The sequence below is a fragment of the Paenibacillus sp. V4I7 genome, assembly GCF_030817275.1.
Classification (GTDB): Bacteria; Bacillota; Bacilli; order Paenibacillales; family NBRC-103111; genus Paenibacillus_E.
On record NZ_JAUSZD010000001.1, the window covers coordinates 173015 to 261360 of the forward strand.

At 41.2% G+C, this 88346-nt stretch carries 89 protein-coding genes and 1 pseudogene; 9 read left to right on the top strand and 81 right to left on the bottom strand.

Features of this window, described 5'->3' with window-relative positions; genetic code table 11:
* Positions 1-45: 45 nt before the first annotated feature.
* The 20 genes and pseudogenes from QFZ80_RS00825 to QFZ80_RS00915 all read right to left on the bottom strand — a co-directional run bounded on the left by QFZ80_RS00825 (position 46) and on the right by QFZ80_RS00915 (position 23167).
* On the bottom strand, positions 46-1482 hold the full coding sequence (locus tag QFZ80_RS00825; protein ID WP_307544870.1) for a phosphoadenosine phosphosulfate reductase domain-containing protein: 1437 nt from the start codon (positions 1480-1482) through the stop codon (positions 46-48).
* Between the two features lie 14 nt (positions 1483-1496).
* Positions 1497-1778, bottom strand: a pseudogene (locus QFZ80_RS38775) (hypothetical protein); the annotation flags it as partial.
* Between the two features lie 27 nt (positions 1779-1805).
* On the bottom strand, positions 1806-3137 hold the full coding sequence (locus tag QFZ80_RS00830; protein WP_307544868.1) for a hypothetical protein: 1332 nt from the start codon (positions 3135-3137) through the stop codon (positions 1806-1808).
* Between the two features lie 218 nt (positions 3138-3355).
* Entirely contained in the window at positions 3356-4513 is a 1158-nt protein-coding gene (locus QFZ80_RS00835; protein ID WP_307544866.1) for a hypothetical protein, read from the bottom strand.
* A gap of 87 nt (positions 4514-4600) precedes the next feature.
* On the bottom strand, positions 4601-5116 hold the full coding sequence (locus QFZ80_RS00840) for a hypothetical protein (RefSeq protein WP_307544864.1): 516 nt from the start codon (positions 5114-5116) through the stop codon (positions 4601-4603).
* 65 nt (positions 5117-5181) lie between these two features.
* Positions 5182-6009, bottom strand: coding sequence for a hypothetical protein (locus tag QFZ80_RS00845; RefSeq protein WP_307544862.1), 828 nt, complete (start codon positions 6007-6009; stop codon positions 5182-5184).
* Positions 6006-6938: a hypothetical protein gene (locus QFZ80_RS00850; RefSeq protein WP_307544859.1), complete on the bottom strand. Its 933-nt coding sequence runs from the start codon at positions 6936-6938 to the stop codon at positions 6006-6008. The genes QFZ80_RS00845 and QFZ80_RS00850 overlap by 4 nt, the downstream gene beginning before the upstream one ends.
* A gap of 88 nt (positions 6939-7026) precedes the next feature.
* The gene (locus QFZ80_RS00855; RefSeq protein WP_307544857.1) at positions 7027-7734 is read right to left on the bottom strand and encodes a single-stranded DNA-binding protein; all 708 of its coding nucleotides are present in this window, start codon (positions 7732-7734) and stop codon (positions 7027-7029) included.
* Positions 7735-7791: 57 nt separating this feature from the next.
* A complete protein-coding gene (locus QFZ80_RS00860) occupies positions 7792-8460 on the bottom strand; it encodes a Sak single strand annealing protein (protein ID WP_307544855.1) in 669 nt (222 codons plus the stop codon).
* Positions 8461-8789: 329 nt separating this feature from the next.
* A complete protein-coding gene (locus QFZ80_RS00865) occupies positions 8790-9620 on the bottom strand; it encodes a hypothetical protein (protein WP_307544853.1) in 831 nt (276 codons plus the stop codon).
* Between the two features lie 375 nt (positions 9621-9995).
* On the bottom strand, positions 9996-10505 hold the full coding sequence (locus QFZ80_RS00870; protein WP_307544851.1) for a hypothetical protein: 510 nt from the start codon (positions 10503-10505) through the stop codon (positions 9996-9998).
* Positions 10506-10576: 71 nt separating this feature from the next.
* Positions 10577-10792: a hypothetical protein gene (locus QFZ80_RS00875; RefSeq protein ID WP_307544849.1), complete on the bottom strand. Its 216-nt coding sequence runs from the start codon at positions 10790-10792 to the stop codon at positions 10577-10579.
* 36 nt (positions 10793-10828) lie between these two features.
* On the bottom strand, positions 10829-11242 hold the full coding sequence (locus tag QFZ80_RS00880; protein WP_307544847.1) for a PadR family transcriptional regulator: 414 nt from the start codon (positions 11240-11242) through the stop codon (positions 10829-10831).
* Positions 11229-12746, bottom strand: a complete 1518-nt coding sequence (locus tag QFZ80_RS00885) for an AAA family ATPase (protein WP_373459986.1) — start codon at positions 12744-12746, stop codon at positions 11229-11231. The genes QFZ80_RS00880 and QFZ80_RS00885 overlap by 14 nt, the downstream gene beginning before the upstream one ends.
* A gap of 17 nt (positions 12747-12763) precedes the next feature.
* Positions 12764-13270, bottom strand: coding sequence for a hypothetical protein (locus QFZ80_RS00890; protein WP_307544845.1), 507 nt, complete (start codon positions 13268-13270; stop codon positions 12764-12766).
* A 12-nt stretch (positions 13271-13282) separates the two neighbouring features.
* Positions 13283-13495 (bottom strand): hypothetical protein, encoded by a 213-nt coding sequence (locus tag QFZ80_RS00895; protein ID WP_307544842.1) that lies wholly within the window; start codon positions 13493-13495, stop codon positions 13283-13285.
* 12 nt (positions 13496-13507) lie between these two features.
* Positions 13508-14068 (bottom strand): hypothetical protein, encoded by a 561-nt coding sequence (locus QFZ80_RS00900; protein ID WP_307544840.1) that lies wholly within the window; start codon positions 14066-14068, stop codon positions 13508-13510.
* Between the two features lie 1010 nt (positions 14069-15078).
* The gene (locus tag QFZ80_RS00905) at positions 15079-18291 is read right to left on the bottom strand and encodes a hypothetical protein (protein ID WP_307544838.1); all 3213 of its coding nucleotides are present in this window, start codon (positions 18289-18291) and stop codon (positions 15079-15081) included.
* 35 nt (positions 18292-18326) lie between these two features.
* Entirely contained in the window at positions 18327-20465 is a 2139-nt protein-coding gene (locus QFZ80_RS00910) for an NADPH-dependent FMN reductase family protein (RefSeq protein WP_307544836.1), read from the bottom strand.
* Entirely contained in the window at positions 20462-23167 is a 2706-nt protein-coding gene (locus QFZ80_RS00915) for a DUF6603 domain-containing protein (protein WP_307544834.1), read from the bottom strand. Before QFZ80_RS00915 ends, QFZ80_RS00910 begins: the two co-directional genes overlap by 4 nt.
* A gap of 1851 nt (positions 23168-25018) precedes the next feature.
* Here QFZ80_RS00915 and QFZ80_RS00920 point away from each other — a divergent pair.
* On the top strand, positions 25019-25468 hold the full coding sequence (locus QFZ80_RS00920) for an RDD family protein (RefSeq protein ID WP_307544833.1): 450 nt from the start codon (positions 25019-25021) through the stop codon (positions 25466-25468).
* Between the two features lie 70 nt (positions 25469-25538).
* On the opposite strand, the gene QFZ80_RS00925 is transcribed toward QFZ80_RS00920, so the two are convergent.
* A complete protein-coding gene (locus QFZ80_RS00925; RefSeq protein WP_307544831.1) occupies positions 25539-25688 on the bottom strand; it encodes a hypothetical protein in 150 nt (49 codons plus the stop codon).
* Between the two features lie 104 nt (positions 25689-25792).
* Here QFZ80_RS00925 and QFZ80_RS00930 point away from each other — a divergent pair, with 104 nt between their 5' ends.
* Entirely contained in the window at positions 25793-26671 is an 879-nt protein-coding gene (locus QFZ80_RS00930; RefSeq protein ID WP_307544829.1) for a stalk domain-containing protein, read from the top strand.
* Between the two features lie 393 nt (positions 26672-27064).
* Positions 27065-28639, top strand: coding sequence for a hypothetical protein (locus tag QFZ80_RS00935; RefSeq protein WP_307544827.1), 1575 nt, complete (start codon positions 27065-27067; stop codon positions 28637-28639).
* 259 nt (positions 28640-28898) lie between these two features.
* Here the strand turns inward: QFZ80_RS00935 and QFZ80_RS00940 are convergent, their stop codons facing one another.
* The 20 genes from QFZ80_RS00940 to QFZ80_RS01035 all read right to left on the bottom strand — a co-directional run bounded on the left by QFZ80_RS00940 (position 28899) and on the right by QFZ80_RS01035 (position 44364).
* Positions 28899-29258, bottom strand: a complete 360-nt coding sequence (locus QFZ80_RS00940; RefSeq protein WP_307544915.1) for a helix-turn-helix domain-containing protein — start codon at positions 29256-29258, stop codon at positions 28899-28901.
* A 628-nt stretch (positions 29259-29886) separates the two neighbouring features.
* Positions 29887-30042: a hypothetical protein gene (locus QFZ80_RS00945; RefSeq protein WP_307544825.1), complete on the bottom strand. Its 156-nt coding sequence runs from the start codon at positions 30040-30042 to the stop codon at positions 29887-29889.
* Between the two features lie 221 nt (positions 30043-30263).
* The gene (locus QFZ80_RS00950; protein ID WP_307544823.1) at positions 30264-30728 is read right to left on the bottom strand and encodes a YiaA/YiaB family inner membrane protein; all 465 of its coding nucleotides are present in this window, start codon (positions 30726-30728) and stop codon (positions 30264-30266) included.
* 365 nt (positions 30729-31093) lie between these two features.
* On the bottom strand, positions 31094-31309 hold the full coding sequence (locus tag QFZ80_RS00955; RefSeq protein WP_307544821.1) for a hypothetical protein: 216 nt from the start codon (positions 31307-31309) through the stop codon (positions 31094-31096).
* A gap of 143 nt (positions 31310-31452) precedes the next feature.
* Positions 31453-32274, bottom strand: a complete 822-nt coding sequence (locus QFZ80_RS00960) for a stalk domain-containing protein (protein WP_307544819.1) — start codon at positions 32272-32274, stop codon at positions 31453-31455.
* Between the two features lie 21 nt (positions 32275-32295).
* A complete protein-coding gene (locus tag QFZ80_RS00965) occupies positions 32296-33174 on the bottom strand; it encodes a hypothetical protein (RefSeq protein WP_307544817.1) in 879 nt (292 codons plus the stop codon).
* A gap of 27 nt (positions 33175-33201) precedes the next feature.
* Entirely contained in the window at positions 33202-33747 is a 546-nt protein-coding gene (locus QFZ80_RS00970; protein ID WP_307544815.1) for a DUF5381 family protein, read from the bottom strand.
* Entirely contained in the window at positions 33744-34289 is a 546-nt protein-coding gene (locus QFZ80_RS00975; protein WP_307544813.1) for a hypothetical protein, read from the bottom strand. The genes QFZ80_RS00970 and QFZ80_RS00975 overlap by 4 nt, the downstream gene beginning before the upstream one ends.
* A gap of 21 nt (positions 34290-34310) precedes the next feature.
* Positions 34311-34589, bottom strand: a complete 279-nt coding sequence (locus QFZ80_RS00980) for a hypothetical protein (RefSeq protein ID WP_307544811.1) — start codon at positions 34587-34589, stop codon at positions 34311-34313.
* A 210-nt stretch (positions 34590-34799) separates the two neighbouring features.
* Positions 34800-35756, bottom strand: a complete 957-nt coding sequence (locus QFZ80_RS00985) for a hypothetical protein (protein WP_307544809.1) — start codon at positions 35754-35756, stop codon at positions 34800-34802.
* Between the two features lie 34 nt (positions 35757-35790).
* Positions 35791-36918 carry a hypothetical protein gene (locus tag QFZ80_RS00990; RefSeq protein WP_307544807.1) on the bottom strand — a complete coding sequence of 376 codons (1128 nt, stop codon included), beginning with the start codon at positions 36916-36918 and terminating at the stop codon, positions 35791-35793.
* A gap of 279 nt (positions 36919-37197) precedes the next feature.
* Complete coding sequence (locus tag QFZ80_RS00995) at positions 37198-37656, bottom strand: hypothetical protein (protein WP_307544805.1); 459 nt, start codon at positions 37654-37656, stop codon at positions 37198-37200.
* Between the two features lie 420 nt (positions 37657-38076).
* On the bottom strand, positions 38077-38379 hold the full coding sequence (locus QFZ80_RS01000) for a helix-turn-helix domain-containing protein (RefSeq protein ID WP_307544803.1): 303 nt from the start codon (positions 38377-38379) through the stop codon (positions 38077-38079).
* Positions 38380-38764: 385 nt separating this feature from the next.
* The gene (locus tag QFZ80_RS01005) at positions 38765-39427 is read right to left on the bottom strand and encodes a TetR/AcrR family transcriptional regulator (protein ID WP_307544801.1); all 663 of its coding nucleotides are present in this window, start codon (positions 39425-39427) and stop codon (positions 38765-38767) included.
* A gap of 216 nt (positions 39428-39643) precedes the next feature.
* Entirely contained in the window at positions 39644-40444 is an 801-nt protein-coding gene (locus tag QFZ80_RS01010; protein WP_307544799.1) for an SDR family NAD(P)-dependent oxidoreductase, read from the bottom strand.
* A gap of 61 nt (positions 40445-40505) precedes the next feature.
* The gene (locus QFZ80_RS01015) at positions 40506-41906 is read right to left on the bottom strand and encodes an MFS transporter (RefSeq protein ID WP_307544797.1); all 1401 of its coding nucleotides are present in this window, start codon (positions 41904-41906) and stop codon (positions 40506-40508) included.
* A 635-nt stretch (positions 41907-42541) separates the two neighbouring features.
* Positions 42542-43054 carry a hypothetical protein gene (locus QFZ80_RS01020; RefSeq protein ID WP_307544795.1) on the bottom strand — a complete coding sequence of 171 codons (513 nt, stop codon included), beginning with the start codon at positions 43052-43054 and terminating at the stop codon, positions 42542-42544.
* 36 nt (positions 43055-43090) lie between these two features.
* Positions 43091-43396 carry a hypothetical protein gene (locus QFZ80_RS01025; RefSeq protein ID WP_307544792.1) on the bottom strand — a complete coding sequence of 102 codons (306 nt, stop codon included), beginning with the start codon at positions 43394-43396 and terminating at the stop codon, positions 43091-43093.
* Between the two features lie 33 nt (positions 43397-43429).
* Positions 43430-44008: a hypothetical protein gene (locus tag QFZ80_RS01030; protein WP_307544790.1), complete on the bottom strand. Its 579-nt coding sequence runs from the start codon at positions 44006-44008 to the stop codon at positions 43430-43432.
* A gap of 215 nt (positions 44009-44223) precedes the next feature.
* Entirely contained in the window at positions 44224-44364 is a 141-nt protein-coding gene (locus tag QFZ80_RS01035) for a hypothetical protein (protein ID WP_307544788.1), read from the bottom strand.
* Positions 44365-44494: 130 nt separating this feature from the next.
* Between QFZ80_RS01035 and QFZ80_RS01040 the strand changes: the two genes are divergently transcribed.
* On the top strand, positions 44495-45094 hold the full coding sequence (locus QFZ80_RS01040) for an AbrB/MazE/SpoVT family DNA-binding domain-containing protein (RefSeq protein ID WP_307544786.1): 600 nt from the start codon (positions 44495-44497) through the stop codon (positions 45092-45094).
* Positions 45095-45136: 42 nt separating this feature from the next.
* On the opposite strand, the gene QFZ80_RS01045 is transcribed toward QFZ80_RS01040, so the two are convergent.
* From QFZ80_RS01045 to QFZ80_RS01085, 9 genes are all read right to left on the bottom strand, one after another.
* Positions 45137-45343 (bottom strand): hypothetical protein, encoded by a 207-nt coding sequence (locus QFZ80_RS01045; protein WP_307544784.1) that lies wholly within the window; start codon positions 45341-45343, stop codon positions 45137-45139.
* Positions 45300-46439 (bottom strand): GAF domain-containing protein, encoded by a 1140-nt coding sequence (locus QFZ80_RS01050; protein ID WP_307544782.1) that lies wholly within the window; start codon positions 46437-46439, stop codon positions 45300-45302. Before QFZ80_RS01050 ends, QFZ80_RS01045 begins: the two co-directional genes overlap by 44 nt.
* 32 nt (positions 46440-46471) lie before the next feature.
* Complete coding sequence (locus QFZ80_RS01055; RefSeq protein WP_307544780.1) at positions 46472-47311, bottom strand: hypothetical protein; 840 nt, start codon at positions 47309-47311, stop codon at positions 46472-46474.
* Positions 47312-47725: 414 nt separating this feature from the next.
* On the bottom strand, positions 47726-48070 hold the full coding sequence (locus QFZ80_RS01060; protein ID WP_307544778.1) for a hypothetical protein: 345 nt from the start codon (positions 48068-48070) through the stop codon (positions 47726-47728).
* Positions 48067-49092 (bottom strand): ThiF family adenylyltransferase, encoded by a 1026-nt coding sequence (locus tag QFZ80_RS01065; protein WP_307544776.1) that lies wholly within the window; start codon positions 49090-49092, stop codon positions 48067-48069. Before QFZ80_RS01065 ends, QFZ80_RS01060 begins: the two co-directional genes overlap by 4 nt.
* 62 nt (positions 49093-49154) lie before the next feature.
* A complete protein-coding gene (locus QFZ80_RS01070; protein ID WP_307544774.1) occupies positions 49155-50492 on the bottom strand; it encodes a Mov34/MPN/PAD-1 family protein in 1338 nt (445 codons plus the stop codon).
* Between the two features lie 116 nt (positions 50493-50608).
* The gene (locus QFZ80_RS01075; protein ID WP_307544772.1) at positions 50609-51739 is read right to left on the bottom strand and encodes a hypothetical protein; all 1131 of its coding nucleotides are present in this window, start codon (positions 51737-51739) and stop codon (positions 50609-50611) included.
* A 31-nt stretch (positions 51740-51770) separates the two neighbouring features.
* Entirely contained in the window at positions 51771-52298 is a 528-nt protein-coding gene (locus QFZ80_RS01080; protein WP_307544770.1) for a hypothetical protein, read from the bottom strand.
* Positions 52298-52642: a hypothetical protein gene (locus QFZ80_RS01085; RefSeq protein WP_307544769.1), complete on the bottom strand. Its 345-nt coding sequence runs from the start codon at positions 52640-52642 to the stop codon at positions 52298-52300. Before QFZ80_RS01085 ends, QFZ80_RS01080 begins: the two co-directional genes overlap by 1 nt.
* 371 nt (positions 52643-53013) lie before the next feature.
* Between QFZ80_RS01085 and QFZ80_RS01090 the strand changes: the two genes are divergently transcribed.
* On the top strand, positions 53014-53277 hold the full coding sequence (locus QFZ80_RS01090) for a hypothetical protein (protein WP_307544767.1): 264 nt from the start codon (positions 53014-53016) through the stop codon (positions 53275-53277).
* Between the two features lie 737 nt (positions 53278-54014).
* Here QFZ80_RS01090 and QFZ80_RS01095 read toward each other — a convergent pair.
* The 21 genes from QFZ80_RS01095 to QFZ80_RS01195 form a co-directional block, all read right to left on the bottom strand.
* Positions 54015-54323 carry a hypothetical protein gene (locus tag QFZ80_RS01095; RefSeq protein ID WP_307544765.1) on the bottom strand — a complete coding sequence of 103 codons (309 nt, stop codon included), beginning with the start codon at positions 54321-54323 and terminating at the stop codon, positions 54015-54017.
* A 5-nt stretch (positions 54324-54328) separates the two neighbouring features.
* Entirely contained in the window at positions 54329-54550 is a 222-nt protein-coding gene (locus QFZ80_RS01100; protein WP_307544763.1) for a hypothetical protein, read from the bottom strand.
* A 187-nt stretch (positions 54551-54737) separates the two neighbouring features.
* Complete coding sequence (locus QFZ80_RS01105; RefSeq protein ID WP_307544761.1) at positions 54738-55001, bottom strand: hypothetical protein; 264 nt, start codon at positions 54999-55001, stop codon at positions 54738-54740.
* A gap of 576 nt (positions 55002-55577) precedes the next feature.
* Entirely contained in the window at positions 55578-56633 is a 1056-nt protein-coding gene (locus QFZ80_RS01110) for a toll/interleukin-1 receptor domain-containing protein (RefSeq protein ID WP_307544759.1), read from the bottom strand.
* Positions 56634-57127: 494 nt separating this feature from the next.
* The gene (locus QFZ80_RS01115; protein WP_307544757.1) at positions 57128-57964 is read right to left on the bottom strand and encodes a phosphoadenosine phosphosulfate reductase domain-containing protein; all 837 of its coding nucleotides are present in this window, start codon (positions 57962-57964) and stop codon (positions 57128-57130) included.
* Positions 57965-58039: 75 nt separating this feature from the next.
* Positions 58040-61315, bottom strand: coding sequence for a DEAD/DEAH box helicase (locus tag QFZ80_RS01120; protein WP_307544755.1), 3276 nt, complete (start codon positions 61313-61315; stop codon positions 58040-58042).
* Complete coding sequence (locus QFZ80_RS01125; RefSeq protein WP_307544753.1) at positions 61302-61448, bottom strand: hypothetical protein; 147 nt, start codon at positions 61446-61448, stop codon at positions 61302-61304. Before QFZ80_RS01125 ends, QFZ80_RS01120 begins: the two co-directional genes overlap by 14 nt.
* A gap of 104 nt (positions 61449-61552) precedes the next feature.
* Positions 61553-62593, bottom strand: a complete 1041-nt coding sequence (locus QFZ80_RS01130; protein ID WP_307544750.1) for a DUF6094 domain-containing protein — start codon at positions 62591-62593, stop codon at positions 61553-61555.
* Complete coding sequence (locus tag QFZ80_RS01135) at positions 62581-62814, bottom strand: hypothetical protein (protein WP_307544748.1); 234 nt, start codon at positions 62812-62814, stop codon at positions 62581-62583. Before QFZ80_RS01135 ends, QFZ80_RS01130 begins: the two co-directional genes overlap by 13 nt.
* 474 nt (positions 62815-63288) lie before the next feature.
* Complete coding sequence (locus QFZ80_RS01140) at positions 63289-63936, bottom strand: stalk domain-containing protein (RefSeq protein ID WP_307544746.1); 648 nt, start codon at positions 63934-63936, stop codon at positions 63289-63291.
* 573 nt (positions 63937-64509) lie between these two features.
* Positions 64510-65010: a DUF4367 domain-containing protein gene (locus QFZ80_RS01145; protein ID WP_307544744.1), complete on the bottom strand. Its 501-nt coding sequence runs from the start codon at positions 65008-65010 to the stop codon at positions 64510-64512.
* A gap of 201 nt (positions 65011-65211) precedes the next feature.
* Positions 65212-66663: an IS1182 family transposase gene (locus QFZ80_RS01150; protein WP_307544742.1), complete on the bottom strand. Its 1452-nt coding sequence runs from the start codon at positions 66661-66663 to the stop codon at positions 65212-65214.
* Positions 66664-66837: 174 nt separating this feature from the next.
* A complete protein-coding gene (locus tag QFZ80_RS01155; RefSeq protein WP_307544740.1) occupies positions 66838-67608 on the bottom strand; it encodes a hypothetical protein in 771 nt (256 codons plus the stop codon).
* A 393-nt stretch (positions 67609-68001) separates the two neighbouring features.
* Complete coding sequence (locus tag QFZ80_RS01160) at positions 68002-68637, bottom strand: stalk domain-containing protein (protein WP_307544738.1); 636 nt, start codon at positions 68635-68637, stop codon at positions 68002-68004.
* Positions 68638-69207: 570 nt separating this feature from the next.
* Positions 69208-70050, bottom strand: a complete 843-nt coding sequence (locus QFZ80_RS01165) for a tyrosine-type recombinase/integrase (RefSeq protein ID WP_307544735.1) — start codon at positions 70048-70050, stop codon at positions 69208-69210.
* 131 nt (positions 70051-70181) lie between these two features.
* On the bottom strand, positions 70182-70667 hold the full coding sequence (locus QFZ80_RS01170) for a hypothetical protein (protein ID WP_307544733.1): 486 nt from the start codon (positions 70665-70667) through the stop codon (positions 70182-70184).
* Positions 70668-70980: 313 nt separating this feature from the next.
* Positions 70981-71601, bottom strand: a complete 621-nt coding sequence (locus tag QFZ80_RS01175; RefSeq protein WP_307544731.1) for a stalk domain-containing protein — start codon at positions 71599-71601, stop codon at positions 70981-70983.
* Positions 71602-71803: 202 nt separating this feature from the next.
* Positions 71804-72568, bottom strand: a complete 765-nt coding sequence (locus tag QFZ80_RS01180; protein ID WP_307544729.1) for a hypothetical protein — start codon at positions 72566-72568, stop codon at positions 71804-71806.
* 382 nt (positions 72569-72950) lie between these two features.
* Entirely contained in the window at positions 72951-73586 is a 636-nt protein-coding gene (locus QFZ80_RS01185; protein WP_307556834.1) for a stalk domain-containing protein, read from the bottom strand.
* A 268-nt stretch (positions 73587-73854) separates the two neighbouring features.
* Positions 73855-74406: a hypothetical protein gene (locus QFZ80_RS01190; RefSeq protein WP_307544725.1), complete on the bottom strand. Its 552-nt coding sequence runs from the start codon at positions 74404-74406 to the stop codon at positions 73855-73857.
* A gap of 304 nt (positions 74407-74710) precedes the next feature.
* A complete protein-coding gene (locus QFZ80_RS01195) occupies positions 74711-75106 on the bottom strand; it encodes a hypothetical protein (RefSeq protein ID WP_307443021.1) in 396 nt (131 codons plus the stop codon).
* A 184-nt stretch (positions 75107-75290) separates the two neighbouring features.
* On the opposite strand from QFZ80_RS01195, the gene QFZ80_RS01200 reads away from it, so the two are divergent.
* Together QFZ80_RS01200 and QFZ80_RS01205 are read left to right on the top strand one after the other, a co-directional pair.
* Positions 75291-75683, top strand: a complete 393-nt coding sequence (locus QFZ80_RS01200) for a hypothetical protein (protein ID WP_307544723.1) — start codon at positions 75291-75293, stop codon at positions 75681-75683.
* Between the two features lie 210 nt (positions 75684-75893).
* On the top strand, positions 75894-76295 hold the full coding sequence (locus QFZ80_RS01205; RefSeq protein WP_307544722.1) for a hypothetical protein: 402 nt from the start codon (positions 75894-75896) through the stop codon (positions 76293-76295).
* 145 nt (positions 76296-76440) lie between these two features.
* Here the strand turns inward: QFZ80_RS01205 and QFZ80_RS01210 are convergent, their stop codons facing one another.
* From QFZ80_RS01210 to QFZ80_RS01255, 10 genes are all read right to left on the bottom strand, one after another.
* Positions 76441-76854, bottom strand: a complete 414-nt coding sequence (locus QFZ80_RS01210) for a DUF3888 domain-containing protein (RefSeq protein WP_307544720.1) — start codon at positions 76852-76854, stop codon at positions 76441-76443.
* A 131-nt stretch (positions 76855-76985) separates the two neighbouring features.
* Positions 76986-78356, bottom strand: a complete 1371-nt coding sequence (locus QFZ80_RS01215; protein WP_307544913.1) for a UDP-N-acetylmuramoyl-tripeptide--D-alanyl-D-alanine ligase — start codon at positions 78354-78356, stop codon at positions 76986-76988.
* Between the two features lie 222 nt (positions 78357-78578).
* Entirely contained in the window at positions 78579-79118 is a 540-nt protein-coding gene (locus tag QFZ80_RS01220; RefSeq protein WP_307544718.1) for a hypothetical protein, read from the bottom strand.
* Positions 79119-79294: 176 nt separating this feature from the next.
* Positions 79295-80233, bottom strand: coding sequence for a DUF3221 domain-containing protein (locus QFZ80_RS01225; protein WP_307544716.1), 939 nt, complete (start codon positions 80231-80233; stop codon positions 79295-79297).
* Between the two features lie 261 nt (positions 80234-80494).
* Positions 80495-82195 carry a DUF4179 domain-containing protein gene (locus tag QFZ80_RS01230; RefSeq protein WP_307544715.1) on the bottom strand — a complete coding sequence of 567 codons (1701 nt, stop codon included), beginning with the start codon at positions 82193-82195 and terminating at the stop codon, positions 80495-80497.
* On the bottom strand, positions 82173-82763 hold the full coding sequence (locus QFZ80_RS01235; RefSeq protein ID WP_307544713.1) for an RNA polymerase sigma factor: 591 nt from the start codon (positions 82761-82763) through the stop codon (positions 82173-82175). The genes QFZ80_RS01230 and QFZ80_RS01235 overlap by 23 nt, the downstream gene beginning before the upstream one ends.
* An 833-nt stretch (positions 82764-83596) precedes the next feature.
* Positions 83597-84670 (bottom strand): S-layer homology domain-containing protein, encoded by a 1074-nt coding sequence (locus QFZ80_RS01240; protein ID WP_307544711.1) that lies wholly within the window; start codon positions 84668-84670, stop codon positions 83597-83599.
* A 277-nt stretch (positions 84671-84947) separates the two neighbouring features.
* On the bottom strand, positions 84948-85367 hold the full coding sequence (locus QFZ80_RS01245) for a hypothetical protein (protein ID WP_307544709.1): 420 nt from the start codon (positions 85365-85367) through the stop codon (positions 84948-84950).
* A 173-nt stretch (positions 85368-85540) separates the two neighbouring features.
* Positions 85541-85978 carry an HIT family protein gene (locus QFZ80_RS01250; protein ID WP_307544707.1) on the bottom strand — a complete coding sequence of 146 codons (438 nt, stop codon included), beginning with the start codon at positions 85976-85978 and terminating at the stop codon, positions 85541-85543.
* Between the two features lie 303 nt (positions 85979-86281).
* On the bottom strand, positions 86282-86923 hold the full coding sequence (locus tag QFZ80_RS01255) for a hypothetical protein (RefSeq protein ID WP_307544705.1): 642 nt from the start codon (positions 86921-86923) through the stop codon (positions 86282-86284).
* 300 nt (positions 86924-87223) lie between these two features.
* On the opposite strand from QFZ80_RS01255, the gene QFZ80_RS01260 reads away from it, so the two are divergent.
* Together QFZ80_RS01260 and QFZ80_RS01265 are read left to right on the top strand one after the other, a co-directional pair.
* Positions 87224-87616, top strand: a complete 393-nt coding sequence (locus QFZ80_RS01260) for a hypothetical protein (RefSeq protein ID WP_307544703.1) — start codon at positions 87224-87226, stop codon at positions 87614-87616.
* A gap of 210 nt (positions 87617-87826) precedes the next feature.
* Positions 87827-88228, top strand: a complete 402-nt coding sequence (locus QFZ80_RS01265; protein WP_307544701.1) for a hypothetical protein — start codon at positions 87827-87829, stop codon at positions 88226-88228.
* The last annotated feature ends 118 nt before the right edge of the window (positions 88229-88346 follow it).

An 88346-nucleotide genomic window follows, 5' to 3' on the forward strand; every position in this document is an offset into this window, starting at 1 on the left:
ATTATTAATAAAAATCCGCCCGGTGTAGGGGTCGTCAATATGAAGTTAGATGTTGATACTACTTTTCAGTTGCAATTCTTTTACACGTTTCCTGTCAGCGCTGGGCACCCACACTTTATCCTGGAATAGGGTGTTGCAGCGTTCTTGGATGGCAGCAAGCTCGCTAGGCGTAACGTCATAGATTATCTCTGAGTAGTCGCCACGATACGTGCTGTCCTTATCGTTTAGGATTCCGTTTGGTTTGAGGGCAAATAAGTCATCTACTTGAATTGGGGTTGGTTTTAACTCCTCCCGCTTCAGGGAGAAACCTTCTTTCTCCCAGCATTCCAAGATAAAATCAATCTCGTCTTCATCGAGTAATTGGAATCCATCTTCTAAATATCCACTAACAAGCTCTGCATGAAGCAAACCTTGAAGCAACATCTTGCGCCCAACGATGGAAATTGGACCAGGCGTATAGCGCCAAATGCTATCCTCAGTTCCGGCATCTAGTTCCAGATACTCAATCTCCCCTTTTAGCTTTCCATGTACCCTTTTTCGGAGAGGGAGGCGAAATCTGGCATCGTTACGTAGGTCGTAAAGAGCGACTTTCCATTTGTAGAGTGGAAGAACTTTTGCATCACCTTGGTTATAGAGGTTTGCAAGCATGTTATCCTTCCTACCGATGTGGCAGCATGTGTAACATCCGAATCGACTGCCTCCACAACTGGAAGTCTGTTTACCTGTTGGTGCAGTAAGTTCACATTCACCACCATTACTAGCGTTGTAGAGCGCCAGTAATTCACTGGTCTCCGATCCCCATGCGAGCCTTCCACGATTGAGAAGATAATCCCAAACATCATCCGTCTCAAAATCTACGATAGGATGATATACGAGGATACGTGGATGATCGGAATGACGAGCAAACTTATCGTCAAGTGAATGCTTTGCGATGCTGGCCTTCCTTTTCGTGCTTTCAGAATTACGAACTCCTAAGAACATGATGGCATCGTAGTCATCAAGTACCATACGATCAGCCATGATACGATTCACAATTTTCGTCACAGGATCGAGCTTTGTCTTATCAGAACACCACCTGAACCGGCTACTTTCCGTTGGTGGTGGATTTCCAAAGCCAAGTACCTGAGATAAAAATCGTTTATCCATATCTGGCTCCGAGAGATGAACATATATGGGTAGATTCTGTTCACGGGCAGCCTGCTGAATCTTTCGTACGTAATTCCGTACGTGATTTTCAAATGCCGGTATTTCAACTCCTGTGACGCTGGTTACTACATGAAGCGGCTTTGTACGTGCTTCAGGAGGAATCTCCAGAATAGCACGCCAAAGTAGGTCCAACTGCATGGAGCTATCCTTACCATGCGACGTTGGGGCGATCCATACTCGGCTGTCCCTCATATACATGACTTTTAGTTCGTCAATGATAGACCGAGAATTTGCATTTACGTTCTGTTCTTCCTGAAGTTCAAAGATATTTATCATCGTTCCCGCTCCTCTCATATTGGAAAAAATAATTGGCCAGTTTCTTGGTCAATATAGTATTCCAATGGAGTGAATGGAGTGGGAGTTAATGCAGCAGCAGCCGGTTGTTCTGCCTTTTCTGGCATAACAGGCAAAACTTTATCGAAGTATAACTCGACTGCTCTCAGAAACCTATCGTCCTTCGGATAGACTGGTGATTCATAGTTGGCGTCCAAGAACGAAGATCGGATCCCTTTCACCTCAAACAGATAAAGCTCAAAGGAGCGGGCGAAGACTTCGGTCCGACGAAGATAATAATCTGAGTTGAACTTTGTCTTTCCTGTTCATCGGACAACAAATGGATCATCAAATGGTAAAGTTAGAATTGCGCGTCGTACGGATTGTTCGTACTTCTCGTACAAGTCCAAGAAAGAAAATTGATCACTTAGACGGTCGAATTTAGTACCAAATTGATAATCGATTTGATGCGCGCTTTCGTGCATGTAGCTTGATATTCCATCCAAGTCTACTAGAGTTGCCTTGAATCCTGGAAAGAACAAGCCCGAAGCCCGGTAGTTGCCTAGTTTGCGAATTCGGAAACTATGATCAGGAGCCAAAGGCAACTGAACAATGCTCGTCATACGCCTAAACTCCGTTTCAATTTCAGTGAATTTTTCCAAGTCAACGTCGGCATCCAGCTCCACCGTTCCATAATGAGTTAAAAACGCATTACTACTCATACGGCTTAGTGTTTTCTGTGGTATGTTCTTCTTGAGCTGCCAAACTCTCGCGTAGGTATCATTAGATTCTTCGCGATCATCAGCGTCATCTTGCAGGCTGCAGATCTCTTGTAGGAATGGATAGAGAGCTAACTCGTAAATCGATCTAAGGACATCAGGCTCAGTAAGCATCTTCTCCCATGCGCCTGTGACTTCACATAGCACATCCCATACGCCATTCGGGAAAATGTTGTATAGGTCTATGACTTTTTCTGCATTGGGGTCATGCACATCAGTGCAGAGATCCTGTACAAGCGTTATAAGCATCTCTGGTCCCACTAAATTAACAGATGATTGCGAACTTCGTTTCGCAACTGCAATCACCTTACGGGCAAGTTCTCTTCGGACATAGGCCAAATGAGCCTGTGCATAATTCAGTAGCGAATTCTTCAATAACACGTCTGCCAAGAATGAAGGGACATCGATAATCTTGTAATATTTACCGATTTTAGTAAACCCAAGACTTGAGCCGTGTTTTTTGTGTGAAATATCCGCACCGATCGCTCCGTATGCTTCATCATATCCAAGCAACCCATCTTTAACTACGACCTTGATACCATTGCTCTCAATGAATGAATCGGAGGCTTTTGAAAGATGTCTAACAATCGCCATAGGGCCGTAAGATTCAATTTTGCCCCTAATTGGCTGAAAACTGACTTGAATAGGACCATAAGATACCTTTGCAAACAATTCTTCCGTAATAGGAATCTTTTTCATCCTACGTCGAAGTGCCTGATCTGCTATCTTCTTTTGTTCCGCATAGGTATCTTCTCTAGAAATTCTGATTCGAAGATCACTAAAAATCTCGGAAATATTTCTTTGCTTCATACGTTCCTGGAGATATTCTTCCTTCGATTTTCTTACACTGTCAACGCGATTAAGCTCTGCAGTAACCATATACATCATCCTCCTAAGGTGTTGATTAATGTCCGAAAACGACAAAAAGACCCTAAAGGGAGCTTTACATGGGCATAGTTCGCCTATGTTCATATGCTCACCCTTAGGGTTGCTTAACTTGCGTAAGGTCGGACAAAAATTCTGCCTTTATTATATCACGCTGCCTAGAAAATAGGAAGGAATAAAAGAAGCCACCAAATTTGGATGGCTAATTCTTATTATGGTATTTCGTAAAAAAAAGCTTTTATTCTGTCATCTGCTCGTTTCAGGTAATCTACGAGTTCTGTCTCTTTGATTTGCTCTAGGTAGGAGCGGGCTTCCACTCCGACCAACGAAAGACTTATATAGATATGCTGCAACATTGCCGTATCATTTGGTTTTTCACGCCAAAACTTTTTCATTAATACAGCAAAGTCATCTTCATCCCTCTCACGTAAGTGGGAATAGAATCTCTGCAGATCGTCCATGTTATTGCAAATCTGAAAGATGTCATAAGACGACATATATGAGCGAATAACAAATCGGTCTGACCGGGAAGCCTCTACATCTATAAAGAAGCCTTTCCAAGGTTTACCCCAAAAAATTCCTGCTTTTGGAACAAATCCATTTGCCAGTAACGACAACTTCATAAAGCCACGGTTTCTGACTACCTCTGCTCTCTCTATGTAGGATTTCCCATTATCAGGCGCATTACTAAGCTCTAGAAGATCGTCGTATTCTGTTTCAGTTATCTGCAGGAGATATCGCTTATCAATCGTCCTTGCACTGAAACAAGGCTCATTATAGACTTCCATTGTCGTGTCTTCTTCACTGTGCTTATCTGGGTTGTGAAAGTAGATCCATAAGTACTCATCACTATTTGAATCAATATTTAAGTAATGACGAGATGTTCTGTACTCTTCCCAAATAGCGTAATTCTCTCCGACAGGATATACCCTAACGTAAGCATTATTAACCTTAATATTGATTCCCGAATATATCTCAACTTCACTTGAACGAAATGCATCAATCTCCTCATCATAATGATAAGTAGTGTGTTGAGAGTCTATAAAGGGATTCAACTGCTCAATAAGGGCTCTTGTGAATACAGGATACGTACTTCCATTTGAAAAGCAACTAAATTTAACATCACTTTTCGCATGCAGGCAAAAAGTTGCCTGACGGTAGAACAAATTCGGGTGTAATGGAAGCTGTTGCTGCTCCTCTGTTGACGGTTCTTCCTCTTCAACCTCGGGCTTGATGCTTACTCTTTGAATATCGCCTTGCGGGAAGGATAAATAGGCGTCCTGACGGGCCTCTTCATACCTGCCAACGAAAGTATATTCGGATTCAGTTTCATTCTTCAAATATACAATGATATTCCATGACTTGGACATATAGTGTTTCCTCCTGAGAATAGCCCCCAAAGGAGGGGGCTAATAAATTTTGCTCCCCTCCAATGGATGGAGGAATTACATTAAGTTTTAGACGAAAAGCTCAACGATCGAATAATCGGGATCTGGACTCTGACAATCTAAAGGCTGATGCAATATATTGTTAATGTAGTTTCGTGTATACTCCTCACCGCGTTTTCTTAATATTGCCTGAAAACTAATGCTATCGAAGACGACGTGATCTAAGATTGCAAGATATTCATTGCCGCCATCCACTTGTTGTATTAACGCAAGGTTTTCGAAAGTAAACGCATTTCCGACGCACCAATTCCCCTGACTAAACTTTTCAATGAGCTCATCTATGGATGAACATTCGTAAAAGCTACTGGAGCGGGTAAATGGCGGGTCATTAGCTACACGAATCCAGGGATTTTGCATGCCTTTTAGATACCAGATATCCTTCATTGCTTCTTTGCCGCACAACATGCAAAATGCAATGTCATGGACGAGATTCCGATATGATGGCTTGTTGGTGCTAATTTGATTCCCGCACGAACAGCATGAGCTTTTCTCAATACCTTCTCGCAAAAAAATGAGCTGCGACATAGTTATTTCTCCCTTCGCCAGTTGCCCAGGATATCTGTTATGACTGGGGCTGGACGCATAGTGTATTAGGCCATAGATTGATTTTGACTTAGAATGGATAATCTCTTTAGTCGCCGATTCAGGAAATCCTGATTCTGCTTCTCCTTCTCGATTTCCATAACAACATAGCGCTGCTGAACATCTACAATTTTGCGGAATTGATTCACTTCCGGTCGATGTAGATATCCTCGTGCACAGCATTCTTCAAGACTTCCCGAATCAACTCTCGCACATTGGATTAAAACAGCATCTCCAAACAGAGATAAAACAGCTTCCGGATCACAAGTAGCCTTTTTCTCCAAATATGAGAACGAACCGAAATCGTATTGTAATTTCCGCTCTTTTTGTAGATTGGGGCATTTGAGTGCTGCAGCACGAGCGTTCTGATAAAGGTTTTCAGCAACATGTAACCGACCTTTAGCAGCTCTCCAAGCATTAGCCTGATCTGAAAAACTGGCATCTCTGAGCCAAGATACTTCGCTTTCGACGAAAGATACATCAACGCGCGAAGCTTTCTTTGGGTGGAATTGCACGTATGGCTCTCCTGGCACTAGATATCGTTTGAGTGCCTTAATTTGAACCTCATCCAAATCTTTTATATCCACATCGGCGATGACTGGCAGTATGCCTAAGTCGAGTAAATGTTCATTTAAGCCTATGTGATTTGTCTGGTATACGTTGTACCTCATAATCTTTCCAACGACACCGGCATCTTTCCACTCCATACGCGAACTTCCGTCCGCCATTTGACTCTCCCTAAGAATTTCCTGAATACGATCGACACGCGCCTCTGCGATCTTGAGCTCCTGGTAGTTACCCTCTTCGATAAACCGCTTGATCCTCTCAATACTCATTGGTAAACACCTCCGAGTAAGGTTGAAATGCGTTCTCGTGATGGATCATCTAAGATAAGGCAACGCTGCGTGCCAAGATCGATTTGCTTATCAGATACCAAAGTTCCGTAGAAATTTGACCAGACTACTTCTCCATAAGGCTCAATTGCAGATGGAAGGTGAGGAGTATCTTCACTACGCCTTAATGTGTAGTAAGATAACTCGTCCAATCGTAGTGCAGCAGGCAGCACCCAATCATGTACGAGAACTTTCGCTTCGGAATAAACCTGAGGTTGTTTCAACCTACCGAATTCCAAACGCAGCCAATTCTCATTCCGATCGAAAAGGAATCTCCGGACACCATTGAGTTCAATAGCAATACCAGCCATAGATCTTAAGTGCAACAATGAAGGCTGATATACTAATCGAGCTATTAATAAATGGGTTGATGGTGTCATGTCATCGAATCCAAATAGGTCTGCTGTGCTTCGAGCCCCAATGCAATCAAATAGAAAGGGGAAATGCTCGAGAGTCGCCTTTTTAGCAACCACGCTGAGGTCTTCAGCAAGATGAGCAAGTTCTGTTTTCAATCGGAAATATCGGATAATAGATGATTCAAGAGGCTGGAATCGCTCACAGTCAATGTAGTACCTCCTACCAGATAGTAGATCTTCCCCGCCATCGAGAACGATAATGTCTTCAACAGAAGCGGGTCGGCCCTGATACTGCTCAGAAAAGGTATGACTGAACGAGTGATACAAACCATCAAGAAGCACTTCTGTTGTAGATGCTGTCTCCAATCCAAGAACAACCGTTGATCCTGTCCATGCCAGCTCATACAGCTGGTATAAGGATGATTCGGATAACTCGACGCGAAGAGAGACAAATGATCGTCCGCCGTACCGTTGAATAAATTCTGGTTTCATTAGGAAAAGGGATACTGTTTTCATATTATGGCGCCTGTCGGCTACCTCCTTTTGTCATATAAGAGCAAAAAAGAAAAGGGGCGGAGATACCGCACCCTTTTCGCTTACATGCTTATTGTTCCCAAGGCATGCTGCCATTGCCATTGGAATTACCTCTGCCTCCACCGCCGGCACCCGCGCCACTATAGCTGCGCGTACCGCCTTGGTTGCCATAATTGCCGGAATTATTGTTGCCGTAACGCGCGTTATTGTTACCACCGCTACTGCTTCCACCTCGATTTCCATTACCGTTACCGCCGGTTCCGCTACTTTGGCCACCACGATTACCGTAAGTTCGATTTCCGCTACCTTGTCCTTGAGTGGAACGGTTGCCTCCACCGTTACTGTAGTTGCCACGGTTGCTGCTGTTTCGTTGGCCGCTTCCATTACTATTACTTTGATTTCCACCTTGGTTGTAGTTGTTTCGGCTGCCTTGAGCGCTGCCGTTTGCTACACCCTCCGGAGGAGCATCTAGGTATTGAATGTTCTTTGCCACGATTTCAGTTACCCAGCGACGATTTCCTTGATCATCGTTGTATGTGCGAACCTGTATACGTCCGTCAACAAAAATTCTCCTACCTTTGCGCAGATACGTGTCTGCAGAAACAGCAAGGTCATTTTTACAAACGATTGGGATGAAATCAGCCGTATTCCCATCATTGAGATCCACGGTGCGATCAACTGCGAGAATGAAATTCGCAACTTTGAAATCACCCATATCCTTGAAATCCGGATTATCGACTAGGTTTCCTACAAGCTCTACAGCATTACGTTTAAACATATAAATTACCTCTTCCTTATCCTGCCTCCCTTAAAGGTGAGGCCTTACGGATCATAATTACGATGCCTTGCGGATGTTCGTGGCTACAAATTTCCCAGCTCTCTCCTCGTAAAAAACTTCACAAGGGTCACCCTGGTTCAGCCCGATCTCATCCATAAGCTCCATCAGTTCGCCCACAACGGCCACTTCGATGATCTCCTCACCAATCTGGATATCCATAAGGTAATAAGCACCTTTGGAACCCTGTTCAGCACGTAGATCCTTAAATATTGGGATCGGAAATTCTTCCGGATCGCCTTTGGTCTCTCCATGATTACCGTCAGGAAACATCATGGGAGACTCTTCACCCGCGTACACATAAAGACCGAGACCATGAAGGGCTATCGCCTTCACTAAGCAGCGTTGAATCGAAGTGTTGATGTCCATCGCTGTTGGCTCAAAAAGTGTACCTCCGAATTCATCCATGACCGGTAACAAACTGGAACGCCTATCCCCTTTCACTGTGACGGCCATTTCAACGAAGTATCCGACCTCAGTTCTCAGGTATGGCAAAACGAAGTTACCGCGCTCATCTGGAAAACGGACGACCTCATAAGTGGAGTCTGGGTATTGTCGCCTAAGTTCTGAGTAGGCATGAACCCAAGGAACATAGTTCAATGAGTCATGCTTCTGCTCGATAAAGGCACCTACATCCACGGTTGAAAGATGCTTGAATACAGAATCCAAGTTACTTCCTCCTTTCTGCATATTGCAGTCAAATATATAGAAAAAGCCAAGAAAAAGCAGAGACACTTGGTCACTGAATTCCCTTGGCTTCACCTATCGAGAACGCAAAAAAGCCCTACGTTTTCCTCCTTTCCAAGACAAAGAAATGTCTTGACATAAGAGCAACCCGTAGGGCGCTAAGACTTGAACAAAAGGTGCTTAGATAATCATGTGTAAATGATAGCATATAAGATTGGGAAAGACAACCAATTATATGATTTGAAACACGATGTATTCTACATGAAACAACCTCTTAAATATTCCCATGATCGATGATTTAAGTATTATATTTACTTCTCTCTTGCCACTAACTTTCCAAATTCCCAGCGGTTCCACGATGGATCGATCCGTTCTGGCTTGATGCATTTGTCGATAAATTCGTTATCCAAAGTCAAATAGACGGAAGGATCATCTGCCTGCTTAATATAGCGTACTATCCATCTACGTGCATCCATAATACCTGTTTGGTCTTCAGACAAGCTCTCTTGCTGCTTACCGGGAAGTACTATATGAATCTGGTAGTTTTTTTCTATGTTAGCGTTCTTTGTGATGACAAAGTAAGGCTCATCATGTCTAGCCTTCCGCCCGCTTGTTCTATACTTTGGCATGCCGCTAGAGGGGCGCGGAGACTTAAGGTCCATAATGATCGCCGCAAATTGTTCGATCAAAAAAGCTAACGTTGAGTCTACCTCTGCCTCTTCCAAGAACCGAGCGATCTCCTTCCATGAGACCTCGATTTCTTGGCAACTTGTTGAAAGCTTTCGTCGATGAGCTGAAAATTGTGCCTCGTCAATTGTGCCGGTCACTTTGAATTCAAAGAGAATAGTTACGTTCTCCCCCACAACCCAAGCATCCGGAATAGAGTCGGAATTGTTCCTCAGCTCATTCTTTTTTCTGGGAAAAGGTGCTATCGCGAGCAGGTACTCAAAATCCCTCGGTGTAACCCCTGCACTCTCTGAGAAAAGGACGTATTGTGGCTCCCCAAAATTCAATTTATCAGCCTGCGGAAGAAACTTCTGAGAAAACTGTTTGAGCAATCGTGAATTGTCGAGTGAGAGTAAAGTCATCAGTATATTGCTGTAGTGATTCTCTTTCTGCTTATAGTGATTGAATATATTCATACGTCCCTCCTATAAGTTGTGTCTGAGACAGGTTAGAGCTGCCGTCTCCCATTTGAGACAGCAGCTTAGATTCTTTTCTCCCCACAAAACGTGTTTTTGCGTATCCTGGTTCAAAATATTCGTCGTAGACAACGCGCCGTTTTTGCTCACGCCTCTATAGGGACTTGAGACACATGCATGTATACCGCCACTTCTCACCTTTGCCAAGTATGCTTAATGGGGATCCTATTTTGAAGTCTGAGATATTTAAGCGAACAACTCACTAACGCGCAACCCGGCGTAGGATTCTCCACTATTCCTACTTGAAGTACTACGGCTGCGTGGATGCTAAGTTATTGGATCACCAGTACGTACTACTTCGTTTGTTCGCTGTATTTATTCCTTAAGCAAATGTGCTGGCGCGCATGAAGGTACGTGATAAGGTACAATTAATCGGGGAAATCTTTTCATTGCTTCCAAATCTTCCGATTCCATAGGCAAGTTGCATTTCTTACACAGAACCACTTCTGCTTTGCCACGGATCCCTTTTTTCTCGTAGATACCGAGGTCTTCCCAACCCATTTCGTAGGAATCAAACCCATTCCGGGCTGCCTCTGCAAAGGCCCGATCCACGGCATTGGCAGCACCGAGGTTATCAATAGCACAAAAACCGTACCCATCACGAAACGTATCCCCGAAATAGATACGAATGACGACTTTAGCAAAGGTATCAGTTACCTGGTACTCACGAATCTCTTTTTTATAATGTTCGCCGGCAATAGTATTGGCCCGATTTTCATACCACTCTACCGGGATGAATAGTTTATTGCTATTTTCACGTTGAGCCGCAGGCGGACGTTCAAACTTCGCCTTTAGCTTTGGCCACATATCCTGCCAGTTCCACATGTGGACGTCCTCCTTCTCCGTATCTTGGAGCGCTAACGCACCGATAAAATAGACGCGCACCTGCAGATACTCTAATCCATTTTCTTCGTTTGAACTCTACAATACTTGCAGTAAGCCTTTCTTCCGCCAACTCCCTTTGCATCAGTGTGGTATTCGGTCAACACTTTTAACTGACCGCAGCCAGCGGAATGCTTGGCGTCTACTAGCTTACCTTCTTTATCATTCAACTTGATTACTTTTACTCGGTGACGAACGTTTTCTTTTATTTTGATTCTTGCCGAATCCACTTCTTCCATCCCCTTGGGTGATTCTATTAACACTGTTTATTTAATAAAGTTAATTTTGCCGTATTTATCGATGTAGTTGTGTAATGATTTATAAAATGTAAGCGCCTCATTGACTTTATCAGGAACGCTTTGTAGTAACTTTTTAAAATATTCAGTACCGGTATCGGTTATCTTGCAATAATGGTTATGGCGCTTATCTTCGTTGTCCCAATAGCGTGTTATATATCCTTCTTGCTCCATAAAGTCTAATCGCTTTGACATATACGAAACGTTGACACCGACTCCTTGTAGTTTCTTAACCATCAACTCATCGAGCTCACGAACGTACCTGGGCTGTTGGGAAATTTCCGCGAGTACGAAAAAGTCAATGAACTCCTGAACTTTCAAAATACGACTGACTTTGTTCGTCTTATTTACAGATTCGAATGGTCGTTTTCTATGCAACACCATTTGTACACGTTCCTTTCTTGGATTCACTGATTGCATGTTGTAGGGCACTGCTAGTTAAGATTTCCTCCTGCAGAAGGATAGGCAATAACGATTCAACACAATTCCGTCTTTCGTCCAAACAGGAGCGGGTTTGCTCCATCAGATCATTAAGGATGTTTTGGCATTCCGTCATGGCAGCTTCATGAGTAAGCATCTCCATTTTGACAATTCCAAGACGAGTTAGTCCAGATCTAATCATGGTTTCTACAATCTGCAGAGCATGATCAAAGTCCTGACGTGAACCTGTGCTTCGTTCTCCATAGAATATTTCTTCCGCTGCAGCCCCGGCAAGAGATATCTTAATCTGTTCTTCCAAGTCTGACTTACTATATACGTTAGTATTTTCCTTCGGATTTTGGCGAACGTAACCCATGGTCATTCCTCGAGGGGAAAGAGAAACCTGATTAACGGATCCGGGACGAAAAGTCTCTGCAGCGATTGCGTGACCGAGTTCATGAATAGCAATGCGTCGACGTTCTTCTTCGTTGGTTCTCCGATCGCTCGTTTCCCCGAGCAAGACCTTATCGATGGCTTGGGTTAAGTGGCACTGCTCAATTAGTTCTTTCTGTTCACGGAAAGCATAGACCGCGGCTTCATTCATGAGACTCTCGAGTTGAGCGCCGGAAAAACCAAACGTTTGGTCCGCAATCAAATCAAGTATTACATCCACCGAGAGGGGTTTATTGAGCGCATGGATACCAAGAATTTGCAACCGACCTTGCTTATCGGGTAAATCAATTTGAATTTGCCGATCAAAACGTCCTGGTCGCAATAATGCATCATCAAGCATATCCTTTCGGTTCGTTGCGGCTATCATGAAAATGCGAGGAAGATCTTGGCTGAAGAGCCCATCCATCTCGGTTAGCAGCTGATTCAATGTCTGATCTGCTTCTTTTGCATGAGTTGTTGAATCACGTTTCCCGCCAAGAACATCGATTTCGTCGATAAAGATGATCGCGTTCTTTTTTTTCTGCTTAATAGTTAACTGACGGGCTTCTTTAAAAAGGCCCCGGACGCGGCGCGCGCCAACCCCAACATACATTTCAACAAAGTCACTTCCAGCTGCATATAAAAATACTGAATCAGTGTAATGCGCAGCTGCTTTTGCAAGAAGTGTTTTCCCTGTGCCAGGCGGACCGGCTAACAAAATCCCTTTTAACGGGCGAATGCCGTAACGACTCAGATCGTCCCCATGAACGAGAAAATCGAGAGCCTCCATCAGCTCCCGTTTTGCTATTTCTTGTCCGCCGATTTCATCAAATGATAATAGCTCAGGCATCTTGGCGACCCCTGCTGCGCCGATCATTCCGCGCCCATGGAATACATTATAAAGCACGGAGGCAATGAAGATAGATGTCAGTACCATTATCATGGCCAGCGGATCTACTTCGACCACAACGATAAGATATAGTAACAAAGAACCAAAGGCGCCGACCATAAGTTCTTTCCAATTTTTTTTGATCATCTGAGCACCCCAATGTATTACGGATTCCGAACAAACTGAATGAATTTCGCGTTGCTTGAGTTGGACAATGTAATATAAATAAATCTTTCGTCTACTTCGGTTCCAGTGTGAATACTCCCATCCTGATGGATGCTTTGTAGAAGTTTTGGGATATCCGAGTAATTATTGCTATCAATTGCCTGTGTAACCGGCAAACTTGCCGAAGTCCAGTATGCATTTAGTGCATCGTCGGGCTCGTTTGTTGGCAATACATAAAGTGTACGCCCACGGACGACCGAATTTAAATCCTTATTGATCTTTGCGTAGATATCCTTCATGCTTGCCGCTGGGCTGAACTTGGCTCGAATGACTATTGATTGATTTCCTACTTTGTAAGTATACGACTCAATGCCTGCCAGCTGGCTCAGGCTGCGTTCGATTGGCACTTCGTAGGTAAAGTGTTGATATGTTAGATGCGCAGCTCCTAAAAGGAGTGACGTGCAAGCAAAACTAATTATGGTTGGCCAAAAGCGAATCGAAATCATAAGCAGCTCCTTTTACCGTACGACTAGTTGCCAATTCTTCCGGAGGAAATAACCGCCATTGATCCAAACTGCATCAGCATCAAATTTTTCAATAAAGCCACCATATTCGATGAGTTCCCCATGTCTATGAATATCAGTCCATAAACGGAACCAGATTGCATTTTGAAAGTCAGCATCTGTTTGAAGTTGTTTGCCTTTTGCGTAAGCAGAGGGAAAATCAGGCATACGGATGTCCTCCTATTCGTAAGTACTCAAATCATATGGGACAAGGAGTGCTTCGTTTGATGTTTTAACCGCGTCTATGTACCAGGATTCTGAAAGGGATAATATCTTTGAGACGAGAAGCGACCAGAGTGCATGTTCTTCTGAGCTCAACTTGTCCCATGTGACGCAATCTGCAGGATCTTTCATTCGTTCATGAGATAAGATGTGATGAAACCATACAATCGGTTTTCCTTGCGACAATCGCACAGAAGTTCCAATTCGGTACTGGTGAGCCTGCTCTTCGCCAGGGAGATAGGACACAAGAGAAATATAGAGAAAGAACTCTGGCGACCCGCTTCGTACTTTGGAGAAGCGATCTTCATCCCAGAAAGATAATAGTACCCACTCCACTTCGGCATCATCACCAAGAGCTTCGGAGAGGTAGCGGTAGGTCTGCTCATCGGGAAGGACCATAGACACTGCTTCAGCTGCAGCACGAACGCCGAAGGCCTCCTTAACAATCGGGAATATTTCAGATGCTTTCCCTTCAAGGACCGAGCGGATAAATTGTATTAAGACTTCTTCGTTCATCAAGATAGGTCATCCTTCCTATTATTTTCAGGTAGCCATAATTGAGGTAGCCTAGGGTGTGGCACTGAGGTGTAAAAAGCAATGTCTGCCACACAACGCTAGAGATATTACGGCGACTGGAACAGCCCCCATTCATTTAACGACCAAATAATACCTACGGGAACCTTTGTTCCATTCTACTAAAAAGGAATCGCTTTGTCTATACTTGCATATGAGTGTCTTATTACAACGCCATGTGTAGCAAGGGTTTTCTTTGTGTCTTCTTCCCGCGTCCGTTCGCCTGCTCGGCCGTTCGGGTCTCTCCCCTGCTCATGCTTTTATTCAATCTCCTTTTTCCTCCCTACCTGCTTGATCCCGTCCCCTCTTTCCTCCCCATATCCTATTCCAGATAACCTACATTTAACTCCTCCCACGTTCTATTCACTTTTAATCGATGCTGCTTTGTTCTATCCTCCTTATTAGTGCATTTTTCATTTCCCTTGCTTTTTTCTTTTAAAACGATTTTCCGACTCGCGCCGCCGCCCTGCCGCCCTGCCTGACTTTCGTATCCAGATACGTGAGATATACCCGGTTAGGTCCATCGTATCTAGATGAGCGGAAAGAAAGGATATAAGGAGAAGTCGGAAGAGACAAAACATAAAAAACGGTATCAAGGGTGGCGGAATTATCGACGGAAGGAGTCTGGAAGCGGGTGGCAGGATAAGGGATGGTGTCGAAGGTAAGGACGTAGAAGCTAAGCGTAGCAAGGGGTTGTAATAAGACACTCATCTTTAATAATTTGACTTGATCAAAATCAACTATCCATAAACTAACTTGATAAATGTCGGACGACAAGAACCTTGTCCGATTGTGCGCAGATCCACCAGCTTAGTGGCTACCCAGAATGTATTCCATCCATGTCCCTAGTAATGAAATCATAAAATTGGATTTCATGCGTTTTTAAAAAAACGAACAGCAGAAAACAACCGCTAAGCTGCTTTTCTGCTGAATATGTTTCCTCATCCATCATATAGTTAGTTATTATCGTTGTCGTTGTGACTTACCTTTAACTGCAGCCAACCTTCACGTATACTCACAGGTTTATCTACCGGGAATTCTTTTGCATCAATTGGTTTAATTGGGAATGACCTCGTTTTCCAATCTCCAGTTGAAGTCACGAATCTTTCAACCCAATTCCACTCTCCAAGCGTATCATTGGGCTTTGGATAATAAATTTTTTCCAAGCGATCTTCCGTTATGATATTCGTTAGTATTGGCCCTCCTTGGAACAGTACTTCCAAATTTCCCTTGTTATCGTTTCGGAACTTGTCAGGCAGTTCTAGTCTTTTGACCGGAAGCAATCCTGAGTATATATGTGCTTTCGCACACGGGTCTAAAAGCATCGTGATGTATTTCTTTTGTTGATATAGTCCTATCCGAAGATAAGATTCCACATTGCTGTCCTGCGGATCAGGCTGCCCGATCACTTGAATATAAGGACTTGACTCGCGATCCGGTCCAGTATAGGCGTGTACTGCATAGAACTTGGAATAATCCTCCCCTTCGTAATAACCTAGCACCCCGTCTTCAGTCATTTCGGCATTTCCAATCCCCATAGGCAGCTCCAAACGATAATACGGATGACGATCCCTATCGGCGTTAAAGTCATTCTTGGGATCAATTACCGGCAGGTCAGGAGTGTCCAATTCCCAGAATACCTTCGATCGAACTAACGCTAAAGGTCTCCCTAAATAGACTGCAACCGTCTGGCTGAATGATCGGCCTTTTGGGTCGATCATCCACAAGGTCTCGTCAATTGTCTGCATAAAAGCAAGCAGAGCTGAGCCGCCCGCGGATGTAATACCGATCAGGTAGTCGCCTAATACCCGATAAGTATCTTTCAGATGATTGAGGTCTCTATAAAACACATCAGGGGCTAGTTCCCACCTAGCCGACATCTCTTGACCGCTCCCTGAAATTCTGATCTCGCCGAGAACTTTTCCCTCGGGAGAATATATCAGAAGTCCGCGATCCAAGTGATTTGGCAATATCCATCCGCACACCGGGTTTACTTGATCATCGATATGAACTTCCATCAAGTCATTCTGTGCCGATACCCAGTTGAAATTCATGCGCATCGCTTGAGCGAGTCTCGGCTTTAGTTCTACAACGCCAACTAGATCCGGCTCAGTCATTAACGACTCGGCTACTAAAGGTTCTTTTGCTGCTAAATTGACTGTTTCCACTTGTCCGAACCGGTCGATGATATCCAACTTCTCTATCTTTAAATGCCCTGCAATCACGGGTTGAAAGTCAGGTGCTTGACCAGAAAACGCGTAATCTGCCGGCTTCATTCTAATTGCTTCTTCGCCCAGAATTTCTTCCAGTCTTGCTGATAGTGGATGAGCCTTCAAATCTCTGAGTATGAACTGCTCAATTAACCCTTCCAATGGTTGTGACAGCACTTTCCATTTACTTAAACGATCTTCAAACGAGATGGCATGATTGGTCGATAGGGCCAAGTCTTTTTTGAACTGATTGATCCGATCCTTGAGGTAACCAACAGCCTGTGCACCTAGACATATTCTTCCCCGTATTTTCTGTGAATGGCCTGACATCGGTTTTGCTATGCATGTATAATCTTCCCCGTTGAATTTCCAATGACTGGCGTCGAACGGCATAGGAAACCACTTGATTTCCCACTCCAAAAAAATAGGCTCCCAAGGCTCACTCCATGGAACCGTCTCACCCATGTCGAGCAAATCTTGCACCGCTTCATATAAACCGTGAGGCAATCCCCTGTATTCTCTAGGAAACCGATTTTCCCTCCTGTATTGTGCGATTCTACATGGAGGCAGGGCGGCTTCTCGAGTAGGCAAGGTCTGCTTAATTCCGGTAATTAGGACAGCAGGATCTTGTGGCCGCCAAAACCGAGAAAGGTTGACGGGTATCAATTGTTTGTCCGGGTACTGGGAGTGAAATTGCTGATACATCCCCCAAACCGTTCTAGACTGTCCAGGATAGGTATCTAACTCCCCCCTTAACCGAGCTCCGTAAGAAAGCAATTCACCATCATGGCTTATATCTCCATCCCATTTCCACCAGACATCATACACTTCTTGCCTCATGTTCCTGACGTATCTTCCTTTTTGGTCCAGTTTCATTTTTGCTTTGTTCAATTCAGACACCGCGCGGTCAGCACTGTCGCGTGACGGGTCAGGCAAAACATTCATACCGTTTCCAGTACCATTTTCATTTTCTCTATAACTCCAACTCCAAATCCATCCACCCGGTATGCCTTCGAATCCGGTTTGATGAATATGATCATCCAAAGAGTCTGCTCCATCCGGATCTTCGAAAGAACGCAGTAGATTGTACATGTGGGATTCCAACAGATTTGAAGGTGCCAATATATCATCATCTTCAGTGAATGCTCCCAAAAGCTCATTCAAAGCATCAGCTGAAGTCAAACCAATCGAAACCAAATGCGGGATCTGCAGTGGATTCGAAGAGGATGTATTGTTCCTGTTCCAGGCAATTCCCTTCACTTGTCCGTAGACAAAGGTCTGATTCGTCAAAGGCGGATTGTCTCCCACCTCCCAGTCTAATTCACTTAATCTGTTTTTCAGTTCGTTTACTGTTCGGATTTCGTTCAATGGATCTTGATCCGAATTGGCATACCACCCTATAATTAAATAATTGATTTCTGCTTCGTTTATCCTGTCCAGCGGGTCCACCATAGAGAATACATCTTTACAGTTCGGTTGGAATATAGCAAAGGTGTGATCTCCCGGTCCCATTATAGTTAATTCATTAAGGTAGTTAACCCCCCAGCGGCCATCGCCCCATTCCGTAGAGGGGATAGTGAGTCCTATTCGCGCGTGTTCGGACCAAGGACTCCCTGCGTCTTCAAAACGATGAATTGCATTGCTCTCAACGATCCAATAACTGGTTCCAGGGTTGTCAGATCCAAGGATCTTCCGAACGACAAGCCAGCGGTTTGGTACGGTTCGAAATTCGTAATCTCCGTCTGATTCAACGCCAGTGCGAAATGCTTTGGGCAATGTCCAATGCAGGTACATCCCCAAATCGTTCGGACTTATTTCAGTTGTAATGAATGGATCTGGTTCTGGCGATAATTTCTCATAGTCCATTGTAAAACGTCTGAAGGTTTGCTGCTGTGCAGCTACATTTACCGGCAGTGCCTCTACTGCCATAGGTACAAGACAAATATTCTTAAGTGCCATTTGTACAACAAACTCCTTTTTTCATTCACTTTAATTCATTGCATTGTCAATTGAGCGTAGTCAGGTGCGTCAAGCAATTGTAATGCAAACGTGGAAGAACCCCACCATTCATTGGCTCGACCAATTTGGGAGTGTAGATGCCGCTGGAGTTGTTCTATGTTTAAAACCCCTAGTTCCTTATTCCGCCAATCCGAATCTGGGTCTAAATCTGAGTCCGTATCATGGAATATATAATTATCACCGAGTTCACAGCCAAGATTGGCGCTGAAGTTTTCAGTGCTTCTAAGATCGATGGAGAAAGACTTGTCTGGTAGGACGTCATATCCGAAACGCTGCTTCTCGTGGTGCTCTGCGATTGTAATGCTTGTTGGTTCTTCATCAAAAAGGTAAACGGCTATTTGGTCTTGAATCTCCACTTTTTTATGGTTCACCGCAGCTCCATTCACTACTCCTTGAATCCTTACACCCGGATAGTCGGACAGAAGCGATGAACGAATGATCAAGCCAATACGTCCGTCATCATGATCCTTGAGTAATCTGCGGATTCCGGCATTCATGGCTTGATCCCAATCCGAATGAACACCGATGCTAAGTGCTCCGTCTACCATACTTTCCATCCAGCTGCTGTCCAGCCTGAACAGTCGCATTTGCTCGGCAGCAAGCATTTGTATTTGGGGCACCAAGTATGGAAAGGATATTTGATTCATGTCTTGAAGTAAATCCAAAAATTGAACCACTTCAATTTCTTCTTGTGTTCCTATACTGGGAAGAAAATGTGATGCGAGACGAAATGGATCGCTTATCACTTCGCGAATCTGTCCGAATGGATCTTTCTTCTTCTGTTTTCTTACCTTACGCCATTTCCGATTATATTTTATCGGAAACTCCGTATTCTCCGACATCGCCTCATGTACACGATTAGCCCAAGGCGAACCAAGCGCTTGTTCCAGTTTCGTCCATATGTCATCAGGATTCGCTGCCAGCGAATACGAGGCCAGTTTCTCATTCATAAATCGAGCCGCGTATTGACGTCGAAGTATGCACAACTGTTCAGCGAACTTCCGGTTTGCAAGGGCAGCTGCCTTTCCGAATTGATATGCGACGGCCCAGGAGGCATCGAAAACACCGTATTTCTGATCGTACTGCAGTAGCTGGAATGCATTCCAAATGTTCGGGACGTTTCTTGGTTTCGCTTCGGCAACAGGCATCCCGGCTCCCCTGATCCATGCCATCGTTGATTCCCCGGAAATCGTATGGTATGACAAAGGAGAGAAACCGTCGGAAATGCGCTGCTCCACAACGGCCGGCGGGTTCGAAATTTCAGGGCTCTTGTGTCTTAGCCAGGGTCCGTTCGATCTCATATCTTGCCACAGGTTCTTGACGATGGCTCTGAAGCTTTTCTCACCTGATGGGGAGCATGTAAACGACCAATCATCGAGCACTATGAATCTAACTAATGGTTTATCCGGAAATGTCCCCTTTAGACGCTCCTCATGTCCTTCAAGTGAGACGAAATAGACGTGGAAACGTTGTTGAAGTCCATCCTTTACCTTCGGAATACGATTGCTCAGAATAATGGAAGCGCTTTGTTCCGGGTACGGTACGGATGCTCTAACATTAGCGAGCCAAGCCGCTTCGTTTTCCTTTAATAATACTTTACGTAGAATATCCGTCGGAATATCGATGGATCGGCATTTGGATAAATTCCCTCTCGTAGCTTCAGGAGGAATATTACAAGGAACCTCTACTGTCGTCGGATGCGCATGGAAGCAGTCTGCTACGGTCATGGTTACAGGTTTTCCGTTACCGACCCACTCATCCTCCCTCAATAGAAGCAACGCCATCCAAGGAAGCTCAGCATCTCCCTCGATCCAGCGTGACCACGGCAATGATTGATTTGTTAAGATGAGATGAGGAATGGTGTCCTCGAATTGACCTTCCTGAAGCGGATGTTGAGCGCCTAAGTGTTTCGGGTCAAGGACGAATCGAGGTGCATCGACAGTAAATTTTTGTACAGCCTCCATTATTTTGGGTTCCTCGTGTCCATCCTCCATGCGTCCATCCCACATTACTTCTTGATTCACGTGAATGGTATAATCTCCGCCTTTTAACGATGGAGACATGCTGTCGTGAATCGAAACGGTGCTTGCATCGATTGCATGTTTACGTTTCATATGGTCCCTCCACCGATCGGAACCGCTTCCCATATGAGCGGCGGTTCAATATACAACCAGTCTGCATTCTGGCTTAGTTGAAACATCGAATCGTTGTCCCCGCTGTATAATCCTGCTTCCGTCAAATAACGGATGAGATTGTCTCGCTCTCGCAAGACACCAGCCTCATTAATTGTATTCATAATAATATTACGGGCATTTGGACTAGTTTGAGAATTACCTTGTATTTTGGAGCCTTCGGTTGGGGGGACATCCATTAACTCAACTCTCTCGCGCTTGTACTTGGAGTCGAACTCAATATCTCCACGATAAGTTGACGTTGGTTTCACCGGTGAGGCGTCAATACCCACGCACTCCGGAATCGTCTCTTCATGCGGGGCGCTGGGTCTGAACAAGGTAGGCTCTATCCACCACATTGCTTTTGGAATTCCTTTACGCACGAGCTCTGCATCAAGTTTGACCGCCCCCATCTCATTGTGCCTCAATGACAATGAAAGAGCAGCATAAGTAATTTTTTCACCCAATAGACGGATACTTAATCCGCGATACTCGCTTTCATCTTCATCAAGCAACACGTTCCATTCCTCTTGGTTACCGTTTAGGTCAAGTACTTTGCAATACTTAAATGGAAATTCCGACTCAATAGCAAAGGAAAACTGATCGGCACCAATTTTCCATGTATCAGGATCATCGATAGATGTCGTTGGCATTTTGCCAATGAGTCCGCTGGACGCATGTATTCGTAAAGGGTGATCAGGATCCGGCAGCATCTTCATAAATTCAGTTTCGCTTTTCTCATCCAGAAGCTGATGCTGCTGCTTCTTTCGTTCCCCAAAAGATATGGGTATTGTGCAAGCGAAGCAATCCAGCAGCACTTTTCCTCCTGTAGGAGGACCCCATAGTTCAAATGTAGTGCCAAATTCGATTTTGAGAAAACGCTCGAACCATTTTAAGACACCTTTGACTTTGGTTTTTACTTGACCGCGGACGGTAACTCCTACAGCGGCATCTACATAGAAAGGCTTCCATTCCAGCAGAAAATCCGCATAAGCTATAAATCCGAGATAAACGTTGTTCTTGTCGTATGCCAGCTCGAAACTGCCCCCGCCCATCGTGCATGCTGGAGTAATCGCAAAATACGAGCTGCCTTTCAACACGAACCCGCCTATATCCCAGTTCAGAGACAACCGATCCAATCGTGGATAATGGCTGGGAACTTGGAACTTCGGATGATATCCTCCGAGTGAAATGGCAAAATCGCCATTGAAGTTTTCCCCGTACCAGAACCAAGCGGCGAAATCGCCGCCAAGTTTGCAGTTCTTGCTGAACAGAAACGAATCTTCTGTCAGAGTTGAAGATATGCCCGCGAAACCCTGGGAGGGCTTCCATACCCCTTTCAATAGTGCTTCTACATGTACGAACTTGTTGTCATGCCCAGACTTTTTCGGCAAATCCAGCGTAGACTTTCCAAGGAGGATCAACTCTAATTCCTTGCTCATTTGGCCGATTAGAAGCATTTTGGATTCGATTAACTCAAATGTATTAAAATCTAAACCTACCGCGAGCCAGTTAGAACCGGTCTCCGCGACGATCCATTGCTTAAGCTTCGTTAAGACCCGATTCATTTGATCGTCGCGGTCCATGAGCGGTACAACATTTACTTCCTCTACTGTCGGTTCCTTGAATCTTCGATTGATCCCAAATCCTAAACTGATCCCTGTGACGTACATGTAAGGTGGGCCGCCGAGGTGTTGATCCAAACTTGCATATACGAATAATGAATCTTCACCATCTATTTGTTCATACTGCCCGATTGCATCAATGCTGCGCTTCAATGTTTCGATCGAAGCCGATCCCCCAAACTTGTTCTCTGACTCCATCAGGAGACCGCCGCTGATCTTCATCGGATCCAAGTCATAGGTTAAGTCCATTCCCTGCAGAAGGGTAGCAACATCTGGCCCGGATATAAACGGAACAGATGCATGTAAATCCAATAATTCCAATTCAACGCCAAACAACGATACAAGACCATCAATTCTAGTATCAAAGCGAAAATCCGTGCCGGACATTCCAATCCCAATTCTACGGATTGTAAGCGGCCCCAATGTTTGTTGGACCGGAAACCATATGTCCGTCCGGTAATGGATTTCTGTTTCATCTGGTGCTAAACCCGATTCGACTCGATTAGGATCATATAACAAGATATCCCATGGTTTCGTTTGTCCGAATAGCTCCGTTCTTCCGTATATCCGAAGTCCAGGCTGCAATACACGTGCCGGGAATATGTTCTCGCGAAGAAGGGTATTCCAACTGTCCACAGTTGATTTCAGAACGGTTGTCAAACCAAGATGAACATACGCCATCCCTTCCAAATGCACTCCTATGCTTTGCAATGCAGGGATGGATTTGCCGAACAGCTTCATTTGCGATAAATTCATACTTCTTCTAAAATTGACTGCAAAAGCAAAATGTTCTTCTTCTTGGTCCGGTTTGATCAATCCAAACCGCAGTTGCGGATAGTCCTGAAGATTGCCTGTTACGACATATGGAGGAGGGTTAGAGGGGTTGGGCATACTTACATCCCTTAATTCCAAGTCATACGGTTCTAGAATTGGGAAACCAACTGGGATTCGAATTCCTAATTCGCTAAGCAAGTCTTTTAGTTTGATATTTTGGACGAGTATCGGTATAAACGGTTCCATGTTTCACCTCGATTTTTAGTTCTGAATTTCGTTATATGTTCTTTCTAATTGTTTGAATATTTATTCCCAAATATTCACAAAAATGAAAGATTTAATTTAAAGGATGACCTAAATTGTCACAATGGATATTACGATGCAGGAAAAAGAAACCACCGTCATTTAACTGACGGCGGTGTTTCACTATTAAAGGTTACAAAATAGTGATTTATTGAAGCAAAAAATGCAATAACCTCCAATCATTTGTTTGGAGGTTATTGCCGAAAAGGTTACAAAATAATGATTATCTAGCTAAAAGATGTTGGGTTTTTATAGAGACAGTACTAATTTATCAAAACTCCTCAGGACAGGAAAATGTCGCGGAGCATTTGTTCCCATATTTACAAATGGTCAAAATTCTTGCTTAAACTTAACTAATGCCTAAAGTCTCAATATGCTACCACTGAAAATCCTTAAAAACTACATCTATTCTTCATCCTCAGAAGCATCGGTTTTACCGTCAAGGAATGCAGTGACGACTGTCCCAACAAATGCCGCCAAACACCAACTGTTTGAGAAGATGAGAAAACAATTACCCCAACTACAAGTAGAAGACGAAAAAGCTTCACTGAAAAGGCACCTCCACATCGGTCATGGAGGTAACATCCCAAATCGTTTGGAAAAGATACCCACTATGCATAATGCCTCGTTAGTTCAATCTCCGCTTCGTTTATTATTCGCCGGATTACCAGTTTGTTTTCCCCTCCCCCAACAATCGGGTCAAGTTCTTGTCGCTTCCCAACAAAGGGGTTAAGTTCTTTTCGTTCGAAAACGACAAGAACTTGTCCGAAAAAAAATAAAAACCCGCGATTTTCGCAGGTTTGAATCGGCTATGTTTTTGTCGCCCGACAATAAAAAAGCTATTCAAAACTACGAGATCTATTTCGAAAATTCGTTAATCTGTATTCATATTTTTAAATCATGGACATAAATGAATATCTACGGATATCCATTTATCTCCAATAAGATCAACGGAGAAAAGAGATTCTATTATCAGAGGTGAAGCTATGCGTAAACTGCAAATAATTGTTCTTAGTATGCTTCTGCTATTCCCGGTTCACCTTTATCTAACAGGTTCTCTTATGGCAGCGTGGAAGATTGTAGATGAAACGTCTTGGAAGATGGATGGAAATGCCGATTCGCCTTTAAAGAGCAAAATGCAAGATTGGCAAACGTGGTATCTTAAAAAACCATTCAGTGTTATGGGGAAGATAATATTTCCCCCCCTGCCCCGGATAGTTTGTTGCTTGATAATTGTCTACAGAAAATAAAGCCTTAGATACAAATTGCGATTTGCGGGCTTTCTTCCTTTCTGTAGCAATTAGTTTAGTGGTAGCTTAGAGGTTACGATACTGCTTGATGACGTTCCTTCAAATCTTACCGTTGTATTATCTGGTTAAGGAATAGCTGATATTTGCCTGCTTGAAGCTTTATTTTGGAACAGAAGTACGTAAGCAATGAATAGATTATGGTTATCCATATTTTAATGTCGAACACTGTCGAACACCAGATAAAGAAAATTTTAGAAATTGTCAGCAGGTAATAGCGTAAGTATTGCAGAAGAAAATGTTAATAAGACTTTGGACCTATGACTTTAAACATCAGCAAAGTGACATAGATCCAGAATAATAGCCATGCCGAGTCATTAGTTCCGATAAGCGAATCTGAAAGTAAAAACTTTTAATAATATGTGGATTTAATCGGCGGGTTGTGCTCAACAACCCACGTCTTAAGTTTACATAAAACTTAACAATTTTGGTTTGCAATAATGTTGGGAATTATCTAAGCTATCATAATAACTATAGGGGGTTTCATATGAATAACAACAAAGAAGTATATGCTGGATTTTGGTTGAGAACAGGTGCTTATGTAATAGACGCTGTTCTAGTATTTGTAGTAACAGTAATAATAGGTTTTGCAGCTAGTCTAATCGGCGCTTGGTCAGATTATGCTGCGTATATTCCAATAATTGTTAATCTAGTTATGCTAGTGGCTAGTATGGTGTACTTGATTGGAATGGAAACCAAGTATGGCGCTACTCTAGGTAAACTAGCTGTCGGGATACAAGTCGTTAAATTAGATGGCACTCCTGTACCAATGGGAAAAGTTGTAGGAAGATATTTCAGTAAAATAATCTCTTCCATACTTTGCATAGGATACATAATGGTAGCCTTCACTGAACGTAAACAAGGACTGCATGACATTATGTCTGGGTGCCTAGTGGTAAAGAAAAACATGAAGCATCAAATAGGTCTACCACAATAATCAGACGAGGGTTCGTCCCCTCTCTAAAGTCCCAGAATGATCTGGCACTTTATAGTTTGGACGAGTTCATTCAATCACGAGCAAGAAGCTCATTGAACGACACACTAATGCCATGCGTAACAATGCCAATCAATCCAGAAATTTTAACTGAGTGGGAGAGCTTAGAGAAAATTTGTTCCGTGCCGGATATTCTATCCGATCGCACAACGGTATTGTTCATTTTGGAATCACCACATAAACGCAATTATTTTTATACTGGTAGCTCTTGCGGCGGTTCATTGCCGTTTCGCAATGTATACATATCCATCAGGAGGTTATTACTTTATGAAAACGATTCAAATGAAAAAGTCTGTATTTGTTTCAACCATCGCAGCCGCAAGCTTGATTTTCGGCTCCGTAGGGGTATTTGCTTCAAGTGGTCTGGAAAAGATTCAAGCGTATTTAAACCACGATATTAAATTCACGGTTGACGGTAAGTCTTGGACGCCGAAAGACAGTGAAGGCAACCAATTGACTCCGATCATTTATGATGGTTCTTCTTATGTTCCTGCAAAAGCGGTGACTGAGAAACTCGGCGGTTCGGTTACTTGGGACGGCGACAGCCAAACCATTCGATTGACAACACCTAACGGCAAGTCCAACGAAGGCATACCTTACAAAGACGGTCAGGGTTCCGCGCCGGTACCTTCAAAACCTGCTCAAACGCCGCCACAAGCTCAAACTCCTGTAGAAGTCCCATCGGGCAATGGGGTAATGGTTCTTGGGGATAAAGATGCTACAACACAGAAAATGCAAGAGCAAGCGGTTGTTATCATTAAAATATTCGGTGAGGCTCTGGAAACAGGCAGCACAGCTAAATATGATGCCTATGTTGATGCATTCACGGCGGATAAGCGAGACCATTCCCCAATTTCTTTAGGGCGTCAGTATTACAAAGATGAGTTCAGCAATAAGGTAAAGGGTGCGATTGCGGCTAATGAAGCGGATCAAGTCGCTGCATATGCAAAGGCATTGAAGTCGGTAACTTCTGCCGACATTAAACTTGATCATGTGAGTACTAAAACAGAGTTCGGTCAATCATTCAAGTACAGCTTCCTTCCGAAAGGCTGGTCGGCTTTCAGTACTGTATATGTGGAGTTTGAGTTCTCTGCGGATCATTACGATAGTAACAACTTCCTTCTTGAGCAAGTTTATGTTAGCTAGGCAACCTCAACTTCATTTAAAAAGTTAACATATGAATTGGCTAGTCGTAAATCTGTATATCACGGATGTCGACTAGCCTTTTTCTTTCAGGGATGTTTGCTCAATAAAAGCAGCTATTACAACAAACAAACAACACGGGAGTACGTACAGGCAAAAAAAGAATGACACCCTTTTCCATTTAATGTGGAAAGAAAGTCACTCTTTTTGCCGTGGTGCCGAAAAATCGACTACCCTTAGCATCTCTGTTATGGTATTCGTAGTTCTATCGGAAGTGTTTATACAGCATTCTTTTAGCGTTTGCAAAGGTAATGACGCTTTAGGGCATCCCTGCTATAATTAAGGGAAATAATGGAAATGATAGCGGATATAACAGCCGTCCATTTGGGGGGAAGTATGGTATTAATACGCCAAACTGAAAGCAAAGCCGATTCGGGGAAGCAAGACGACGTCCGTCGGGGACGTCCGCCGTCTGTAAATGCGTTGCAATCCGCTCATCGTTCTATCGGAAACCGAATGGTACAAAGGATGATCCAGCAGCATCTCACGAATACGAGTCATGAAACGATCCAAAGACAGCTAAACGAAGATCAAATGGACGAATTGGAGTATACTGTAAATAATTATGCCATGGCTCTCGGGTGCTCTAAGAACATCGTTGATCGCACGCTCAGCATATTGCAGAAGCGGCATAACTCCGTTGCCGGAGCGATACAAGATATCGACAATGCTTTCAGCCAAGCGTTCTCCGAGATAAAGGGGGTATCTAAGGAGGAGGACAAAGACGAAGATATCGGTATGGATATAGAAGAGTCAAGCAATAAGCAGGCGACAGAAGTCGCGTTGCAGGCTCCGCATACGCAAACAAAAGTGAACACACCTTCCTTAGAATCCTCCAACCATGAGCAACAATTCCCGAGGCAAAATGACTCGTACCCGCAAAACACTTACCCAAGCACAGACGTTTCTCAACAACCGCATTCAGGCAACCCAAACAATGGAAATTACGGACAATCGCAATTCGGATTCGACCCATACGCTTCTCAACAACCGCAAACAGGTTACCCATACAGCGCATATTACGGGCAAACGCAATCTGGATACGACCCATTCGCTTCTCAACTGCAGCAAACAGGCTACCTATACAGCGGATATTACGGGCAAACGCAATCTGGATACGACTCTTATAATCAGCAACATTCTGGACACGGCTCCCACTACGTCCATGAGCAACCGGTCTACGGCATGTATCCGCAAAGTACATATCCGCAAAGCAATCCAACGAACGTCACGAATCAAACGGGTTACGCATTTCAACAGATCGAGCCAATCGTCAACAACCTTTTTCCCGATAGAGCAAGCAACATTATGGAATTGCTGCAATGGGCAAGCACTTCCCCCATGATCGCCGGTTTTAAAACCTGGTACTCAGACATGATTCAGCGCGCTAATGACGAAAGTATGGTAAAAGACATGCTTTACGAGTTGCTGGATGTCCAAAGGGAAATAAACACAAATCAAGAAATGGACCGTGTCTATCATTTGGACAACGACAAGCAATCATCCGGGAAAAGCTTCGACTATAAAGCGACCCGCGAAAAAAAATATCCCGGTCTAGTGATGTCTATGCAGGAAACCGTGGCCAAGCACGAAGTTACACATGTGGAGCAGCCTGTTCGCTCGTCGGAAGATTTGCACGCTGGCGTCAGGCACATTGCCGAGAAGGTGTTAAGAGAAGACAAAGATCAGCATAAAAACTATAAGATTGGCGGCACGATCGCCATGACAAAGGGAGTTGCCCCCAGAACCACGGTTGAAGACGTGCTAAAAGAGCTGCTGCAGTCGTTGAATAGCAATCCGAGGTCGATCGAGGCCAGAGTGATTAACTTGGATAGGATCGTTATAGTCGATCACAATTTCAAAGTGCTAGGGACGTTTACTAAAAATAAATCTAAATGGACGTTGGAATGATCTCTCTGTTGAATAAAAGGGTCAAGTCTTTGTCGCCCATCGATAGACAGGACAAGTTCTTCTCTTTCGTTCACGACTAGAACTTATCTACTATTCTACAGCAGATGCAGTTGTCTCGTCCCGTTAGTGAGGTCCGCTCTTTAACAGAAGCGGGCCTTACTTTAATAAGAAGTGACTTACTCCAAAAAAGAGACAGCGGCAGCCTCGGACGAGAAATAATGTCCTAGACTAACGCTGCGCTAATTGACCTCTATAAAAATCAAATTGTTTCACTTGCAGTTTTTAAAATCGTCTTCAATAATTTATTCAACTTTATAACCTGCTTATCATTTATCAAAACCTCTGCTACTGCCTTAGCTATCACTTCCCGATTTTCATCGATAAATTCAGAGATATGCTGTTCAATGACCATTCGCATCAAATCATCGTGACTATACTGGGGACCAACGATTAAATCCTCTTCCGGAACATTTAAAGCATTCGCAATTCTGGAGATTGTTGAATTACGTGGAAAAGTGACTAAATCACGTTCAAGTTTAGATAAGTAACTTTCACTAATTCCTGTCCTTTCTGACAAATCAACTAGCGTCATGTCCTGAGAAATTCTTATACTCTTAATAGCTTGTGTATTATACTTCCGTGATTGATTAAAATTCTTACACCGTTCCTTTAGATTTTCCGGCTTCTATCATCTCTGAAAATGAAAAAGACCATCTATCGGTGAATTAACACTGACAGATGGCCACTTGCGGAATATGAGATTAATTCAAAAAGAATTAACCACAATTGTGAATAAGAGCAAAGCTTCTTTGTGCATAAGTGTTAAAACTTCTTGTAAATAGGAGTAACAAGAGTTTCTTTGTACATAAGTGTTAAAAACCTTCTTTGTAAATAGGTGTAACAAGAGCTACTTTGGACATAATGTTAAAGATAATCTTTCCTTGCGCATAGGTAAAACATCATAACTTTCCGATGGACGATTCTTAAAAAGAAAAACATCCGTCGTCATAAATGCCAGCCCATAGGGAGGTAGACTTGCCACATAAAGTGGAAACGGTGTAACTAAATCACCAAGAAAAACTATCTTTATTCTACGTGCTTTCCACTCTTTTTACAAGGATAAAACCACAAAAAGTCCTTGACCCCCTCGTTTTTGGGATCAGGACTCATTTTATTTTTTGATTAGAATTTATGTTCCCCTTTATCTTAAAAAAAATAAGGGGATCTGTCAATAAGGAAGGTGAATTCTAGTTTTTGTCATCTGGATTATATTTTTTGTTTACTAGATTTTCTATCACGTTCTTGGCTGTTCCATCGCGCTCTATTGCTTTAATTACCTTTTGTTTCAAATTGATCGAAATGGTCATGAGTTTTTCATCTGGATCAATTGGTTTGCGACCCATACAAGCCTCCATCCGATCACCTTCCCATTTCCCCTTTTATCTTATCTCTGAAAATATTATATCCTACTATTGTTAAAAAAGTCAGTATCCACTAAGGATAAATATAAATAGCTGTTGACTGATAATATAGATGTTCAAAAACAAAGTGCTAAAATCCAGAAAAACCCGCCAATTATACAGGCGGGTTTAAAATAAAATTATTTAAAAGAAAGAATACATTATTAGCCGTTCAGATTTTGATTTTCCAAGATCTCTTTGTCCTCAACGTTATCGCGAACAACTTTTTGAACCCCGATAGAGCTGTAGGAGATCAAAAGCATAACGGCAATGTAGTATCCCTTTACATTTAATTCGAATGACGCGTTAAATAATCCAATGAAAAACATGACGAATCCGATTATTAACCCAACTATCGCCATTCCGGTGAAAGCGGGAGTGTTACGCATACGATGCTTAGGATTATCGATTTTTAAATCTTTGTCCTCAGCATTGTCCCTTATCACCTTTTGGGTGACAATGCTTGTGATGGTAATTAGGAACATGCATAACAAATAATAACCTTTGACGTTTAATTGCCACTCAGCATTGTAGATACCGAAGCAATATAAGAATAATCCAGCGGCAAGCGCGAAGTAAGAAGCGGCTGTGAAAGCTGGTGTGTTACGTCTTTGATACTTTGGGTACATTGGAGGTCATCCCCTTATAGTTGTATTAGTTTGGTAATTGGTTCTCTTTTACATATATTAACTTGCCGAGCAGCATGATAACAGGCCTATTTTCATGTAGTACCTATCTATGTAATCATTACATGGTAAATGTGCTGAATAATTCATAGGGTTAATTAAACCATTATCTATTATTGGTGATTTTGAAAAACTGCAAGTATATTAAAAAACTTAATAATAGTAGCAGCTGCAAATACAAAACTAAGTATCTTGCGTAATGTTCTTGAAATAACCTTCCAGGCAAGGAAACCCAGAGCTAGAACCACAATAATCACATATAGAATTGGCGATGATAGGAGATTTGAATCAAAAATATTTAACACATATTAGCGCCCCTTCCTTGAAATAAAAACATTCAGTCGACGTTCTTTATATCCTGTGATAATTCCTATGATGAGTGCGGCTAATATTGGGACAAAGAAAATCAATGCACCAATCCACATATCTACTACATCACCATTACGCTTACCTACAATGAAAAATATTGTTGAAGCTATTAACCATACGGCAAATGAAAAAGCCGCAACAACTGTTGAAAGCATGTTATTTCCTCCAATTTAAGCCGTCCAACGACTATCTTTAATTTTCTGTATATTTGAAATGATGACAAGAATAATGAACCTCGTAATAATTTCCTCTAATCATCTCATCAACCCCAAACTTGCATGTTAGATCGGATAATCATTTAGTTATTACCCATCATTGTAGCAAAACTGATATCGGTACAATGGAGTAAATTGTCATCACCTTTTATATAGGTGATACTGACCGATACAGGAGACTGCTTTGAATCCTGTCCAATTATGTATTGGAAGTTTAGTTGTTTCCCTTCCTTCTTAACCGAGCCTGCATCCAATGATGTACTGCCAGTGGATACAGCAGAATTTAGTGCACCCAGAAATTCATCAAGAGACTCCTTGGGCATAGACGAACGAAGAGAATCCGATAGTTTTAAGGATCTGCCGGCTGACTTACTTAGAGCAGTTGGCGCAAAACCCTGATCAATATATCGGGACATGGTATTCTTAATATCTTCTCCATTTCCGGTTTGAAGTGTTAACGAAAAGGAAATTAGCAATCTCTGTGCTGCAGCCTTGTAATCTGTTATCAACTGATCGGTATCATAATTTCCTGGGTAGACGCTTTTAATATCATCCGATGTAACGCTTCGGTCCTGATCTGGGTTTGGATCAATGTTTACTACTCGGTCATCTGAGGACTTTTTGGTTATGATAATGACCCTCTTGTTCTCTTCGTCCCATTGAACATCGGCCCCCAAAGCTTCAGCCAATGCCCTTGCTGATACATAGGAATGACCGCCATATACAATCGGGTACATGATACCATCCTCGCTGGATAGATCGATAGATTTTCCATCTACATATAACTGAAGGGCAGCATTTTGATAGGCTCCATCAATCTCTTTAAGTGTCGTGTCTGCATATGCACCAACACCTAAACCTAATAATAAAAAAGAAACTAGACCAATGCGTATTGGTAATTTCATAATGTTGTTATCCTCCATAGTTCATAGATTGCGTTTCTTCGTTCGTATCAACTCAAGATAATCTGATGACTTAATAACTATTTGTGCCTTATTTATGTCTTTGTAAGTATTCTTTCTCAGATCCCCAAACACAAGAAATTCTTTACCTATGAGGTCTTTCTTATCATATAGAAAATGCTTATAGTATTCCGCGAATATGACGATCGTGAAAGGCTTTTCTTCATCATCGATATCCATATCAATCATAGTTACCTTTTCTAACTTCGTAACCTCGCTAACTCGGCCATACACGAAATACTGCATACGTGGGAGCGTCATGTCTTGCCACAGTAAATCATAAGCCCGATCCGGACTCATCACCACATGAGACAGTGGTAGTTTTCTTCCACCACCCACATTAAAATAGATGGTAGCTAGCATGTCCGGTTCATACGACGTTAACAGCTTCACTATGCTTTTAAGTGACCCAATGGTTCCAGGTGCCTCCTTGTCATCTTTCACTTTAACCTTGTCTTCTTTTTCTTCTTTCTTTTCTTTACGATCGATTGGCTCTTTCGGAATGTAGTCCGGGTCAAGCCTTTTCAAATTTAAATTAATTATTTGTTTCGGAACCCCTTCTGATTCCAAAATCTGTTGCTGATAGAGTGCAGTCTTTTGGATCGCCCCAACTACGTCGAGTGGTTCATAAAACCCGCAGTTCTCCTTATGTTTACTATCAATATCCTTGCCTATAGTTTTGAAATATGCAGATCTCTTCGTTTCGGATGAAGAAGAAGCACCGACATATATGACAGGTGCCTTGCATTGAGGATCTATACAAAATAGCGTGAATCCATGCTTCTCATCCGAATATTCCGAAGCATGGATCACTTTTCCGTTTGGAAGTAGAGCTGTTAACACCGGGATTCCTCCTCTCAACTTAATAGCTCACATAGTTATATTATTTTCATCATTGCTAAGGCTTACTTTTGAGTACATGGCTTCCCATTTCATTCTGCACGCTGTATCAGCCTCAGGAATAATATAATGCTCAACCAAATACTTAATCGCCGTATCAGATAACAGGTTATAGTACCTTAAAAAGTACTCTTTATTGTCAATTGTACTAACAATCAAATCTTCAAAAATCATACCACTCAACTTTTTTGAATGCCATCCGAATTGTAGTTGTTTAATGTTCTTAATTGGAATGCTATGCTTACGGTTTTTTAAGTTGCCATCTTCAATCTCTAATAATACTCGTCCTTTTAATAGTACCGTTACAATCCTTAGTAGTACCGCACCAAAAAAAAGAGTTCCACATAAGCCAATAATGATACCAAAAAAACCTTTTATAATACTTACTGACGGTACAATACCTAATACAAATAGAGAAGAAAGAGTCATAAAACCCATTCCAATAACCATACATCCTGCACCATAATCTGTGTATACAACCTGAACCCCCTTTGGGGTAACCTTGATGTTATTCATTGTTCTATCCAATCTTTCGGTCTAGGAGCGGGAACCCAAGCATAGCCATTTTCCATGAGCATTCCATACTGACCGTACCCGTTCTCATCAACGATCCAAGCTATATTTTTTCGTTTTGAAGCGTCGCTGATATTAACTGGTTCAAATGGGGGAGCTACCGATTTTCGCACCAGTGGGTTCCAACCAAAATGACCGTCAACTTTTACTACGGATTTTTCGCTCTGATTCAACAGCCAAACTCCGAAGTGCTTATGTTCGCCACCAACATACCAAACAGCATCTTTCCGGGGTGGCGCTGCTGGAGGCAGGAAAGGATACCCCTCGTAAAGCGTCTCCCAGTAACCATCATTTAACCAAGCTTCCGAGCTCAATACATACTCGTGAAATGTATCAACTTCCGATCGATCATTGTTCTTGCTCCATGCCGGTTCCACAGACGGCACCGGAACAGATTGTTGTTGTATTCGTCTTTTTAAATAATCTACGACTTCGCCTACTTGTTGTTGCTCTCGTCTTCCTATAAAATCTACGACTTCGCCCATTCTATACACTCTCCCCTTCTATTATTTCTGCTCCATAAAATGCATCACGAAATAGGGTGCGATTGTGAAGACAACCGCCAAGAATCCCATACCAATTGACCAGAAATTAAATGTTTGCTTCATCTTCACGTTTTTTCTTACTTTAAAAATATGACTAATTCCCCAAAGCATTAGTGCTGCCATAACCGTGGCCAATACCCCCCACTTCTGGCCAACGGAGAGAGATAGCAAGACATAATGCTCAACAGTTTTATTTATTGCATCATCGCTAGTTGAAGCCAATAAAAAATGATTAAACATCAAAACTCACATCCTTATATCTGTCAATTTTCTACATTATATACATTAGCTATGTGTTTACCGTACACACGTACGACTATGAGATCACTATATATTTCCAAATGACACCTGTCAAGACTTCATACCTATAAAATGCCTGACTTTTGTCCTATTAAGCTTTTGATGATGCCTTCACAGCTGTCATTTGAAAAGAGGAGAGGCGAGTATCGCTCACCCTCCCATAGCTTCCTGGTAATCTTCGTAATGACGTGAAATATCATGCTGTCCCGGCCATAAACCTAAGACATAACGAGAATTGTTCTGGTATTGTACGAGCGCAGTAAATACCTCATTCGATTCGATTTTTGCGAGCGTAATATGATCGAACACGCCTCGATCACCGGTTTCAATATTTATGCAACTAGCGAGTCCATCGTCGTATCGTTCTGCAATCCGATAATGACCCCAATGCGTACCCTTTCGTTGGTCACTACCGCCATCTTCCAATTGTAAATCGAATTCCGCTTGCTCCAGCTTTTCTTCTGGTGTTTTCGCAGCTAATGGAAAACGAATGACGTTATCCGAATATTGCGGTACTGGCGGATTAGTAAAGATGCCAAGCTTCTTCAAAAATTCAGGGTCTGCTTCAGCTGCAAACTGCATTTCGGTAATCTTGGGAGGCGTGAAATAATGAGATCCTGTTCCTGTATTTTGCTCATCGATATCGAATTCCAATTGTTGCTGCTCAATACTATCGCTTTGCTTCTCTTGTTCTTCTGAGATTGCATCGAGATAGGCTTGCGAGTTCTGTTCGTAATCAACTTTCGCTTCATTATTTGCCACTTCATTGGAGTGTACGGTTACAATGATAGTTTCGGCTTGGGCTGTTATCGGTTCGTCAACCTCTACCTGACTAATGAATGATTCCGAAACATCAACCTTTTCAACTTCTTCAGTCGATATACGTAATTCAGGTTTAAGGGTTGTCGATATACGATAAGCCTGACTTTTATCCCTATACCAAGATAGACGCATTTCAAGATCGGCAATGGTAGATTCCATATCCGAGTGCCGTCCAGCCCCACGAAAATACAACCTAAAAAGTCCTGCGACAACAAGTGGAAGCGCGATGATCATAGCCACTCCACCTAATATTAAATAGGCAGCAGGTATTTCTATATGAAACATAGTCTTATCCCTCTTCTGCGCACTTGCGCCATATTTAATCAAATAGCTGACCTTGAAACTCTCCATAATAATTGGTTTCCAGCCCGACTACGAAATCTAGGCTTTCGTGGATTGCACGAGAGGAATCCCATCTTGGATCCTTCGAGATTTGTCCTTGATAGGTCATCATTTTACCAAATCTACGTGGTGCGACAATGGCAGACGTTAGGTCCACGCTATGCCAAGGAAACCTGAGCAAGTTTTGATCGCATACACCGAACCCGTGAAAGTTCACATCCGAATATCGTTCAAAAACTTCGCTTAGCAGCTCGTACCTTTTTTTCCACGAACTAATGGTTAAGATTCCGCCTATACCGACGCAAGGAGGATCGACCTTTGTAAGAATCTCGTCCAGAAAGGAGAACGGTGATGAGTCAATGTGCCAAATTGGCATCGGGCATACACCTTCATCACAAAGAAATTCAAAATGTGCTGCAGATAACGCATCATTTCCACGGACATCAAGATTAGACCATGTAAAGAATTCCTTGCGGTAAAGTCTTAAGAAGGCAGCATACTCCTCGATATTGATCGGGCATTCATGCAGCTCCCATGCCTTCACCTTGGCAAAGTTAAAACTGTTCATCAACTGAAAGCCCCCGCTGTCTATAAAGAGCTTTTCAATTCCGTTTTCCGCCTTATACCTTCGCCAATTATCTTTACCTTGTTTTCGAAGGTACAAATAATTGAACATAGCCCACCGCGCGCCTCGTGATGCAGCTATAGCGAGGTCCCTTGGATGTGATTCTGTTCCGGAGAGCCAAACGCGAATTCCTAAGATCGTCAGCCGGTGCAAGCCTGTCCTGGTTTCTGTGACCCGTGAAATATCTGAAAACATCTCGACAAGACAACCAAAAAGTGCGGAGCTCATTCTACAGAAACGTTCCACGTCTTTGATTACGCAAGTTCGCGTGTAGTAGACATACGCTGCAGCCTTCACCAATCGCTTCCGCGAAATTTGGTTAGGAGAACTTGCCCTCTTCGGATTCAGCCACAAGTTATCATCATGCTGCTGGATTACCTGACTCCGTGATCCTGTTACCGTTTGAATGTACTGTCGGCGTCGCGCCTTCTTCAAAAAACTGCGGACTCGCCTGCTTGCCTCCGTTTGATAGTCGATCAAGTTGAATCATCCCTCTCCTTTAAACATAAAGAGCCATGACGACAGATCGCCACGGCCCACGCACCCTTATACATTAAATTCTAAATCCTCATCTATCATGACTAACCTACTGCGACGATAATTTAGAAGTTCCACATCCTCGTCCTCCAATTCAATAAACAGAGACCGAAATAATTGTGTTACCTTTTTCAACATATACAACATCCTCCTTGCCCCCGCCTCCAATAGGTGGGGGTCATAAAATACTCCCACCTAGGAGTTAAAGCAAAGATTTGTCGATTAACCGATGATAAGCCCTGGCGTGAGAAGATCGCCAATCGTTTCCTCAATGGAGTGAAGTATGTTTCCGCTGTAGTTAAGCTTCTCCATTTTTACAATGACATTAAGGGAACGATTTTGCTGCTTCAATCCATCTGCATACCCAGATAAAAACTGACAAACACCTTCGGAATTTATAAAATGAAAGGTACTTTTTCCAACCGTGATCCTAATCTTACTTACGATCAGATTGACAGTCTTTATCTCGTCAGCGGTGAAAGCCTTGGGGATGATCTTATCTAGATTCCACCATCTACGCCATCCGCTAACTTCAACATGATATCCGCTAGGACAAGACATTGCTTTCTTGTCGATCTCTGCAGCCCACTTCATGGCTTCATCGAATGTAGCGTTCTCCAAGTCTATAGTGACAGGGTTTCCGCACTTCTCACATGTGGTCTCAATCAAACGTTCTGCCATCTGGCATTCCTCCTGGACATAAAAAATAGAGCCGATAAAATACCCGCTCCTTGTTCATACAATATGGACTTACGTTTACTGCAGCATATAGATAACTTACGTTTACCTACTTGTCCGCTGAGTACACATTGGATTCATTAGAATCTCCTCCTCACATATGTTTTCCAACGCAAAAAATGCCCAACTGCAGGAATCCTTAGAAACAAGCAGACTACACCTGTTCTCATAAATTCCGCCGCTAGGGCATTAGGCTTCACGTAAGGTAATACAAAATTCTAATATAACTATACCACAATACATCCGGAGATGGAATAAGAAGAGCCACATAGAATTTCACTTAATCAGCAAAGGAGAGGGGAATACCCCACTCCTTTGAACATTCTCATACATCGATTGTATGATTTAAACCAATCCTCACTTTTATTTTAGACCTGTTTTGCGCTTTTGATTGTAATGTTTTTGACAAAAACCTTTTGCGTACCCAAGGCCCCCACAAACAGTACATTCTAAGTTATACTTTTCTTTCTTTCTACCTCTTTTATTTGAAGCATTTCTCAAGCCTAATGCTAAATCATAGTCTTCTAGTTGATATAGTTCTTCCACCTTTAAATCGAAGAAATTTGCCATTCTGTATGCAATAGCCATAAAGGGAATAGCCTTGTTTTTGCGATAGTTAATTATTGCTTCTACAGTTATCTTGCAATAATCCGCTAAGTCCTGCATAACCCCTATAATTGATGCTTTACTTTCTTTATTACTCTTTCGTTTTTGAGATTCAGCTTTGATTAGTTCGTTAAGTCTATGACGAAATTGATAAATTACAATAAAGTATTGTCCTCTAACACCTTATCTTTAAAGGGATTTTCATCGATATGAATCATTCAAAATTACAATAAAGTTTGGTTCTTAATTGCATTTTCGTTTTGACCTTCATCTCGTTGTTTGTCCATTACATTAAAGTTTTGTTCCCAAGGTAGTTGACTATGCGTTAGCAGTACTATTCATAGGCACCTGCGGGGCTAGCTACATGAGAGAAAGCCGAGCACATGTCGGGTAATAACTCGGCATCTACTCAGCTTCGGTTCTCTATAGAGTCAAACATGAATTGTTACAATGTCCTATTAAACTTTTCAACAATGTGGTCTATGATAGGAATGATGTTGGAGTCATCGATGACCGACATCTTTTCAGGTTTGAATAATTGAAACTTTTTAAATTGATAATAGTCGTGTAAAACTTGCTGAATAGACATTTGATTATAAACCAAGTACTTAATATTAATAATCTCACGAAGCAACAAATCGTCTTGGAGGATAATGAATTTCTCATTAATTGGGTTGAAGATCCCTTTATCTTTTCCAAATTGATAGAAATTCTGAGCTTGCTGTTCGCGTTTATTTAAAGTGTTCTTTAACAAATCAAACAAATCGGGGAATGCGGATTGAAGGTCTTTTAGAAATACATCCGTTATTTTTCCCACAAGAGACACGGATTGTTCAAACATTTGCTGGAACCAAATGCCAAAAAATTTGTCATCGTTGTCTAACGCAGGGTCTTCAAGTTTATTTATATAATCAACAAATACGCGAACAACGCCTTTGATAACATCTTCCTTAGAAGAAAAATGTTTGTACATCGTAGCTCTGCTAATATCCATATGTTTTGCAATATCATCCATCCTTAAACTTTGAAAACCATCCTTCATGACAGATGAAATCAGCTTTTTAAGCAGCTTTACTTTCGTTTCGTCCAGCTGAATCCCGGTAGTCAATGATGTTCCTCCTTTCGAGCAAGCTATCCTTTTATTATACATGACATTACCAACTCTATAAACATTGAAAGCAAAAAAGATGTTTTTCACTGATTTTGTATATTGCCCGAGCTTGGGTTTGACTGTTTCCAGCAAATGGGGGTGTCCCATAAGTCCATTACAATGACTTTGGGACGCCCCCTTTTCATTTCAGATACAATATCAACCTTCGCTTTTTTAGAAAGCCCCCTTAATCAAACCTCCATCAACACGTATCGTGGCACCACTTATATATTGGGCATAATTACTGCATAAATAGACAACAGCAGCCGCAATCTCATCTGGATAGCCAAACCGTCCTTGGTCATTCGGTATTAAAGAATTCACTGCATTGGGTTGAATCTCTTCCCATGTTTCGCCCCAGCCCCTGGATGGACCAATGCTTTCGACTAATTCCTTAACCGCGTCTACCAGTATCGCTCCGGGTGAGACAACATTCGATGTGATACCAGTATTTTTAAGCTCACGAGCTAACGACACCGCAAGATTATGGCGCGCTGCGAGTGTTGCATTGTACTGCGGATGGGTGTTCATCGGTTGAAGCGCTAGACCTCCACCAATTGTAATAATTCGTCCCCAGTTCAGATCACGCATCTGAGGGACAAGCCTTTGAATCATACGAACTCCTGATACCACATTGACATTATAGGTTTCAGACCATTCATCTGCGGTTGCATCCGTCCAGGAAAGATGGCGATAGAAGCCGGCATTATTGACCAGTATGTGCACAGGGCCGTCGGCTAAAGCTGCTTTTGCTACTGCATCTGCACCGGCGTCTGTAGTGAGTTCGCCAAGTGCCGGTAATGCTGAACCTCCATCTGCGCGAATGGCTTCAACAACTGCATGGGTACGAGCTTCATCTCTTCCGTGTACAATGACACTTGCACCTTCTGCTGCCAGCATCTTCGCCATAGCCATACCCAACCCACTGCTGGAACCAGTAACTAATGCGCGTTTCCCTTTTAATTCTAATTGCATATATATCATTCTCCTCTAGATAATATTGTTGGTGTTTTTCTTGTTTAACACTAGTAATGATTTATGCCGGCATCTTGTGTAGCTCCGGGTTGCGACTTCGGAGAAGCAACAGGATAGTTACCGCTGCTAATGAAGCAACAAAGAGGAATGCTGATCCTGTAATCGTTGCTGAAATGGCGTTTGCGAACTCAATTTTTGAAGCATTGCCTGAAGAATTGTATGCTCCAAAGACTGTAGCCAAAATAGCTAACCCCACAGATCCACCGATTTGATGGGCTACATTAACAATTCCAGATGCTGCTCCAGCATCACCTGGTTCAACTTTAGACAGACCTAGTGTAGTAAATGGAATGAAAACAATTCCTGCTCCAATTCCTAATATAACCATTGGAATTAAGATACCTATATAAAAGTTTGTCTCGAGAGAGATTCTGCTTAACCAGCTCATACCTACGATAGCGACGAATATTCCTGAAATTAATAGTTTTGACGTACCAAATTTGGCTAACAATTTCGGCACGACATACATCATCGCAAACTGAACTGCTGTCATAGGAACGAATGCCAAGCCGGCTTGAAATGAATTAAACCCACACACAATCTGTAAAAACTGCGAAAGGAAATATATCATTGAAAACATGCCACCAACGAAAAGGAACCTCCCTAAATAGCCAGCGGTTCGTTCACGATTAATAAATAAACGTAACGGCGTGATTGGTTGTTTTGCACGTGACTCAATAAATACAAAACTTATCACTAAGACGATACCAATCATCAGGGAAATGATGGTCACTAGGTTTCCCCATCCCTTATCTGCTGCTTGAATGAACCCGTAAACCAATGCCGTCATCCCAACAACAGAAGTAAATGCACCAACGAAATCAAATCGACCTGATACCTTCTCTGTATGAGGTAAATATTTTGGCGCTAACAAGAGTAATATCATTCCAATCGGAACATTGATAAACATACCTACACGCCAAGAAATCAAATCCGTTAGAAGACCGCCAAGCACAAGTCCCACACTTCCCCCAATTCCAGAAATTGCGCTATATAGTGCGATGGCCTTTGCTCTTTCTTTTTGTTCAACAAAGATTACTGATAGTAATGCCAATGTAGATGGTGTTGCTAATGCTGCAGCTACTCCTTGAAGGGAACGAGAAATTAATAGGAATTCGGTGGAATTGGCTAGTCCAACAAGCAAAGACGCAACCGAAAACAACGCTATCCCAATCATAAAAACGTTCTTTCTGCCAAATATATCCCCTGCTCTTGCCCCCAAAAGTAACAGACCACCAAATGCCAAGATATAAGCATTTTGGACCCAAGTTAAAGTCGTAGTCGAAAGCTGTAAGGTGCGTCCGATTTCAGGTAAGGCTGTAATCATGATGGATGCATCCAAAACAATCATGAGCTGACATGCAATTATGGTTAACAATGCTACGCTTTTTGAGCTTTTCAAGAAACACACTCCTCTCACAATGAACTGAGAAATTTTTTTACTTTATTGGTCTGCTCTCTTTTATTTATTATTCGCTTCCTTCCTGAGCACAGCTTTATCATAACACCGTTTAAAAACTTTGTAAACAATTTATGTTCATTTTGTCTATAATGTTTACCTATCGTAGAATGTTCCTGCTGAACGGATCGCCAATGAGACGCGCGGACGGTCTGCGATACGTATGGATTATACCCGGCTGCATCGGGTCAGCTGGCTGATTGCTACCTATAGAGAGGATTTTTCCATGGAGTTGAGCGGGACCAAACTAGGGTATGTGCAAATGAAAAAGAGGGAATAACTGGGCTAAATGCTTCCGAAGGAGAATAGGAATGGAGTCTTCTGCAAAAATATCGGGAACTCAATTAAGTTTATTATTGTTTTCCTTTGTAGCTATCCCTCCTTTAAAAATGTCCCGATGGCAACAATCATCGGGACATTTTAGGGGCAATTAGCTCTTCAGTATGTTTGTCCGCTTCAGAACAACACTTTATTGTTTAGAACAATACTTTATTGTAATTTGTCAGAAATCCCTTGTACATCATATATAATTCTCCATTCAAATAAATTGATCATTCCTCTTATCAGTCATCTACTTCTCATATCATCAAGAGCAGTTGCCCCTCACAATGTGCATCGCGCTTCTGCTTCTTGCCCTCTGAAGAAGCCATAGCTAGTTGAAGTGGAAGTTGAGAAGAAGTCAAAGTATCCTTAGCTGGCCCTACATGATATCCATGCTTTACTGCAAGTTTCTCAAGTGTTGACAGCTCTCGTTGTCTCTTCTCTTCCTCTACTTCGAATCGAATGACTGGCAGCAACTCTCGCGCGATTGCCTTTAACGCATTGCCGATGTCAGTGTAGGAACCGACGCCCCACTCGTAATGATGTTGGAGGAGCTCCTCAAGCAGTTCGATCATTCCTTTACGTCCATCATAGTAATCTATGAAGCCATGGCGGTCGTAATGTGCTATGAAACCGCTACGCAGATACAAAAAATCATATAGCGCCTTATCAATCAACTGGGAATCACGTGCTTTGACGACTTTCATAAATTTCTTATAAATCCTTTGCTTTTGCTGCCCCGTTAAACGAAGTTCATCCTGGAATTCCATGGACGTTACCCTCCTTAAATAAATAAGGCGCCTAGATTAGGCACCTTTTATCTCCATATGATATTTCTTTTCCTTTACAGCATCATCATATCGCTCTACGACAATGACTTGATCATACCTCTGTTCGAACACACCTGGAACCTCGTACAATAAATAGAATCGACCGCTAACCTCTCCGCGATATGAAGCGGGGAAAGCATCATATTCTTCCATCAACAGTAGAGGAAGAATAGATATATCTTTTGAGTACCCTCGCGCATTTCTAGCCGATACGGCAGCCATGATATCATTCTCTACATGTACGATCCGTTCATTTATAGCTTCATACAGGCAAAATTTCATGTGCCTCTACCTCCTCTTTCATATGTAAACCTTTTATCCGAAACTACCTTCACATACGAGTTGGTCCTCAGGATCTTCAAGAATGCCGCAAGTAAGTACAAAGTCGACATCATTCCTTAGATCCTCTTCGGACCTCCCCGTTGAGTCGAGGATAGTTTTTACTGGATATTTCCCTACATAAAAAAAGGTCATCATACTAGCTGGGACGCCCATTCTGCGATACTTAACCAGTTTTCTAACGAGCAATCCGTACTCACTCATTGTCACAAGATTAATGTCCATGATGTCATCAATGAGTTCGTAAAGATCAGCCATCACTTTGTCAGCACCATTTTTTCCCGATCGTTCAAGTTGTCGGAGATCCAGCATCGAGTAGCCAGCCTCAAGTAATAGCCAAACAGCCTTTACTTCGTACTTGTTTTGAGGATTAGTAAGCATCCTACTTAGACTACCGCTTAATTGCATTAGTTCGGATGAATCCATACCCAGCAGTACTAATAGATGTCCAATTACCGAGAAGCGGGTTCGTTCTCCAGAAGACTCGATATATTCCGCATTCTCTGAAATCCCTCGTTCTTTCACAACATCAAGCAAATCTTGTAATTTTCTCATGTTCATCCCTCTTAGGGAATCCCTCCTTTGTTTTCATAGATGTGTTTACCTGCAAAAAAAAGAAAGCCCTATGCAGATGGACTTTGATAGCCATAAAAAAATAAGGCTAAACAAAATTCCGCCACATAGGGCTTTCGACTTGAGCAAGGTGTAACATATCTTTAGGGGAATTATATCATAAATATATTCCGTTTGGAAGATATTGTGTAGTCAGTTTACGTTAGTCGATCCATTTTTTCATTCAATTTCCGAAGCATTTCAGCTCTCTTCGTTTTCCGTTCCTTCATCAACTGCTCTATCGATCGCATTTCTACTTTTTGCGGTTTCCGTATAAATGAAAGAACATTTCCTTTCATCTCTACCCTCCTTCAAAGAATGATACTGTCATTATAAAAAATATGCTATTTCGTTTCTCCAAACTCACCTTGACATTTTCCTTACACTTCCTAACTGTGTGAAGTAAGGATATGTAAGGAGGTAATATTGATGTTTAAATCCACAATAACAAGTAAAGGTCAACTAACCGTTCCAAAAGAAATTCGTGAACTTCTCAACCTTAATACAGGAGATGGTGTTGTTTTTAAGGTTAATGATGCGAGAAATATAGTTGTTACGTTTGAAAAAGATGAAGAAGTTATAGAATGTCCTATTTGTAAAGGGTTTGACCCTTTCTATTTTAATGCAAACTATGGATCTTGCTTTTTATGTGATCAAACAAAGTATGTTAATGCAAAGATTTCAGCATGGCAACAAATAGGAATGATTAAATCAATAAAATATGGTGTATCAGTTTCTGTTATTCAACACGAGAAAGGTTCCAATGGAGAGTTTATTCAGAGTTTAATCCCTAAAGTTAAACTCTACAGCAAAAAATACTCTGAGGAATTACTTGATATTGCACACGACTATCTTCAAATGAAATATATAGTGGAGTACGCCCCTCGAAATCAATTTGAACCTGAAAAATTTATGAACCTAACTGAAATTATCTTGGATGAAATCCTTGCATTATTGAAAAGCGAAGCCGCAAAAGAAGAATCTAGAAGATGGTTTATCAATCTACTGGAAATTAGTCAGGCTGATTAAAAATAAAAGCCGTCGCATCACGACGGCTAAATACTTATCAATTTAGTTATGCAATAAGACGGCAGACTCCTTCTTGCTGTTCTTCATAACAGCTGAAGCTTGATCTGCAATAGAACTAACCATACGAAGACGATCATCTGTATCCATATTACGATTATTATTAATCTGTCTCAGCTGCATAGCTAGCGCCAACAGTTGATCCGCTTCAGAAAGAGACTTTTTGCGAAAGAAGCTCCAAAAGAATTGCATGCTCGTCACCACCTAACCGAACTTGATAAGATAGCTCAATTAATAGACTCAATTGAATGATATTTAGATATCGCTCAATGTTGTCAAAATCTGCTTCACTTACCTCATCCTTAGATTGAGAGGCTACTACTACGACACCAATCATTTCCCCATGGTGCATAATCGGGAGCCCTACAATACTATTATATCTTCTTTCGCCTTGCTTGACAATGATATGTGCTGCCTGTGAAGAAATGTCAGTATAGAGAATCCTTCGGTTCTCTTCCCACACTTGACCCACAAATCCTTCTCCCTTTGAAAACTTCAAACTTCCGTCAATAGAACTTCCACTTCTGCATTCCCCAACAAGTACCATGCTCTCTTCGGGGATATTCCTCAAAAAAATGTAAGCATGTTTGTTGTTTGTGCTGTCAATTGTAGTGCTACAGATTTCGGCACAAATTGAACTCAGAAATAAGTTTAGACGATACGGTTCCTTGTCTCTCAAAGTAAACGATTTTGCAGCCAAGTTGTAACATTTTCCTATTAAATGATCAAGGTTCATTACAAGTCTACGTTCACGCAATGTATCTTTCACTGTCACATTGAGTTCATCAAACACAATAGTATGAGCTGCGTTTAGTGCTTCCAACTCAGTTATTCTTTGTTGCAACTTCTTAATTTCTTCATCTTTCCCAACTTGCTTATACTGTTCTACCGCATATTCATGATGTAAGAGATTAGGAAACCAGGAATATAATTGCCCTCGCTCTTTATCCCGGCTACAAAGCCATAAGGCCCAACCACCGAGCACTCTGTACATTCCGATCCACGCGAAAACCAAAAACATTAAAACAATAAAAAGGGTCTTATTATTGAATGTCCCGTTTGAAACAAACAGGAAGGTACAAACGGTGTTAATTCCATTATAAATCAACACAATTATTTGGGGCACAGCTCCGTCTACCGCTGCGTCAATACCATACAGTGTTACACATGTAAGAACCAATGCCATAATTCCAGCGATTACCATCCTTCGTTTGTATCCCTTTTTAGGATTATACGACGGGTAGTATCCTTGTTCTGTCACTTGTTCCATATTTGGTTGAGTTTGCATCTTCTTTTTCTCCTTTGCTCAATAAGGATGATTCATTTTCGGTCTAGTGTGCAAACCTCTGGAGAATGCACCAGGAAACCATCTCCGATGTCCACCGGCTCTTTAGCCATCAAATAACCCCATGCCCGTAAGACCCAAAACCCCTTTCTTATCCGAAGCTTTGGGGGCTCTTCTAGGACTGTGTAGATTATGGCATTTTTCTGATTGGCTAATTGCAGGACATTATCCTCAAGTATCCAAACATAATTCTTCAACGATTCGATAACTGTACCCTCCGGAGGACATTCACTTTCCATGAGGTTCGCTGCCTGAACGAATCGTTCATACTTTTGTCGTTCTACTTCGCTATGGAGGTAAGGACCGACATACATAAAGCGCTCATTCGGACGTCGATAAAAGCGCGAGAAAACATCACCACACTCAAAGATAGTTTCCCATCCCTCATGTAATTCGGCATAGCTGTCAGCAATATCCTGCCGAAGGCGAAATCCTTCCCTGTACAATAGATCAATCGACATCTCATTCATAATCGATTCTTTGATGAACAAAAACTTTGCGGTTCCGTCATCCTCTACATTAAAGACTACATCAATCAGTCCATTAGTGAAGAGCTTTTTACTAACCGGTTCCTCTTCAAATCCGCTGATCCGTTGAAGTCGCTGGTCAAACTGAAAATCCAACCCTTGCAAACGTTCAACTGTAAATACCGATTTGAAAACACCATTTTGAATCTCCCTGCAAAGGGAAATCTCGGATTCAAGGGACCTATTTACAATGACTTCCGACATCAGTTGCCTTCTGCTCTCTTCTGTTTCCACAAGAATTCGCTTTTCCCGCTCCAGAGTCTCATCAATCATCATTTGTTCGTGCATATGCACAAACCTCCTTTAAACATCATAGTAAACGATTCAAATTCCACGAAAAAAAGCCCAGAGTGGAGAATCCTTTAAGCTGAGGACATACCTCTGCCTTGATAGATTCTGCCACTAGGGCTTCAGGCTTGCGTAAATGAAAAGAACGTTTCTGGTAATGATCATAGCATAGGATTGAAGATTTTGGGAATAAAAAAGGATGAGCAAACTAAAGACTGCAAATGTGTCAGTATAAATACCAATCCTCTTATTAATACAGTACTTACGTTCATACATTAAACAAACGCAGAACGATAGTTCAATTCACTAATACTTTTTTTACCAAGTCATAACGTTATTGTAAAAGAACATAAAAATGGATAGAGCCTCAGATGTAATCTGAAAACTCTATCCATTCTTAAAACGAATCCCTGCCTACTTTAAGCGTAAAAGCAATTGTTCATTATTTGATTCGGACATTCTTTGTTCAAGCGGCCGATAGAAAGGAACTTCATTCTTCATAAGCTGCCTCAGAATAAGACTGTACCTGTCGGAACGCTGTGGGTTGTTATAAGTCTTTAAAATACGAGCTAATTCTTCAATAAGTGTTTCCTCGTCTTCTAAAAGGATATCCTTGCGCTCAATAAATACGACACTACCATCTTGACGTTTAGCACGATAGGCAGAAGAGTGTAATGTCTTAGGCCGCGTAGTTACCGGGCATTTGACAACCTCAACTCGTTCCTCGCGAGATAACCAGCTTGCGTGAATGGAAGTCATTGGTCTTCCTCCTCGCACTCATCGTCCCAGTCATCAATATCTAGTTCATCTTCATCGAATTCCTCATCATCCAATTCGTGTTCATCAGGATCGGGATTAGAGCCATCATCCTGTTTTGCAGGTCGCTTTGCAACGCTTGGCCTATCAACAGTTTGTTTAAGGGACGCCATTTCTTTCAGCGTATCCTTAAACAGTTCCTGCTGGGCCATACTTACAAATTCTGGCCGTACCCCAGACATCCGAGAGTCGAAGATGGCTTGATGAACAAGGATCGCTTTCTCTGTGAGCAAGGTGTTTATGATATTGTTTGCGAGCTGTGCAGCCATTTTATTTGTTGCGCAGCGCTGTGGTGCTGATTGGATTACTTCACCGCATCCCGGAATCCGAGACTCGGTATCCGTTAAAATCTCCGGATATAGGCTACCAGCCGGCTCTAAAATTTTCCGTCCGTTATACTTTAGCCCAACCACAATTTGACCGCCGTTGCCAGTCTCAGGCTTAGCCTCATTCAACCGATTGAGTGTTACACCGTGAACTCCCGCATCGATATACAGCAGTGTGCGCGCTTCCTCGGATCGGAAATAGGCATCCATGATCTGCCTCGTCGCATGGTTGTCCACCATGCCAATAAGAACGGGAAGAAAAATGGTGCTGCTATCCTTTCCTGGATCTGCCAGCAGACTGCCTAGATCAGACACATCCGCAATATACTCGGTACGGCGGAACGTTTCAATTCCGTAAAAATCACCGTAACGCTCGGCAAGCGCTTGTACCTTAAATTGGTCGACCTCTTCCGGCTCAAAAATTTGATTACCCAAATTCTTCTTTTCAACCCGGTCTCCATCAACCAGCATAATATGTTCCAAGAAAAATGGTCGTTTATATCGATTATGCTGGAAAGCATTAAAATGTGTTCGAAGATCTTGGCAGAGCCCCCTGTAGAAATGGGAGCCGTTCGCCCCTAATCCGATAATTACAATCTGAAGATTAATGCGTTTATCAAATTGAATGATTCCTGGCATGGAATCTCCTCCTCTTCATATTAAAAAATAGAGGCCTCCGCTTTTGCGGGTGCCTCCTACTTTTATACATACTGATGTACGCGATCAACCCATTCAGGCGGGAACGTGCATGCCGAATAGGTAGATTCAACGTCAAAAACATCTGCTATGTTCACATATAGATGCTGCCCATTGAACCCTGCACGAAATCTGTGATCAATCGTCTGCTTATCTAAGTTCCCGAAGACACCGTAGACGCAAAGTGCTTTATCGTTACGGTCATCTACTGCGGAAAAAACAGCCGGCATCACATGATGCGAGTGCATGATCAGAACAATATCTCGCTCCGGATCATCAGGATAATCAGCTTCAACATTAACAACATTTGCCCATTGCTCGGGACAATGCAGCTCATAAGCTTCGGTCGTTCGGTTCCAGGCCACATAGACGAGTGCCTCACGTTTCTCTAGAACAAAGTGCTTGAAGAAATCAAGCGTCTGTTTCAGAAAAACTCCCGGGATCTTGTTCATTTTAAACGAAACCCCTTCAGTGACATTCTCCAGCGTTGGAACAACTTGTGCGGCTACCGTAACCTTAAGGTGCTTGTTCTCCCGAACTTCATAGAGACGGCCGTCTCTTCCCGCGACGTAATTGATAGGCTTTGATGGAGCCTTTTCAAACTCGCTAAGCTTCCAGTGAAATGCTTGATAAGCGGGAAAACTATTGCCCATTTTGCCAGCACTGATGGAAGGAGTCAGTCGCTTGTTTTCTTTATCGACGCGCCACGCAACGGCTTCTTCGTTAGCAAACTCGAAATAGTCAAGCGCTAGCGCAAGTCGTAGCATATCAACGGTTAGTTCGCCCTCTTGGACTTCCGGGATTTTCGTTTCTGTTGATGTCTGAGGTTGTGGTTTCTTTACAACAACTTCGTCATTATCCTCATCAACTTCCAGATCATCTTCTTCCTCGTCTTCCATTTCGGAATCTCTCGCCCCTTCGCCAGTGCCTTCCACATTACCGCCTGCAGCAATGGCTGCTTCAGCTTCCGCTTTGGCCTGACGAGCTTTATCGAGGTCTTCCTTTACTTCCTGAGGAACCATACCCCATAGAGCAGTCTTCACTTCTTCGATATCCTGATCATTCATTTCCACAAGGCGCCTACTAAGGTCGGAAACAGAGAATGAATGCATAGCGTAATGTACGGTCCAATCAAGCCCGACAAGCATTTTACGGATATCGGCTTGTGTTTCGTACCGCCTAATGGTCGGCTTCGGCTTTACCTTAGATTTAGCACCTTTGGTATCACTTTTAGCTGTTCCCTTATCATTCGTCTGCTGCTTCTTCTTAGAAGCATTCTTGCCCGTTTCTACAACTGGTGCTGCAGCCCCTGCGTCAATACCAAGCATCGTAAGTAAGTCCATGTTTAATCGCCCCGCAGCTCATTCGTCCGCGGAACTTCCTCCCTTGTACATAAGTTATTTCATCACAGCAAATGTGATGGACCTTTTATTCGAACGGGTCGTCACACCCGACGATATCATAGAATGTCTGCCAAAACCTTGTCGGTTTCAACGAGATGCTTATCGTCAAAGTCTTGGCCGGCTAATTCAGCCAGAAGCTCGCGATAGTTCTTTTCCCCTACATATAAGTCGAAGTTCCGTTCCCCTTGAAGGAAAATATACGGATACGACTCGATATTTCTGAATTCCTTAAGTGCCGGGAAGTAATTCCAGCAGCAAACCATATTTCCGCTAACATGAGAGAATGGATACCGATACAATTTGGATTTTTCTGTAACTACCTCATCTTTGACTGCCGCAACCTTTGCATTGATTCGCCGATCGCTTAATTCAAAGATGAAAATGAGTTTCGGATGCCCAACCTGCTCGATCATTTGCCCTCTCAAATTCACGTCCCAGCGTGCCCGCTCCACCTCTAAAGCAATAACCGTCCGTTTCTTCGACTGCTTAAAATACAAGCAATTTCGTGGAAGAATCGGGGTCGTTAGCTCCAAATCATCGAGATGCTCCTTAGCAAATTCGAGTACGACGTCTTTCTTGACTCTTTTTGCAAGGTGAGCCCACAGGTCGTTTATAGCGTCTTCTGACTCAAATTCCTTCACATGCCTCACAGTTGCATCCAAGATGGTTTTGATCGTTTCACGATCTGGTGTGTCGAAGACATGAGCCTTATCAAGCAGCAGCTCAAACATCCGCCGCAGATCATTTGGGTCTTCGATCTTAGATAGCTTTTCCGTCATTGCTTTCACGAGATTGTTATAGGCAGCGTTATCCACTTTTGGGATATTCGCATTCTCCAGCAATACTGCCAGAAGTTTACGCATGAGTTCATCATCCGATTTCCTATAACCGTCTGAGAGTTCTTCGATAATCGCATTTAGGATATCGTCGCGATCACCGCTCGCCCCAACTTCAGCCTCGTAGCGGAAAAGTTCACTAATAAACGCTTTAGGGTCGTCAAGAATGGCGGTATATAGCATCCACGTATCTGCGCTATGGATCATGTGCTTTTGTAGATCCACAGCATTCACCCTGACTTCCTGAACGACAACACCACCCATTATTCGCTCAACGATTGGCTTCTGGATACCTTCCTCATCGATGGTAATACGAGTTTGCATCAGTGTAGGCTTTACCAACGTTTCCATAGTTCATTCCTCCATTTCACATAGTGCGGTGCTAATTCCGCATAATCTTTTGACTCATACGCGCTTTACGAGCTGTGACACCGCGCCTAATCCTCCTTTTCGAAAGAGTTGGCGATTCTGTAACACGCTCGGTGAGGGCTTCTGCCGACATTGTGCTGTTCGCTATACTGACGATTAGCTCAGAAAGGCTAAGTAGCTCATCAAATATCTCAAACAATGGGACACTGCAATTAAAGAACTCAAGCGATATACCTTCCTCATGCACTTCGTAAGGCAGGCTCTCATTCTCATCTCCAAGCTCCCCAAGGCAGCCGTTCACACGATCGATGTTATCTTCGGAAAGCTCCACTTTGATAAAATAGCCTTCATTCTCTATTTCCTCAATGCGTTCCCAACCAAAGAGTGTCGTAAGCACTTGCTCCAGGATATTTTCGCCGATTTTCCAGTCTTCATAAATCGGCAACCCTTTTTCCATCATCATACGAACCGTGACTAACATATTGAGACCTTGCAAATATTCCGATTGGACATCTGTTGTAAGACCGAGAAAGTGGCTCATTAGAGCAACCTCCTTCTTCGATCAATTGGCAGAGCCCTAATCATATCGCTGATCCCCACGGTTCGATTGATTTCCATAATGGTTTGATGTGAATTCTCCTGGTCGAAGTCTTCGGAACCATAGTCGGCTGCTACATAATGGTAGAGCTCCTCGTACAAGTTCTTTAGTTTTTGTACATCCATTGACTTCAGAACATCGAGAACATCCTTCACAATTGCACCGGGTCGGTAAGCAATGGCATGAAGCAGTATCTGTTCCATTTCAAATCGCTTAACATACTCCGAATTTAAAGCATCGGATTTAATACCAGCCCAAAACATTTCGTTGATCACCATAGTACCCACATTCTTGCCTCCTTTGTTTTATATGAAAAAAAGCGCTGTACAAGCGAAATATATCGCTCGAACACCGCTTTCTTTGCAACAGAAAAACCCCATACTAACTGCTCTTTACACAAGAAAACAGAAATTTTCCTGTGATAGACAACAGCCAACATAGGGCTTGAGAACTTGCGTAAAGGCCACTTAAGGCAAAAAATTCATATTCATATTTTACCATCGTGTTTATACCCTGTCTATATCGTATTTACATATATTCCTTCCTCCATTTTCAAAGTGCATTTAATGATCTAATTATGTACATAATACATCCATAAATTGACCACGAATCGACCAATGTGTTATCATTAAAAGAAAAAACTGGAAGGGGCATACCTATGACTGACCACGATCAATCTGTTCCTGAAACAATCCCCCCAAAGCGTGCTACGATTAAAAATCAGGATACTTTACAAAAGATGGAATGGATGAAAGAAAAGCTTAACATTTCTACGGATACTGACTTGGTCTCCGTCTCTCTTTCTTTGCTCCATATGTGCATAGAGCTGCAGGAAAAAGGATATGAAATTGGCGGATACAAGGAAAAGGGGATCTTTGGAGAGCGGGAATATCGAATGATCTCTTTGAATTTGATTCGTTAGGTGAAATGAGAAAAACATCTGCTTTAAGAAATTAGACAATTGACCTACTAAAGGAGGTTATTGGACTGGAAGCTAATATGGTTGTTCAAAATCAAGACGGAAAATTCTACGTATATTTGGTCTATAAACTATTTGAAGATGTGAACACTCCTCTTCGCCATTTTATTGATTTGTTTGATACCGAGACTGAAGCGAAGGAATTCTCAAAAAAATTCGTTGTCCTATTGCAAGAGTCGGTTTAGTAAGAATATACCGTTACTGGACGAAGAGATGTTTAGTTCGTATTTAAGAAATGCAATTTAATGTCTTTAATCATAATAGTCCAAAGTGATTCAATGGATTTACATTATCCTTGAATAGGAGACACATTGACCATATTCGCATAAAAAAGCCGGCAATTAGAATTCTAATTGCCGGCTTTTTATTTGCTTTTGCTACTAATTGTTTATTGACCAAAAATAGTTTTGTAAAACGGTATCTCTACGTGATTAATGAATATAAAAATTGCAAATAAGATAATAGCTGAAAAACTGTAAGTCATCGGGATTTTCCTCTTTACCAAAAAATACACTGACAGTGCTAAAAGAATTCCCAATAATATATCAATCTTCATGTATTATACTCTCCTTTTTTGAAATCCCTTTGTTAGTAAGATCGTTCTTGACCTTATCCGTTTATTAATTGATCTTTTTGCCACAGCAAATGATATCCAATTAATTCTGGGAACTTCAATCATATTATTTACTTTGCTTGCCAAAATAAAATCCAAGGAACGTGCCAATAAGTGGACTGATAGCACCAAAGATTAACTTCAGAACCTCGATCGATTTATCGACATCTCCTTTGACAAGCAGTTGATATATAACGACCAAGAGGATAAAAGTGACCATAATACCAAAGAAACATAGCATCGTTTTTAGCAAAAACGAACGTTCCGTCTTTACTTCATCGATGACTATTTTTTCTTGGTCACCCACTTTCATTTTGCCCTTTTGGTCGGAGCTCAACTGTTCTACTTTGACTTCATCCCATTTGATTTCAGTCATAGAGCTCACCTCCTAATTAATAAAATGTTTCTAACCTCCCGTATCCAGAATCCGATTTTTCGGCGTGCCTGAATTTGGTATCCCTGCTCTTGCAATTGAAGGCTTACATTAAGCAGCGACAACGCATGAGAAATCGTTTCCTCGGGGTTCATATTTAATTTGCGACACAACTCTTGAACCTCGGCTGGCAAGCTGCCTTTGGGTTCCATAGCACTGGCTTTGATCATAGGTAGTTCCCTCCTACTAAATGTACATAGTTTGATGCATTGTCTGATTGCCATGTTCCCAGTAATTGACTAACCCGTTACCTGCAATGGCACCACCTCCTTTCAAATAAAAAGGTGTTACCCCGTTGTTGGAGGTAACACCTTCTTATTTCATAAATAGATACGTATCATTTGTACATAAGCGTCATTAGGGCAGAATGAATCCCGCATTAATGACTTTCTTCTTATTCCATTTCAGCACTTTTAGAACAGCTGCAGCGTAGTGCTCGTCATAGAAATAATCATGGTGCGCAGCTATGAAGTTCTTGTGCAGACTTGGAATAATCCTTTTACCCGTTGTTGCCTCCATGCGAAGAATCTTTGAATATAAGCAGTGAGCTTTATATAAAAGGGTTCCTTCCTGGATAATTGCAACTTTTTGGGGTTTCTTCGTCTTAAACATAAAAAACATACTCATTCCTCCTGACATATTTTAGAAATGCAAAAAACCGCCCATAGGATGGTCTCATTCTTCTAGAATAACAAATATCCAAAAATGGATAGACGTATTCTAGGAGCATAGATCCAACCCATAGGGCGGTAGACTTGAACAAGGTTAAAGATTGAAGATTACTTACATACTATCATATTAAAATATGGGATGTAAATAACTTCCACACTACCGTCCTTACATTTTTCATCCCTTACAAATGGTTATCGCCTATGTACATTGGTTCATGACATTTTTTACTGGTTCATGATTCTTTTTACTGGTTCACGACTCTTTTTACTGGTTACGACTCTTATAATTCTTCTCGTAAATTTGCCTGCATAGGGGGGAATCCGGGTGGAGTAATTACTGACTACAGATAGTAAGAATGTTGTGTCCTTTGAGTTTATTTAAATTATATATAATAATAAATTTAATTTTAGGGTGACAAATAAGTTTTGAAGTGCAAGAAACCAGCAAATCAAAGGTTTTGCAGGAAGCTCCTTAATCGCAGCCGAAGCTTCAAAAAAGCAAACACCCGCTATCGTAGATATGAAATCATCTCGTGGAGTGATCAATTCTTTGTTCAAGAACTCTTTCCCAGAAAGGTGAAAAAGCAAGTCCAAGTCGAACAGTGCCAAAATCTTTAAAAAAACGATCCTGAATAATATCTCCATATGTCCGTATTACATTATCCAATTTGGATAATGCTTGTTGAGCCTGATCCACTAGAGGGTGCTTAAAGTCTGGTTGCCACCCCTCATCAAATACGATTAGGCCTTCGTTCTCCAGAACATTAAGTTGATATCTGTCTTCGTCAGCACCTACAAATCCACCATAAGGCGATCCTTTGTAGTTATGATAAAGAACACTTGTTGCTAGACGGTTGAAGTTGGATAAGGTTTTCTTAGCGGTTTCTACAGCCTGCAAAAACGTATCCCATTCGCTCATTTGGGAATGATCCATCGCTTTCACTTGCTCGGCATCTTTCATACTACGGAGCTTCTCGTTTTCTGATTGTAGCGCCCTCACTTCGTCCTCGGTCATCTTAAATGCCTCGTTCAGCGCAGCATTTTGATCGCGTAACGTTTTCACTATGGCTGGCGTAATTGTCTCTCTCTTTTTCATTTCTTCTATAAACGGAGTGAGTGTTTCATTATAGAAATCCTGTGCTCTGCTTGTAAAACGAACCATTTGAGCAGCTGTTCCTATTTGTCTTTTGGTGAAGGCATCACCCAAGCGCTGAAGATCAGTTGTCGTAGTTAAGGTAAGAGCCTGCACCCAAGTACGGTATGGGGTTGCAGACAATGCATTATGATCTAATGGAGGAATAATAATTGGTACCAAAGCTTGCTGGTTTACCCACGCAGCACCTAACTCGCAGAGGCAAAATTGGCTTTCCAAATACCGTGGAGTAATTATCGGCAGAATCAAAGTTGCATCTATCATCCCTTTTCGGATTTCTTCGATCCAGTTACCTCCGAATGTAAGTTCTTCATCGGAAGTATAGAAGAAGTTATCCCTAGTTAGATTGAATTGGGTTTGAAGCATATCCATAAGTTTTGTTACCATTTTGTTATCGGCTGTAGCGTGGCTAATAAAAATCTTTGTCAAAATGTATCATCTCCATAGTAGAAAGTATAGCGGTCATGTACTTCAACTAATCTCAGCTGTACAAGTCCAGTAAAGGGATGTTCGCCCCATATCCTTCCATTTTAACACATGTGTGAATATAATAAATGATCAAACCTCTCTCTTATGAGTATGTGAAAGTAGTGACAGAGCAGCTTCAAAATCAGTGACAAATGAAGTTACAACCGGTGTCAAAATGAAATCCAAATCAGCTTAATTTCTGTAACTAAAAATGACACAAACCCGATTGTCTGTAATTTAGAATGACACTTTCCGTATTTTTTGTAATATGAAATGACATAAACTGTTGATGAAGTTATAAGGTTTCTCTTTGACGTAGCTATTTCCTGCTTCATTTCAAGCAACTTGAGGATTATTACTGCCATATTAAGCATCTGTGGGATAGTGATCGTGCGAGCTCCTGACAAACGAAAAAGGCAGAGAAGTGGGACTAACCCGCTGCTCTGCCCTATAATTTATCTTAACAATAATTGTTCAAACTCAGAATCTTCATGGATAAAATCACAAAGGGGTATTCGCTTCCCTTTTTGATACTTCATGGTGTGTCCGCCAAGTGATGCTTCTAAGGTTTTGAGCTTCTGCCAAGCGGCAGGATAAAGTTCAGCTACAGCTTTCATCTCGTCCGGTGAAGCAAAGATACACCACCGACAGCTTACCCTAGAAACATAATTATAAGCCATATGTTCCTTTACTCCAGCCTCTTTTAACAATGCCCTAACTTCAAATTTCTTAAGGTGCAAGATCGGGCGGAAATTGTACACATACCTACCCTTTGTTTCGGCAGTCGCGCTACTTATTGACCAGGAAGGGTACCCCGCGCGACGGGAGCTCTCTTCGTGCCTCTCACCCGTGACGCACAAGATGTTCCCGCTTCTGGTTCTAGCATATTTTAAGTACACATCCCTCTTGAGGTACGAAGTGCAAAATCTCGCTGAACTGTCCGGAAACATCCCACGATCCTCAATTCGCCTTAAGAACCCTTTTTCATCCCAAGCAGTTACTAACGGTAAATCGAAGTGTCGACTTAGGTAATCGAGATGTGATTCGGTGAACTCCGGCCAATCAAAAAATACTTCGTTCTCTGGAGGACCGTCGACCCTACTGTGGAAAAGTATTACCTTCTCCTTCGGGACATTGTAACCGTAAAGCATATAGAGCAGCGCTGCCGTTGAGTCGTTCCCACCACTGACATTACAATGAATTTCATCGAACGAATCCAATGGTGGTAATTCCTTTGGATAGGGAAGAAAACGATCAATCTTAACCGGTGCTTGCTGAAGTACGTTATTCATATTATAACACTCCTCTTTTAGAATAAATAGAAAAAGAGGCCGCACGTTTTGCAAGCCTCTTCTTTGTACATAGTGTTATCCAAACGAGAGCAGCAATTGATTTTCCATAATCTTCGCTGGCCGCTTGACTTTTTTCTTTCCAGAAGCAGTTGCGAGCTCCGCAAATGTAAGAAGCTGAATCGTTTCGATCTCCTGCTTCTGCTTTGACGTAGCCACTTCGGTAATGACTGTCTCTGCAGTTTTGGTCCCGAAAATATCGAAAAGATCCAGAACCTCCACATCGACATCCATAACCTCATCCTCGCTCTGATAAGCCGCAGCCGGAGTAAGGACTTGTTCCTCTTCCTGCTGCTGTGCATTCTCACGAGCCGCACGCCATACTTCCGGATCCATCCCGCAAAGACGTATGGTGTCATCCGCAAGTTCCTTCATACGCTGCTTCAGCACTTCTTTGAAGTTATCCTCGGCAATCATTTCGATGCCCTCGAGCTCCTTCGCCGCAAGTTTTTGCCAAGCCTGCGCCACATCCGCAGATGCGAAACAGGAAGCCAAATCCCTCGCTAGGGACGACTGCGTGTCTCGTGAATACTGAGCAAGCTCGCTCTTGTCGATTCTACCCTCAGTTTGAAGGGAATGTCCCCTTGCGTTCATAATTCGAATGAATTGTTGCATCGCTTGTGTACCCTGGTAGACCGGGTAGTATACTTTACAGAGCCTGTCTTGACCTACACGCCATGCTCGACGAGAACTCTGACGTACCGTCGGAACTTCATTAGAGAGTTGATAGAAAATGATCGTTGGCCAGAATAAGAGGTCCAATCCTACTTCCACTAGTTTCTGATTACATATAATTACAGGTATTCCATTTTCTTCATATTCAGCAATCCGTTCAGACCTTAACTCCGTATTCGGCTCATCAAGGATCTGACACCTTATCCCGTTTCGAGACAAAATATCCCGAAGTCTCTCATTCATTCCATATCGGCCGGTATACGAGTTATAGATCGTTACACGCCTATTTTCGGCGATTTCCTGCTTTACAGTTTCCACCAGCCAGCGTTCCTTCGCGTGAAGCTCGCTGCCATCACCAATCGGTTCCGCAAAAACAGTTTCATCTCCGATCGTTACCGACATACCAAGATCAGGCCGGTCCGCGTAGACGAGCGTCGCAGGATTAAACTTACTCCATACGCCGGCGCTACCACTTACAGATGATGCTCTAGCACATACCTCATATAGGTTATCATGGAAAGCTGAGTAACTGGTCCTATGCTCCGAATCCATATTGATGAAAATGGGTAATTCTTCCAATTTAACTAAAGGAAGGCCCATGTCAGGCAATTCTATGAAAGCGGCCTTATGAAGTAGGAATTGGGCAGTGAGCTGTGGCGCTATGCCGGGAGCTTCCTTTGTCGTGACAGACTTTTTCTTCCGTCTCGTAACGACACCCTCATCACCACCCTCATCGCGGATAATTTCCTCAATCTTCCCATACCGTTTAGCCCACTCAACATCACCGCTGTCGAAGTTAATGCCCGCATCCAGAAGTGACTTCGGATCGGTCCGCCAGAGAAGCTCCTTTATCGAAGTACTCTTACCGTTCGTAGGGGTCCCAGTCAACATTAGAGTCCTACGAGCCGACTTCACCATTTGAGCAAATGCATCTCCACGCCCTGAGTCACCAGCCTTGCACTGATGGGCTTCATCACAAATATACAGATCAAAGTACCGCTTTGTACGCTTTAGCACCTGGGAGATATTTACCCGTGGCTTGTTCTTCGTCTCTCCGCGTGACTTTAATGCAGGTCGGTAGAAGCAATTGCCGCACTCCCTATCAGGAAAGTTGTGCTGTCGCTCCTTCAATGCTGCCTTTCGCTGTTTTTCATCCATACCATCATCAGTACGGCACCCAACGAGGGAAACAACATTATCACATTTCGTTAGAAGTCCCGCTTTACGCACCCACTTGAGCGGGTATCTCTTCGGAATTCCATTTGGGAGCAGTTCGCGCTTCGTTTTGGCTTCTTGGATCGAATCCGGTGTCGGAGGTAATCCTTCCGCGAAAACGTCCCAAGTCGCCGGCACTTTGTCTCCTTTACTCTTTCCATCAGGAAATACCATGATCGGCTTGCCGCAATCACAGCAATGCCACGCATATACGGACTCACCGCCATGATCCTTCTCACCAAAGATTGGCTTCCATATGCCCCCGAAGTACGTCTCCGAGCCAAGCTTTGCTCGGTCAATCCCAACGAGTGTAAATTCTAAACCCGTCGGTTTGTACCCGCTCCGAACTTTCCTAAGCAGCTGCAGTGCTTCAATTCCACTCCGGATGATGTTTACTTTTGCTCCCGCAATGGTGCCTTCGATTTCTTTGGCTTTCCATTTGGGCAATGTAATTCCCGGTGCGGATAATAAAACTGGCATGCCTTGATGTTTGGCATTTCTCCTCCGCTTTCGAGAGTGCAAAATGTGTGAAACGGCACAGGCAATGATTGACTTACCGCTGCCCATGTCCCCTCCACAGAACACTCGTTCTCTATTCTCAAGCGTGTTAACGATTGCCTGTGCCATATGCGCTTGAACCGGAAATGGTATCCGCTTCAAGTCAGCAATGGACGGGTCAACCATATCATCAAAGGTATGCTGTGGCTGCTTTTCTTCGAGTTGCTTTGCTAACTGTGAAGCATTATTTCGAAGATACTCGGACATGCTCCATGAAGGATCGAATGTACCTTCTACGGAGCTTGTAGGTATCCGTAGCTTCCCAGCCTGGAGAGCATCGGAGATCGCGCTTAGAATGCCTTCCTCCGTTCCATAAAAGAAGGCAGCTTTCGCATTTTGCCACTCAGGGAGTTCAGGGTTTACTTCCACAGCTAATGATGTGAAGAAGTCATCCAAAATTCGGATGTATTCATGTCTCCACTCCTGCGGTAAACCAAATCGGGACATCGCATGCTCAACGATAGCTCCATGAAGATCGCCATCCGGAGCAAAGATGTAAGCCCGATTGTTCTTCTCCTCTTGGCTGTCCTGCTGAGTCTCTGCGATCTCAAAGAGTGAGTTATACACGACACCATGCGCTAACCTACCGTCGGTGCCGATTTCCTTCTCAACTCGTCGGTAGGTGTCCATAATGCTGCGTACATAAGAACGAGAGTTATAGGAGACTTCCCTACCTTCTAAGATGCTCGCTGATACCGCTTTGACTTCTTCCGGAACGCCTACATATGAAGCAAACAATAGTTCCCGGTTACGGCCCTTCCCATGATCCCATATTAAAATATGGGGAACCACACTAAACGATCGGTCTGCAGCTTGAACGCGCAGGACTTGTTCACTTCTTCTCATTTGATCGACCTCCGATGGCTAAAAACTCGATGCGCCCTTCGAACTCCCAACGAAGATACTTCCGAAGTTCATCCAAGTTCACTGTTTTTTCCATCTCAAGACCAATAATGCTCCACTTATACCTAATAGACATATATGTTCGCCCTGCAGGTATATCCTGCCTATCGGGCTCCCTCCCTTAACATAATAAAAAGCAGGCCGAAGCATACGCCCCAACCTGCTTACCTTGAAACTGCATTACTTCAAATCGATCACACCATCCGGGGTAAAAACCCGAATGATGCTCGCGAAATGATGAATTCTGCGAGTTCCTACATAGTTTCCATCATCATCGTGCATGGCTTCGTCATCCGTTCGCTTTTTGGTGACGCCAGCAATAATATGGTTTCCCATATTACCGCCTACGGCTCCAGATGCGATCGAAATGCCGAGGTGGCCAGGCTTCAAGGGAAGCATGGGCCGCTTCATAGTGGCCGCACTGCTTAGCTGCGCTAATCGACTTCGTATATCCCCCAAAACGGCAGAACTTTCGAAATCTTTTGCCATTTCCTCGGGATGAAGCGGGCCTGCACGAAACAGTGGCTCCCCGTCCGTATCACACGGAGGGATATCAAAAGGCTCCATATCCTCCAGGGTGGGCAACATATCCCGCTCCCCTTCGCCAATAGCGACAAGAGTTTTGTAAGCCTTCTTCTGATCCGCTGCAGGCGCTTTACCGAGCCTCCCTACGACGACTACTTGCTTAAAGACGTCATAGTTCGCATCTGTGAACCTGAAGACCTTCAGATCAAGGAAGCGGCCGCTCAAAACGCCAGCCGTATCCTTGACCACATATTGTGGAATGCAAAATAGCAGGATGCCTCCTTTTTGAAGGACACCTTGCTTCGAACCAGTGAGGGCACGAAGGAACGTCAGCTCTGTTCTTTCGGAAAAACCGTCTTGATACGGTGGGTTCAGCCATAATAAGCTAAACTTCGGTTCCGTCCGAACGAATTGATATCCTTCATGCAATACATGGTCAAGAACTTCTGCAGCCACCTCATAGCGACCATCTTCGATTTCGCTTCCATAGGAGCGGGTATTGACTGCACCCTTCTCATGGAATGCTTGAGTAAGCATCGAGAGGGCCTCCCCTTCGCCGCAACACGGATCATAAATATAGATTGGCTTCTCAGCTGCTGCAACTTCTGGAACATGCAGCGCTCTTAGAAGCAGTTCCATCTCTTCAGGCGGAGTGGCATAGTAACCTGCTTTGGATTCCGATGCTAATCTTGCCATTTGCGGATCACCATCTCATACGGAGCGGGTTTTAGTTGCTTTTGCTCCTGGAATCGTTTAGCACGTCCTGCCCTTGCCTTCTCGATGCGCCGATCTACAAAGTAAACGGTCATCATAAAGCTCACAATACATACAACAAGCACCAAAAATACGGTTAACCTACCTCCGGGAATTGTGTCGTACCAAGTTCCCACTTTTTCATTAAGTACATTCAAGTCCATATGGACCTCCTTCTTCCACGAGAAAACAAACGGGTGCCAATGGCACGATCGTTTATTGTCTCGTGCCACTGACATTTGTTCGCCCTAGTGGGAGGCGGATTGTATAAAAAAACGCCTGTAAGCAGTATTTCTGCTTAACAAGCGCTTCTTCCAAACATAAAATTTCGGCGTAAAAAAACAAAAAAAGCCAGTTACGCGCGCACCTCACCCAAGAAAAGGGATAATAGCATCCCATAGGGAGCTCGTGCTTGCGTAAACTGGCTTTGTGCCGAAATGTCTTGTTCCCATTATACGTTAAGGAGCTATTTATCGTCAACGTGTTTAACGACGATCAATTATACTGCATTAGCTCCACATTAAATACAATGATAAGAGACTATAAATGCAGCAAAGCAGAAACACCTTATATTTATCCATACCTTCTAACGGATTTCTACCTTTAGCCTATAAAGTGCAAATGGACAAACGGGGCATTTAATTTCCAGTTCCTTTAACTGATTTAAAAACCTCTATAATACGATTTTTATCAGGATGTTCGATAGGTGTTGGAAATACAAGCATGACGTTGCCATTTAATATTGCCGATTCATTCAACATTTCCTCTTCTACCTTCTCAATATCTTTAGAATCGTATAGATATAATTCTATTCCTATTCCATTAATATTTACCCCTACTCCGTCCACAGCTCCAATCAATTGATAAAATTGTTCCTCTTTCTCACCTACAGTAAACCCATCGTCACGGAATGCTTTTAATACAACATCAATTTTATTTATCTCATTTGTTTTGGTAGTAGTATTAACATTAGTTGGATTCTTTTTTTCGTTATCACCAACGATAACCATATTCCGATTTGAATCATACTCAATAGAAGTATTTAATGCATCAGATATTGCTCGGAGAGGAACATAGGTAGTACCATTATAAGTGATTGGCAATATCATATTTCCTTCCAAATCTTTTGGTGCCCATGCAGAACCTTTTACTTCAAACTTAATATCTCCGTTTAAATATGCCTTGATCTCTTGTAAATTACTCCCTGCAAAAACCCCTAACGAAGTAGATAACACGACAATAGTAGTTGTTACCAATGTTGATGAAATAATTTTTTTTTTATGCACCGGGAATTCCTCCAAAAATTAATTTTGTACTATTTCTGAATCATCTATTTATTGAGAAATATAGGATTGGATATTATCCTTTCTACCATAAAATACGAATAGCTTGTTCCAACTCAACAACCGAAGACTAGAAAAAAAGAAGAGGAAAGGGCTTTGACCCGTTGAGACATGGGAGCGACAACCACTAAGGGCTACGTGGAGAATACGTGCAGTATTTGGAACAATTTGGGTGAGGCTACTTCCACCTCTGTTCCCGCACGCCTTCTAACAGATTAGCCTAGCAATCCTTACTCTTTTCATTCGTCAACCTATTCTAAATGGGATGAAATCCTGCGAATTCACGAGCTTTCGTGAGAAAATTAAATCATATCGAGGGAGCTTAATGACCTGACCTGTCGTCTATGGTACGGTTCACCGTAGTGTATCTAAACACAAAGTATCATTTAACCACAAAATTTATGATTCCATATAAGACAAAACCACTCCTAACATTGGAGTGGTTTCTTTATAGAACTTCTCTTTTCGTTAGCGTAACAATTAACATTGACTCACATGGAAAAGTCAGTTGCAATCTCACTCCATTAATTTAGCTAATTTCATCATTTCATCTTTTGTTAAATTAAAGCTATCCATCGTGATATAAGTACCGTCTTGCACCCAAGATAAGTACCCACCATTCTCTCCTCTAGTTTTCCACCATGGACTAAATCGCCCCTCATGATTATTGACAAAAATCTTTTCTACAATGTAATCAGGACTCACTGATTCTTTCTCAAGAATGGTGTTTCTTGTTTCTTTAAACTGTTGGATACCTACCATATACTCATCATCTTGACTAAAATAATGTAGTCTGATATCGTTTATTGGTTTTGTGATATCCAACGGATAAGGAATTTTGACTTCTAGAGTCCACTTTGGTGGTAATTCATGTGGGACGAACATTTTAAAATTCGCCTTGTTCTTAATTTTGGTTAGTGTACGAAAATCTATCTTTGGATAATTTGATTTTGCAATCGCCGAAGGGATTGAAACTCCAAAGAAAAGAACTAAAATCAGTATAAGCTTTGTTTTCATTATATTCACCCATACTTAGTTTTCCTTTAACGCCAATTATTATGTAATCCTGCCCATTTTTTGAACAGGCTACCCAGTATGCAGAGGCCGCTGAAAAACATCTGTTTTTAATTTTGTGAAGAGGACCTAAATAGATAAAGGCGAATTTCCATTCAATATCTTAATGAGAATTCGCCTTTATTATGGTTTTCTTCATGCTTTTTACTTTAGTAGCGTCAATATTCTTTTGAGATTGACAGTGAATATAGCCATTGCTCCTTGTATGTGCATGCCAATGAGACCCGAGGAAGATGCCACATCATACCCGTGTCTGTGTTTTAGTTCACTATTTTTCACTTCAATTTTGTAGCGCTCTTTTGCTTTCTCTTTGAAATGTTCACCTTCCTGGAAGGCTAGCTGTTCGCTATGCTCCGCTGATTTGATGCTGATCGAATAGGCTTTTGTTTTCGCCCCTTCTTTATAACAACCTTCTTTTAAAGGGCATTTTTTACATTTTTCGATATCAAAGTAATAGGAGTCTCTTTGGTTTTCACCCATATTTTTTGTTCCCGTGCGCGCCCTGCGAATCGCCATATGTCCCGCTTTGCAAACGTACAGCCCTGCATCTTTATTAAACTCAAATTCATCTTCTTTTTTACGATTTCCTTGTGTAATTAAGGGATGTAATTTTGATACTAATTGCAATTCATTTTCATTGGCATATTGGATATTCTCTTTCTCAGAATAGGCAGTATCTCCAATGACCGTATCGATTTCCATGCCTGTTTTGCGACTTTTCTCGATCAAGGATTGTAATTGTTTCCCATCACTTTTCTCTCCTGTTGTAATGATGGCAGCTGTAATAATACGTTCTTCATTCATGGCAATATGTGTTTTATAGCCAAAGAAAGAGGAGTCTGCCGTCTTGTGACCCACACGTGCGTCAGGATCATTCGAGAGTTGAAGGTGCTCTATGTGATCTTCCACCATTTCTTTCAAGTAATTCAGCTTTTCTTTTACCTTTGGATATTCGCGGAGAGCTTCTTCTTTTTCAACGGAATCAATTACTTTTTGACAATAGTCCAGTTCATCTGCTAATTCGTTAGACGTTGTTTTTGGCGGGAACTTGTACTTCATGTTTTCATCGATCTGGTACACTGATTTCCGTAACAGTTTGGACTTCTCCTTCAATATCTCTATTGGTGATTGCTGATTGAATCGTGATTTCGTGTGAGTAGCATCCACAATTATTGAGCGGCTCTTAATGATTTCTTTTTCCAAAGCTATTGCCACTGTTTTTTGAATCAGCATGTCGAGAAGGTTCATATCTTTCAAGCGAAGTTTGCGAAACTTCGTAAGTGAACTGGGATCGATAACCCTGTCTTCTGGTGCCATATCTAAGAAATACTTGAGAGACATGTCATATTTCGAACGTTCCACGACATCTATATCTGATAAATCGAAGATTGATTTTAGTAGTAAATACTTGAACATTCGAATAGGTGGAACAGCATTTCGGCCATTGTCGAGGCAGTATTTATTCTGTAATTCTTCATGGACAAATGAAAAGTCTACGAGGTCATTAATTTGACGTAACATATTATCGTTAGGTACTACGATATCGTAAATGGCCATAAATGGACTAAGAATAAGGGATTGTTGGTTTGAAATCATCCGAGACACCACCTGAAATTAGTTAACTAAATTATACAGGAAAACAGGGTACCTTTCCTCAGAATTGTTATAAGGTACCCTATTTATATGATTTGAACTTTTTCAGTGGCCTCCAGTATGCAGGCAGCCTGTTTTATTTCTGTGCTATCGTTCTTCGTTAGTTGAACACGCTTTTCACTTTATGTTCTTAAATTTTTCTTCATTAGCTTTTTCAGTAAATTTTATCTGATCAAAAGCAATAGTTTGTACAGGCTTATCACCATCCGAAGAAACAATCTTCAGGATAATTCCAGCTTGGTTATCAAACCAAATAGTTAGCTTATTCCCTAGTTTCTCAATCCCCACTTTACGGTTTATAACTATAACTGTAGAATCACGATCAAGGAACTTTTCTTCAACCTTTAACGTGGATTGACCACTACTAATGGCATTGTGAATAAACATTTTTGGATACAATAATTCGTTTACACCACCGATAGGTAGAAGTACTCCAAGTCCATTAATATCTGCTGGGGTTAATTTACTTATTTCACCATCAGATCCTTTAATTTGAACATTTGTTCCGTCATTTATTGACTCTTCAAATCGATCCGGTGTTTTAGAATCTAATATGTGCTTCACGTAGAATCGGCTTGGTTGTTCGATAACAAGTTCAACTAGTTCCTTTTCTCCAGTAGACTCAAGTGTTTTTATAATCTTTCCTTCTAAAGCTGAGTATTTATGATTCACATCCAGGAGTTTATTGATAATTGCTGAGATATCACTAACTTGTTCTTTTGTTTCACCAATTTGACCCGAATTATTGGGTTCAGCAGAAGTCAATAAATTTGGATTTGACTCTTGTATTATAGGTCCGTCTTGTGTAGCCGTATCATTATTCTTTACATTGCAACCTACCACCAATAAAAAAATTATTATTGTGAGTAAAGACCACCTATGCTTCAATTGAACTTCCCTCCCCATATCAATATGTCTATATCTGATCTTCTCAACATCCTCACTTAGTAGAAGGCAAAAAGTAACCATCGGGAAAAAATGTTCTCTTCTTCAATGAGCATAAATCATCACCCCCTGCTTAAATAACAAATAATACCAATTGTTTAGACGATGCAAATACACTGATAGTTGCGTTAACCTCCCATACAGTTGAAAAAAGTGGTAGCTTAAACTCAAGTTTCCAACACGTTCTACTGCCTTTTAGTTCAAAGAAATCAAAAAGGAGCCGCTTCAATGCAGCTCAGAACTATAGTTTTCCTAGGGAGCTTAATAAACATAAGGGAAGTATCAAGTATAATAATCTCCTTCACAGATGGTCCCCGTTCATATGTTTACTGCTGATTATTCATACATGGCTTCAGATGTCGAACCATCTTGATTAAGAATGTACGAATAAGTTTTCCTATCTACATCAGTAACCGAACTAGTGTACCAGAATTGAATCTTTTCTAATTTGCCTTCGTTAGACCAATTAATCAATAATTGTCCCCGTATCTTTCCTTGTCCGAGACTTTCAAAATCAATATTACTTAAATCACCATATTGATAGTCTTGAGTTGCCATGTAATCATATCTCCATACTGCTTGCTGATTATCTTCATTTGGTCTTTCTACTACTGGCTCACCAATAAGTTCTTTAACATATCTTTGATCATTACCTACATTCAAACGAAAATGGATTAGCCATACCTTTTTTGCAAATTCGTCGATGTTTGTAGGTTCATTCATGATGGAAACAACCTTATCTTTATCTAGATACCTTATACCTACCCCAAGACTCTCAGCAACAAATCGAATAGGTACATAAGCATGACCATTATAATTTAATGTGGTGTATTCACTGTCTAATTGTTTAGTTTGACCGTTAAACTCGTATCTAACTGGAAATAAGTACGCTTGAATTGTGTCAGAGGCATACACGGCAGTTGTCGCTGTTAAACCAATTCCGCAAATTAGACCTAAAAAGAACTTTTTCAAATTCATCACTCCCGATATTAATTTCTAATGAATTAGACGAAGCGAACAAGTAAAAAGTTTCCATTTATATCTTTCTTACTCTCAAGCAATATCACTAAACTGCCCGTTACTTCAACAGACTACCAAGTAACCTGGCTGGCAGCCTGTTGTTATTGATCTAATAGTTTCCCATTAGAGCGTAAGAAAAAGGTAACCACCTTTTTCTTACAGCCCTTATTGAACGAAGATTCGTATTTAGCTTTCCGTTTTTTTATTTAGTAAAATTGCTGTTATTAATGAAAGCTGTAGTGAAAGAACAATTCCAATTATAAAAACCATACCTCCATCATTGGCACTTGGCTTAATTGTAATACCAATTATAAAGAAGAGAATAATTGAAACAAATACTGAAAGTATGAAATAACCAAAGGTCATTTGATCACACCTTTTCTTAAGTATTTTGTTATAACTGTCTTCAGTTATGCAGATTATACCATAAACTGGTATTTGCAAGAATAACATTTATTGTGCTAATCTGCCCTATCGTATTATGAGGTCAAGTAAACCTCTAGGGGGTAACCGATGAAATACCTAAAAGTATCGACGATATAATTCTCTCCTACGCTCTCCGCGCAGCTGAGCATAAATCTGTGTAGTAGACGCTTTTTCATGCCCAAGCATACCCTGAATAAATTCTAGCGGTGCACCGTTATCTAGCAATTGACAGGCATATGTGTGACGGAATCGATGAGGATATACATTGGCATTAATTTTTCCGCGTTTTGCCAGCTTTTTTAATGACCAACGTATTGTTGGAATCGTCAATCGTCGGGTTGGATTCGTTTCGGTAACAAACAATGCTTTACAAGTATCTCCACGGCTCTCTAAGTATCTTTTTAACCAAACCTTACACTCGGTAGTAAAATAAACCTCTCTTTGTTTAGAACCCTTACCATTCACAATTGCTGAACAGTTCTCCCAGTTAACGTCTTCAATGTTTATTTTCTGAACTTCTCCTACGCGGCAGCCTGTGCAGTACAAAAATTCCAACAGAGCATGCTCACGGTGAGAATGACAGGTAATCTTAAGATGAATAACATCCTCCTCAACTAGGAATTTCGGAATACGTTTGTCCATCTTAGGCTCTCTCAGCTTGAGAGAAGGATTCCGTGTCATATGACCTTCTTCAAATGCAAAGCGAAAAAGAGATCGTACAAATCGAATTCGATGACCTAAGCTACTCGGTTTTAATCGCTCTGATACCCTTGCAAAGTAATCTTTTAACAAATTTAAAGATATTTCTTCAATCTCCATATTACCCAGTTCACGAATCAACATGTTGAGTTGTAGAAAGTATGCTTTCATTGTATGTGAGCTGAACCCCAGGATACGTTTGTCAGCTTCATACAGCATCCATAACTCCTTCAATGTCATAATAAAAACCCTCCCAAGTATAAGTTATCTCTAGCTTTGCTAGAATTTGGAGGGTTTAATCTTAATGCTTATTTTTATGCTAGCGTTACCTGTTAGCGTAGACAATGTTGCAGGCGAGCATCTAGATGTTCTTATTTTTCTTCTTCCCAACCTTCATTTATCCATTTATACAGTTCAGGTGATTCGGCTCGAATCTTGTTCGAATCATTTCTTAGTACGATTTCACTTTTAGCTGGGGTGCAGGTCTTTGAACCACTGCCGTCAACATTTGTTTGTGAAACACAGTCATACGCAGGTTCAACAGTTATCATCTTGCCATCATCCGTCTTTATGCTTATTACCATTGGGTAGCCATGCTTTCCATATTCCGTTTGACCACTGATAGGTTTTGAAGTGTTTATCCACCCAATAATTTTTGAAATGGTGGTTTTCCCAGCTCCATCAGTGTTTTGAAATAAAGGGGAATGTTTCGTTCCTGGCAAGCCCCCGACAACCTGTATTGACGATATATCTTCTGCCTTAAGCAACTGCCTATTTGAAGCATTTAAATTAGGGTTACAAGCAGACATGACAATTGTAATCAAAACGATAAATGGAACAACAACGATTTTTCTCATTAGCTCCCCCTTCAATACACGTTTTCTTTCACTGCACGGCCAATTTCTTTATAGCTAATGACATATTTCAATAGACGAAGTAAAGCTCAGGTAAGTTCCATTATTCAGCCTTTTAATTGAACATTAAAATAGAGACCCACAGCAACGGGCTGAGGGTCTGAGTATGTGTATTTAAAAGGGGGTCGAGTTTAATTATAGGCTTGATTCATTAATGCCACATGAATATAAGATATCATTTTTGTTACAATTACTTAACTCTCGTTACCCGTTAGCGTAGTGATAAAGCCCCATCTTTAATGATGCTTTTTCAGCTTTATTCGTATATAGCATCTGTGATTGAGCCGTCTTCGTATAAATAGTTCACGTGAATCCATTTATCTTTTGTGTACCACAATGCAATTCTTTCAACTTTGCCTTCATTAGACCAATGAATGAAAATCTGAGCTTTAATATCTCCTTGTTCAAGACCCTTAACGTCAATTTTGTTTAAATCATCGTATTTATATCCTTGAATCGGCGATATATCATATCTCCAAACCGCTTGTTCTGAATCATCATTCGTTCGTTCTACGCTCGGTTCGCCTAAAAGACCTTTTACATAATTTCTGTCCACTCCGTTAGTTATGCGGTATTGGACCAGCCAAACCTTTTTTGTTACTTCATCAACGTTAGTTGGCTCATTCATAATCGAAATCACATTATCTTTGTCTGCATACCTTATTCCAAGCCCCAAGCTTTCTGCTACAAAACGTACAGGTACATAAGCATGACCGTTATAGTTCAATACCGTATATTCACTGCCGATTTCTTTGTTTTGTCCATTCACTTCGAATTTCGCAGGAAACAAGTATGCTCGAATAGTGTCTGCGCCATATACAGCAGTCGTAGCTGTTAAACCAACTCCGCAAATCAGACCTAAAACAAACTTTTTCAAAATTCATCACTCCCCTTGTTTACTACTATAATTTATAGACGGAGCGAACAAGTGGTAAGTATCACCATTTATTCAATTTTTATTCAATCCACTTGCACGCAGGTATTCCACATTCCTGCCCGTTACTTCAATAACCGAAAAAGGAGCAGCTACAACGTAGCAAGCTCCTCAGCTAAAGTTCGCCGTTAGTTGAACGCGCTTTTCACTTTATTTTCTTAAATTTTTCCTCATTAGCTTTGTCGGTAAATTTTATCTGATCAAATGCAATAGTTTGTACAGGCTTATCACCATCTGAAGAAATAATCTTTAGGATAATTCCAGCTTGGTTATCAAACCAAATAGTTAGCCTATTTCCCAGTTTCCCCTCTTTACGGTCTATAACTATAACTGTAGAATCACGATCAAGGAACTTTTCTTCAACCTTTAACGTGGATTGACCACTACTAATGGCATTGTGAATAAACATTTTTGGATACAATAATTCGTTTACACCACCGATAGGTAGAAGTACTCCAAGTCCATTAATATCTGCTGGGGATAATTGACTTATTTCACCATCAGATCCTTTAATTTGAAAATTTGTTCCATCAAATATTGACTCTTCAAATAGATCCGGAGTTTTAGAATCTAATATGTGCTTCACGTAGAATCGGCTAGGCTGTTCGATAGCAAGTTCAATTAGCTCCTTTTCTCCAGTAGGCTCAAATGTTTTTATGATCTTTCCTTCTAAAGCTGAGTATTTATGATTCACATCCAGGAGTTTATTGATAATTGCTGAGATATCACTAACTCGTTCTTTTGTCTCACCGATTTGACCCGGATTATTGGGTTCAGCATAGGTCAATAAATTTGGATTTGACTCTTTTATTATAGGTCCGTCTTGTGTAGCCGTATCATTATTCTTTACATTGCAACCTACCACCAATAAAAAAATTATTATTGTGAGTAAAGACCACCTATGCTTCAATTGAACTTCCCTCCCCATATCAATATGTCTATATCTGATCTTCTCAACATCCTCACTTAGTAGAAGGCAAAAAGTAACCATCGGGAAAAAATGTTCTCTTCTTCAATGAGCATAAATCATCACTCCTCCTGCTTAAATAACAAATAATACCAATTGTTTAGACGATGCAAATATATTGATAGTTGCGTTAACCTCTCATACAGTAGCTTGAACTCAAGTTTCCAACACGTTCTACTGCCTTTTAATTCAAAGAAATCAAAAAGGAGCCGCTTCAATGCAGCTCAGAACTATAGTTTTCCTAGGGAGCTTAATAAACATAAGGGAAGTATCAAGTATAATAATCTCCTTCACAGACGGTCCCCGTTCATATGTTTACTGCTGATTATTCATACATGGCTTCAGATGTCGAACCATCTTGATTAAGAATGTACGAATAAGTTTTCCTATCTACATCAGTAACCGAACTAGTGTACCAGAATTGAATCTTTTCTAATTTGCCTTCGTTAGACCAATTAATCAATAATTGTCCCCGTATCTTTCCTTGACCGAGACCTTCAAAATCAATATTACTTAAATCACCATATTGATAGTCTTGAGTTGCCATGTAATCATATCTCCATACTGCTTGCTGATTATCTTCATTTGTTCTTTCTACTACTGGCTCACCAATAAGTTCTTTAACATATCTTTGATCATTACCTACATTCAAACGAAAATGGATTAGCCATACCTTTTTTGCAAATCCGTCGATGTTTGTAGGTTCATTCATGATGGAAATAACCTTATCTTTATCTAGATACCTTATACCTACCCCAAGACTCTCGGCAACAAATCGAATAGGTACATAAGCATGACCATTATAATTTAATGTGGTGTATTCACTGTCTAATTGTTTAGTTTGACCGTTAAACTCGTATCTAACTGGAAATAAGTACGCTTGAATTGTGTCAGAGGCATACACGGCAGTTGTCGCTGTTAAACCAATTCCGCAAATTAGACCTAAAACGAACTTCTTCAAATTCATCACTCCCGATATTAATTTCTAATGAATTAGACGAAGCTAACAAGTAAAAAGTTTCCATTTATACCGTTCTTACACTCAAGTAATATCACTAAACTGCCCATTAGTTTAATGAACCAAGGAGCTGCTATCGCGGCAAACTGTCCCTGATCATTGAACTCTCGATCCTAGTTTGCTATATGTTTCAACCTTCAAGAATTACAAATTCCACAAAAGGTAGCAAAGAATCATTAAAGCTGAACTTTTTAATTTCCATAATAATATGTTAATTTTCATTCTTCCAACCACCTTGAAGCCAATCATAAAGTTCTGGAGACTTTAAACGAATATGCTTTGACTCATAGTTGAAGACAATCTCGCCATTAGCAGTTGTGCATCTTTTTGTAACATAACCTTTAGCATCCTTTGTCGTGTCACAATTGTATGCAGGCTCAACAACAGCTATTTGCCCACTATTCAAATAGAAATTCAAAATATTGGGATAACCGTGTTTTCCCCAATTAGTTTCTCCATTAACTATCTCTGATGAATTTAGCCAACCCATAACTTTGGATATAACCTTTGTTCCTTTCGCTTCCTCATTCCAAAATGGGTTCGGCTTCTCATTACTCGGTAAACCACCTGCTACTTGTAACGAATTAACATCACCCGCATTTAAAAATTGTTGAATTGGTTTTGGCCTCTCATTAGTGCTTACTACTAATTGAACTGTCACTGGATTTTCAGTGGTTTTTAAAGCTACTGGAGATTGCGATGTGCAAGCAGTAATGACTGAAAATGACAAACAAGTAAGCAATGTTTGAATAAGATACTTCATTAAACTATCACCCCAAAACAAGTATTATTATGCTAGGTGTATTCATATTCCTATCAATATATGAAACTAAGCCAAATAATATTGCAGGTGTTTTGTTGTCATGCTTTTTTTAAACACCAGCAATCCCAATGAACAGGAAAATAAGTAAGTCGCCATATGTATCGATGTTAGTCACCCTCAAATGACTTCCATTTTTTCATAGAAAACAACCCTTCTTTCAAAGTCTTCCGCTTACTCGTGCAAAAGGGAGCTGCCGCGAAGCAAGCCCCTTAACTATAGTTCCTCGTTAGCTTAATTCCTCCAGTTATTGAATTACGTCACGGAGTGCAAGAGAATCTTCTACTGAAAGCTTTCTGTACAAATTTTGAGCCTCAATATAAACTTCCGCGAATTCATTCGTAAACCAAACATCATACCAAACAGATAATGCTTCACTACCATCAGTAGGTTCGAAATAAATTTTATAATCGGGCGGTATAGTCATGCTAATCTTCGATTTTTTCCAATCCCCTTTTTTTAACACCGATTTGATGGCTAGAACTGTATTCTTATCTGTAACCTCTTTGTGTTTTTCGTGTTTGTTTTCTGTTCCGGAGCGTTTGAGAACTACCAACTTGTCATTGTTTATCTGCTGTTTGCTTTGGCAGCCTACACATATAAGCATCATTGAAAAGATCAAAATTAAAATCGATCTACCCATTAAATCCCACCTCCTGTATTAATATATGAACGAAATCTATTAGCCAAAAGTTACAAAAGCTTTTTCGGGAAATTGTTAAACTAGTCTGACCGTTAGCGTAATACCTTTTTCAACTTTTGGACAAGGCAAAATGCTGTGAAGAAAAACATCGTCATGGGGCATATTATTTGGGGGTGAAAATTACATGTTTGGAAAGATACTCAGCTTACTTATCCTGTTTTGTTTTTTTACAACATTTGCACAAGCGTCACCATTAATGAAAATTGAAACCATACCTGTTCCTGAAGGTAACTGGACATATATTCCAGATGGTAGCGGGGAAATGAAAATTCATGTTACAACCTCTTATGCAAAGAAAATAAAAGTGTGGAGAGTTCCAACTGGAACGCAACAATGGGTAAATCGAAAACTCATTTGTGAAGAATCAGGCTTCAAAACTGATTGGATTTGTGTTTGGAAATATGATAAAGACGATACAATACACGACCATTTTGTAGTTGAAGTATTTGGTGAAGATTGGCGTATCCAAGATAGTATCAATGTCACTCGTAGACATTCTAAAAATCATCCTCAATAAAGTTTTGACTGATTGCGTTCTTCTGCCCTTAGCTTAACGCGGCTGCCGTTAAATATCGGCAGCCGCGTCTTGTTAGTTGTTTGAGCTATCATTCTGCGTTAGTTCAATTGTCTTTATTTAAATACCAAAAACTTTTGGGCACATTTTAAACACCTTACCCATGAATGCTGAAACTAACATTGGATATAATAATTGGCAGGAGGTGGAAAGGTGAAAAAAGTAATAATAATGAGCTTTCTAATACTAGCGTTTACGATGCCATTTGCTCAGGCGAACGAACTTGAAAAGTATCCTAGTAATGCGGAAAAAAATTTCCTTGGAGCTGACGATTATTATCATCAAGTGAATCGTAGTGAATATACTGAATATCCAGATTCCGTATTTAAACTCAGGGAGAAGGTTTTGTACAAGGATATTAACAAAGTGTTCTCCAATGTCCCTAAACAATTCAATACAACATCTGGAGTAGGTGACGGTGTTGGATATAATCCCAAAAGACAAGTGTACGTCTTTTTTTCTGCCAAATACGTAAATAAAAAACTTTTTTCTCAATATGCTGTTTATGATGCAGAGACTGGTCGAAAGATTTCATCAGCCAAACAAATACTTTAATTACGAGCTGCTTTTGCAGCTCCTTTTTTTTGAATATTTCACCACGCTCTTCTGCCTGTTAGCTTAAAAAGGAAATTCTTCACGAAACGAAAAAGAGGGCGCCATTGAGCGCCCTTCAATTCCATAGTAATCCTCGACGCGCCTGCTACCTCCTATAGTCTGGGTTTCCACATACGTAATTTGCTGGTTTGTCTTCGTTGATTGAGTACTCTTTAATAACCCAATTTCCCGTGGGATAATTGGATATTTTTACTGTGACAATGTCGTTAGGCGGGTTATGTGCACCTTTGAAAGTCATCGCTTCCAATGTTACCTCAAAGTAAAATTGACCTTGCTCTAATCTCTTAATTTCTAAAATTTTTTGGCATTGAATCCCCAAACCATGACCTACGCCAAATTGTTTATCAAGGACTTGAGATATACTTGGTAACAGTTCATGAATAAGTGCATCATGAAGGATCTCTTTTTGTAGCCCCTTAGCATTTGGCGATTCTGTATCAGCTTGTATTGATGATGAAAATGCAAAAAAGAGAAGAAGGAAGATTATCCATTTTTTCATTAGAACAACACCTACCTTTTTTGATTATTATCCCCATTGAACAGAATACTATTAAGTTTTTGCCTGATCGATGGCGCCCTCCAATACTGAACTATCGTTAACCGTTAGCACAATAAAGCACTCGCTTTGTATTATAATAAATTCTGCAATATCGTCTCCAATTGCATACCCCTCGATCCCTTCAGCAGGATTACATCGTCTTGCTTTACCATGTTCCTTAATTTCTTAGTTAACTCTTTTTTGTCCGGAAATGCCTGGACACAACCGTTGTGAAATCTTTTTTCTGCTTCTAATGCGATATGCTTACCGAGAGTGCCGACCGTATAAATAAAATCAATTTTAGTCGGATCAATATTCCTCCCTATGTCCCGATGAAATTCTTGCTCTTGTTCACCTAGTTCAAGCATGTCTCCTAAGACTAAAAACTTTCTTGCATAACCGGTTAATTCTTCAAAGGTTTTTATTGCAGCGGTCATAGAATTGGGGCTAGCATTCCATGCATCATTAATTATGGTAAATCCAAAGGGTGAGACTACCTTCTCCATTCTCATACCAGTTATTTTCAAATTTCTAAAACCCGCATCCATTTCGGCGGGACCTATACCTAGTATTGACGCGACAGCAATTGTCGCTAGTGCGTTTGACACATTATGTGTACCCAGCAGAGGTATGTAAAACTTATCGTCACCGACTGTAAAAAAGGATCCTTCTGAGTTTGTTAGAGTGGTTCCGACACAGTAGTCATTAGTGTCGCCTTCACCAAAGCAAATAGCAGAGATCGGTTTCTTGACTCTAATTATATTAAGTCCATTGGTTAACAATGGCTCATCTCCGTTGTAGATTAGAACTCCATTATCTTGCAAGCCATTGACAATCTCTAATTTTGCGGCAGCAATTTCTTCCCTTGATCCAAGACTCGATAAGTGAGACACACCAATCATAGTTATGACAGCAACATCTGGCTGAGCTATTCGGGAGAGTCGATCGATTTGACCACTCTCACTCATCCCCATTTCAATTACTGCAACTTCTGCGTTCTTATCTATATCTAATATGGTCAAGGGAACTCCAATTTGGCTATTTAAATTCCCCACAGTTTTATGAACTCGGTATTTTGTCTGCACCACGGAATTTATCATATCTTTTGTGGTTGTCTTACCATTGCTACCAGTAACACCAATTACTTTTATTGATAATTCCCTTCGATAATTAGCAGCCAGAATTTGAAGTGCTTTCAAACAATCATCAACATAAATTAGCGGTACATGAACAGGTGGGTTGGGATGATCCTTTTGCCATAAAGAGGCTATCGCTCCTTTAGATATTGCTTCCTCCACGTAATCGTGACCGTCCAATTGTCTTATAATTGGAATAAATAAATTATGTTTCTGTATTGTTCTAGAATCAATGGAAACACCTTGAATTATGAGGTCATCATATACATTAGATAGTCCATTCCCTTCGGACATCGTTTCAATAACTTTTAATTTATGGCAAATCACAGAACCACCGCCAATCAATTTTTTACTTACCGAATTATTAAGTTCTCTTACAATAAGCATATTCTTTCCATGTTAATACTAAACAAAATTATTTTATTAATTCAAGATAATCCCGTTACTTCAACAAAAAAGGAACAGTTGCTAGCCGCGGCGAACTGTCCCAAGTCTTTAACTAACGTTTCCGTTAGCTTAATCTAATAAGCAAAATGATATTTATAAATGTCATTGCTTCTGTGGTTCTTTTAAACGATCATTAATTATTTTATTCATATCAGTTTCGATCCATCGCTTTAAATCGGGCGATCTTAATCTAAAGACTTTATTTTCAAATGAAATGGTCACCTGATCACTTACTGATACTTCTGTTGCCATCCACCCGTTTGGGACTTCTATCGAAATGGAATCAAAAGCATCTACAATCCCTATTGATTTTCCATCTCGTGTCTTCATTACAAACTGATTTGGTCCGCCGCCAAAGGATACAGATTGATTACGTGCAGAACTTACAAATTCAGCATGTGAAAGCCAATAAGTAATTTTGGCAACTGTTATCTTTTGCATGTTATTATTTAAGTCCATCTGAATTGGTTCTTTATTTGGACCTGGTGGTCCACCAATATCTATTTCTGCCGAAATAACATCTTCAATAGTAGGGAACTCTACCGTGTTTTGCTTTCTTTTTTGACCATCTTGAAATAATGCAAGCCCTAAGATCAATGCGAGAAATATCACACATAAGATAGCCCCAATTTTATATTTCAATGTTATCTTGTCACTCCTATCATCTAATTTAACTTAACCAGTATAGAATATTAGACGCAATAGGAATTATCATAGTTGCATTAACCTGTTACTTTAATAAAAACAAAAGAAGAACTGCCGCGAAGCAAGCCCCTTAACTATAGTTCTGCGTTAGCTTAATGAGATAACATAAGTTCTTATTTATCATCTAACTTAAAGTAAAAGTCTTCTAGCATTATCGTATCTTTAAAATGTAAATACCACGTGTCTTCCTTCGCATTATAATTAACAGATTTCACTGCAATAATCTTGTGCATGTCCGTCTTTAATTTTTCTTCTTGAAGTGCCTTTTGTAGCATATATTCCTCTGTACGATCGGCTTCTTTAGGACGAACCGTTGTTTGTTCTATCACTTTGTGGGCAATTTCCCTGCCTGGGTAAGGCAGTGTGTAATTTCCACGCTCTGCCCATACTTTAACTTTATCGCCAATGACTAGTGTATCTGAAACATTTGAGAACCAGATTGCATTGTAAAACTCTTGACCCTTGCCGTGACTGTAATCAACAGCTACACTACTTACAACAAGTATTTCTCCTGCTTTCTTATCAACAATATAACCTTCAATTCCAGGTTCACCCAACCGATCCATTGCATAGAGGACATTTTCCCCAACAGGATCGGTTACATTATCATTAGGCTCTAAGTCTTGTGCATCGCTCCAATATATAACCGCCAAATTCTTTTGAAAAGTGACTTGAGGTTGCGCAGAGAACTTGACTATATCCTTAATTTGATCAAAAGCTTCGAGTCCTATTTTCCGTTCCTCATCTGATTTAAATTCATAAACGTAGAGGTTTTTCTTTGGGTTCACTTCTTCATGGAACATTAATGATGCTGTAAATATTGAAGGCTTTACCCCCGAGAGAATAAACATCTCGTGAGTCCCCTCTCCTTTTGATGCAAGAAATGTACCTTCTTCTTGCATTACTTGTTTAAAGTCGTCCAATTTCAAAAAATTAACTGGTTTTTCACTTACCTTTTCAGCTAATTGTTCATTAACTACCGCTTTCTCACCACAATCAGCAGTTAAAAATACAAAAACTATCGGTAAAATCCATTTTATTAGTTTATTCATATTGTTTCCCCTCTAAGCTGTCGATAGATTATAGAGTAATTAGAATTACAAAAAAAGTATTCCAAATTTTACTTTCATGCAATCATACCCTCTTCTTAGTTGCAATTCATCACTTATTCGGTTGGAAAATAGAAAATCCTTTGTTTATCCTGTGGGAATTTATTGTAAGTATTCTGCCCTCTACTTCAACAGACAACGGCAGCCGATCGTGTGCCGGCTGCCGTTATGTCGTGATTGAATTTAGTTACCCCAAAAGTGCATTTACTGTCGCTTGACTTCTTCCTTCATCGTTATGGACCAATCTACGTTGGTATAAAGTCGATCCACTACCGTGCGAATCAGCTGGAGCCGATCTGGTATTGCGGTTAGGCCTTCGGCACGGAAATCGAATGCCCCTCCTAGTTGTGCTCCGCCCAGTATTATATAACCATTTTTCCACCCTGATGCTTCCGTGGTCGAGGCACCGCGTTTAGTGATCATATAATCTTTGTTGTTATTAGGAAGTCTTAATATCCATTGGCTGTAGCTATCTTCATTCCGTAATCTTCCGCTCAGATGTAAGGCACCCTCGGCTTCTTTTCCATTTGTATTCGGTGGGGACTCTACTGTGAAATCTACTAACATGAGATTATCACCGTCAAATCGGAAAGGAACTGGTTGATCTTTTAAATTGGTAGGTTCAAACTGGACCGATGCACCATCACGTTCTGAGACAAAATAACCATCTAACACGAAAGTATAGGGGGTGTCTTGCGGCAAATATTTGAACGTATAGCTCCAATGCATCAATCCAGGCTTGTCGCCGGGGAGGTGGGACTCCGTCATCAAACTGTCTCTATGCCACCCCTTTCTCGTGTTGACACTATGAATCTCGGCTCCCTGCATATCCTCGAAATGAAACTTCAAGCCTTGTTGCTTCCATAATTCACCAGGTGAGCGGACTCGTGCTTCCTCATCGAGTTCGGTATCGAGCTCTAACCGGATACCCTGCACCATCCGGGTCAAGCTCTTCAAGCGAACCGTCATACCGCCCGGAGCTGTATAACTTCCCTTCAATGGAGTAACGGTCGTTTTTTTATTAGCTTCTTTCATATCGATTGAAAAATTGAAGTTCCATTGTCCTTTAAGATAAGGGACATTTTGGATTTCGTTGCCTAACTGGGTAATACGACCTTCTATCGTAATCCTTTCTGTTTGAAGAGGTTTTGGAAAGTTGGCGACCAGATAGTAATAATCATTCGTCATTCCCATGTCATACATATTTCCAACGATTTGTCCCTTATCGTCCCTAATCTTAATGCTGTTTTCCGGAGTCAAAACAAGCCTTTCTCTGTCATGTTTTCCATCTGGCCCGAACAACTGTAGTGCCAGGATAACTCTGGTAGGGTCTGCTACCGCTTCATCAATTTTGAAAGTGTAACCTTTATCTTTAACCTTAATGTTCGGATGCTCCACCAGACCAAACTCTTGCGCCCGAAGTAGCCCGATGTCGACGTTATCACGCGTAAATAGGGAACGGAGCGTCTCCGCCAGTGTTGGACCGGAATACAAAATTACGGTACTAAAAAGAATCAATAGCGAAGCCACTCCGATCGATAGCTTCCAAAAGTTTGCGCCTCTTTGCTTGAACAAGCTTTTTCCAGCATCTGTAGGTGGAGTTTCGTTGATGGTCTCGGGCTCATGTGAGCCTACGATCGTCGTCATTGTTGCTGGCAGCGATTCTTTCATTGTATATGTCTCCAGATCTACTTGCTCCAGCGCTGCCATCACTTTGGTAGTAAACGAATCAGGTAAGGCTTCCGAGAACAACCTTTGTGACCATCTTGCTTGCTGTTCGAGTTTGTCATGGTAAAGGGAACGGCACCTCGGGCAGGTGGCGATATGCTCGGCCATTTGTTGTTTATGGGACGAAGGATCTTCCAGGACGTATTCTTCCATCTCAACGGGGCTTAAGCATTCCATCGGTCCTCACCTCCTCGACAGTCATCATTTGTTTTAATCTCTTTTTGGCCCGATAAAGATCATTTTGGACTTTGTTTATTGGTACATCCAGAACTTCACTCATTTCCACGTAACTCAAATCGTTCGTATAGCGTAGCAGTAGCACGATCCGGTAATTGAGTGGCAACTGCTGGATCAAGACCTGAACCTCCGTGCGCTGCTCCTCCTGAAGCAGAACCATTTCCGGATTTTCACAAGGCGGATGATCGGGAGGTGGATCCGCTAGCCACTCCGTGTGATGTGATCTTCTCCGCATGTCTTTCAGCAGGTTAGCCGCTATGGTATATAACCATGCAGCAAAACTTTTATTTGTGTTGTGCGAAGCCAGTTTTCGGTATGCCTTAATAAAGGTCTCCTGAGTCAGGTCTTGGGCATCCTGGTGATCCGCCCCCATTCCCCTCAGTAGGCCGTATATTTTATTTCTGTATCGGTTCACCACAAAGGCGTAATCCTCTTTACGGCCATCAAGTACACTGCTAATCCATTGTATTTCACTATTTTTCTCATTTCGCTCTAAACATTCCTCCACTGCTAAGCCTCCTTGGAGTTCTATACTATATAGACGAGCAATATTAGCGAAAACTCTCACTCGGGAGACGAAACATTTTTTTTGTAATAAGAAAAAGCCGGCTTTCGCAATGGCCAGCTTTAAGTTATGTAGGTATAGTTATCCGTTAGTTGAACGACTATCGCTTTCAAGTTATCCCTTGCGGACTGGACTTTTTCCTGAAACAAACCGATGGTGGACCATCGGTCCACCATATACAAAGTTGCATTAAACTGCCCGTCCCTCAATAAAAACAAGAATCAGCTGCACCAGCAGATCTGCTCCTTGTTTTGTTCAACTATAGTATCCGTTAAATTTGGGTAATTTTTAGTTTTTTCTCTATTATATCTGTTTTCACATTCCTGCCTAACATATCATCTCAAAAACAGCCTCTAATTCATTCTCTTATTTTTGCGATCCAAGTCGTGTCATCGTCCAGATAAACGAGCACATGCATGGCGTCGATCCAGCGATTTGTCCCAAGCGGATATATGTTGGCTGTGCCTTCTGGTTTTCCGTATGAACTCATAGTTGATGTGGCGGAATCTATGATAAGCAGTATGTTATTGTCCCTCATATCTAGATAAATCTACGTCCAATGATTTTGTACTAGAAGATGAATACTGAGGCGAAACAGTCGTTGTGCTACCCGCATTAGAAGGGTTGGAGAAATCTACATATACCCTCGTCGTAGTTTGGGTGGAAGCATCTACTTCGTCAGATAAGAACGGAACTACTAACTCAAAGATCATTAAGCACAAGAGGAACCTAGTAAGAAACACGCTATGTTTCTTTTTCAAGGCATTGCCCCCTTTTTAGTTAGGCGACCCCAAAATTACTTGATGACCAGATATATCGAAACCTATCCCATTTTTGATATTATTTTTGGGATAGTAAGCTGAAACCCATCCTATATACTCAGCCGATTGTTTAAAAAGTATAGGGCTACGTAAAGGGTTGGTTGACACAACCAATCCACTAGCATCTTGAAGACTGAAATTCTGCATAACAGATATAGATGAATCCTTATTTGCAGTCGAATCCACCAGAACTCTTAATTGAACTGATACAACATAATTGTCTTCTAACTTACTGAATGGTGGTTTAATAGCAAGATCAATCAAATTCATATAAGGGTCGGCTAAATTAGAAGGGTCAATAATAATAACCTTCTCAATTTTTGCGCTCACACCCTGAGCAATAGCAACCCTCTCTCCTAAACCCATCGGTTTGAGACCCAACACCGACTTAATGTTTGTTCCCGTAGACATGACCTCTGCTTTAGCAACAGCATCCTTGTCTATTGGCAATGGATTACCGCTACGCTTCGTCAGGACACGTTCTACAATCGTCACCGATTCAGCCCTAGTAGTTGTACCATCCTCATCCAAAGCACCGTCAGACCTACCTTGAATCAATCCCATGGTTGTAGCCTCTAACATTGTTGCTCTTGGTGAATTGATATCTACCGCATGAACTGAAATGGAAGCCATTTCTGAACGTGTGATAGCATCATTCATCTTGTTAGTATTGAAGCTACCCCATAAGATTCCTGCGTCCTTCATGTTCTTGATATAAACATCATACCAATTATCACTTTTAACAGGATCGCTCTTAAGACCGATTGCGACTGAAATCATTTTGATGAATTCAGCGCGGCTTACTTGACGTTCAGGCCGAAAAGAGTTATCTTCGTAACCCTCCACATAGCCCTTTGATATCGCTGTTTCAATTGCTGTTTTCCCCCAGTGATTTCCAATATCCGTCAGAGTAACTTTTGAAGCTCCTACTTTATCAGCCAATGTGGGGACTGCATTCAATGCAGAGAGAAGTAATACACCTGCAGAAACAGTTAAAAATTTCTTCTTCATGTTCAGTAATTTTTTCATATTATCACTCCTTTAGCCCATTAAAGATATCTTTAGTGAAATAATGCTTAAATTTTGTTTATACTCTTGGTTAATCACATATAAGTATTCCTTTTCACCTATAATAATTTTTCTTGTCTTTTTCTTCATAATCTGAATACCTATTGAATTTGTTTTAGTTTTTTATACATAATTTATTCAAGACAGTCCCTACATTATCCTGCCCTTTAGCTTAATAAGGAAATTCTTCGCGAAACGAAAAAAGAAGACGCCATTTAGCGCCCCTTCAATTGGTTTTTCATAAACTTGGGATGCATTTAAAATCAGCCGGGCGTACATCCTTCTTGTAATTTACAAGATAATATAGAGCTGACACCGTATCGTTTTTTAAATTTAACTCAACGTACTCACCAGTGCTTCTAAGGATTCCAACCGTTATCTCAAAATACTTTTGACCATGTATGGCATCGACTGGCAGCTCTTTTGCTCGCTTTCTCGAAGCGGTTACTCGTTCATTAATCGAGACAATACGTATGCATTTGTACTGCGTGTATTGTTCGTGATAAATGCTTTGCAGAGAAGAATACACAACTGGATGCAATTGCTGTAATAAAGCTTGCTCAAGAGATTCTTCTCGCGGCTCAGCATATACGGTAGCTGCCCCAAGAACAAATAGTGAACTAGTTAAGATAATTAAATTAATCTTAAACGAACTCAACCGACATCACCTCAGAGATAGTTTCTCCAGCAATACGAATAAGTATGTAAAAAACAGGGAACAACTGGCGCAAACAATTAGATAGTCGCTAGCACTTCGACATCCGCCATAGTGTTAGGGGTCCCTGCGTTTAACTATCGTGTCCCGTTAGCTCAATGGGCACACCCATCAGTCTAAATCTTTATCTTATCGGTCGAGTTGAGAATAAGATACAGTTTCCGTGCGACATTAAAGGCATCTATTTCACTGCAAGACCAATCTTGTTTAATGAAATCCATCCCTTTTGTTGGGCTATCGCTTCTTCGAGGAATAAAATGTACATGAAAATGTGGGACACCATCAATCGTTACTAGTGAGTACACACGTTCTGCTTCAGTGACTTGTTTGAGGGCAGAATACAACTTCTTAATCAATACTCCGTACGATCCAGCTTCTTCTTCTGACATATCGGAAAAGTCGAGAAAGTGACGCTTGGATTCTAAAACTATTCGCCCTAAAACAGATTGTTGTGCAGGAAAATGGCAAACCATCCAGTGCTCATCTTCGTAAATGTACCCACCAGGTGGTTGGTTTATATTACCTAAATGCTTGTCACATATAAAACATGACATTTGAATCACCGCCTCATTTAATTGGTAATTGGTAATTCAGTAATGAAGTTTTACATCTCTCAAATTCCCCATAAAAATTGCTTTTTAATACGGGTCTAAGGCAAATTGTATATAAACGTATTGTTTGCGAACACAGCAAAAACCCAACTTGTTAAAGTACTAATTCGTGAGAAATATTGAATTTCCTTTTTATGTAATATAATGCAATTGCTCTTATTGTGCAATTCTGCCCGATAGCGTAACGAGACTGCCCTATCATTCACGTGGCAGCCTCGAGGGTGTTTTATTCAGCTAAAAGTTCCGTTAGTTTAATGACTTGCTCATATTAAATGGGATTTCATTTTTATAAGCTTTTGTGTATTTCTTAATTAGTTCTTTTTTTGCTTCTTCATTGGCAATTAGAATGTCGCCGTATACAGGTACTAAGGTATTCCAATTCTCTTCCTTCAAATGTTTCGTTACAAATAAATATGATTGTCCCTCGTGAAGTAATTGGTCATTTTCAATTAGTATTAATTCATTTCTTTTGAATCCACCTTGTTGATTTACGATTACTGTACCGTTAAATATACCTTTTACATTATCAGAAACTTCCACTTTAAATTGAGTTTCAGGAGCTCTATCTAATGATTTAGTACCATCCTTTTTTATAACTTTACCGACAAATACATTATCTGCCCACCCGACAAGTCTGCGTGTATCGGTTACATCAAAAGAGTTGGATGATGCGATTGTTCTGACAACAGGATTTTCCGGGTGATTGTTTGTAAAGTAGTTAGGTGCAAAAATCGCTAAAGCAAAAGAAGCAGCTATTATAGTGACAATAACAAATAACCACCTACGTTTAAAATTTCTCATCTCTAATTTTGCTTCGGTTACCCCTATTTTACTTTTTTCATATGGAATTTCAATTGTATTCAGTCCTTGTTTAAATTTATTGCTCATCTACACCGTCTCATTTCCTTTCTATACGGACTTTATTAAAGCTCGGTATAAAACTGTTTCCACATAATCCTATTGATTTATACTTATGACTTGGAATGTACATTCAATACGTGTGTGGTTTTATATTTTCAGTGCTACTTCCGTAGGAAGTTAAGTCAACCACTTAACGGCTTATTCATTGCAAGCATCCACCACGCTTTACTGCCCGTTAGCGTAATACCTTTTTCAACTTTTGGACAAGGCAAAATGCTGTGAAGAAAAACATCGTCATGGGGCATATTATTTGGGGGTGAAAATTACATGTTTGGAAAGATACTCAGCTTACTTATCCTGTTTTGTTTTTTTACAACATTTGCACAAGCGTCACCATTAATGAAAATTGAAACCACACCTGTTCCTGAAGGTAACTGGACATATATTCCAGAGGGTAGCGGGGAAATGAAAATTCATGTTACAACCTCTTATGCAAAGAAAATAAAAGTGTGGAGAGTTCCAACTGGAACGCAACAATGGGTAAATCGAAAACTCATTTGTGAAGAATCAGGCTTCAAAACTGATTGGATTTGTGTTTGGAAATATGATAAAGACGATACAATACACGACCATTTTGTAGTTGAAGTATTTGGTGAAGATTGGCGTATCCAAGATAGTATCAATGTCACTCGTAGACATTCTAAAAATCATCCTCAATAAAGTTTTGACTGATTGCGTTCTTCTGCCCTTAGCTTAACGCGGCTGCCGTTAAATATCGGCAGCCGCGTCTTGTTAGTTGTTTGAACTATCATTCTGCGTTAGTTCAATTGTCTTTATTTAAATACCAAAAACTTTTGGGCACATTTTAAACACCTTACCCATGAATGCTGAAACTAACATTGGATATAATAATTGGCAGGAGGTGGAAAGGTGAAAAAAGTAATAATAATGAGCTTTCTAATACTAGCGTTTACGATGCCATTTGCTCAGGCGAACGAACTTGAAAAGTATCCTAGTAATGCGGAAAAAAATTTCCTTGGAGCTGACGATTATTATCAGCAAGTGAATCGTAGTGAATATACTGAATATCCAGATTCCGTATTTAAACTCAGGGAGAAGGTTTTGTACAAGGATATTAACAAAGTGTTCTCCAATGTCCCTAAACAATTGAATACAACATCTGGAGTAGGTGACGGTGTTGGATATAATCCCAAAAGACAAGTGTACGTCTTTTTTTCCGCCAAATACGTAAATAAAAAACTTTTTTCTCAATATGCTGTTTTTGATGCAGAGACTGGTCGAAAGATTTCATCAGCCAAACAAATACTTTAATTACGAGCTGCTTTTACAGCTCCTTTTTTTTGAATATTTCACCACGCTCTTCTGCCCAATAGCTTAACGAGGCTGCCGATCATCGCGGTAGCCTCGTCATGGTATGTTTTATTGCGCT

What these genes read in the sequence shown, in the direction of transcription:
- QFZ80_RS00825 (WP_307544870.1), bottom strand. Translation starts at nt 1,482, where the DNA reads ATGATAAATATCTTTGAACTTCAGGAAGAACAGAACGTAAATGCAAAT.
- QFZ80_RS00830 (WP_307544868.1), bottom strand. Translation starts at nt 3,137, where the DNA reads ATGGTTACTGCAGAGCTTAATCGCGTTGACAGTGTAAGAAAATCGAAG.
- QFZ80_RS00835 (WP_307544866.1), bottom strand. Translation starts at nt 4,513, where the DNA reads ATGTCCAAGTCATGGAATATCATTGTATATTTGAAGAATGAAACTGAA.
- QFZ80_RS00840 (WP_307544864.1), bottom strand. Translation starts at nt 5,116, where the DNA reads ATGTCGCAGCTCATTTTTTTGCGAGAAGGTATTGAGAAAAGCTCATGC.
- QFZ80_RS00845 (WP_307544862.1), bottom strand. Translation starts at nt 6,009, where the DNA reads ATGAGTATTGAGAGGATCAAGCGGTTTATCGAAGAGGGTAACTACCAG.
- QFZ80_RS00850 (WP_307544859.1), bottom strand. Translation starts at nt 6,938, where the DNA reads ATGAAAACAGTATCCCTTTTCCTAATGAAACCAGAATTTATTCAACGG.
- QFZ80_RS00855 (WP_307544857.1), bottom strand. Translation starts at nt 7,734, where the DNA reads ATGTTTAAACGTAATGCTGTAGAGCTTGTAGGAAACCTAGTCGATAAT.
- QFZ80_RS00865 (WP_307544853.1), bottom strand. Translation starts at nt 9,620, where the DNA reads ATGAATATATTCAATCACTATAAGCAGAAAGAGAATCACTACAGCAAT.
- QFZ80_RS00870 (WP_307544851.1), bottom strand. Translation starts at nt 10,505, where the DNA reads ATGTGGAACTGGCAGGATATGTGGCCAAAGCTAAAGGCGAAGTTTGAA.
- QFZ80_RS00880 (WP_307544847.1), bottom strand. Translation starts at nt 11,242, where the DNA reads ATGGTGTTGCATAGAAAACGACCATTCGAATCTGTAAATAAGACGAAC.
- QFZ80_RS00885 (WP_373459986.1), bottom strand. Translation starts at nt 12,746, where the DNA reads ATGATCAAAAAAAATTGGAAAGAACTTATGGTCGGCGCCTTTGGTTCT.
- QFZ80_RS00890 (WP_307544845.1), bottom strand. Translation starts at nt 13,270, where the DNA reads ATGATTTCGATTCGCTTTTGGCCAACCATAATTAGTTTTGCTTGCACG.
- QFZ80_RS00895 (WP_307544842.1), bottom strand. Translation starts at nt 13,495, where the DNA reads ATGCCTGATTTTCCCTCTGCTTACGCAAAAGGCAAACAACTTCAAACA.
- QFZ80_RS00905 (WP_307544838.1), bottom strand. Translation starts at nt 18,291, where the DNA reads ATGGCACTTAAGAATATTTGTCTTGTACCTATGGCAGTAGAGGCACTG.
- QFZ80_RS00910 (WP_307544836.1), bottom strand. Translation starts at nt 20,465, where the DNA reads ATGAAACGTAAACATGCAATCGATGCAAGCACCGTTTCGATTCACGAC.
- QFZ80_RS00915 (WP_307544834.1), bottom strand. Translation starts at nt 23,167, where the DNA reads ATGGAACCGTTTATACCGATACTCGTCCAAAATATCAAACTAAAAGAC.
- QFZ80_RS00920 (WP_307544833.1), top strand. Translation starts at nt 25,019, where the DNA reads ATGAATAACAACAAAGAAGTATATGCTGGATTTTGGTTGAGAACAGGT.
- QFZ80_RS00925 (WP_307544831.1), bottom strand. Translation starts at nt 25,688, where the DNA reads ATGAACAATACCGTTGTGCGATCGGATAGAATATCCGGCACGGAACAA.
- QFZ80_RS00930 (WP_307544829.1), top strand. Translation starts at nt 25,793, where the DNA reads ATGAAAACGATTCAAATGAAAAAGTCTGTATTTGTTTCAACCATCGCA.
- QFZ80_RS00935 (WP_307544827.1), top strand. Translation starts at nt 27,065, where the DNA reads ATGGTATTAATACGCCAAACTGAAAGCAAAGCCGATTCGGGGAAGCAA.
- QFZ80_RS00945 (WP_307544825.1), bottom strand. Translation starts at nt 30,042, where the DNA reads ATGGGTCGCAAACCAATTGATCCAGATGAAAAACTCATGACCATTTCG.
- QFZ80_RS00950 (WP_307544823.1), bottom strand. Translation starts at nt 30,728, where the DNA reads ATGTACCCAAAGTATCAAAGACGTAACACACCAGCTTTCACAGCCGCT.
- QFZ80_RS00955 (WP_307544821.1), bottom strand. Translation starts at nt 31,309, where the DNA reads ATGCTTTCAACAGTTGTTGCGGCTTTTTCATTTGCCGTATGGTTAATA.
- QFZ80_RS00960 (WP_307544819.1), bottom strand. Translation starts at nt 32,274, where the DNA reads ATGAAATTACCAATACGCATTGGTCTAGTTTCTTTTTTATTATTAGGT.
- QFZ80_RS00970 (WP_307544815.1), bottom strand. Translation starts at nt 33,747, where the DNA reads ATGAATAACATCAAGGTTACCCCAAAGGGGGTTCAGGTTGTATACACA.
- QFZ80_RS00975 (WP_307544813.1), bottom strand. Translation starts at nt 34,289, where the DNA reads ATGGGCGAAGTCGTAGATTTTATAGGAAGACGAGAGCAACAACAAGTA.
- QFZ80_RS00980 (WP_307544811.1), bottom strand. Translation starts at nt 34,589, where the DNA reads ATGTTTAATCATTTTTTATTGGCTTCAACTAGCGATGATGCAATAAAT.
- QFZ80_RS00985 (WP_307544809.1), bottom strand. Translation starts at nt 35,756, where the DNA reads ATGTTTCATATAGAAATACCTGCTGCCTATTTAATATTAGGTGGAGTG.
- QFZ80_RS00995 (WP_307544805.1), bottom strand. Translation starts at nt 37,656, where the DNA reads ATGGCAGAACGTTTGATTGAGACCACATGTGAGAAGTGCGGAAACCCT.
- QFZ80_RS01000 (WP_307544803.1), bottom strand. Translation starts at nt 38,379, where the DNA reads ATGCAGGACTTAGCGGATTATTGCAAGATAACTGTAGAAGCAATAATT.
- QFZ80_RS01010 (WP_307544799.1), bottom strand. Translation starts at nt 40,444, where the DNA reads ATGCAATTAGAATTAAAAGGGAAACGCGCATTAGTTACTGGTTCCAGC.
- QFZ80_RS01020 (WP_307544795.1), bottom strand. Translation starts at nt 43,054, where the DNA reads ATGGAATTCCAGGATGAACTTCGTTTAACGGGGCAGCAAAAGCAAAGG.
- QFZ80_RS01025 (WP_307544792.1), bottom strand. Translation starts at nt 43,396, where the DNA reads ATGAAATTTTGCCTGTATGAAGCTATAAATGAACGGATCGTACATGTA.
- QFZ80_RS01030 (WP_307544790.1), bottom strand. Translation starts at nt 44,008, where the DNA reads ATGAGAAAATTACAAGATTTGCTTGATGTTGTGAAAGAACGAGGGATT.
- QFZ80_RS01035 (WP_307544788.1), bottom strand. Translation starts at nt 44,364, where the DNA reads ATGAAAGGAAATGTTCTTTCATTTATACGGAAACCGCAAAAAGTAGAA.
- QFZ80_RS01040 (WP_307544786.1), top strand. Translation starts at nt 44,495, where the DNA reads ATGTTTAAATCCACAATAACAAGTAAAGGTCAACTAACCGTTCCAAAA.
- QFZ80_RS01045 (WP_307544784.1), bottom strand. Translation starts at nt 45,343, where the DNA reads ATGCAATTCTTTTGGAGCTTCTTTCGCAAAAAGTCTCTTTCTGAAGCG.
- QFZ80_RS01050 (WP_307544782.1), bottom strand. Translation starts at nt 46,439, where the DNA reads ATGCAAACTCAACCAAATATGGAACAAGTGACAGAACAAGGATACTAC.
- QFZ80_RS01055 (WP_307544780.1), bottom strand. Translation starts at nt 47,311, where the DNA reads ATGCACGAACAAATGATGATTGATGAGACTCTGGAGCGGGAAAAGCGA.
- QFZ80_RS01060 (WP_307544778.1), bottom strand. Translation starts at nt 48,070, where the DNA reads ATGACTTCCATTCACGCAAGCTGGTTATCTCGCGAGGAACGAGTTGAG.
- QFZ80_RS01065 (WP_307544776.1), bottom strand. Translation starts at nt 49,092, where the DNA reads ATGCCAGGAATCATTCAATTTGATAAACGCATTAATCTTCAGATTGTA.
- QFZ80_RS01070 (WP_307544774.1), bottom strand. Translation starts at nt 50,492, where the DNA reads ATGGACTTACTTACGATGCTTGGTATTGACGCAGGGGCTGCAGCACCA.
- QFZ80_RS01075 (WP_307544772.1), bottom strand. Translation starts at nt 51,739, where the DNA reads ATGGAAACGTTGGTAAAGCCTACACTGATGCAAACTCGTATTACCATC.
- QFZ80_RS01080 (WP_307544770.1), bottom strand. Translation starts at nt 52,298, where the DNA reads ATGAGCCACTTTCTCGGTCTTACAACAGATGTCCAATCGGAATATTTG.
- QFZ80_RS01090 (WP_307544767.1), top strand. Translation starts at nt 53,014, where the DNA reads ATGACTGACCACGATCAATCTGTTCCTGAAACAATCCCCCCAAAGCGT.
- QFZ80_RS01095 (WP_307544765.1), bottom strand. Translation starts at nt 54,323, where the DNA reads ATGACTGAAATCAAATGGGATGAAGTCAAAGTAGAACAGTTGAGCTCC.
- QFZ80_RS01100 (WP_307544763.1), bottom strand. Translation starts at nt 54,550, where the DNA reads ATGATCAAAGCCAGTGCTATGGAACCCAAAGGCAGCTTGCCAGCCGAG.
- QFZ80_RS01105 (WP_307544761.1), bottom strand. Translation starts at nt 55,001, where the DNA reads ATGTTTTTTATGTTTAAGACGAAGAAACCCCAAAAAGTTGCAATTATC.
- QFZ80_RS01115 (WP_307544757.1), bottom strand. Translation starts at nt 57,964, where the DNA reads ATGAATAACGTACTTCAGCAAGCACCGGTTAAGATTGATCGTTTTCTT.
- QFZ80_RS01120 (WP_307544755.1), bottom strand. Translation starts at nt 61,315, where the DNA reads ATGAGAAGAAGTGAACAAGTCCTGCGCGTTCAAGCTGCAGACCGATCG.
- QFZ80_RS01125 (WP_307544753.1), bottom strand. Translation starts at nt 61,448, where the DNA reads ATGTCTATTAGGTATAAGTGGAGCATTATTGGTCTTGAGATGGAAAAA.
- QFZ80_RS01130 (WP_307544750.1), bottom strand. Translation starts at nt 62,593, where the DNA reads ATGGCAAGATTAGCATCGGAATCCAAAGCAGGTTACTATGCCACTCCG.
- QFZ80_RS01135 (WP_307544748.1), bottom strand. Translation starts at nt 62,814, where the DNA reads ATGGACTTGAATGTACTTAATGAAAAAGTGGGAACTTGGTACGACACA.
- QFZ80_RS01145 (WP_307544744.1), bottom strand. Translation starts at nt 65,010, where the DNA reads ATGAAAACAAAGCTTATACTGATTTTAGTTCTTTTCTTTGGAGTTTCA.
- QFZ80_RS01150 (WP_307544742.1), bottom strand. Translation starts at nt 66,663, where the DNA reads ATGATTTCAAACCAACAATCCCTTATTCTTAGTCCATTTATGGCCATT.
- QFZ80_RS01165 (WP_307544735.1), bottom strand. Translation starts at nt 70,050, where the DNA reads ATGACATTGAAGGAGTTATGGATGCTGTATGAAGCTGACAAACGTATC.
- QFZ80_RS01170 (WP_307544733.1), bottom strand. Translation starts at nt 70,667, where the DNA reads ATGAGAAAAATCGTTGTTGTTCCATTTATCGTTTTGATTACAATTGTC.
- QFZ80_RS01190 (WP_307544725.1), bottom strand. Translation starts at nt 74,406, where the DNA reads ATGAAGTATCTTATTCAAACATTGCTTACTTGTTTGTCATTTTCAGTC.
- QFZ80_RS01195 (WP_307443021.1), bottom strand. Translation starts at nt 75,106, where the DNA reads ATGGGTAGATCGATTTTAATTTTGATCTTTTCAATGATGCTTATATGT.
- QFZ80_RS01200 (WP_307544723.1), top strand. Translation starts at nt 75,291, where the DNA reads ATGTTTGGAAAGATACTCAGCTTACTTATCCTGTTTTGTTTTTTTACA.
- QFZ80_RS01210 (WP_307544720.1), bottom strand. Translation starts at nt 76,854, where the DNA reads ATGAAAAAATGGATAATCTTCCTTCTTCTCTTTTTTGCATTTTCATCA.
- QFZ80_RS01225 (WP_307544716.1), bottom strand. Translation starts at nt 80,233, where the DNA reads ATGAATAAACTAATAAAATGGATTTTACCGATAGTTTTTGTATTTTTA.
- QFZ80_RS01230 (WP_307544715.1), bottom strand. Translation starts at nt 82,195, where the DNA reads ATGGAATGCTTAAGCCCCGTTGAGATGGAAGAATACGTCCTGGAAGAT.
- QFZ80_RS01240 (WP_307544711.1), bottom strand. Translation starts at nt 84,670, where the DNA reads ATGAAAAAATTACTGAACATGAAGAAGAAATTTTTAACTGTTTCTGCA.
- QFZ80_RS01250 (WP_307544707.1), bottom strand. Translation starts at nt 85,978, where the DNA reads ATGTCATGTTTTATATGTGACAAGCATTTAGGTAATATAAACCAACCA.
- QFZ80_RS01255 (WP_307544705.1), bottom strand. Translation starts at nt 86,923, where the DNA reads ATGAGCAATAAATTTAAACAAGGACTGAATACAATTGAAATTCCATAT.
- QFZ80_RS01260 (WP_307544703.1), top strand. Translation starts at nt 87,224, where the DNA reads ATGTTTGGAAAGATACTCAGCTTACTTATCCTGTTTTGTTTTTTTACA.